The sequence below is a fragment of the Lysobacter spongiicola DSM 21749 genome (assembly GCF_900167055.1).
GTDB lineage: Bacteria > Pseudomonadota > Gammaproteobacteria > Xanthomonadales > Xanthomonadaceae > Novilysobacter > Novilysobacter spongiicola.
The window spans coordinates 113,347-228,689 of sequence record NZ_FUXP01000004.1 but is presented as its reverse complement, the minus strand read 5'-3'; the positions used below and the strand labels follow the sequence as shown (position 1 = coordinate 228,689).

General features: G+C 68.8%; 94 protein-coding genes and 2 pseudogenes (2 of these 96 only partly in view). 28 read left to right on the top strand and 68 right to left on the bottom strand.

Annotation, left to right across the window (positions count from 1 at the left end):
* A protein-coding gene (gene pyrE / locus B5D37_RS07820; RefSeq protein WP_078758161.1) for an orotate phosphoribosyltransferase crosses the window boundary here: on the top strand, positions 1–487 show its 3' portion. 185 nt of this gene lie to the left of the window's left edge; the window shows 487 of its 672 coding nt (coding positions 186–672); the start codon falls outside the window, past its left edge; its stop codon occupies positions 485–487.
* Positions 488–553: 66 nt separating this feature from the next.
* A complete protein-coding gene (locus tag B5D37_RS07815) occupies positions 554–1,216 on the top strand; it encodes a hypothetical protein (RefSeq protein WP_078758160.1) in 663 nt (220 codons plus the stop codon).
* Between the two features lie 32 nt (positions 1,217–1,248).
* Here B5D37_RS07815 and B5D37_RS07810 read toward each other — a convergent pair whose 3' ends face one another.
* From B5D37_RS07810 to coaBC, 3 genes and pseudogenes are all read right to left on the bottom strand, one after another.
* Entirely contained in the window at positions 1,249–3,603 is a 2,355-nt protein-coding gene (locus B5D37_RS07810; protein ID WP_234987750.1) for a phosphomannomutase/phosphoglucomutase, read from the bottom strand.
* Between the two features lie 58 nt (positions 3,604–3,661).
* Complete coding sequence (gene dut, locus B5D37_RS07805; protein ID WP_078758159.1) at positions 3,662–4,120, bottom strand: dUTP diphosphatase; 459 nt, start codon at positions 4,118–4,120, stop codon at positions 3,662–3,664.
* 66 nt (positions 4,121–4,186) lie between these two features.
* Positions 4,187–5,385, bottom strand: a pseudogene (gene coaBC / locus B5D37_RS07800) (bifunctional phosphopantothenoylcysteine decarboxylase/phosphopantothenate--cysteine ligase CoaBC).
* A gap of 116 nt (positions 5,386–5,501) precedes the next feature.
* On the opposite strand from coaBC, the gene radC reads away from it, so the two are divergent.
* From radC to B5D37_RS07785, 3 genes are all read left to right on the top strand, one after another.
* A complete protein-coding gene (radC, locus tag B5D37_RS07795) occupies positions 5,502–6,176 on the top strand; it encodes a RadC family protein (protein WP_078758158.1) in 675 nt (224 codons plus the stop codon).
* Between the two features lie 76 nt (positions 6,177–6,252).
* A complete protein-coding gene (argS, locus tag B5D37_RS07790; RefSeq protein ID WP_078758157.1) occupies positions 6,253–7,941 on the top strand; it encodes an arginine--tRNA ligase in 1,689 nt (562 codons plus the stop codon).
* Entirely contained in the window at positions 7,942–8,700 is a 759-nt protein-coding gene (locus B5D37_RS07785) for an SPOR domain-containing protein (protein WP_078758156.1), read from the top strand.
* 15 nt (positions 8,701–8,715) lie between these two features.
* Here the strand turns inward: B5D37_RS07785 and B5D37_RS07780 are convergent, their stop codons facing one another.
* Positions 8,716–9,567: an NAD(P)-dependent oxidoreductase gene (locus B5D37_RS07780; RefSeq protein WP_078758155.1), complete on the bottom strand. Its 852-nt coding sequence runs from the start codon at positions 9,565–9,567 to the stop codon at positions 8,716–8,718.
* A 94-nt stretch (positions 9,568–9,661) separates the two neighbouring features.
* The gene (gene speA / locus B5D37_RS07775; RefSeq protein WP_078758154.1) at positions 9,662–11,551 is read right to left on the bottom strand and encodes an arginine decarboxylase; all 1,890 of its coding nucleotides are present in this window, start codon (positions 11,549–11,551) and stop codon (positions 9,662–9,664) included.
* Positions 11,552–11,728: 177 nt separating this feature from the next.
* On the opposite strand from speA, the gene speE reads away from it, so the two are divergent.
* On the top strand, positions 11,729–12,580 hold the full coding sequence (gene speE / locus B5D37_RS07770) for a polyamine aminopropyltransferase (RefSeq protein WP_078758153.1): 852 nt from the start codon (positions 11,729–11,731) through the stop codon (positions 12,578–12,580).
* A 13-nt stretch (positions 12,581–12,593) separates the two neighbouring features.
* On the opposite strand, the gene B5D37_RS07765 is transcribed toward speE, so the two are convergent.
* Positions 12,594–12,932, bottom strand: coding sequence for a P-II family nitrogen regulator (locus B5D37_RS07765; RefSeq protein WP_078758152.1), 339 nt, complete (start codon positions 12,930–12,932; stop codon positions 12,594–12,596).
* Positions 12,933–13,122: 190 nt separating this feature from the next.
* On the opposite strand from B5D37_RS07765, the gene ubiK reads away from it, so the two are divergent.
* The 4 genes from ubiK (at position 13,123) to B5D37_RS15255 (ending at position 16,494) form a co-directional block, all read left to right on the top strand.
* Positions 13,123–13,443, top strand: a complete 321-nt coding sequence (gene ubiK / locus B5D37_RS07760; RefSeq protein WP_078758151.1) for a ubiquinone biosynthesis accessory factor UbiK — start codon at positions 13,123–13,125, stop codon at positions 13,441–13,443.
* Positions 13,444–13,451: 8 nt separating this feature from the next.
* On the top strand, positions 13,452–14,966 hold the full coding sequence (locus B5D37_RS07755) for a YifB family Mg chelatase-like AAA ATPase (RefSeq protein ID WP_078758150.1): 1,515 nt from the start codon (positions 13,452–13,454) through the stop codon (positions 14,964–14,966).
* Positions 14,967–14,986: 20 nt separating this feature from the next.
* Positions 14,987–16,204, top strand: a complete 1,218-nt coding sequence (locus tag B5D37_RS07750; RefSeq protein ID WP_078758149.1) for a putative peptide maturation dehydrogenase — start codon at positions 14,987–14,989, stop codon at positions 16,202–16,204.
* 122 nt (positions 16,205–16,326) lie between these two features.
* A complete protein-coding gene (locus tag B5D37_RS15255) occupies positions 16,327–16,494 on the top strand; it encodes a hypothetical protein (protein WP_425478040.1) in 168 nt (55 codons plus the stop codon).
* Here B5D37_RS15255 and B5D37_RS07740 read toward each other — a convergent pair.
* The 4 genes from B5D37_RS07740 to aceB all read right to left on the bottom strand — a co-directional run bounded on the left by B5D37_RS07740 (position 16,466) and on the right by aceB (position 23,281).
* Positions 16,466–18,988 (bottom strand): putative peptide modification system cyclase, encoded by a 2,523-nt coding sequence (locus B5D37_RS07740; protein ID WP_078758147.1) that lies wholly within the window; start codon positions 18,986–18,988, stop codon positions 16,466–16,468. The genes B5D37_RS15255 and B5D37_RS07740 overlap by 29 nt on opposite strands.
* A gap of 7 nt (positions 18,989–18,995) precedes the next feature.
* On the bottom strand, positions 18,996–20,042 hold the full coding sequence (locus B5D37_RS07735) for a GGDEF domain-containing protein (protein ID WP_078758146.1): 1,047 nt from the start codon (positions 20,040–20,042) through the stop codon (positions 18,996–18,998).
* Between the two features lie 90 nt (positions 20,043–20,132).
* Complete coding sequence (aceA, locus tag B5D37_RS07730) at positions 20,133–21,431, bottom strand: isocitrate lyase (protein ID WP_078758145.1); 1,299 nt, start codon at positions 21,429–21,431, stop codon at positions 20,133–20,135.
* A gap of 176 nt (positions 21,432–21,607) precedes the next feature.
* Positions 21,608–23,281, bottom strand: a complete 1,674-nt coding sequence (aceB, locus tag B5D37_RS07725) for a malate synthase A (RefSeq protein WP_078758144.1) — start codon at positions 23,279–23,281, stop codon at positions 21,608–21,610.
* A 161-nt stretch (positions 23,282–23,442) separates the two neighbouring features.
* On the opposite strand from aceB, the gene B5D37_RS07720 reads away from it, so the two are divergent.
* On the top strand, positions 23,443–24,414 hold the full coding sequence (locus B5D37_RS07720; RefSeq protein WP_078758180.1) for a LysR family transcriptional regulator: 972 nt from the start codon (positions 23,443–23,445) through the stop codon (positions 24,412–24,414).
* 10 nt (positions 24,415–24,424) lie between these two features.
* Here the strand turns inward: B5D37_RS07720 and B5D37_RS07715 are convergent, their stop codons facing one another.
* From B5D37_RS07715 to oleC, 8 genes are all read right to left on the bottom strand, one after another.
* The gene (locus B5D37_RS07715) at positions 24,425–25,888 is read right to left on the bottom strand and encodes a glycosyltransferase (protein WP_078758143.1); all 1,464 of its coding nucleotides are present in this window, start codon (positions 25,886–25,888) and stop codon (positions 24,425–24,427) included.
* A gap of 156 nt (positions 25,889–26,044) precedes the next feature.
* Positions 26,045–26,662: a lysophospholipid acyltransferase family protein gene (locus B5D37_RS07710; RefSeq protein WP_078758142.1), complete on the bottom strand. Its 618-nt coding sequence runs from the start codon at positions 26,660–26,662 to the stop codon at positions 26,045–26,047.
* A 44-nt stretch (positions 26,663–26,706) separates the two neighbouring features.
* Entirely contained in the window at positions 26,707–27,123 is a 417-nt protein-coding gene (gene arfB, locus B5D37_RS07705; protein WP_078758141.1) for an alternative ribosome rescue aminoacyl-tRNA hydrolase ArfB, read from the bottom strand.
* A gap of 9 nt (positions 27,124–27,132) precedes the next feature.
* Positions 27,133–27,849 carry a pseudouridine synthase gene (locus tag B5D37_RS07700; RefSeq protein ID WP_234987748.1) on the bottom strand — a complete coding sequence of 239 codons (717 nt, stop codon included), beginning with the start codon at positions 27,847–27,849 and terminating at the stop codon, positions 27,133–27,135.
* A 139-nt stretch (positions 27,850–27,988) separates the two neighbouring features.
* Positions 27,989–29,662, bottom strand: a complete 1,674-nt coding sequence (gene ubiB / locus B5D37_RS07695; protein WP_078758139.1) for a ubiquinone biosynthesis regulatory protein kinase UbiB — start codon at positions 29,660–29,662, stop codon at positions 27,989–27,991.
* Positions 29,659–30,309, bottom strand: coding sequence for a ubiquinone biosynthesis accessory factor UbiJ (locus B5D37_RS07690; protein WP_078758138.1), 651 nt, complete (start codon positions 30,307–30,309; stop codon positions 29,659–29,661). Before B5D37_RS07690 ends, ubiB begins: the two co-directional genes overlap by 4 nt.
* Before the next feature lie 55 nt (positions 30,310–30,364).
* On the bottom strand, positions 30,365–31,378 hold the full coding sequence (gene oleD, locus B5D37_RS07685; protein WP_078758137.1) for a 2-alkyl-3-oxoalkanoate reductase: 1,014 nt from the start codon (positions 31,376–31,378) through the stop codon (positions 30,365–30,367).
* Between the two features lie 150 nt (positions 31,379–31,528).
* Positions 31,529–33,205 carry an olefin beta-lactone synthetase gene (gene oleC / locus B5D37_RS07680; protein ID WP_078758136.1) on the bottom strand — a complete coding sequence of 559 codons (1,677 nt, stop codon included), beginning with the start codon at positions 33,203–33,205 and terminating at the stop codon, positions 31,529–31,531.
* A 113-nt stretch (positions 33,206–33,318) separates the two neighbouring features.
* Here oleC and B5D37_RS07675 point away from each other — a divergent pair, with 113 nt between their 5' ends.
* Positions 33,319–33,681, top strand: coding sequence for a YkgJ family cysteine cluster protein (locus B5D37_RS07675; protein ID WP_078758135.1), 363 nt, complete (start codon positions 33,319–33,321; stop codon positions 33,679–33,681).
* Positions 33,682–33,684: 3 nt separating this feature from the next.
* On the opposite strand, the gene B5D37_RS07670 is transcribed toward B5D37_RS07675, so the two are convergent.
* Positions 33,685–34,578, bottom strand: coding sequence for an alpha/beta fold hydrolase (locus tag B5D37_RS07670; RefSeq protein WP_078758134.1), 894 nt, complete (start codon positions 34,576–34,578; stop codon positions 33,685–33,687).
* Positions 34,579–34,649: 71 nt separating this feature from the next.
* Positions 34,650–35,429 carry an SDR family oxidoreductase gene (locus B5D37_RS07665; protein WP_078758133.1) on the bottom strand — a complete coding sequence of 260 codons (780 nt, stop codon included), beginning with the start codon at positions 35,427–35,429 and terminating at the stop codon, positions 34,650–34,652.
* 67 nt (positions 35,430–35,496) lie between these two features.
* On the opposite strand from B5D37_RS07665, the gene B5D37_RS15155 reads away from it, so the two are divergent.
* Positions 35,497–35,619, top strand: coding sequence for a hypothetical protein (locus B5D37_RS15155; RefSeq protein ID WP_268776107.1), 123 nt, complete (start codon positions 35,497–35,499; stop codon positions 35,617–35,619).
* Between the two features lie 19 nt (positions 35,620–35,638).
* Here B5D37_RS15155 and sppA read toward each other — a convergent pair whose 3' ends face one another.
* Positions 35,639–37,525 (bottom strand): signal peptide peptidase SppA, encoded by a 1,887-nt coding sequence (gene sppA / locus B5D37_RS07660; RefSeq protein WP_078758132.1) that lies wholly within the window; start codon positions 37,523–37,525, stop codon positions 35,639–35,641.
* A gap of 51 nt (positions 37,526–37,576) precedes the next feature.
* Positions 37,577–39,010, bottom strand: coding sequence for an MATE family efflux transporter (locus tag B5D37_RS07655; protein ID WP_078758131.1), 1,434 nt, complete (start codon positions 39,008–39,010; stop codon positions 37,577–37,579).
* A gap of 105 nt (positions 39,011–39,115) precedes the next feature.
* Here B5D37_RS07655 and B5D37_RS07650 point away from each other — a divergent pair, with 105 nt between their 5' ends.
* Complete coding sequence (locus tag B5D37_RS07650; protein ID WP_078758130.1) at positions 39,116–40,336, top strand: DUF3667 domain-containing protein; 1,221 nt, start codon at positions 39,116–39,118, stop codon at positions 40,334–40,336.
* Positions 40,337–40,338: 2 nt separating this feature from the next.
* Here the strand turns inward: B5D37_RS07650 and B5D37_RS14925 are convergent, their stop codons facing one another.
* Positions 40,339–40,983 carry a DUF3106 domain-containing protein gene (locus B5D37_RS14925; protein WP_200809205.1) on the bottom strand — a complete coding sequence of 215 codons (645 nt, stop codon included), beginning with the start codon at positions 40,981–40,983 and terminating at the stop codon, positions 40,339–40,341.
* Positions 40,980–41,906 carry a hypothetical protein gene (locus B5D37_RS14920; RefSeq protein ID WP_200809204.1) on the bottom strand — a complete coding sequence of 309 codons (927 nt, stop codon included), beginning with the start codon at positions 41,904–41,906 and terminating at the stop codon, positions 40,980–40,982. Before B5D37_RS14920 ends, B5D37_RS14925 begins: the two co-directional genes overlap by 4 nt.
* Positions 41,907–42,355: 449 nt before the next feature.
* Here B5D37_RS14920 and B5D37_RS07640 point away from each other — a divergent pair, with 449 nt between their 5' ends.
* Positions 42,356–44,602, top strand: coding sequence for a primosomal protein N' (locus B5D37_RS07640; protein ID WP_078758129.1), 2,247 nt, complete (start codon positions 42,356–42,358; stop codon positions 44,600–44,602).
* A gap of 21 nt (positions 44,603–44,623) precedes the next feature.
* Here B5D37_RS07640 and B5D37_RS07635 read toward each other — a convergent pair whose 3' ends face one another.
* The 10 genes from B5D37_RS07635 to B5D37_RS07590 all read right to left on the bottom strand — a co-directional run bounded on the left by B5D37_RS07635 (position 44,624) and on the right by B5D37_RS07590 (position 63,229).
* On the bottom strand, positions 44,624–45,790 hold the full coding sequence (locus B5D37_RS07635) for a DUF6708 domain-containing protein (RefSeq protein ID WP_078758128.1): 1,167 nt from the start codon (positions 45,788–45,790) through the stop codon (positions 44,624–44,626).
* Positions 45,777–48,464, bottom strand: coding sequence for a T6SS effector BTH_I2691 family protein (locus B5D37_RS07630; protein ID WP_078758127.1), 2,688 nt, complete (start codon positions 48,462–48,464; stop codon positions 45,777–45,779). Before B5D37_RS07630 ends, B5D37_RS07635 begins: the two co-directional genes overlap by 14 nt.
* Positions 48,461–49,387, bottom strand: a complete 927-nt coding sequence (locus B5D37_RS07625; protein ID WP_078758126.1) for a DUF4123 domain-containing protein — start codon at positions 49,385–49,387, stop codon at positions 48,461–48,463. Before B5D37_RS07625 ends, B5D37_RS07630 begins: the two co-directional genes overlap by 4 nt.
* Positions 49,384–52,161, bottom strand: a complete 2,778-nt coding sequence (locus B5D37_RS07620) for a type VI secretion system Vgr family protein (RefSeq protein WP_078758178.1) — start codon at positions 52,159–52,161, stop codon at positions 49,384–49,386. Before B5D37_RS07620 ends, B5D37_RS07625 begins: the two co-directional genes overlap by 4 nt.
* Before the next feature lie 100 nt (positions 52,162–52,261).
* Entirely contained in the window at positions 52,262–55,030 is a 2,769-nt protein-coding gene (gene tssH / locus B5D37_RS07615) for a type VI secretion system ATPase TssH (RefSeq protein ID WP_078758125.1), read from the bottom strand.
* 55 nt (positions 55,031–55,085) lie between these two features.
* The gene (locus tag B5D37_RS07610) at positions 55,086–55,856 is read right to left on the bottom strand and encodes an OmpA family protein (RefSeq protein ID WP_078758124.1); all 771 of its coding nucleotides are present in this window, start codon (positions 55,854–55,856) and stop codon (positions 55,086–55,088) included.
* 1 nt (position 55,857) lies between these two features.
* Positions 55,858–56,853 carry a type VI secretion system-associated protein TagF gene (gene tagF / locus B5D37_RS07605; protein WP_078758123.1) on the bottom strand — a complete coding sequence of 332 codons (996 nt, stop codon included), beginning with the start codon at positions 56,851–56,853 and terminating at the stop codon, positions 55,858–55,860.
* A complete protein-coding gene (gene tssM / locus B5D37_RS07600) occupies positions 56,853–60,611 on the bottom strand; it encodes a type VI secretion system membrane subunit TssM (protein WP_078758122.1) in 3,759 nt (1,252 codons plus the stop codon). The genes tagF and tssM overlap by 1 nt, the downstream gene beginning before the upstream one ends.
* Before the next feature lie 19 nt (positions 60,612–60,630).
* Complete coding sequence (locus B5D37_RS07595; RefSeq protein WP_078758121.1) at positions 60,631–62,127, bottom strand: hypothetical protein; 1,497 nt, start codon at positions 62,125–62,127, stop codon at positions 60,631–60,633.
* A 238-nt stretch (positions 62,128–62,365) separates the two neighbouring features.
* Positions 62,366–63,229, bottom strand: a complete 864-nt coding sequence (locus tag B5D37_RS07590) for a M15 family metallopeptidase (RefSeq protein WP_078758120.1) — start codon at positions 63,227–63,229, stop codon at positions 62,366–62,368.
* Between the two features lie 303 nt (positions 63,230–63,532).
* On the opposite strand from B5D37_RS07590, the gene B5D37_RS07585 reads away from it, so the two are divergent.
* Positions 63,533–64,231, top strand: coding sequence for a hypothetical protein (locus tag B5D37_RS07585; RefSeq protein ID WP_078758119.1), 699 nt, complete (start codon positions 63,533–63,535; stop codon positions 64,229–64,231).
* Positions 64,232–64,243: 12 nt separating this feature from the next.
* Here B5D37_RS07585 and B5D37_RS07580 read toward each other — a convergent pair whose 3' ends face one another.
* The 4 genes and pseudogenes from B5D37_RS07580 to B5D37_RS07565 all read right to left on the bottom strand — a co-directional run bounded on the left by B5D37_RS07580 (position 64,244) and on the right by B5D37_RS07565 (position 69,834).
* On the bottom strand, positions 64,244–65,260 hold the full coding sequence (locus tag B5D37_RS07580; protein WP_078758118.1) for a 3-oxoacyl-ACP synthase III: 1,017 nt from the start codon (positions 65,258–65,260) through the stop codon (positions 64,244–64,246).
* A gap of 162 nt (positions 65,261–65,422) precedes the next feature.
* Positions 65,423–65,743 (bottom strand): annotated as a pseudogene (locus tag B5D37_RS07575) (DUF4156 domain-containing protein); the annotation flags it as partial.
* Between the two features lie 134 nt (positions 65,744–65,877).
* Positions 65,878–68,769 (bottom strand): M16 family metallopeptidase, encoded by a 2,892-nt coding sequence (locus B5D37_RS07570; protein WP_078758117.1) that lies wholly within the window; start codon positions 68,767–68,769, stop codon positions 65,878–65,880.
* Between the two features lie 114 nt (positions 68,770–68,883).
* Positions 68,884–69,834, bottom strand: a complete 951-nt coding sequence (locus B5D37_RS07565) for a PLP-dependent cysteine synthase family protein (RefSeq protein ID WP_078758116.1) — start codon at positions 69,832–69,834, stop codon at positions 68,884–68,886.
* Positions 69,835–69,963: 129 nt separating this feature from the next.
* On the opposite strand from B5D37_RS07565, the gene B5D37_RS07560 reads away from it, so the two are divergent.
* A complete protein-coding gene (locus B5D37_RS07560; RefSeq protein WP_078758115.1) occupies positions 69,964–70,446 on the top strand; it encodes a tRNA (cytidine(34)-2'-O)-methyltransferase in 483 nt (160 codons plus the stop codon).
* 18 nt (positions 70,447–70,464) lie between these two features.
* Here B5D37_RS07560 and B5D37_RS07555 read toward each other — a convergent pair whose 3' ends face one another.
* Both B5D37_RS07555 and nirK read right to left on the bottom strand, forming a co-directional pair.
* Positions 70,465–72,282: a DUF885 domain-containing protein gene (locus B5D37_RS07555; RefSeq protein WP_078758114.1), complete on the bottom strand. Its 1,818-nt coding sequence runs from the start codon at positions 72,280–72,282 to the stop codon at positions 70,465–70,467.
* Between the two features lie 169 nt (positions 72,283–72,451).
* Positions 72,452–73,831 (bottom strand): copper-containing nitrite reductase, encoded by a 1,380-nt coding sequence (gene nirK / locus B5D37_RS07550; RefSeq protein ID WP_200809203.1) that lies wholly within the window; start codon positions 73,829–73,831, stop codon positions 72,452–72,454.
* Between the two features lie 177 nt (positions 73,832–74,008).
* Here nirK and B5D37_RS07545 point away from each other — a divergent pair, with 177 nt between their 5' ends.
* Positions 74,009–75,580 carry an AbgT family transporter gene (locus B5D37_RS07545; protein WP_078758113.1) on the top strand — a complete coding sequence of 524 codons (1,572 nt, stop codon included), beginning with the start codon at positions 74,009–74,011 and terminating at the stop codon, positions 75,578–75,580.
* Positions 75,581–75,598: 18 nt separating this feature from the next.
* Here the strand turns inward: B5D37_RS07545 and glk are convergent, their stop codons facing one another.
* Positions 75,599–76,591 carry a glucokinase gene (gene glk, locus B5D37_RS07540; protein ID WP_078758112.1) on the bottom strand — a complete coding sequence of 331 codons (993 nt, stop codon included), beginning with the start codon at positions 76,589–76,591 and terminating at the stop codon, positions 75,599–75,601.
* Positions 76,592–76,870: 279 nt separating this feature from the next.
* Between glk and B5D37_RS07535 the strand changes: the two genes are divergently transcribed.
* Positions 76,871–77,467, top strand: coding sequence for an outer membrane beta-barrel protein (locus B5D37_RS07535; protein WP_078758111.1), 597 nt, complete (start codon positions 76,871–76,873; stop codon positions 77,465–77,467).
* A 168-nt stretch (positions 77,468–77,635) separates the two neighbouring features.
* Complete coding sequence (locus B5D37_RS07530) at positions 77,636–78,214, top strand: hypothetical protein (protein WP_078758110.1); 579 nt, start codon at positions 77,636–77,638, stop codon at positions 78,212–78,214.
* Between the two features lie 81 nt (positions 78,215–78,295).
* Here B5D37_RS07530 and B5D37_RS07525 read toward each other — a convergent pair whose 3' ends face one another.
* The 5 genes from B5D37_RS07525 to B5D37_RS07505 all read right to left on the bottom strand — a co-directional run bounded on the left by B5D37_RS07525 (position 78,296) and on the right by B5D37_RS07505 (position 81,380).
* On the bottom strand, positions 78,296–79,336 hold the full coding sequence (locus tag B5D37_RS07525) for an NAD(P)H-dependent glycerol-3-phosphate dehydrogenase (protein ID WP_078758109.1): 1,041 nt from the start codon (positions 79,334–79,336) through the stop codon (positions 78,296–78,298).
* Between the two features lie 6 nt (positions 79,337–79,342).
* Positions 79,343–79,870: a protein-export chaperone SecB gene (gene secB / locus B5D37_RS07520; protein ID WP_078758108.1), complete on the bottom strand. Its 528-nt coding sequence runs from the start codon at positions 79,868–79,870 to the stop codon at positions 79,343–79,345.
* A gap of 65 nt (positions 79,871–79,935) precedes the next feature.
* Positions 79,936–80,373 carry a rhodanese-like domain-containing protein gene (locus B5D37_RS07515; RefSeq protein ID WP_143814203.1) on the bottom strand — a complete coding sequence of 146 codons (438 nt, stop codon included), beginning with the start codon at positions 80,371–80,373 and terminating at the stop codon, positions 79,936–79,938.
* A 90-nt stretch (positions 80,374–80,463) separates the two neighbouring features.
* The gene (locus tag B5D37_RS07510; RefSeq protein ID WP_078758107.1) at positions 80,464–80,877 is read right to left on the bottom strand and encodes a hypothetical protein; all 414 of its coding nucleotides are present in this window, start codon (positions 80,875–80,877) and stop codon (positions 80,464–80,466) included.
* A 47-nt stretch (positions 80,878–80,924) separates the two neighbouring features.
* Positions 80,925–81,380 (bottom strand): YiiD C-terminal domain-containing protein, encoded by a 456-nt coding sequence (locus B5D37_RS07505; RefSeq protein WP_078758106.1) that lies wholly within the window; start codon positions 81,378–81,380, stop codon positions 80,925–80,927.
* Positions 81,381–81,453: 73 nt separating this feature from the next.
* On the opposite strand from B5D37_RS07505, the gene B5D37_RS07500 reads away from it, so the two are divergent.
* The 3 genes from B5D37_RS07500 to B5D37_RS07490 are packed head-to-tail and all read left to right on the top strand — an operon-like array spanning position 81,454 to position 84,533.
* Positions 81,454–82,248, top strand: coding sequence for a uroporphyrinogen-III synthase (locus B5D37_RS07500; RefSeq protein ID WP_078758175.1), 795 nt, complete (start codon positions 81,454–81,456; stop codon positions 82,246–82,248).
* A gap of 33 nt (positions 82,249–82,281) precedes the next feature.
* Entirely contained in the window at positions 82,282–83,271 is a 990-nt protein-coding gene (locus tag B5D37_RS07495) for a uroporphyrinogen-III C-methyltransferase (protein WP_078758105.1), read from the top strand.
* Positions 83,268–84,533, top strand: coding sequence for a heme biosynthesis protein HemY (locus B5D37_RS07490; RefSeq protein ID WP_078758104.1), 1,266 nt, complete (start codon positions 83,268–83,270; stop codon positions 84,531–84,533). Before B5D37_RS07495 ends, B5D37_RS07490 begins: the two co-directional genes overlap by 4 nt.
* A 57-nt stretch (positions 84,534–84,590) precedes the next feature.
* Here B5D37_RS07490 and B5D37_RS07485 read toward each other — a convergent pair whose 3' ends face one another.
* Complete coding sequence (locus B5D37_RS07485) at positions 84,591–85,868, bottom strand: acetyl-CoA C-acetyltransferase (protein WP_078758103.1); 1,278 nt, start codon at positions 85,866–85,868, stop codon at positions 84,591–84,593.
* 148 nt (positions 85,869–86,016) lie between these two features.
* Here B5D37_RS07485 and B5D37_RS07480 point away from each other — a divergent pair, with 148 nt between their 5' ends.
* Positions 86,017–86,940 carry a hypothetical protein gene (locus B5D37_RS07480; RefSeq protein ID WP_078758102.1) on the top strand — a complete coding sequence of 308 codons (924 nt, stop codon included), beginning with the start codon at positions 86,017–86,019 and terminating at the stop codon, positions 86,938–86,940.
* Positions 86,941–86,943: 3 nt separating this feature from the next.
* Here the strand turns inward: B5D37_RS07480 and B5D37_RS07475 are convergent, their stop codons facing one another.
* The 5 genes from B5D37_RS07475 to glnA form a co-directional block, all read right to left on the bottom strand.
* Positions 86,944–87,444: a GNAT family N-acetyltransferase gene (locus tag B5D37_RS07475; RefSeq protein WP_078758101.1), complete on the bottom strand. Its 501-nt coding sequence runs from the start codon at positions 87,442–87,444 to the stop codon at positions 86,944–86,946.
* Between the two features lie 7 nt (positions 87,445–87,451).
* Positions 87,452–88,045, bottom strand: coding sequence for a superoxide dismutase family protein (locus B5D37_RS07470; RefSeq protein ID WP_078758100.1), 594 nt, complete (start codon positions 88,043–88,045; stop codon positions 87,452–87,454).
* A 70-nt stretch (positions 88,046–88,115) separates the two neighbouring features.
* On the bottom strand, positions 88,116–89,543 hold the full coding sequence (gene ntrC / locus B5D37_RS07465) for a nitrogen regulation protein NR(I) (RefSeq protein ID WP_078758099.1): 1,428 nt from the start codon (positions 89,541–89,543) through the stop codon (positions 88,116–88,118).
* Positions 89,540–90,580, bottom strand: a complete 1,041-nt coding sequence (locus B5D37_RS07460) for a two-component system sensor histidine kinase NtrB (RefSeq protein WP_078758098.1) — start codon at positions 90,578–90,580, stop codon at positions 89,540–89,542. Before B5D37_RS07460 ends, ntrC begins: the two co-directional genes overlap by 4 nt.
* A gap of 433 nt (positions 90,581–91,013) precedes the next feature.
* Positions 91,014–92,423: a type I glutamate--ammonia ligase gene (gene glnA / locus B5D37_RS07455; protein WP_078758097.1), complete on the bottom strand. Its 1,410-nt coding sequence runs from the start codon at positions 92,421–92,423 to the stop codon at positions 91,014–91,016.
* Between the two features lie 216 nt (positions 92,424–92,639).
* On the opposite strand from glnA, the gene B5D37_RS07450 reads away from it, so the two are divergent.
* Positions 92,640–93,434, top strand: coding sequence for an undecaprenyl-diphosphate phosphatase (locus tag B5D37_RS07450; RefSeq protein ID WP_078758096.1), 795 nt, complete (start codon positions 92,640–92,642; stop codon positions 93,432–93,434).
* Between the two features lie 24 nt (positions 93,435–93,458).
* On the opposite strand, the gene B5D37_RS07445 is transcribed toward B5D37_RS07450, so the two are convergent.
* From B5D37_RS07445 to B5D37_RS07390, 12 genes are all read right to left on the bottom strand, one after another.
* On the bottom strand, positions 93,459–94,097 hold the full coding sequence (locus B5D37_RS07445) for a YbhB/YbcL family Raf kinase inhibitor-like protein (RefSeq protein ID WP_078758095.1): 639 nt from the start codon (positions 94,095–94,097) through the stop codon (positions 93,459–93,461).
* 66 nt (positions 94,098–94,163) lie between these two features.
* A complete protein-coding gene (locus tag B5D37_RS07440) occupies positions 94,164–96,236 on the bottom strand; it encodes a tetratricopeptide repeat protein (protein ID WP_159447360.1) in 2,073 nt (690 codons plus the stop codon).
* A gap of 68 nt (positions 96,237–96,304) precedes the next feature.
* Positions 96,305–97,288, bottom strand: a complete 984-nt coding sequence (locus B5D37_RS07435) for a YheT family hydrolase (RefSeq protein WP_078758174.1) — start codon at positions 97,286–97,288, stop codon at positions 96,305–96,307.
* A 13-nt stretch (positions 97,289–97,301) separates the two neighbouring features.
* Positions 97,302–98,105 (bottom strand): lysophospholipid acyltransferase family protein, encoded by an 804-nt coding sequence (locus tag B5D37_RS07430; protein WP_078758093.1) that lies wholly within the window; start codon positions 98,103–98,105, stop codon positions 97,302–97,304.
* A gap of 30 nt (positions 98,106–98,135) precedes the next feature.
* Entirely contained in the window at positions 98,136–98,573 is a 438-nt protein-coding gene (locus B5D37_RS07425; protein ID WP_078758092.1) for a hotdog fold thioesterase, read from the bottom strand.
* A gap of 124 nt (positions 98,574–98,697) precedes the next feature.
* Positions 98,698–98,892, bottom strand: a complete 195-nt coding sequence (locus B5D37_RS07420) for a hypothetical protein (protein ID WP_078758091.1) — start codon at positions 98,890–98,892, stop codon at positions 98,698–98,700.
* Positions 98,893–99,055: 163 nt separating this feature from the next.
* Positions 99,056–100,963, bottom strand: coding sequence for a phospholipase D family protein (locus tag B5D37_RS07415; protein WP_078758090.1), 1,908 nt, complete (start codon positions 100,961–100,963; stop codon positions 99,056–99,058).
* 11 nt (positions 100,964–100,974) lie between these two features.
* On the bottom strand, positions 100,975–101,496 hold the full coding sequence (locus tag B5D37_RS07410; protein WP_078758089.1) for a YceI family protein: 522 nt from the start codon (positions 101,494–101,496) through the stop codon (positions 100,975–100,977).
* Positions 101,497–101,603: 107 nt separating this feature from the next.
* Positions 101,604–102,080 (bottom strand): SixA phosphatase family protein, encoded by a 477-nt coding sequence (locus B5D37_RS07405; RefSeq protein ID WP_078758088.1) that lies wholly within the window; start codon positions 102,078–102,080, stop codon positions 101,604–101,606.
* Between the two features lie 49 nt (positions 102,081–102,129).
* The gene (locus B5D37_RS07400; protein WP_078758087.1) at positions 102,130–102,759 is read right to left on the bottom strand and encodes a ParA family protein; all 630 of its coding nucleotides are present in this window, start codon (positions 102,757–102,759) and stop codon (positions 102,130–102,132) included.
* A gap of 72 nt (positions 102,760–102,831) precedes the next feature.
* Entirely contained in the window at positions 102,832–103,944 is a 1,113-nt protein-coding gene (locus tag B5D37_RS07395) for a hypothetical protein (protein WP_078758086.1), read from the bottom strand.
* Between the two features lie 57 nt (positions 103,945–104,001).
* Positions 104,002–104,652, bottom strand: coding sequence for a tetratricopeptide repeat protein (locus B5D37_RS07390; RefSeq protein WP_078758085.1), 651 nt, complete (start codon positions 104,650–104,652; stop codon positions 104,002–104,004).
* Positions 104,653–104,802: 150 nt separating this feature from the next.
* Between B5D37_RS07390 and B5D37_RS07385 the strand changes: the two genes are divergently transcribed.
* Positions 104,803–108,519, top strand: a complete 3,717-nt coding sequence (locus B5D37_RS07385) for an indolepyruvate ferredoxin oxidoreductase family protein (RefSeq protein WP_078758084.1) — start codon at positions 104,803–104,805, stop codon at positions 108,517–108,519.
* A gap of 124 nt (positions 108,520–108,643) precedes the next feature.
* Positions 108,644–111,559, top strand: a complete 2,916-nt coding sequence (locus B5D37_RS07380; RefSeq protein WP_078758083.1) for a bifunctional diguanylate cyclase/phosphodiesterase — start codon at positions 108,644–108,646, stop codon at positions 111,557–111,559.
* Positions 111,560–111,566: 7 nt separating this feature from the next.
* Here the strand turns inward: B5D37_RS07380 and B5D37_RS07375 are convergent, their stop codons facing one another.
* From B5D37_RS07375 to B5D37_RS07365, 3 genes are all read right to left on the bottom strand, one after another.
* On the bottom strand, positions 111,567–112,100 hold the full coding sequence (locus B5D37_RS07375; protein WP_078758082.1) for a riboflavin biosynthesis protein RibA: 534 nt from the start codon (positions 112,098–112,100) through the stop codon (positions 111,567–111,569).
* Positions 112,101–112,209: 109 nt separating this feature from the next.
* Positions 112,210–112,830: a DUF938 domain-containing protein gene (locus B5D37_RS07370; RefSeq protein WP_078758081.1), complete on the bottom strand. Its 621-nt coding sequence runs from the start codon at positions 112,828–112,830 to the stop codon at positions 112,210–112,212.
* Between the two features lie 65 nt (positions 112,831–112,895).
* The gene (locus tag B5D37_RS07365; RefSeq protein WP_078758080.1) at positions 112,896–113,222 is read right to left on the bottom strand and encodes a hypothetical protein; all 327 of its coding nucleotides are present in this window, start codon (positions 113,220–113,222) and stop codon (positions 112,896–112,898) included.
* Positions 113,223–113,392: 170 nt separating this feature from the next.
* On the opposite strand from B5D37_RS07365, the gene B5D37_RS07360 reads away from it, so the two are divergent.
* On the top strand, positions 113,393–114,871 hold the full coding sequence (locus tag B5D37_RS07360; RefSeq protein WP_078758079.1) for an MATE family efflux transporter: 1,479 nt from the start codon (positions 113,393–113,395) through the stop codon (positions 114,869–114,871).
* A gap of 28 nt (positions 114,872–114,899) precedes the next feature.
* Here B5D37_RS07360 and B5D37_RS07355 read toward each other — a convergent pair whose 3' ends face one another.
* Positions 114,900–115,343: the 3' portion of an ATPase gene (locus B5D37_RS07355; RefSeq protein WP_078758078.1), read on the bottom strand. It continues 207 nt past the right edge of the window; the window shows 444 of its 651 coding nt (coding positions 208–651); the start codon falls outside the window, past its right edge; it ends in the stop codon at positions 114,900–114,902.

The following is a 115,343-nucleotide window of genomic DNA, read 5'->3' as shown; positions in this document are numbered from 1 at the left end:
CGATTTCGACCTGCTGTTCGGCCCCGCCTACAAGGGCATCCCCCTGGCCACCGCGCTCGCCTGCGAGTACGCCCGCCGCGGCCGTGACCTGCCGGTGGCGTTCAACCGCAAGGAAGCCAAGGCCCACGGAGAGGGTGGGCATCTGATGGGCGCACCGCTCGAAGGCCGCCGCGTGCTGGTGGTGGACGACGTCATGACCGCCGGCACCGCCGTGCGCGAGGCGTTGGCGATCATTGAGGGGGCTGGCGGCCAGCTGGCCGGCATCGTGATCGCGCTGGACCGGCAGGAAGTGGTCGACCCCACCCGCAGCCGACGCTCGGCGGCACAATCTGTCGCACAGGAGCACCGCGTGCCGGTGGTCGCCGTCGCAAGCCTGGACGACCTGCTGGCCATGGCCGCCGACCACCCCGGACTCGCGGCCCACCGGGAGCAGTTGCTGGCCTACCGGGACGCCTACGGCAGCGAGGATCCGGGCGCGGCGGCGTAACCGCGGCTTGGCCCGACTCTTGCGTCACCTGTACCTGATAGCGACAGCGTCACGGAACAGGCCCACATGAACAGCGCCACCCTCCGCTCCATCAGCCTCGTCCTCGGCACCGGCCTGCTGGCCGCGTCGATCCCAGCCTTCGCACAGAAGCAGAAAACCGTCGAGAAGAAGATCTACTGCTGGGACGAGAATGGCAGCAAGGTCTGCGGCGACGCGCTTCCGGCAACCGCGGTCGACAGTGCCCGCACCGAATTCAGCGCCTCCGGCATGCCGACCCGCCGCGTCGACCGCGCCCTGACCGATGAAGAGCGCAGCGAGGCGGCACGGCTGGCCGAGCAGCAGCGGCTGGCCGCGCTCGAAGCCGCCGCGGAGATCAGGCGGGAGCTGGCCATGGTCGAGTCCTACGCCAGCGAGGACGAGCTGCAGCGCGCCTTCAACCACCGCATCGAACTCATCCGTTCCAGCCTCGAGACCTCCAGGCTGGGCATCGACGGTGCGCGCCGCAGCCTGCTCAGCCTGCTGCAGCGCGCGGCCGAAACCGAACTGGCGGGCAAGCCGGTGAGCAAGGCGCTGGGTAACCAGATCCTCGCCCAGCACCACAGCCTGAGGCAGCAGCAGGAAGTCCTCGAGCAACAGCTGCAGGAACAGCAGGCGATGGACGAGGAGCTGACGTCCGCGCTGGAGCGCTACCGCGAGCTGAAGACCACCGACAGCAACGGGCGCGGCTGAACGGCCGGGACGCGGGTCCCGGCCCACCGGTATCAGAACGGCAGTTCCAGCTCCGGCGCAACGCCGAGCAACTGGGCCCTGAAGGCCTCCTTGATGCGCGCCATCGCCTGGTTGTTGTCGGCGTCGAAACGCAGCACCAGCACCGGCGTCGTGTTCGAGGCACGCACCAGTCCCCAGCCGTCGGGCCAGTCCACGCGCAGGCCATCGATGGTCGACAGGCGTGCTTCGTCGAAGGTGGCACTGGCCACGAACTTCTCCACGAAGGCATGCGGGTTGTCACCGGGTGCCGGCACCTTGATCTCCGCGGTGGCGACGCCGTCGGGCAGCGCGTCGAGCACGTCGCTCGGGCGCCCGCCCTGGGCCGCCAGGATCTCCAGCAGGCGGGCGGCGGCATAGATGCCGTCGTCGAAGCCGAACCAGCGCTCCTTGAAGAAGAAGTGCCCGCTCATCTCGCCCGCCAGCTCGGCGCCGGTCTCTCGCATCTTCGCCTTGATCAGCGAATGCCCGGTCTTCCACATCAGTGGGCTGCCGCCATGGCGCAGCACATGCCCGGGCAGCCGGCCGGTGCACTTCACGTCGAAGATGATCTGGGCGCCGGGGTTGCGCTCCAGCACGTCGGCGGCGAACAGCATCAGCAGCCGGTCCGGGTAGATGTTGTTGCCGTCTCGCGTCACCACGCCGAGGCGATCGCCGTCGCCGTCGAAGGCCACGCCCAGGTCGGCATCCAGGTGCGCCACCATCTGGATCAGGTCGGCGAGGTTGTGCGCCTCGCTCGGATCCGGGTGGTGGTTGGGGAACGTGCCGTCGATCTCGCAGTACAGCGGCACCACCTCGGCGCCGATGGCCTCCAGCACCCGCGGTGCGATCTCGCCGGCCACGCCGTTGCCCGCGTCCACCACCACCTTGAGCGGCCGGTCGAGCTGGATGTCGGAAGCGATCCGCTGCACGTACTCCTCGTCGATGTTGCGCTGCTCGAGGCCACCCTCGACCGGCGCGGTGTAAAGGCGGTCGTCGGCGATGCGTGCGTAGAGATCGAGGATGGCGTCGCCCGACAGCGTCTCGCCGCCGACCACCACCTTGAAGCCGTTGTAGTCGGGCGGGTTGTGGCTGCCGGTGACCGACACGCAGGAGCCGGCGCGCAGGTGATAGGCGCCGAAGTAGATCACCGGGGTGGGCGCCATGCCGATGTCGACGACCTCGCGACCGGCCTTGCGCAGTCCGGCGATGAGGCCCTCGACCAGCTCGGGGCCCGACAGGCGGCCGTCGCGGCCGACCACCACGTGTTGCTGGTCGCGCTCGTGCATCACCGTGCCGATGGCATGGCCGATGAGTTCGGCGACCGCGGGTGAGAGGTCGCGGCCGACGATGCCGCGGATGTCATAGGCGCGGAAGATGCCGCGGTCGATCTCGATACCGGTGCCCGCGCTGCCGGCCGCACTGGTGCCGGCCGCTGCGGAAGTGGTCGTGGTGTCCAGGGGAAGCTCCTCGTCGTTCTGCAGGACGTCCTGCCGTGAAGATTCCTCCAACGTTAATTCGGGCGCTGTTGCGTCGGCGTCATCGCCGCGGCGGCGACCTGCCGCCAGTTGCGGGGCGCGCAATGCGAGCAGCGCCAGCAGGACAAGCACCGCCACGGCGACGGCGCCGCCCACGGTTCCCAGCCCGAAGGGAGCCGCGGACACCGCGGGCACCGCAGCGGCCACGCGCAGCTCGCTGTCGGCTACCGGGACGGCCATGCGCTCGGCGGCGCGCGCCAGGCTGCTGTCGCCACGCTCCAGGATGCTGGCCCCCGACTGCCGCAGGGCGAGATAAGCGCTCGACCCGACCTGCGCGGTCTCCACCGGGCCCGCCACCGTCTTGAGCGGCAGGTGCACGATGCCGACGCCGACGAGCCGGTCCTGGAGACGGACGGGGCCCGCAACCGCCAGGCGCGGCCCTTCGGCGGCCTGGATCACCCGCGCCACCGGCCGGTCCTGGACCAGTGCGGTCTCGAGCGTGGCAACACGCCCGTATCCGGCTTCCGGCAACGCGGCGTACGCGGCATCGAGTTCCGGCGGCACCACGGCGCCGTCGGTGGCGCCCGGCCACCCGCCCTGCAGCAGAGCACCGGCACGGTCGAGGTCGCTTTCGGCCAGCGCCCGCTGCAACAGCGGATTGGCCAACTGCTGGACGAAACGTTCCTTCTCCTCCGACAGGTTCGCCTCGACGGCGGCCACGGCGCCGACGCGCGCAGACTGCACCGCTTCCCGGCGCGCGCCGTCGTCGTACTGCTGCCACACGCCCCACGCGATCCACGCAGCCAGCAGCAGCAAGGCGACCGCCAACGCGGTCAGCAGCGGCTTCAGTTCCGCCACCGAGACCTGCGGGCGTTCCATTTTCAAATCGACCATCGACCTTCCCCTGAATATCCCGACCGGGACTGCTCGCCCGGATCACTGCTTCCCGCGCTCAACGTACGCCGGTGTGGCCGAAGCCGCCGGAACCGCGGTCACTGGTTTCGAATCCTTCGACCACCTGCAGCTGCGCGCGCACGATCGGCAGCACGACCAGCTGGGCGATCCGATCCCCCGGCTCCACTGTAAAAGGCTCCTTGCCCCGATGCCATACGCTGATCATCAGCGGGCCCTGGTAGTCGGCGTCGATCAGGCCGGTGCCGTTGCCCAGCACGATGCCATGCTTGTGGCCGAGCCCGGAGCGCGGAAGGATGACCGCGCACAACCCGGGATCGCCCAGGTGGATGGCCAGCCCGGAGGGCACCAGCGCGGTATCGCCGGGCTGCAGTTCCAGGGACTCGTCCAGTGCGGCGCGCAGGTCAAGGCCGGCGCTGGCGGCGGTGGCATACGCCGGCAATGGCCATTGCCCACCGAAGCGCGGGTCGAGGATCTTGAGCTGGAGGGTGTGGTGCATCGTTGACTCCGTTCGTGCCGGGGCCACCCGGGGAGGGCCCCCGCGATAGGTACAACCGGGGATGGCTCAGCGGGCTGCGACCAGGTCGAGCAGGGCGTCGGCCAGCTCGGCTTTCGAGGCCGGCCCCAGCACCTGCTCGAACCCTGCCCCGTAGACCAGCAGCGTATTGTCATCGCACTCGAAGCCGCTGCCCGGAACGCCGACACGGTTCGCGCAGATCAGGTCAAGCTTCTTGCGCTCCAACTTGCCGCGGGCGTACTCCTCGACATGGCTGGTCTCGGCGGCGAAGCCGATCACCAGGGACGGCCGTCGCGCATGGCTGGCCACCTCGGCGAGGATGTCGCGGGTGCGCACCAGCTCCAGCACCAGGCCTTCTTCGCCGGGTCGCTTCTTGATCTTGTCGCCGACAACCTGGGCCGGGGTGAAGTCGGCCACGGCCGCCGCGCCGATGTAGACGTCGACGGGCAACGCGTCCATCACCGCACGGTGCATCTCCGCGGCCGAACGCACGTCGATGCGTTCCACGCCCTCGGGCGTCGGCAGGGACACCGGGCCCGCTACAAGCAGCACCTGCGCACCCCGCCGGGCAGCCGCGGCGGCGATGGCGAAACCCATCTTGCCGCTGCTGCGATTGCCCAGGAAACGCACCGGGTCGATGTCTTCGTAGGTGGGCCCGGCACTGACCAGGATGCGACGGCCGGACAGTGATGCCGCGCTCACGCCGACTCCCGCACCAGGGCCGCAACGATCGACTCCGGCTCCAGCATCCGGCCTTCACCGGTCTCGCCGCAGGCCTGTCCGCCCGAATCCGGTCCGAGCACCATCACGCCGCGCCCGCGAAGCGTCTCCACGTTGGCGCGGGTGGCCGGGTGGGCCCACATCAGCCGGTTCATCGCCGGGGCGATCGCAACCGGCGCATCGGACGCCAGGCATAGGGTGCTGACCAGGTCGTCCGCGAAGCCGTGTGCGAGCCGGGCAATGGTGTTGGCGGTGGCCGGGGCGATGACGATGCGGTCCGGCCAGCGCGCCAGCTCGATGTGCCCCATCGCCGCTTCGGCCGCCTCGTCCCACAGGGAAGTGCGGACCGGCAGGCCGGACAGGGCCTGGAAGGTGGCGGGGCCGACGAAACGCTGGGCGTTGTCGGTCATGGCCACCTGCACGCAGGCCCCGGCGTCCCCCAGCCTGCGGACCAGCACCGCGGCCTTGTAGGCGGCGATGCCACCACATACGCACAGCAGGATCTTCTGGTCCTGGAGGGCTGGCACCTTGGGGTTTTCCTGACGCCGGAATCGACGCTTAGCTTACCCGATGCCGTGGACACGGCTGGTGGCAGCGACCCCGCCCGGCCACCAGCATGGAGGGCCGCTACAGGAGCCTTGGCATGCACATCCGGGACTGGCCGGTCGACGAGCGTCCTCGCGAGAAGCTGCTGTCACGCGGTGCTTCCGCACTGTCCGATGCCGAGCTGCTGGCGATCTTCCTGGGCTCCGGCCTGCGCGGCCGCGACGCCGTCGGCACGGCGCGCGACCTGCTCGGAGCACACGGGCCGCTGCGGGCATTGCTGGAGCGGACGCCCCGGCAATTGGCCGAGCTGCCCGGGCTGGGGCCGGCACGCGCCTGCGCGATTTCCGCTGCGCTGGAACTGGGCCATCGCCACCTTTCGGCGGACCTCGAACGTGGCGCGGCGATGACCGATCCGCAGGCGGCCGGCCGCTATTTCGCCCAGCGCCTGCGTGGGCTGCCGCACGAAGTGTTCGCGGTGATGTTCCTGGATACCCGGCACCGCTCACTGGCCTTCGAGGAGCTGTTCCGCGGCACGCTCGACGGCACCGAGGTGCACCCCCGCGAAGTGGTGCGCCGGGCCCTGGCCCACAACGCGGCGGCGGTGATCGTCGGGCACAACCACCCCAGCGGCAACCGCGAACCCAGCGCCGCCGACCGGGCCGTTACCGCGCGCCTGAAACAGGCGCTGGCACTGGTCGACCTGCGCCTGCTGGACCACTTCGTCATCGCCGATGGCCCGCCGGTGTCGCTGGCCGCGCGCGGCTGGGTCTGAACCCGTTCGCGCTCTCCCGGACGCAGCCGCGCATAGCGAGTAAAATGCCCGGTTCCGCTCCATCCGCAGGATCCCCGTGAAAGCCACCATCCGCGCGCTGGTCGCGCAGGCCGTCGACGCACTGCGCGCCAATGGCACCCTGCCGGCCGACCTCCAGACCGCTGATTTCGTGATCGAGCGGCCCAAGACCCGTGCCCAGGGCGATTTCTCGACCAACGCGGCGATGCTGCTGGCCAAGCCGGCGCGCTCCAACCCACGCGCGATCGCGCAGGCACTGGTGGACGCCCTGCCCGCGAGCGATGACATCGCACGGGTGGAGATCGCCGGCCCGGGCTTCATCAACTTCCACGTGGCGGAAGGCGCATGGCGCCGGCAGCTCGGCGAGGTCCTGTCGCAGGGCGATGGCTACGGCCGCAACCGCACCGGGAATGGCCGCCACGCCGGCGTCGAATACGTCTCCGCCAACCCGACCGGGCCGCTGCACGTCGGCCACGGCCGCGCTGCTGTCATCGGTGATTGCATCGCCCGCGTACTTGCCGCCAACGGCTGGGAAGTGGCGCGCGAGTACTACTACAACGACGCCGGCGCGCAGATCAACAACCTCGCCATCTCGGTACAGGCACGCGCGCAGGGCCGCACGCCGGAAGACGCTGGCTGGCCCGAGGACGGCTACCGCGGCGAGTACATCAAGGACGTCGCCCGCGCCTACCTCGATGGCGCCACCGTCGAGGTCGAAGGCCACAGCGTCACCGGTGCCGGCGACGCCGATGATCTCGACGCCGTCCGCCGCTTCGCCGTCGCCTGGCTGCGCCGCGAGCAGAACGACGACCTGGAAGCCTACGGCGTCGGCTTCGACGTCTACTTCCTGGAGTCCTCGCTGTACGACGACGGCAAGGTGGAGGAGACCGTGCGTGAGCTGGTGGCCCACGGCCACACCTACGAGGAAGGCGGCGCGCTGTGGCTGCGCACCACCGATTTCGGTGACGACAAGGACCGCGTGATGCGCAAGTCCGACGGCACCTACACCTACTTCGTGCCGGACGTGGCCTACCACCTGTCCAAGTGGCAGCGCGGCTACGAGCGCGCGATCACCGAGCTGGGCGCCGACCACCACGGCAGCCTGGCGCGGGTGCGGGCGGGTCTGCAGGCACTGGATGCGGGCATTCCCCAGGGCTGGCCCGAGTACGTGCTGCACCAGATGGTGACGGTGATGCGCGGCGGCGAGGAAGTGAAGCTGTCCAAGCGCGCCGGCAGCTACCTGACCCTGCGCGACCTGATCGACGAGGCCGGCCGCGACGCCACCCGCTGGTTCCTGATCGCGCGCAAGCCGGACTCGCAGCTCACCTTCGACATCGACCTGGCGCGCAGCCAGTCGCTCGACAACCCGGTCTATTACGTGCAGGTCTCGCACGCCCGCATGTGCGGGCTGATGCGCCAGCTGGCCGAACGCGGGCTGAGCTACGACGCCGCCGACGGGCTCGCCCAGCCGCTCGACCTCCAGGACGAGGCCGCGCACGAGCTGGTCACCGCGGTGCTGCGCTACCCCGACGTGGTGGAAACTGCCGGCCGGGACCTCGAGCCGCACCAGGTCGCGGCCTACCTGCTTGAGCTGGCACAGACCTTCCAGACGTATTACAACGACCACCAGTTCCTGGTGGAAGACGCCAGCCAGCGGCACGCCCGGCTGGTTCTCGCCGCGGCGACGCGGCAGGTCCTCGCCAACGGTCTCGAATTGCTGGGCGTGAGCGCGCCCGAGGTGATGTAAGTGGCAGCACGACGCGGAAAGACACAGGCTAGGCGCAACCAGGGCAACAACGGTTTGCCCGGCTGGGCCTGGATGGTGCTGGGCATCGTGCTCACCATCGCGGTGGTGATGGGCATGCCCAAGCTGCTGAAGTCCGATGGCGACGGCTTCTTCCGGCCCCGCCCGAACCCGGATGCCACGCCGGCGCCGGTCGCCGGTGGCGAGGAAGACCTCGGGGTGCCCCGCGCTGACCAGCCGCGCCAAGCGGCACCGGTCGAGGACGAAGAGCCGCAGTACGACTTCTACACGCTGCTGCCGGGCAAGGAAGTCCGCATGAGCGACGAGGAATTGGCCGCGACCCAGCGGGCCGAGGCCGAGCGCATGGCCGAGCGAGACATCCCGGCCGGCTCGCGCAACGAGGATGCCGCCGACCTTGCCCTGCCCGCGCCCGTGGTGACCGAACCGGCACCGCGGCCTGCCAGTGCCCCCGCCACCCCCGCGCCCCAGCCGGACGGCAATCGCGCCACCGCGGCAGGCGTCGGCGACGGCAGCCGCTACCTGCTGCAGGCAGGGGCGTTCCAGGCGTCCGGCCAGGCCGAAGAGTTGAAGGCGCGCATCGCCCTGCTCGGGCTCGGCGCACGGGTGGAGTCGGCGCAGATCGATGGCAAGACCATCTACCGCGTGCGCATGGGGCCTTACGGCACCGCCAGCGACCTCGCCGAGGCCAAGCGCAAGCTGGACGCCGGCGGGCTGCCGGCGATGGCGATCAAGGTCCAGTAAGCGCCGGAGACGAACTCAGCCGCGCTTGAGCGTGATCAGCGCCGAGGTGTCGGCGTCGCCGCGGCCCTTCTCCACCAGCTCGGCATAGTCGGCCAGGGCCTGCTCCAGCACCGGCAACCTCAGCCCGCTGTCGCGGGTGACGGCCTGCACGATGCGCAGGTCCTTCAACATGTGCGCGTTCTTGAAGCCCGGGGTGAACTCGCCGCGCAGCATCGTGGCGCCGCGCTTGTCGAGGAACCAGTTGCTCGCCGCGCCCGCCATCAGCGTCGGCAACAACCGCTCCGGGTCCAGCCCGAGCTTCTCGCCCAGCGCCAGGCCTTCGCAGACCGCCTCGTTGATGCCGGCCACCAGCACCTGGTTGACCGCCTTGGTCGCCTGGCCGGCACCCGTATCGCCCATGTGGCTGATGCGCGCCGCGTAGGCCTCCAGCACGGGGCGGACCTGCTCCAGCGTGGATGCCTCACCACCGGCCATCACCGACAGCTTGCCGTTGCGCGCACCCTCGACCCCGCCCGATACCGGCGCGTCGATGAAGCCGATGCCCTGCTCGGCCAGGGTCGTCGCCACCCGCCGTGCGGTCTGCACCGAAACGGTGGAGTGGTCGACCACCACCGCGCCGTTCTTCAGTACCTGGGCGAGCGCCGCCGCGTTCTCCAGCACGTCGGCGTCCAGCGACACGCATAGCACCACCACGTCGCAGTCGGCGAAGTTGTCGGCCGAGCGCGCGGCTCGCACCTTGAGCTCGGCGGCCAGCGTATCGGCCTTGGATTGGGTCCGGTTGCCGACCACCGCCAGCAGGCCGGCGTCGTGGAGGTGTCTCGCCATCGGCGCACCCATTGCGCCCAGGCCCATGAATCCCACTTTCATCCATATCTCCCGGGTCGCCGCACGGCCGGCCCTTTCTTTGTGCTGTCATGCAAGGGGCACGCATCCGCGGACGCGGCCCGGTCATCGGATCCGGTCAATCGGCCGGGGTGTCGTCGAGATAGGTATAGGCGGTCAGGCCGGATTCCAGCGCATCGCCCAGCCGCTGCGCTTCTTCGGCGGCCAGCCCGGCCGCGTCGAGCTTCTCCCGGTAGGCGGCGCGCAGGTCTTCCAGGCGGTAACCCACGTAATCAAGCATCACGTCGTTGGTGTCGCCACGGCGCTGCTGGACCAGGCGGTGCCCGTCACCTTCGACCCGCACCTCGACCGCATCGGTGTCGCCGAACAGGTTGTGGATGTCGCCCAGGATCTCCTGGTAGGCGCCGACCATGAAGAAGCCCAGCCGGTAGCTCTCGCCGGGGCGCAGGCCGTGGATCGGCATCGAGGTGTTCAACGCCTCTGCCTCCACGTAGGTGTCGATGCGGCCGTCGGAGTCGCAGGTCAGGTCGGCGATGACGCCACGCCGGTCCGGCGCCTCGCCCAGCCGGTCGATCGGCATGATCGGGAACACCTGCTGGATCGCCCAGACATCGGGCATGGATTCGAACACGCTGAAGTTGACGAAGTACTTGTCGACCAGCCGCTGGTTCAACTCGTCCAGCACGCCCTGATGGCTCTTCTCGCCGGGGCTCAGGCGCTCGCGCACGCCGTGGGCGATCAGGTAGAACAGGTCGTCCAGCCGCGCGCGGTGGACCAGGTCGATCTGCCCCAGCACGTAGGCGGACTGGCCTTCCAGGTGGAAGTGCGCGGCTTCGTGGAACAGCTCCACCGCCGGGCGCGAATCGAGCTCGGCATGGATCTCGCGCAGGTGGCGGATCACCGTGGGCTCGTCGTCGTGCACGTCCGGCACCCGGCCCTCGGGTGCCCGCTCGACCTCCGACACATTGGCGACCAGCACCGCGTGGTGGGCGGTCATCGCACGGCCGCATTCGGTGATGATGCGCGGCGGCACCAGCCCGTGTTCGGCGCAGGCCTCGGCCAGCGGCTGCACGATGTTGCCGGCGTACTGGCGCACGCCGTAATTGATCGAGTAATAGCTCCGCGAGCGGGTGCCTTCGTAGTCCACGCCCAGCCCGCCGCCGACGTCCATGAAGCGCACGTTGGCGCCGAGCTTCGACAGCTCGATGAAGTAGCGCACCGCCTCGCGCATGCCGCTGGCGATGTCGCGCACGTTGGAGATCTGCGACCCCATGTGGAAGTGCAGCAGCTCCAGGCAATCACCCATGCCGGCATCGCGCAGCTGCTTCCACAGGTCCAGCACCTGGCGCGGCGACAGCCCGAACTTGGCCTTGTCGCCGCCACTGTTCTGCCACTTGCCAGCCCCGAGGGAGGCCAACCGCATGCGCACGCCGAGGCCCGGCTTCACGCCCAGGGCCTTGGCCTCCTCCATCACCAGCGGCAGTTCGGAGGGCTTCTCTACCACGATGAAGGTCTGCAGCCCCAGCTTGCGGCCGATCAGCGCCAGCCGGATGTACTGCCGGTCCTTGTAGCCATTGCAGACGATCACGCCGCCCGGCCGGCTCAGCGCCATCACCGCCATCAGCTCGGGCTTGCTGCCGGCTTCCAGCCCGAAGCCCTCGCCGCGGTGGGACGCCAGCACCCCGGCCACGCCGGCATGCTGGTTCACCTTGATCGGGTAGACCGCGGTGTAGCCCCCCGGATATTCCCAATCCTCCATGGCGCCGGCGAACGCGGCCTGCAGCTTGCCCAGCCGGTCGCCGAGGATGTCGGGGAAGCGCACCAGCAATGGCAGTTGCGCGCCATTCGCGCGCGCCTCGTCGACGATTTCCGACAGCGCCACCTCCGGGCCCTGCCCACCGCGCGGCCTGGCGACGACCCGGCCCTTGGCGTCGACGTCGAAATAGCCCTCGCTCCAGTGTGGGATCGAATAGGTCTTGCGGGCCTGATCAATCGACCAGTCGGACATCGCGCTGCTACCAGGGGTGGGGGACGCGCATTCTATCGCCCCGGCCGGGAGGTGGCCGTCACGGCACATCCTCGACTCACGGCGTGTTGCCCCGGGGGTTGGTTACAATTCGCGCCCCCTCCCACCTGCCACGCCCTCGCCGAACCGGCCGTGGCTGCCAACACTGGACGAACCGGAATGAACACTGAGACGACGTGGCACTACGAGAACTTCGACCCGTCCGGCTCGGCCATCGGCTATCGCATCACGCGCAAGCTCGACGAGGTGCAGTCGCCGTTCCAGAAGATCGAGATCTACGAGAGCACCGACTGGGGAAACCTGATGCTCATCGACGGCGCGATGATGCTGACCAGCCGCGACAACTTCCTCTACCACGAGATGATGTCGCACCCGGCGCTGTTTACCCATGCGGACCCGAAACGGGTGGTGATCATCGGCGGTGGCGACTGCGGCACCCTGCGCGAGGTACTCAAGCACGCCGGCGTCGAGAAGGCGGTGCAGTGCGACATCGACGAGCAGGTCACCCGCATGGCCGAGAAGTGGTTCCCGGAGCTGTGCGAGTCCAACGGCGACCCGCGCGCCGAGCTGCTGTTCGATGACGGCGTGGCATACATGAAGAACTGCGAGCCCGGCAGCGTCGACATCGTCATCGTCGACTCCACCGACCCGGTCGGTCCCGCCGAGGGGCTGTTCAACAAGGCCTTCTACGAGAGCTGCTTCCGCGCGCTGAAGGACGACGGCATCCTGGTGCAGCAGTCGGAATCGCCGCTGGTGCTGCTCGACCTCATCAAGGAAATGCGCGGGGAGATGGGCAAGGCCGGCTTCACGACCTTCCAGACCCTGCCGTTCCCGCAGCCGTGCTATCCGACCGGCTGGTGGTCATGCACGCTGGCGCGCAAGTCCGGTGGCTTCGATTTCCGCGCGGACGATGCCCGAAAGGCCGGTCTTGGCAACCGCTACTACAGCGCCGACATGCACGCCGCCGCCCAGGTGCTGCCGCCGTTCGTGGCCGAGGCGCTGGCGAAGTAGCTACAAGCGCGAACTACAGCGCGTCCGCGTCCAGCTCGCCGGTGCGGATGCGGACCACCCGGTCCAGGTCCTGCACGAAGATCTTGCCGTCGCCGATCTTGCCGGTGCCGGCGGCCTTCATGATGGCCTCGACCACGGCATCGACCTGCTCGTCGGTCACGGCGACTTCCAGCTTGATCTTGGGCAGGAAGTCGACCACGTACTCGGCGCCGCGGTAGAGCTCGGTATGGCCCTTCTGCCGACCGAAGCCCTTCACTTCGGTCGCGGTGATCCCGGCCACACCCGCCTCGGCCAGGGCCTCGCGCACGTCGTCGAGCTTGAACGGCTTGATCACCGCCATGACCATCTTCATCGGGTTGCCTCCTGTTACAGGCGGCCAGAATAGCCGACGGCAGGCCGCCGCCGCAGCCCGGAAGCCCGCGGCCACGGGTAGAATCCCACGGTGCGTGTCGGGTTTTTCCGACACTGCGACGCGGTTGCCGCCTACGCCGCCTCGACGCGGGGCGGTGGAAGCTGGCGCTACTGTCGAAGGAGCCACCCCGATGATCGACCTGAACCACATCGACGACCTCGCCCGCCGCCTGAGCACCCTGGTGCCGCCGGGCCTGCGCGAGGGTCGCGACGAGCTGCAGCAGAACTTCAAGTCGGTGTTGCAGTCGGGGCTGGCGCGCCTGGACCTGGTGACGCGCGAGGAGTTCGAAGTGCAGCGCGCGGTGCTGCTGCGCACCCGCCAGAAGCTGGAAAAGCTGCAGCAGCTGGTGGCGGACCTGGAAGCACAGATCGATCCCGCCCCGGCATCGCGCCAGGCTCCGGGGTCCGATGCGGAACCCCTGGCCGGCGACGACGCGCTGCCGCGTCACTGAGCCCCCCCGTGAATCTTGCACTCGTGCACAGCCGTGCACGAACGGGCGTGCGTGCGCCCGCGGTCCGGGTGGAGGTCCACCTGGCGGGTGGATTGCCCTCGATGTCGATCGTCGGGCTGCCGGAAACCGCGGTGCGCGAAGCCAAGGATCGCGTGCGCGCAGCCATCCAGTGCGCCCAGCTGGAGTTCCCGGCGCGAAGGATCACCGTCAATCTGGCGCCGGCCGACCTGCCCAAGGGCGGGGGCCGCTTCGATCTTCCGATCGCACTGGGCATCCTCGCCGCCAGTGGCCAGGTACCGCTGGAGGCGCTGGAGGGCTACGAGTTCGTCGGTGAGCTCGGCCTGACCGGGGAGCTGCGCAGTGTCGACGGGATCCTGCCGGCCGCCCTCGCCGCGGCCGATGCCGGCCGGAAGCTGGTGGTCCCCGCTGGCAATGGCGAGGAAGCCGGGCTGGCCAGCCGCGTGGAGGCCTACACCGCCCGCACGCTGCTGGAGGTCTGCGCCATGCTCCACCGCAGCAAGACGCTGCCGGCGGCGGTCGCACCTGCGGTGACCCGCGCCGCGACCCCGGACCTGCGCGATGTCCGTGGACAGGCGCACGCCCGGCGCGCGCTGGAAGTCGCTGCCGCCGGCGGTCACCACCTGTTGTTGATTGGTCCCCCGGGCTGCGGCAAGAGCTTGCTGGCCTCACGCCTGCCTGGCCTGCTGCCCGAGGCCAGCGAAGAAGAAGCGCTGGAAGCCGCCGCCATCGCTTCGATCAGCGGCCGCGGTCTCGACCCGGCCGCGTGGCGCACCCGGCCATTCCGCGCCCCCCACCACACGGCCAGTGCGGTGGCGCTCGTAGGCGGCGGCGCGGAGCCTCGCCCCGGCGAAATCTCACTCGCCCACCACGGCGTGCTGTTCCTGGACGAACTGCCCGAATGGGAGCGGCGCGCGCTGGAGGTGCTGCGCGAACCCCTGGAGTCCGGTGTCGTCACCGTCTCCCGCGCCGCCCGCAGTGCGGAGTTCCCCGCACGCTTCCAGCTGGTGGCGGCCATGAACCCCTGCCCCTGCGGCTGGGCCGGCGATCCCAGCGGGCGCTGCCACTGCAGCCCGGACGTGGTGCGGCGCTACCGCGGCCGCGTCTCGGGGCCGCTGATGGACCGCATCGACCTGCACGTGGAAGTGCCACGGCTGCCGCCGGCGGAGCTAAGGCCCGGCGCACCGGAAGGCGAGCCCAGCGAAGACGTGCGCGCCCGGGTCCTGCGCGCCCGCTCCATCCAGGATACCCGCGCCGGCAAACCCAACGCCCGGCTCGGACAGGCCGAGACCGGCGCCACCTGCCGCTTGGCCAGCAGCGACCACGCCCTGCTCGAGCATGCCGTTGAACAACTGCAGCTGTCGGCCCGCTCGATGCACCGCATCCTGCGGGTCGCCCGGACCATCGCCGACCTCGCGGACAGCCCGCAGATCCGGACGGCACACCTCACCGAAGCGATCGGCTACCGGCGGATGGATCGGGGCTTGGCTGCCATGAGCCAGTAGAACCCGCATAATCACGAGCTATGCGCGTCCGTCGTCGAAACCCATGTCTGATCCAGATTGATGATGTTCTCGCGCTGGACCTTGGCGCTTTGCTGCGAGGGCGTTCTGAGCTGGCTGCGGATACTGCCGCTTGTTTGCTCTGTCCCATCAGCGGTCAGCGAATACGAATCCCGGACACCGAATTGCGCGTCATCGCCGGATTGACGTCGGACAGATGGCATCTGGCGACCGAAGTAGCAGCGACTCATGCTGTCCCTGTTTCTGTCATTGAAGACATGGCCGCTCGCGGCTTGGTGTGCAGCGACTCCAATGAAATTCCCGCCAAGGCCTTACGGCAAGCAGAGGACAGGCTCCACGCTGTCGGATGGCACCCTCAAGCAGCCGTACTGGAAGCGTTGAGCCGATGGCGTTCGGTCGAAGGCGAGGAGGGCGCGCGGGAACATGGCGATCTAGCGCAGCTGGAACGCCTGCGCTCGCAGGAGGCAGCGTACGGGGTCATCCCGCCCCATTTCCATATCCACCGTGACGCGAGCAGCCATCTCAAGCTCGTACATCAACCGCTCGACGGTCCGCTGGGCGAGGTGCTGACCAGACGACGGACTTCGCGACACCTGCGGACGGACACTCCGTTGCCACTGGCCGAATTCAGCCGGGTGCTCGGCGGGACTTTCGGCGCAACAGGAACGGAAACGCTTGCTCCAGGAATGGTCGCGGTCAAGCGCACGAGTCCCTCGGGTGGCGCGTTGCATCCAATTGATGCCTATCCCCTAGTTGTTGACGTGGCCGGCGTCGCCCCAGGCTTCTACCACTATCAGTCCCGAGACAACTCGCTGGCGCTGATCCGGCCGATGACCCCTGAAGAAGCGCGGCGGCAGGCTTCGGCACTTACTGCGGGCCAAACCTATTTCGGGAACGCGAGCACGCTGGTCTTCCACGTGGCCCGATTGGACCGCCACCACTGGAAGTACCGGCGTCATCCCAAGGCGTACAAAGCTGTGCTCCTGGACTCCGGCCACCTCAGCCAAACCTTCTACCTGCTCGCCACTGAAAGATCGCTGGGGGTCTTCTTTACTGCTGCCATGAACGATGGCGATGTACTGGACCTTCTGGGCCTAGACCCTCTATGCGAGATGGTTATTGGCGCGAACGGGCTTGGCTTGGTCGACACGACGGATGATCGACTTGATCTCCATCCATCGCCCTATTCTCCCGACGCTGGACGTGAACCAGTTGCATAGCCAGTACTTTCACCGTAGAAACACGGTTGGGGAAAACCAGACAGGGGAACACCTTGGCAACCAGAAACAACGCTCACAAGTTGTTGCAACGCCTCGCTACCGATGATGCATTTCGGGCCCGCGTGGAAGCAGATCCGGTAGCAGCACTCGGAGAATACGGGTTCGACATCGATCCCGAGATCGCACCTTCTAAGGTAGAGCTCCCGTCGAAGCAGGCCATTGCTGAAAATGCGGAACTGCTGAGTCGGCAGATCGAAGCGACTAGCGCGTGGATCGTTTTCTGTCGCTAGCTGTAACTGACTGCTTCGGCCGCAAGGCTTCAAGTACTGGTGGGCGCTCAGCCGCCCATTCCCCGTAGGCACGGGCCCTCCATGCCTCTGTTTGAGTCATGGCTGCGTGTTCCTCGATCGCTTCGGGATCCAGCGCTTCCGCCCGCACCAATCGGGTGAGCAGCAGGGCGGCGTCGTCGTTGAAGGGCTTGAGCTGTTCAATTGCTTCGGAGTAGTTACCGTCACGGATGTCCGATTGTGCGCGGACAATGGCAGTGAGGTTGGCGAGCACGGTCGCCGGCGAGGCGTCCGCAACCGGAGCAGCCAATTCGATCGAGCGCTCTGCCAACTCGGCGTCGCCCGCGGCCGCCGCAACAAAGCCCGCATAAAGTGCTGCAGATGCGACTGACTCCCTCGCCCGCCCCGGCGAACTCTCGAGGGCGCTGGACGCGATGTTGATGAGCTCCCGCGCGCGCTCCTTGACCTCGGGCTCAGCCAGAAGTCGCCTCTCCACCGCCAACGCAGAGGCGCGTGCAGCCCATTCGAACGGAGCACCGGGTCGAGAAAAGGAATCCCGGATCGCTTCGGCACTAGCCGCGGCGAGGTCCCATTTCCCATCGTCTGCTGCAAACGTCATGTCGATCACACGCTTCTCTACCGCGACCTGCGGTGGACCGGCGACCTCCTTAAGCATCTCCGCCGCCTTCTTGAAGTCCCTTCGCACCGCAGAGGGCATGGCAGGTTCGACAAAGCCGTTGGGAAATCCCGCCGCCCATGCCTGCGAAAAACTGGTTACCGCATCATCCACCTGTCCCAGCGGAAGTTCGGCAAGCCCGCGGTAGTAGAGGGCCGCGGGGCGGGTAACCGCCACGCTGACCGAGGCGCGATCCGAAAGCTCGCGCATCTCTGGGTATCGGTTGGCGTGATATAACCCGTGGGCGGCGTTAAAAAGCGCGACGTGATAGTCGGGGTACAGCTTCGCCAGCGCCCGCCACTGGGCTACGTAGCCTTTCTCCCACCTAAGCATCGACAGTTGCGCGGAGACGTACAGCCGCTCGCGCTCGGAGAGACGCTCTGAGTGCCGCAACGCCGCGTCCATATGCCGTAACGCGGCGCCCACGTCCGTTTTCGCGAATGCGACCCTTCCGAGCCCAATCTCCGCCATCGCAAACTCGGGATCCAGCTCCAGCGCTTGAGAGTAATGTTGCTCGGCAGCATCAAGCTGCTGGCGAGCGAACGCTTCCTGACCCAACGTGTATGCCCTTAGGGCATCCAGGCTGCTCGTGGTTACTTGCGCCAGCGGCATCGAACTCGCACGGATTTGCCTGAGCTCCTCTCCGAGACGGGAGCGCAGCGCCTCGCTTACCACCGCGACCGATTTTATGGCCGAACTCGCTCCCTGCCCTTGTGCCGACTCCGCGTAGACAGTTGCCTGAGTATGGGGGTCGATTACCTCGAGACTTACGCGAACAGGGCCTCCGGCGTCGGAAATGGTCGGTAGAAGTACTGCCCGGATACCTCCCCGCATCGCAACCTCCGAGGCTAGCGTCCGATCCATCACCACACCCTCAGGCGTACGCCCCGTCGCGGCGATGATGTCGCGCGCCCTGGCTTCTGAAAGGACGTTCACGTAGCGCGACTGTTCAAGGCTTATCCGGAGAGCAGTCGTCAAAGTACCTTCGTACCTGCTGTCCCCGGTGAGGTTCCGCAGGTCCGCCAGCACCACCCAGTCACGCTCGTTGAATGCGATGGCCGGTTGCGGGCGCATGAAGAACCACAGGCCCACCGCGATGACGGCGACTACCGCGGCCTCGGCGGCGAGTGCCGCCGGCCGGCGCCAGAGCGGGATGTCGCGCCAGGCCTTGGGGCTGCTGGGCGGTGCGCGCAGTGGGGCGATGCCGGGCTCGCCGACCTCGAATATCTGCTGCGGCTGCGGGACGCCCTTGAAGCGCCAGCGGCCGTGCGATTTCCACAGCAGGTGCTGGCCGCGTTCGCCCAGTTCGCGGGCGGCGCGGTGCGCCAGCGGTTCCGCCACGGCCGAGAGCAGGATCTGGCCGGGCCGCGCCATGGTCATCAGGCGGGCGGCCATCGGCTTGGCGAGGCCTTCGATCTCCAGCGGCTTGGCGCCGACGCGCACGGCCTCGTCGCTGTTGCGCCAAGTGAGCACTTCGCCGACATGGAGGCCGGCGCGCGCGGTGAGCTCGGCGCCGTGTGGCTCACCCAGCTCACGCAGGCCGCGGTTGTAGTCGATGGCGAACCCGAGGCCATCGATGGGGCGCTCGAACAGCAGCAGCATGCCGTCGGAGCGGTCGATCAGCCGGCCGCGCCAGCGCTCCTGCAACTGCAGGACGAGGCGGTCGTGGGCGCGGAAAAGCTCGGCAGCAGGGCCATCTCCCAGGCGCTCGACCCAGCCGGTCGAGTCGACCAGGTCGGTCAGCAGGATGGTGCGCAACTGCGGTACGCCGGTGGCGGATTCCGCGGAGCTGGCGACGATGGCTGCTGTGGCGGCTGTCATAGGGGTGTCAGGCCGGGATCGGCGCGTTGTCCTGCCATTCGACCCGGTTGCCGCCCTGTCGCTTGGCGCGGTAGAGGGCGGTATCGGCGCGGGCGTACCAGTCGTTCCACTCGCCTTCGGCGCAGACCAGGCAGGCGCCGATGCTCATGGGGCAGATCAGCGGCGGCAGCTGCGGCATCTGCAGCAGGCCATGGGAGGTGTGGATGACGAACTCCGCGTAGCGCATCACCTCTTCGCGTGTCTCCGCCTTCACCAGCAGGCAGAACTCATCGCCGCCCAGCCGGCAGGCGATGTCGTTGGTGCCGGCGACCGAGCGCAGGATGTTGGCCACGCCCTGCAGCACGCGGTCGCCGATCAGGTGGCCGTGTTCGTCGTTGATGCGTTTGAACTGGTCGCAGTCGATCAACAGCAGGCCGAGCCCGGAGGTCGCGCCGTTGCGGTGGCGCTCGCGCAGGTGTTGCAGCAGCCCGCGGCGGTTGTACAGGCCGGTGAGCTCGTCGCGGCGCACCAGCGCCTCGGTGCGGCTGAGCTGCTGGGTGGTGGCACGCAGGCTGTCGAGGGCGGACTGAAGGTCCTGGTTGCGACGGCGCAGGCGGCGGATCAGGCTCTGCTCGTTGAACACCACGCGCATGATGGCGCGGCGCAGGAAGTACGACACCAGGGTGGGATCGATCTCCACCAGGCGCTGGAACTCCTCGTGTCGGAGCTCCAGCAGCTCGCCGTCGTCGATCGCGCGGGCGTCGGCGCTGCGGGCGTGGTCGCCGATCAGCAGGCCGAGTTCACCGAAGAACTCGCAGGGCCCCAGCGACTTGGCGATCAGGTCCTCGCCGAAATCCAGCTCGATCGCGCCCTTGGCGATCACGTACATCGTGGTGCCCAGGTCGCCGCGGTGGAACAGCGTTTCGCCGGCGTAGACGCGGCGCACGCGGGCCACCGACGCGAAGAGTGCGTATTCGTCGGCCGACAGTGCGCCCTGCTCAGGATCTTGCAAGGCCGTGCCCGCATTCTGGTTGGCTGGTTCGCAGGCCAAGGGCACTGCGGGATCAACGTTCATCCCACGACCCCCGGATCCGTGGAGAGGGCAGGATAGCACCCGACTCCACGAAACAACGGGGGCCGCGGAAGGTCTCGGCCAACCGGGCTGTCAGGCCGCCGCGGCGCGGTCTCCGTGGAACTGCTCCTCCTCGGTCGAGCCCTTGAGCGCGACGGTCGAGGAGTTGCCGCCCTGGATGACCTGGGTGACCGAATCGAAGTAGCCGGTGCCTACCTCGCGCTGGTGCTTCACGGCGGTGAATCCGCGGTCGGCGGCGTCGAATTCCGCCTCCTGCAGCTCCACGAAGGCGCTCATCTGGCGGCGGGCATAGCCGTGGGCCAGGTGGAACATGCCGTAGTTGAGCGCGTGGAAGCCGGCCAAGGTGATGAACTGGAACTTGTAGCCCAGCTTGGCCAGTTCCTTCTGGAAGCCGGCGATGGTGGCGTCGTCCAGGTTCTTCTTCCAGTTGAAGCTCGGCGAGCAGTTGTAGGCCAGCATCTTGCCCGGGTACTTGGCATGGATGGCCTCGGCGAACCTGCGGGCGAACTCGAGGTCCGGCTTGCCGGTCTCGCACCAGACCAGGTCCGCGTAGGGCGCATAGGCGAGGCCGCGGCTGATGGCCTGGTCGATGCCCTTGCGGGTCTTGAAGAAGCCCTCGGCGGTGCGCTCGCCGGTGGTGAATTCACGGTCGTTGTCGTCGATGTCGGAGGTCAGCAGGTCGGCGGCCTCGGCGTCGGTGCGGGCGACGATGATCGTGGGCACGCCCATGACGTCGGCGGCCAGGCGCGCGGCCACCAGCTTCTCGACCGCCTCGCGGGTGGGCACCAGCACCTTGCCGCCCATGTGGCCGCACTTCTTGGCCGAGGCCAGCTGGTCCTCGAAGTGCACGCCCGCGGCGCCTGCCTCGATCATGCCCTTCATCAGCTCGAACGCATTGAGCACGCCACCGAAGCCGGCTTCGGCATCGGCCACGATCGGCTGCAGGAAGTCGACATCACCCTGCCCCTCCGCGTGCTGGATCTGGTCGGCGCGCAGCAGGGTGTTGTTGATGCGCTTGACCACCGCCGGCACCGAATCGGCCGGATACAGCGACTGGTCCGGGTACATCTGGCCACCGAGGTTGGCATCGGCGGCGACCTGCCAGCCCGACAGATAGATCGCCTTCAGCCCGGCCTTGACCTGCTGCATGGCCTGGTTGCCAGTCAGCGCACCCAGCGCGTTGACGAATTCTTCCTTGTTCAAGGAGTTCCACAGCTTGGTCGCGCCCAGGCGGGCGAGGCTGTGCTCGACCTGCACGGTGCCACGCAGGCGCACCACTTCCTCGGCGGAGTAGGGGCGGGTGACGCCGGCCCAGCGCGGGTCGGTGTTCCATTCATGGCGGATCTGGTCGGCGGTCGGCTGGGTGGTCATGGTGTGGCTCCTTGGGTGGCGATGGCGGGGTCTGGGGCTTCTGGTGGGGCGACGGGGCTGGGGCTTCTTTCGTTGGGGCTTTTGTAGGAGCGGCTTCAGCCGCGATCGGATGTTCGTCGCGCCCGGCTCGGGATCGCGGCTGAAGCCGCTCCTACAAGGGCACTACGGGCTGCGGGTCAGTCGAGCCGCTGGTAGGCCGGCAGGGTCAGGAAGTCCTCCAGCACGTCGGCGTGGGTGAGGCGGTCGAGCATTCCGATGGCTTCGTTGATGCGGCTGCCGCCGGGCAACGCGGCGCGGTCGCCCAGGCGTGCAGGCAGGCCGATCAGCGAACGCTCCAGCAGGGTCCAGTCGATCGGCGTGCCGTCGTCGAGGTGCAGGCGCGGCTCACCATCGCCATCAACGGCCTGGCCATGGCGCATCCACTGCCACAGCTGCGCGCGGGCGATCTCGGCGGTGGCGGCATCCTCCATCAACCAATGGATCGGCACGCAGCCGTTTCCGTCCAGCCACGCGGCCAGGTAGCGCACGCAGACCTCGACGTTGTTGTCGAAGCCGGCGCGGGTGATGGTGCCGACCGGCACGGCCAGCAGCTGGTCGCGCAGTTGCTGCTCGGTGAAGGCAGCCATGTCCTCGCGCAGCACGTGGTGTTGGTGCGGGGTCGGCATGCGCTCGTCGAAGACCTTGCGGGCCAGCGGGATCAACGCCGGGTGCGCGACCCAGGTGCCGTCATGCCCGGCGGTGACCTCCCGCAGCTTGTCCGCGCGCACCTTGGCCAGCGCGGCCTCGTTGGCCTCCGGATCGCTGGAGATCGGGATCTGCGCGGCCATGCCGCCCATCGCGTGGGCACCGCGCTTGTGGCAGGTGTGGATCAGCAGCTCGGAGTACGTCCGCAGGAACGGCTGGGTCATGGTGACCTGGCTGCGCTCGGGCAGCACCTTGGACGGGTCGGCACGGAAGGTCTTGAGGTAGCTGAAGATGTAGTCCCAGCGGCCGCAGTTGAGCCCGGCGATCCGGCCGCGCAGCGCGTGCAGGATCTCGTCCATCTCGAACACCGCCGGCAGGGTCTCGATCAGCACCGTGACCTTGATCTGGCCGCCCGGCAGGCCCAACGCCCCTTCGATGTGACCGAGCACCTGGTTCCACAGCGCCGCCTCTTCCATCGACTCCAGCTTGGGCAGGTAGAAGTACGGCCCGCGGTCCTTCGCGGCGAGTGCGGCGGCGTTGTGGAAGGCGAACAGGCCGGCGTCGAACAGGCTCGCCGACATCGATTCGCCGCCCACCTGCACGTGCTTTTCGTCCAGGTGCCAACCGCGCGGGCGCACCAGCAGCACCGCCTGCTGCCCGGACGGCTTCAATGCGTAGTGCTTGCCGGGGGCGGTGCCGTCGGGGCTGGGCCCAGTAAACTCCAGCGTGCCGGCGACGGCGTCGCGCAGCGCCTGCTGCCCGGCCAGCAGGTTGGGCCAGGTCGGCGAGGTGCTGTCCTCGAAGTCGGCCATGAAGCAGTTCGCGCCGGAGTTCAGCGCGTTGATCACCATCTTCGGGTCGACCGGGCCGGTGATCTCCACGCGGCGGTCCAGCAGCGCCTGCGGTAGCGGCGCGACCATCCAGTCGCCTTCACGGATGGTGCGGGTGTCGTCCCGGAAGCCCGGCAGGCCCTCGGCCCCGGCATCGATCCGAGCCTGCCGCGTGATGCGCTCGGCGAGGCGGGCCTGGCGGACGGGCTCGAAGCGTTCGTGCAGCCGGGCGAGGAAGGCCAGCGCGGCTGGCGTGAGCAAATGCTCCTGCCCTGCTGCCTGCGCGGTGAGCTGCACCGCGTTCGAATCGTCCGGGGTTGCCATCACTGCCGACATGCCTGAGCTCCTGCTGGGGTGGGCTCCGAACATGCGCCGGCGTGTGGTATATGACAAACAAGATTTATCAATCCGATCTATAAGTTTTTCAAATATCCTTCATGGAACGCCCGTGGCTTGGGCTTCCGGGGTTGCTGAACCTCCTCGTTACGGAGCCTTCGATGCCATCCAGGCGGCCCGCCAGCCCCCGCTTCTCCTACAAGGGCGACCGGCTCAAGCCGCTGCGTGCCTTCTGCCAGACGGTGCGACTGGGTTCGATCTCGCGTGCGGCCGAGGCGCTGTTCCTCAGCCAGCCGGCGGTCACCCTGCAGTTGCAGGCGCTGGAACGGGACATGGGCGTGCGCCTGATCGAGAGAAGCGGCCGCCGCTGGGTGATGACGCCGGAGGGCGAGGCGCTGTACGAGCTGGCACGGCCACTGGTGGAAGGCGTGGACGGCCTCGACACGGTATTCCGCGAGCGTATCCGGGGGCTGGATGCGGGCGAGCTGAACATCGCCGCCGGCAGCTCCACCATTCTCTACCTGCTACCCCGGGTGGTGGAGGCATTCCGTACGGCCTATCCCGAGGTCCGCCTCAACCTGCACAACGTGACCGGTGCGAGCGGGCTGGAGCTGCTGCGCTCGGATGCGGTCGATTTCGCCGTCGGCTCGATGCTCGACGTGCCGGCCGACCTGGACTACGCCCCCGTCGCGCAGTTCGACCCGATGCTGATCACGCCGCTCGACCATCCGCTGGCGCGCCGCAGGTCGCCGACGCTGGAGGACCTGTCGCCCTACGGACTCATCCTGCCGCCGCAGCGGCTGACCACCTACCGGCTGGTGGACCTGGTGTTCCAGCGCGCGCGGGTGCCGTACACGGTGGCGCTGGAGGTGGGTGGCTGGGAGGTGATCAAGCAGTACGTGGCAATGGGCATGGGGATCAGCATCGTCACCGCCATCTGCCTGGGCGAAGCCGACCGCACCCGGCTGGCCGCGCGCTCGCTGGCCAGCTATTTCCCGCGTCGCAGCTACGGCGTCGTGGTCCGCAAGGGCAAGTACCTGAGCCCGCAGGCCCGCGCGTTCACCGAGCTGATCCGGCCCGACCTGTTCACGCGCGAGGGGCCAAGCTCGAACGCGACGGCATCGGAACGGTGAGCCGGGAGCCTCAGAGTCGCTTCCGGCGGCGCCGGGCCGCTGGCCGTGGCGGCCCCTCCGCCGCCCGCTGCGCGTGCCACTGGAAGTCGCGGCGCGACCACAGCCGCAGGCCGAACCAGAGCATGGCCGGCAGGCTGGTCATCAAGGCGAGGTAGCGCAACGGCGTCGACAGCAGCCCATCGAGCACCGCCCGCCACGGATGCTGCGGCGCCACCCATGCGGTCGCGGCCAGGGTCATTCCCGTTTCCACCGCCACCAGCACCGTGAGCGCCCACCACTGCCCGAGGATGGCGAGCACCGCCAGCAGTGTCGGCCAGGCGACGCGCTCGAAGGCGAGCAGCAGCAGCGTGGTGCCGATGGGGCGGCCGCTGCGGTGGGTGAGCCATTCGCCAAACGGCTGGCGATAGGCCTCGCGCACCTTGCGCTGCTCCTCCCATCGGTGGCGCTCGGGCAACTGGCCACGGCGCGCAGCCCACCAGTCAGGCCAGCGGTTGCGCAGGTTGCGGAACGGCGTGCGCAACAGCGCATCGAAGTAGTGCGCGCCCTGGAGCTGGGCGATGGTCTCCCGCCACGCGGCGACGGGCAGCCGTTCCGGGCCCGGGCACTGCACCCGTGCACGCACGTGCCGCAGCCGGATGTTGCGGTAGCCCTCGGTGGCCAGCGCCAGCCCGATGAAGTGGTCTTCCATCGCCGTCAGGTTGTCGCCGCGCACTGGCTCGTAGCGGTCGAACAGATCCTTCAGGTAACGCCGGCGCCAGGCGATCGCGCCACCGGAGGGCACCGGGATCCCGCCGTGGCGGACCATGGCGCCGCGCTCCAGCAGCCCCTGCTGCAGGCGCGCGACGTGTGCGCCGCAAAGGTCGCCCCAGGCCTGCCAGCCCTTCTGCAGGAAGTCCCCGCCGGACAGCGGATCGACGAAATCATCACCGGCCAGCCAGTTGCGGAAGGCCGGCCAGCCCGACTGCCGCTTGCGGTCCGCCGGCCTCAAGGGCTCCAGCAGGCCACAGGCGCTGGCGATGCCGGCGCCCTCGTACAACCGGTAGATGCACTGCTCGATGTAGCGCGGGGACTGCAGCACGGTGTCGGCGTCGATCACCAGCATGACGTCGCCGGTGAACTCACGGGCCTGCCGCTTCAGGGTGGCGGCCTTGCCGATCGACCATTTGCGCTGGATCACCCGCAGCTCCAGGCCGTTGGCCCGGGCGAACTCACGCGCCAGCTGGCTGCCGTGGTCGCGTTCGGCCCCGCCGTCGTCCACCAGCAGCACGCGTCGCGGGGGGCTGGTCTGGCGCAGGAGGGAGGCCAGGCAATGGACGATCGTGGCCTGGTCGCGATTGGCGTGCACCACCACGTCGATGCGCGCCAGCCGCCAGTCCTCGGCGGGGTTGGGCACCACCAGGTCGGGCGCGCGCCGCAGCGCGGCCGCGGCATGCAGCGCGGCCGGCCCCGCCATGAACCAGGTGCCCGGTGCCACGGCTCAGCCGCCTTCCCGGCGAGCCGGGTGCCATGCCCGGCGAGTGGTGTCTATGCGTCGCATCCATTGCTCCGGCCCGTCGCCGAATGCGACGTGCGTCACATGGAGTACGCAAGGGTCGTGCCAATCCGGCCGGGGACACGGCCCCGGCACGGCTCAGGCGTCGTGGTATTTGCCCCGTCCCACCGATCGGTACCAGGTGCGGATGCGGGCGATATCGCTCGCCATGTCTTCGCCCAGCTGGAATACGGGGCTGACCACGATGCGCCGGTCGGGGTAGTGGAAGTACACCGGCAACACCGGTACGCCGGCGCCGTGGGCGATCTTCCAGAACCCGGTCTTCCAGTGCTCGACCGGCTTGCGGGTGCCCTCCGGCGCCAATCCGAACCACATCCGGTCACTGCCGCGGAGCAACCCGGTGGCCTGGTCCACGACCCCGCGCGCCTCGCGCCGGTTGACCGGGATCACGCCCATCCGGCGCAGCAACCAGCCGAGCACCGGCACCCGGAACAGGGTGTCCTTGCCGAGGATGCGGATGTCGAGTCCCAGTGCCAGCTTGGCGGCGAAGCCCCAAACACCATCCCAGTTGGAGGAGTGCGGTGCACCGATGAGCACCAGTTTCGCGATGTCCGGGAACTCCCCGACCACGCGCCAGCCGCCGATCCCGAGCACGGTCCTGCCGACCCATCGGGAGAACCGGCCGGGCGGCACCCGCGGCGCGTTGGGCGGCAGTTCGGGGACCACCCCGCCGCCGCTGTGCTGTGGCTGCTGCATTGTTCGCGTCGGCTCCCCTGTACCGTCGTCGCGGTCCGGCACTGTCAGTCCCAGTCGCGTCCCGACCGCCCCTGCTTGATCGTACTGCGTTCGCGCTTGCCCGCCAGCCGCCGCTCCTTCGCGCCGCGGCTGGGCTTGGTCGGCACGCGCTTGCGCGGCGCGTGCAGGCCGGCTTCGATGAAGGCGGCAAGGCGCTCGCGCGCATCCTGGCGGTTGCGCTCCTGGGTGCGGAAGCGCTGCGCGCTCAGCACCAGCACTCCCTCGCCGGTGACCCTGCGGTCGCGCCGCGCCAGCAGGCGCTCGCGCACCGGCTCGGGCAGCGAGGGCGAGGTGGCGATGTCGAAGCGCAACTCGACCGCGGTCGCCACCTTGTTGACGTTCTGCCCGCCCGGCCCCGCCGAACGCACGAAGCGCTCGACCAGTTCCGACTCGGGGATGGTGATGTTGCCGACCTCGACCATGACGGGATTCTAGGACGTCCCGCCGAAGCCATCGAACAGCGCCAGCGCCTTGGCGAACTGGGTGTCCACCGGCGCCACCGCTTCGATCCGGCCGCCATTGGGATGATCGAAGGCCAGGCGCCGCGCGTGCAGCAGCATGCGGTGGATGCCGAGCATGCGGAAGGCGCGGTTGTGGCGGCCGTCGCCATGGCTGCTGTCACCGATAAGGTGGTGCGAGGCATGCTTGAGGTGGCGGCGGATCTGGCGGAAGCGGCCGGTCTCCGGATGCGCGCAGACCAGCGCATATCGTGATGTCTGGAAGCCGGTCGAGGGCCAGTCGCATTCGGTGCGCGCGAGCACCTCGAACCGGGTGACCGCCGGTTTCTTCAGCGGCTTGCCGGGGCCGCCGTCGAGATCGTGGTCGATGGTGAAATCGCCTTCCGGCCACCCGCGGCAGACCGCCCAGTAGTCCTTCTCCACCTCGCGCGACATCACCACCTTGCCCAGCGCGGAAGCGGTCTCGCGATCGAACGCGAACAGCAGGCAGCCGCTGGTGGCGCGGTCCAGCCGGTGCACCAGGAATACCTGGCGGTCGAACTGCATGCGCAGCCGGTCGGCAATGAAGTCATGCTCGCCACGCGCCAGCGCGCTGTCGTGCACCATCAGCCCGGCCGGCTTGTTGACCACGGCCAGGTATGGGTCGGCATGCAGCACCTCCAGCGCGAGTGCCGCCGGGTCAACCGTCACGGTTCGCACCTCGTCCCCATCGCTGCCTGCCGCTTTTGTAGGAGCGGCTTCAGCCGCGATCGGCATGCGGCGCGGGCGGACGGTTGCATGGTCGCGGCTGAAGCCGCTCCTACAGAAGGCCGGGGATGCATTGCGGCGCCTACCGCCGCGGCCAGGCGGCCAGCAGGGCCCAGATGCCACCGACGCCGGCGATCCACGACGACGCCGGGACAGAGGCCCAGGTCGGGCCGCCGGCTTCGAGCCCGTACAGCACCGCGGCGACGATCAGCAGGCCGGTGCCGAGGATCGCGGCGACCGTGCGGCGCTGCGCTTCGGCGACGGTGCGGCTGAGCTCGGCCAGGTCCTGCGAGCGCATGCGCAGTTCATGCCGGCCTTCCACCTGCTGGCTCAGCCATGCGTGCAGGAGACGCGGCATCTCCGGCGCATGCGTGGCCAGTTCCGGCAGGCGCTTGCGGAACTCGCGCATGAGCCGGCCGGGGCTGTAGCGCTTGAGCAGGATGCGCTCGAGCACCGGCCGGGCGACCGCCCAGATGTCGATGCGCGGGTCCAGCAGCCGGCCGATGCCTTCGATGTTGAGCAGGGTCTTCTGCAACAGGATCAACTGCGGCTGCAGGGTCAGCTGGTAGCGCTGCGCGGTGCGGAACAGCTTGAGCAGCACCTCGGCCAGCGAGATCTCGCTGAGCGGGCGGGTGAAGTACGGCTCACATACCGAGCGCACGGCAGCCTCGAGCTCGTCGATGCGGGTGTCGGCCGGCATCCAGCCCGCCTGCACGTGCAGCTCGGCGATGCGGCGGTAGTCGCGGTTGAAGATCGCCATGAAGTTCTCGGCGAGGTAGAACTGGTCCTCGTCCGAGAGCTGGCCCATGATCCCGAAGTCCAGCGCGATGAAGCGCGGATTGGCCTTGCGCGCGGGGTCCTTGTCGACCCAGATGTTGCCGGCATGGGCATCGGCATGGAAGAAGTTGTCGCGGAACACCTGGGTGTAGAAAACCCGCACGCCCTTGGCCGCCAGCGCCTTGCGATCGATGCCGGCGGCGTCCAGCGCTTCGATGTCGTCGGACGGGATGCCGTCGACACGCTCCAGGGTCAGCGCGCGCTCGGCGGTGTGGCTCCAGATCACCTCCGGCACGTAGAGGTCGTCGCTGTCCTTCCAGAAGCGTCGGAGCACGCTGGCGTTGGCGCCCTCGCGCTGCAGGTCGAGCTCGGCGGCCAGGGTGTCGCGGATCTCGGCGACCACTTCCCGCGGGCGGATCTTGTCGGCCCGCGGATGGGTCCGCTCGACCACGCCGGCCAGCGCCTCCAGCAGGCCGATGTCCTCGGCGATGCGGCGGCGGATGCCCGGGCGCAGCACCTTTACCACCACCTCGCGCGGCGGCTTGCCGTCAACCGGTGGCAAGGTCGCCGCGTGCACCTGCGCGATCGAGGCCGAAGCCAGCGGCGTGGTGTCGAAACCGGCGAAGGCCTCGGCGACGGGGCGGCCCAGTGCCTGCTCGACGATCGCGCGCGCGGCTTCGCCATCGAAGGGTGCGACACGGTCCTGCAGCAGCGACAGCTCGACCGCGACATCCGGCGGGATCAGGTCGCGCCGGGTGGACAGGATCTGCCCGAACTTGACGAAGATCGGCCCGAGTTCCTGCAGCGCCAGCCGCAGGCGCGCACCGCGCGGCAGCTTCGCGATCTCCGCGGACGCGCGCGGCACGAACGGCCGCGCCAGCCGCAGCCAGCGCGCGGCGGGCGTACCCTCGAGCAGGTCGTCCAGCCCGTGGCGCAACAGCACCCGGCCGATACGCCAGGCCCGCAGGGCCGACCTCACGTGGCGGCCCGGGAGCGCAGCCGCGAAATCCGCGCTTCCATGCGTTCGACGTCGTCGCGCAGCCCGTCGACGTCGTCGTTGAACGCGTCCACTTCCGCGCGCGGCACCACGTCGCGGGATTCCTCGGTCACGTATTCGGCGGCCACCCCGGCGAAGTCGCGCGCCGCGCCACGGGCATGGCGTAATCCGCCGGCGATGGCATTGGCGACCTGCACGCCGATGACATCGCCGAAGACACTGGCAAAGGGTTTCTGCCAATCGGGATCGAAGCGCTCGGCCAAGCGCTGCAGGCGGCGCGCGAGATCAGCGTCGCCTTCCACCCGCAGACGCCCTACCGGCGGCGCTTCGTCGTTGCGCAGGAACGGAAGCTGCGACACCAGCCCGCCGATGGTGCTGCGCACCGACAGGTGCGGTTCGTCGGCGGGATCGACCGGCCCGACCTCCAGCCGCTCCCCGGCCACCGTTACCTGCAGCGCAAGCGGCGGCGAGGCCACGTGCAGCGCCACGCGGCGGCCATCCAGCGCGCGCAGCGCCTGGCGGGTGTCCGGATCGAGCGCGAGGGCACGGTTGAGGGCGATTTCCAGGGCCCGGCCGGCCGCCGGCTTGAGGGCGTCCAGGGGCGAGCGTCGGGGTTGGTCTTCGGTCATCCGGGCATTCTAGCGGCGGCGCCCTGGAAGAGGCTGTGTCGGGCGGCCGGTCCCGTCAGCCTGGACCTGCGGCGCCGCTTTGTCGCCATGCCTCGCGCAGCCGCGCCAGCCCCTCTTCGAAGGACACCCGCGGCCGGTAACCGAAGTCCCGCGTTGCCGGCCCCATGTCGTACCAGTGGGTGGTGGCGAGCTGCTCGGCGAGGAAGCGCGTCATTGGCGGCTCGCCCTTCAAAGGCAGTACCGTCCACAGGCCCTCGCAGGCCACGCCGATGGCGTAGGCCACGCCGAACGGCAACGTGGCGTCGACCGGCGGCGCATCGGCGGCCTGCAACAGGGCGTTGACGGTCTCGCGCATGCTGCGTGGATCGCCATTGCTGATGAAGTAGGCGCGGCCGGCGCACGCGGCCCCCGGCGCCAGATGGTCGAAGGCATCGAAGTGCGCCTGCGCGGCGTTGTCGATATAGGTGGTGTCGACGCGGTTGTCGCCGCTGCCGACCAGGCGCAATCGCCCTGCCCGTGCGCGCTCGACCAGCCGCGGCAGCAACTGGTTGTCGCCCGGGCCCCAGATCAGCCGCGGGCGAAGGGCGACGGTGGCGAGCGCCGGGCCGTTGGCCGCCAGCACCATCTGCTCGGCGATCTTCTTGGTGCTCGCGTAGGGCGCCTTCAGGTCTTCGCCATAGGGGACGCTGTCGGCGGTGCCGCCCTCCACCGGATGGGTGGCCCGGTGGGTGACGCTGGGCGTGGAGGTGTATACCAGCCGGCCGATGCCATGCGCGCGGCAGGCTTCAATCACATGCCCGGACCCGAGCACGTTGGCGCGGTGGTAGCCCTCGTAGTCGCCCCAGGCACCCGCCTTCGCCGCGTTGTGGAAGATCGCGTCGACGCCTTCCGCTGCGGCGAGTACGGCGTCGCGATCGGCAAGGTCGCCGTGATGCTGGGTCACGCCCATCGCATCGAGCTGCGGGTAGTGGCCGCGGTTGAAGCTGGCGACCTCGTGGCCACGTTCGCGCAGGCCGCGGCACAGGGCCTGCCCGAGAAAGCCACCACCGCCGGTCACCAGGATCTTCATGGGAGGAATTGTAGGTGTGTGTAGGAGCGGCTTCAGCCGCGATCGTGGAGTTGGTCGGGCGGCGGGTGGGGATCGCGGCTGAAGCCGCTCCTACAAAAGCGGGTGGAGGCGCGGTGGGAGCGGGATGTGGGGTCGCGACTTACGTCGCTCCTACGGGGGTGGGGAGGTCGCGGGGAGTGTGATGCGGGGGGCGGCCCAGGTGGCGAGTTTTTCGCGGCCGATCTTGGCGTTGTGGCGGATGTCGACGGGGAAAGCGGGATGGCGCAGGAAGTGGTGGATGCCGGCCGTGTGCGCATGCCCGGCGCCCAAGGTGCGCAACTGGCGTTCGATGTCCGGCCATTCGCGGGCACGAACGCCGGCAGCCAGTTCCACGCACAGCACGGGCACTTGCGCGCCGTCGTCCGGCACGCCAACCAGTGCGGTTCGCGCGACCCGGGGATGGGTGTTGAACACCGGTTCGACCTGTTCGGTATAGAGCGGACCTTCGCGCGCCTCCACCCGGTGCGACTTGCGACCGCAGAACCACAACCGGCCGTCGCCGTCGAAATAGCCGAGATCGCCCATGCGGTGGACGACATGCTCCGCGCCGCCTGCTCCGCGCTCGACGATCTTGGCCAGGCGCGTCTGTGCATCGCGGTTGAAGTAACTGTCGGTCGCGGTCGGGCCGGCGACGGTGATTTCGCCGACCTCGCCCTGCGGCAGACACAGTGCATCGGACCACTCACCGATGGCACCGTCGTCGACGTGGATGATGCGCACGCGGTTCGGTGCGACCGGTCGGCCAACGCAGGTGCCGGCGCCCCCTTCGGTCGCTTCCCGCGTCGCCTCCAGTTCGCGTCCCTCGACCAGTGCGACCGGCAGGCATTCGGTGGCGCCGTAGGGCGTCCAGAAGCTGGCGTCGGCGGGCAGCAGTTGGCGCAGCATCGCCACCACCCCAGCCGGCACCGGCGCCCCGGCGGACATCACCCGCTTCACCGTCGGCAGCGGCTGGCCGTGGCGCGCGAGCACCGCCATCAACGCCGGTGATCCGAACAGCTGGTTGACGCCGAAGCGCTCGATCGCCGCATGCAGCTTCTTTGGATCGGCACTGGCCGGGCGCGTCGGGTCCATGTCCGGGATCACCGAGGTGCTGCCCAGCGCAGGATCGAACAGCGCGAACGGCGGGAAGGTCGGCAGGTTCACGCCGCCGGGCACGATCCCGAACGCGTCTCGCAGCATGTCCACCTGCGAGACGAAATGCCGGTGCCGGTACACCACGCCCTTGGGAACGCCGGTGGAGCCGCTGGTGAACAGGATGGCCGCGACGTCATCGGGCAGCGTGGAGGCGAGTTGCGAACCCGCCCCGGCACCATCGCGTTCGACCTGGGCCAGGGTGCTGCCGCCCAGCCACGCGCGGCGGCCGGTGGTGACCAGCACCCGCGCCGACGACGCCCAGCCCAGCAGCCGGCGAGCCGCATGCGCGAGCGGGATGCCGATGAAGGCTTCCGGCGCCGCTTCGTCCAGGCATTGCTTCAATGCACGGCGGTCGATGCCCGGGTCCACCAGCACCGGCACCGCGCCGGCCTTGAACAGCGCGAACATCAACAGGAAGAATTCCGGCGATGGCCGCACCATCACCACGGTGCGGGTACCGCGGCCGATGCCGCGTATCGCCAGGCCGGCGGCGATGGCGTCGCTGCGCGTGTCCAGCTCGGCGTAGCTGAGGCTGACGTCGTACCTCGCAAGGCCGTCGCTGCCGCGGCTGCCGGGGCAATGCATCGCGATGCGGTCGGGCTGCGCGGCCGCCAGCCGCGGCAGCGAGGCGGCGATGTTGCAGGGCTCGTTCATCGGTCCATTGTCGACGCTCGTCGGCCGGGTTGCCACGGCACTTGCGTGCACCGTCGGAAACCGCAGAATCGCGCTTCCCCAACTGCCGACCCATGCCCCCGAGCCGGGCACCGATGAACCACCCCTGCCTGTCCTGCGGCGCATGCTGCGCCTGGTTCCGCGTCGGCTTCCACTGGTCGGAGGCGGCCCCTGAACTCGGTGGTCCGGTTCCACCCGCGCTCACCACGCCAATCGGTCCGCACCGGGTGGCGATGCTGGGAACGTTGTCGTCGCCTTCCAGGTGCATCGCGTTGGATGCCGAAGTCGGCGTCTACAGCCGCTGTTCCATCCACCCGGCGCGCCCCAGCGTCTGCCGCGAGGTGGCCGCGTCCTGGGAGTTCGGCGAGGCCAGCGAAAAGTGCGACCGCGCCCGCGTCGCGCACGGGTTGCCATTGCTGACGCCGGCGGACTGGAGCGGCAACGACCTCGCCGCCTGAGCCCTACTCCGGGTTCGCGTCGAGGAAGCGGCGGATCGCCGGCACCAGCACCGGCGCCTTGTCTTCCAGCACGTAGTGGCCGGCATCCTCGAAGGCATGCACCTCGGCCCGTGGCAGCGCCGCCTGGAAGCCGGCCAGGAAGTGGTGGTCGAACACGAAGTCCGCTAGGCCCCAGCCGATGAAAACCGGCCGGTCGGCGTAGCCCGGCAGTGCCGCGCCGGCTTCGGCCACCAGCCGCCATGCGGGATCGCCTTCCGAGAGCGGGATGTCCTGCATGAAGCGCAGCGTCGAAATCGCCTCGTCCCAGCCGCTGTAGGGCTTGATGTAGGCCCGCCGCACCGGCGCCGGCAACCGCATCTCCGTGCCGAGCCAGGCCGCACCGCGGGCGAACAGGTTGAAACGCCGGATCAGGAAGCCACCGATCTTCGAATCGCGACCCATGGACAGCTGCCATGGCATCGGCTTGGCCGCCGGCAACGGGAACGCGGCGGTGTTGAGCACCACCAGCCGGCGCACCCGCGCCGGGTCCCGCAGCGCCCAGCCGAAGCCGATCATGCCGCCCCAATCGTGCACCGCCAGCGTCACCGGCCCGTCGATGCCCAGGTGCGCGAGCAGGGTGCCGACATCGTCGACGCGGGATTGCAGCGTGTAGTCGTAGCGGTCATCGCCCGGACGGTCCGACAGCCCCATGCCGACATGGTCGGGCACGATGCAGCGGTAGCGGTCCGACAACGCCGACACCAGCCGTCGCCAGTAGAAGCTCCACGAAGGATTGCCGTGCAGCATCACCACCACCTGCCCGTCGCGCGGACCCTCGTCGAGGTAGCTCATGCCGATGCCCGGGCGGACCTCGAAGCGGGCGGGGGTGAACGGGTAATCGGGAAAGCGTGTGCTCATCGGTGGCTCGTCGGCGGCAGGCGCCGTGGGCTCAAGGTCGCGTGGGGCCGCAATGATACTGGGGCCGGCGCTCAGAACCCGTAGCGCAGGAAACCACCATCCACCGCGATGCACTCGCCGGTGATGTAGCCCGCTGCCGGCAGGCACAGGAAGGCCACCGCGGCGGCCACTTCCTCCGGCTCCCCGACCCGGCCCATCGGCGTGCGCAGCAGGACATCGTCGAGATAGTCCGGGTTGGCCAGCTTGCTGGAAGTGCGGCGGGTGCGGATGTACCAGGGCGCGACCGCGTTGACCCGTACGCCATCCTCCGCCCATTCCACCGCCAGGTTGCGCGTCATCTGGTGCATCGCGGCCTTGCTCATGCCGTAGGGCGCGCCGGTCCGCACGTGGGTCAGGCCGGACACGCTGCCGACGTTGACGATGCTCGAAGCGGCGTGCCGGGTCAGCAGTGGATGCAGGTAACGCGACAGCTCGAAGGCCGAGAACAGGTTGGTCTCGAAAATCTGCCGCCACTCCTCGTCGCCGTAGTCGGTGGTCGGCTTGCTGGTGTTGGTGCCGGCGTTGTTGACCAGGATGTGCAGGCTGCCGTCGCCGAGGTCCTCGACCCAGTCGAGCAGTTCGCGGCGCTGCTCGTCATCGCCCACGTCGGCGGCGAAGCATTCCACCTCGCGCTCGGGGAAATCCTCCAGCAGCTCGGCGCGCGCCGTGTCGAGACCTGCCGAGTCGCGCGCCGCCAGCAGCACGTTGGCGCCGAAGCCGAGCAGTTCACGTGCGATCGCCCGGCCGATGCCGGCGCTGCCGCCGGTGACCAGGGCCAGCTGTCCGTCCAGCCGCCAGCGTTTGGGGTCCATGGGTGCTCCACAGGGTCGTCGGGGTGGTCGCGCTAGGATAGCCGCGAGCCACCACGAGGACGCCCCGATGCAGCGAATCATGATCCTCTGCGCCGCCGTGTTGCTGCTCGGCGCCTGCGGCAAGCCCAACCCGCCGGACCCGGAACAGCCGCCAGAGCCGCAGGCGGCCGAGACACCAACCGCCGGCTAGGTGCCGGCGGCCGCACCCTTCACAGGGTGCAGAAGCAGTAGGCCAGCGACTTCACCGGCACGCCGGCGGTCTGCTTGAAGGTGCCTTCCAGCAGCTTCAGGTCCGCTTCCGCCTGCGGCAGCGCACTGGCCAGCACGCTGCGGGCCAGGCTGGAATCGCGCAGCAGGGCGCTGCCGATCCGGGTCTGGGCGAAGCCGGTGAAGAACTGCTCGAACGGCGTGGCCGGCTTCTCGACGTAATGCACCGGGTAGTCGCCCGGCTCGCCGAGTTCGGCGCGCGCGGCGGCATCGACGATGGCCTGCTGCAGCCCGCCCAACTCGTCTACCAGGCCGCGATCCATCGCCTGCGCACCGCTCCACACGCGCCCGCGGGCCACCTCGTCGACACCGGCCACCGGCATTTCGCGTGCTTCGGCGACCTTGCCGATGAAGTCGCGGTAACCCTTCTCGATGACCGACTGGATGACTTCGCCGACCCCGGGGTCGAGCTCGCGGGTGATGTTGAAGGCGCCCGCGAAACGCGTGGTGCCGACGCCGTCGGTGTTGATGCCCATCTTGTCCAGCGCGCGCGGGATGGTCGGGATCATGCCGAAGATGCCGATCGAGCCGGTAATGGTGGAGGGGTCGGCATAGATGCGGTCGGCGTCCATGCTGATCCAGTAGCCACCCGATGCGGCGAGGTCGCCCATCGATACCACCACCGGCTTGCCGGCCTGCTGCAGGGCGACCACTTCGCGGCGGATCTGCTCGGAGGCGAAGACTTCGCCGCCCGGCGAGTTCACCCGCAACACCACGGCCTTGGCCCGGTCGTCGTCGCGCGCCTGGCGCAGCAGCGCCGAGGTGGACTCGCCGCCGATGGTGCCCGGAGGCTGCTCGCCACCGGTGATGCCACCGGCCGCCACCACCACCGCCACGTGCGGGCGCGGGTCGGCGGCGGCATTGAGCGGCTTGACCAGGTGGCCGAGGTAGCCCTCCATCGACACTTGGCGGAATCCGCCTTCGGCGTCCGCGTCGGCTTCGCCGCGCTCGGCCAGCAGGTCGTCCAGCTGCTCGCGCGTCTTCAGGCCGTCGACGAGCTTGTGCTCCAGCGCGTAGCGGGCCAGGTCGCCCTGCACCGCGGCCACGTCCTGCGGCAACTGCTCGATGTCGGCGGCGATGCTGGCCGGGGCGATGCCACGGGCGGTGCCGACGTCGGCCAGGTAGCGGCCCCAGAGGTCGTTCATCCAGTACAGGTCGGCCTCCTTCGATTCCTCCGACGCCTGGTCGAGGATGAAGGGCTCGGCGGCGGACTTGTATTCGCCGACCTTGAACAGGTGCACATCGACGCCGAGCTTCTCCTCCAGCCCCTCGCGGTAGTACTGGCGGTAGCGGCCGAGGCCCTCCAGCATCAGGCCACCCATCGGATCGAGGTAGATCTCGTTGGCCTGCGCGGCGATCAGGTACTGCTCCTGGCCCATGGCTTCGGAGAACGCGATCACCTGCTTGCCGCTCTCGCGCAGGCGCGCCACCGCGGCGGCGACCTCGCGACGGCTGGCCATGCCGCCGCCGTACAGGCCGTCGAGCTGCAGCACCACGCGCTCGATGCGATCGTCCTCGCGCGCCTCGTCCAGCGTGCGCAACAGGTCGCGCAGTTGCACCTCGGTGGCCTCCTCGCCCATCGCGCGGGTGATCGCGCGGGTGGCCGGGTCCACCGTGTACTGCTCCACCAGCATGCCTTCCGGCTCGATCACCAGGGTGGTGCGGTCGAGCAGCGGCTGGGTGCGGTCGCCGGCGCTGAGCGCGGCCAGGATCGCGAACAGCAGGAAGAAGAAGATCAGGTTGAAGATCAACCTGCGGGTGAAGTTCATCGCGTCCCACAGGCCGATGAAGAAGCGTGCGATCGGGCCGCGACGGGAAGGCTGGTTCATTGGTGGAAACTCCATTGGATCCGCGAAGCCTACCGGAGTGGCCGGGCGCGCTCACCCGTCATTGGTCACCCGTGCCATCGCCACGGGGGTCGCGGTGGCTGAGCGGTTCAGCAAAGGCGCCAGCTTTTCGGGACTGCTGGAGCGGCGCAGGCGCAGGCCGAGCAGAATGGCGGCCACCACCAGCCCGGCGATCAGCCCGACCCACATGCCGCGCGGCCCCCAGCCCAGCGCCAGGCCCAGACCCGCCCCCAGCGGCATGCCGATGCCCCAGTACGCCAGGCCCGCCAACAGCATCGGCATGCGGGTGTCGCCGAGGCCGCGCAGCGCGCCGGCCGACAGCACCTGCAGCCCGTCCGGAAACTGGAACGCGGCGGCATACAGCAGCAGCGCCGCCGCCAGCGAAGCCACCGCGACATCGGCGGTGTAGAAACCGACGATCCAGTCGTTGCCCAGCAGCAGCACCGTCGCCGAGAACAGCTGGGTGCCCAGCACGATGACCAGCCCGGCCTTCGCCGCGCGGCGCACCCCGCCCGCATCACCGCGCCCGACCGCGTGGCCGACCCGCACGGTGGTGGCCTCGGCCAAGCCCATCGGGATCATGAAGCACAGGCTGGCGACGTTGATGGCGATCTGGTGCGCCGCCGCCGGTATCTCACCCAGACGGCCGATCAGCAGCGCGGTGGCGATGAACAGGCCGCCCTCCATCGCCACCGTCACCCCGATCGGCAGGCCGGTCCACAGCAGCTGCCGGATTGGCGGCCAGCGCGGCGGGTCGAAGCGTGCAAAAAGCCGCAAGCCGGCAAACCGCGGCGAGCGCCGCAGGTAGACGATGAAGGTGATCGCCTGCGCCCACAGCATCACCGCCGATGCAATGCCGGGGCCGCCGGGGCCGAGCTCGGGCAGGCCGAAGGCGCCGTAGGTCAGCGCATAGCCCATCGGCACCAGCAACAGCAGGCCGCCGAAGCCGAGCACCATCGTCGGCATCGTGAAGTGCAGGCCGTCGGTCAGGTAGCGCATGCACAGGTACAGCGTCAGCGCCGGCACGCCCCAGCGGATGCCGTGGATGAAGGCGGTGGCGCCGGGGATGATCTCCGGCGCGATCCCCATCGGGCCCAGCGCGTGCACCACCACGGTCATGAAGCCGAACAGCAGCAGGCCCAGCCCCGCCGCCAGCCACAGCGCCTGGCGGAACAGCGCGCCGACCTCGTCGCGGCGGCCGCTGCCATCGAGCTGCGACACCGCCGGCGGGAACGACATCAGCGTGCCCATCGGCACCATCATCGGCAGCCAGAACAGCGCCGTGCCCACCGCGACCGCCGCCAGCGTATCGGTGCCGTGGTGGCCGGCGATCACGCTGTCGACGAAGCCGATCAGCCCGGTCGACAGGTGGCCGAACACCAGTGGCGCAGCCAGCACGCCGGTGCGGCGCACTTCGGCACCCAGGCGCGGTGGCGTCGGCGCGTCGATGGCGGGGGTGGGGAACATGCAGGCGGGCGCGGCGCTGGCGCCGGGTCGTGGCGGCCCGCTATCTTAGCCGCCGCCGTCGCGCGCCTGCCGCGATGGCCCACGCGCACCGGAGGGGGTGGCTGCATGAACGACACCACGATCGACGCCGGCACCGCCCCGGCCCCCGACGCCGGCCCGCCGGCGCCGAAGACCTGCGAGAACTGCGACACGCCGTTGCAGGGGCACTACTGCCACCACTGCGGGCAGTCGATGCACAACCCGATCCGCCACGCCGGCCACGCCATCGAGGAGTTCTTCGAAGCGTTCTGGCACCTGGACGGGCGCGTCTTCCGCACCCTGCGCGACCTGATGGTTCCCGGGCGCGTCGCCTGCGGCTACATCGAAGGCCACCGCCAGCGCTACATCGCGCCGCTGCGGCTGTTCGTGATCCTCAGCGTGCTCGCCTTCTTCATCGGCCAGCTCAGCCTGGACCTGGACTCGACGCCGATGACGGTTGGTGTCGATGTCAGCGAGATCACCCAGGCCACCACCGAAGAAGAAGTGCGCGAGATCCGCGACCGCATGCTGGCCGACCTGGAACAGGCTCGCGAGGGCGCCCGGCAGGTCCCCGGCGTCGATACCGCGCTGATCACGACGCAGGTGCAGATCAGGGGCGAGGCCGCCGATCGCATCGCCGAACTGCGCGAGGCATCGGGCGCTGGACCCGCACCCGAAGACACGACGTCCGAGGATGCCGCGCCCGACGGACGCATCGCGCCGACCGGGCCGGGCGCGAACGGCTCGGTGTTCGCCGCCGGCACCCGGAGCTGGGATCCGGAGGCCGACCCGGTGCAGGTCGGCTGGCTGCCCGGCTTCGCCAACCGCTGGCTGACCCGCAAGATGGTGCACGCCCGCGACAACATCGAGCGCATGGACGGCCGCCCCGACCTCTGGATCCAGGCCTTCATGGGCTCGCTGCCGTCGGCGCTGTTCCTGCTGGTCCCGCTGTTCGCGCTGTTGCTGAAGCTGGCCTACGTCTTCAAGGGCCGCCTGTACCTGGAGCACCTGGTGGTGGCGCTGTACAGCCACGTGTTCCTGCTGTTGGCGCTGGCGGCGATGTTCCTGTTGTCGGGGCTGGGGTCGCTGGCGGAGAGCGCGCTGCCGTGGCTGTCGCACCTGGGCTGGATCGGCGTCTTCGTGCTGCTGGTCTGGATGCCGGTCTACCTGCTGCTGATGCAGAAGCGGGTGTACGGGCAGGGCTGGCCGATGACGGTGCTGAAGTACCTGGTGATCGGCAACATCTACATGGTGTTGCTGTCGGTGGTGTCGGTGCTGATGTTCCTGGCCACCCTGGCCAAGGGCTGACGCTACCGGTCCAGCCGATCGTGCAGCCAGTCGTTGCGGCTGCCGGCCGCGGTCGACATCAACTCGCTGCGCAACTGGGCGCGCTCCTGCGGGGGCGTGCGCTGCACCAGCAAGGCCAGCTGGCGACGCTGCCCCGGGGACATCGATCGCAATACCTGCAGCAACGCCTCGTGCTCGTTGGCGGGCACCTGGGCCAGCAGCGGTTGCAGGTCCGGATAGTCCGCGCCCAGCTCCGGGCCGAGCAGCCATCCGCGCTGCAGGCTCAGGTCCATCGCCTCGAACCGGGCCCGCAGCTCCTGCTGGCGTTCGGGCGGCGCGGCGGCGAAGGCGGTGGCGGCCGCACGCACCCGGGCACGCTCCTGCGACGGCAATGCCTGCCACGCCGCGTGGCGCTCGCGGGCTTCCACCCGGGCCTCGCGCGGCAGGGCCTCCCAGCGCGCCACCCGTTCGGCGAAGGCCGCGCGCTCGGCCTCGGACCAGCGGCTCCAGCGTTGCGCCCGAGCCTGCAGGCGTTCACGGTCTTCCGGCTGCAGGCGCGGCAGGACCCCGGCGAAATCCTCGAGCACCGGCGGCGTCGCGTAGCCCACCGATGCCACGCCCAGGGCACAGGCGAGGAATCCGCCGACGATCCCGAAGCGGCGGCTCACTCGTCCTCCTCCAGTTGCGCGGCCGGTGGAGATTCCAGACCGCCGGCGGCCAGCCAGCTGCGGAAGGCGAGTTGCTCGGCCTCTTCCATCGCGGCCGGCTCGGCGAGAAGCTCGAAATCCCGGTGGGCGACGAGCCCGGCTTCTTCCGAGTAACGGGACGCCGGACGGGAGGCATCCAGTTCGGATGGCGGCCCCGAGAGGTCCGGCCCCAGCCCCGCCCAATCGGCGAATCGGTCGCTGAAGGTGGCGGCGAACAGCAGCGCGCAAAGGATCAGCAGCGCCCAGAGCAGCCGCACGATAAAGGATCTGGATCGGCGCGGCGCCACCTCGGCGGCTTCTGCCGGCGTCGCCCGGGTGCCACCTTCCAGCGCGCGCTCGCGGATCCGGCCCAGCCGCGCCAGGCGGTCCGGGGGCAGGGTCTTGATGCGGCGGTGGATCTCCCGGCGCAGGCGCTGCCATGCATCGGGGTCGGCGCTGCCGTCGGGGTGGCGCGGCAAGGCCCGGTGCAGGGCCAGCCGGTAGCTCGGCAGCGCCACGCCCAGCACGCTGGCGGCCTCGGCCTCCTCCAGCCCGGCGGCGAGCCGCAGCAGCAGTGCGGCGCGGGGGCCGCTGCCCAGTTCCGCCAGCCGGTCGCTCGCCTCCAGCTCCATCGCCACCGCGGTATGGCCGCGCAGCCCCGGTTGGGCCAGCAGCATCGCCCAGAAGCGGCTGGGCCAGTCGCCCATCGGCATGCGCGCGGCTTCGTCGCGGAATCGGGCCATCGCCGCGGCCAGCGCGGCATCGCCGGTGGATGCGTCGCCGCACTGCAGCTCGGCCAGCACCGCACCGCGGCGTTCGACACCCCGCAGGAACGCCGCCAGCGCCGGGGGCACCGGGGCCGGCCGGGGGCGATTGGGCTCGGGGCCGGCGGAGCGGCCGGTCATCTGGACAGATCCACCATGGGCGCAATCATAGCCATCCCGGCAGCTCCCAAAGAGGCTTGACAACCCCCGTAAAGCAACGCGAATGAAGCGTGACGGGGGTTTGCGGCCAGAACGGTTGTGCACAGCAGTAACCGTATGGTCATGAACATCCGTTCAGCTTGTCCGGACGCCATATTTTGCAAATGTTTCACGGCCAAGTGGTTGATCCCGTTGAAATTTACCGGCATGGCACTTTTTTAGCCAACCCGGCGCACCTGCTTGTACTACCGGCACTGCGCACCCCCTCTCGGGATCGATGCACAGAGTTATCCACAGAAGATGTGGATAACGGTGAATGTCCTTTTGGAACACCGGCTTAGCGCCACTTTGTCAGATGACAGGCAGCAATGGCCGGCAACTTGGACCGGGTGCCTAACCGGCATGATCCGGGCCCCGGATAGACTGCGCACATGGCCGTCGATCCGCCCCATTCAGCCCCCGCCCCCGAGCCTGACCCGGGGTCCCGGCCGGCGTCGGGCGGCGGCGTACTCCGGGTCGCCCTGCCGGTGCCGTTGCCACGCCTGTTCGACTATCTCACCCCCGCCGGTGACGGCCCCGTCGCCGCGGTCGGCAGCCGGGTGCGGGTGCCGTTCGGGGCCCGGGAGCTGGTGGGCGTGGTGGTCGGCTTGCCGGCCGAGGCCGACGTGGATGCCGCCGCCCTGAAGCCGGCCCTGGCGGTGCTGGACGCCGAACCCCTGTTCAGGGGCGAGCTGCTGGATTCGCTGCGCTGGCTGGTCCGCTACACCCACGCCCCCGCCGGCGAGGTGTTCGCCACCGCCCTGCCCGGCCCGCTGCGGCACGGCGAGCCGCTGGCCGACACCCACGCCTGGGCCTGGCAACTGACCGAGGCCGCCCGCACCGGGCTGGACAGCCTGCGTAGCGGCAAACCACGGCGGCTGGCCGAACGGCTGCAGGCGGGCGCCGTGGACGAAGACGCGCTGGACGACAGCATCGACGGCTGGCGCAGCGCCGCCCGCTCGTTGCAGCAGCGCGGCCTGTGCGAGCGCATCGCCGTGCCCGCCTCGCAACTGGCGCCCGCCCCCGCGGCCGGGCCGACCCCCAACCCCGAGCAACAACAGGCAATCGACGCCATCCTAACCAGCGCCGGCCAGTTCGAGCCGGTGCTGCTGGAAGGCGTGACCGGCAGCGGCAAGACCGAGGTCTACCTGCACGCGATCGCCGACTGCCTTGCGCGCGGCCGTCAGGCGCTGGTGCTGGTGCCCGAGATCGGCCTGACCCCGCAACTGCTGTCGCGCTTCCGTGCCCGCCTCGGCGTGCCGGTGCACGTGCTGCACTCCGGCCTGTCGGATGGCGAGCGTGCCCGCACCTGGGCCGCCTGCCTGCGCGGCGAGGCCCGCGTCATCGTCGGCACCCGCTCGGCGGTATTCCTGCCGCTGCCCGACGCCGGCCTGCTGGTGGTGGACGAGGAGCACGACGGCAGCTTCAAGCAGCTCGACGGCATCCGCTACCACGCCCGCGACTTCGCCCTGGTGCGGGCCAAGGCACTGGGCATCCCGGTGGTGCTGGGCAGCGCCACCCCGGCGCTGGAGACCCTGCACAACGCCCGCATCGGCCGCTACATGCACCTGCGCCTGCGCCAGCGCGCCGGCGACGCCAAGCCACCCGCGGTGCGCGTGGTGGACGTGCGCAAGCGCCCGTTGCAGGCCGGGCTCTCGCCGGAACTGCTGCAGGCCGTGGATGCCGCCCTTCAGGCCCAGGGCCAGGTGCTGGTGTTCAAGAACCGCCGCGGCTACGCCCCCGTGCTGCTGTGCCACGACTGCGGCTGGAGCGCCCAATGCCAACGCTGCGATGCCGCCATGACCGTGCACGGCGGCGGCCGCCGGCTGCAGTGCCACCACTGCGGCGCCCGCCGGCCCGCGCCCAACGCCTGCCCCGACTGCGGCGGCCTAGCCCTGCAATCACAGGGCGCCGGCACCGAGCGCATCGAAGAAGCCCTGCGCGAACGCTTCCCGGACGTGCCGGTGCTGCGCATCGACCGCGGCACCACCCAGCGTCGCGATGGCCTGCAAACACTGCTGGCCGAGTTCGGCACCGCCCCCGGCATCCTGGTCGGCACCCAGATGCTGGCGAAGGGCCACGACCTGCCCAACCTCACCCTCGTGGCCGTGGTCGGCATCGACGAAGGCCTCTTCAGCGCCGACTTCCGCGCACCGGAAAAACTGGCACAGCTGCTGATCCAGGTCGCCGGCCGCGCCGGGCGCGCCGACCGCGCTGGGCAAGTGCTGCTACAGACGCACCACCCCGAACATCCGCTGCTGATGACCCTGCTGTCCGGCGGCTACCCCGCGTTCGCCGAAGCCGAACTGGAGCAGCGCGAAGCCGCCGCATTCCCGCCGTTCGCCTACCTGGCGATGCTGCGGGCCGAGGCGAAACAGGTGGAGGCGGCGGATGGATTCCTGCAGGCGGCGCGCCGGTGCATCGCCAACGTCGCGGATGACACGCTGGAGATCAGCGGGCCGCTGCCGGCGCCGATGCCGCGGCGGGCGGGGTACCAGCGCAGCCAGTTGTTGCTGTCTGCGCCGAACCGGCCGGGGTTACACGAGGTGCTGGACCGGGCACTGGGGGAGATATATGCGTTGCCGGAGGCAAGGAAGGTGCGGTGGTCGCTGGATGTGGATCCGGTGGATTTGTACTAACACTCGCTCATGAGGGATCTCCTACGCGACTGCTTTAGCGCGACGTCTGGTTTTCTTGGCGATCCGAGCTTGCATCTTTTCCGCATCCCGCTCGGCGTTGGCACGCAGGTAACCGCCGATCTCGGGACCGTAGTCTTCGGCGACGGTAAGCTTCGGGACGGGTTTGCCGGGCCGGCCGGCTTCACGAATGTCCCTGGGCCAGCGCGGGCGCCAGCACAGCAGCATCGAGACCCAGTGGCTCAGGCTGTGCAGCGCGATCAGCGGCGAAAGCACAAGAACGGCGATAACGACCCACAACCCACCGCCGCGCCGCCACATCGGGCGCATGAAGTGGAGGCTCGCCTTTAGCGAGTCCCACGGCCATGGGAAGCGGGAACGCAGCGACTTCGGTTTGGGAACGGATTGCGGGCCGTCTTCCATGTAGCGGCGGATGTACTCCCACAGGCCTTCCATCTCCCGGTTACCGTCCAGCGGTGGGCCTACGAAAGCCATCTCATCGAACCCGGCGCCCGTGCGTTCGTGCGGCCATCCCAGTGCCAGCGTGTCGCCCAAACCCTGGCTGTCGGGCAACTGCGGGTTGATCGCCGCCAAGGTAGCTTCCCACGGCAGGGTGACGATGCCACCGGCGTACTTCGGTCGGTGCAGATGGACCTGGCGGGTCCTGCGGTTGAAGCGTATCAGCAGGTGGCGTTGGGTAAACAATTCGGTGCGGATGAACTTGAAGGCGTAACGCCAAACCAGATAAGTAATACCGGATCCTACGGCTGTAAAAAGCAGCGTTGTGACCCAAGCGCCAATACTCGGCTCTGTTTCCCATGGCGTCGTGCCGTAGAACGTCATGTGAATAACTGGCCATAGGCCGGATTTCCAGAGCAGGAGGTATCCCAAGGCGTAGCCGAACCCGAGCATTAGGAACGTGACCAGCCCCCGCTTCTCCTCTTGCCAAGCCGCTCGTGCTTCGATGAAGGTGTCGTTCACCTCGTAGAACGCACCGCCATCGGTGGGCCCTTCGCTGGCACGCTCAGCTGTAGACCACTCGGCTTCCGCATTCTCACTTGTTGGTTCTGCTCCAAGGAACTCTTCCAAGTAGTTCGGGCCGAAGGCCTTTTCGACCAGCGCCTCTTCGTGCGCCTTCTTCTCCGGGCTTTCGGAACGGATGCTCCAGATGCCCCACTCAAACAGATACATGGGCTTGCGACCCTTTGAATGCCATCTCCAATGTTGCCAGCTCCGCACCTTCATTGACAAAGCCGCGCTGGCCTTTGTCTTTGCGAAACACCGATTTCTCGCACCACTCCTCAAACTCATCCGGACTCAGTAAGAAAATCGCCGTGGAAACCGCTAAGCCGGCCCAGCCTAGGCGTGCACCCCAAATGCGCAAGCTGAAGAGCAGCACCTGTCTCGCTGCCAAACGCACTGCCAACTGCGCTGCAACCCGGATAAGCTCTTTCAGGAATACACTATTAACTCGAAGCATCATTCGCTTCAGGAATGGCGCGCTGCCGGCGAAAGCGACTGTCGCGCCCATAGCTGTCGCGGATGCGACAATCAGGCCTCGCGAGCCGTAAGCAACCGCTAGAGCCCAACGTTCGCGTGTGAGGGATTCTCCGAGGGATACGAAGTCGAAAACTGTACCCGCAATACCCACGGTTCCGCCCAGAAATCCCCCATACAACCGCATCCCTCCGCCCCAAGTCTTGGCGATACGGGCGGTATTGGACGCGGCGGAGAAATGCTTGCTAGCCCACTCTCCACCCGACCCCATCATTTCCATACTACCGCCCACCAGGGCGAGCCCAGCCGCCACCAATTCAACTTTATCCTTTGCCTCACTGTCCGGCAGTTCGCGCGCCTTGACCAGCAGGTTCACCGCTTCCGTGATGGTCAGCAGTGCAGCAAACCGGAAGCCGTAGAACTGACCGTGTCGCCCCAGGCTGACCTCGGCCTCGACCGCTTCGCGAATGCGCCGGTTGATCTGCCCACGCGCACGCGCCAGCTGCAATGATTTTCCAGCGGCATGCATCTCCTCCATGCGCAGTTGCAGCGCGAAGCCGCCCAGCCGTGCCTGCAGCACGCGCACCATCGCATGGGCCAGTTGCCGGTCGGCTCCGACCGGCAGGGCAGTCTTGAACACAGCCCGCCCCAAGTGTGCATACCACCCCATCAATGCTCCCAGTCGCGAGCGCTGGAACCAAGCAACCCGGCCTGCTTGCTCACACTCTTTGAGCGCTTCGTCCGCGCGCTTGAAGCTGATCAGCAAGACCTGCGCCGCACCGGTCATACTGGCGAAGGTACTCCAGCCATCGGCATTGGGCTCTGCCAGGGTCTGCTGCGTATCGGCAGTCAGCTGGCGCTGGTTCAGGGCGTAGGTCCGCCATAGCAGGTTGCCTTCCCCGATCGCTATGTCCGCAGCCCAGAGGTCAAGCAGCGCCTGTCCGTCTTCGCTGGCCTCCATCCCGGTCGTCGCCAGTGCCGTTTGCACGGCGAACGCCCACCCGTGGTGCAGGTCGTTTTCGTCGTAGGCGCACAATGCACGATGGAGCTCGGGGGCTTTCAGCCAGGAGAGATGGTCCGCCACACGCTGCTGCATGAGCGCCTGCAGCGGTGCGGCTCGGCGGTCGAATTCACGCAAAGTGTCGTCGTCGGTGCCATCCAGCAAGGCTGCGTACTCGGTCATCTTCGCCTCGGCGCGCGCGCGCGCGCGGGCCTTGTCGCTGTCCAGCTGGCCCCACGGGTCGTCCATGTGGGTGTCCATGATCGTGCCCCTGATCTGTGCGGCGCGCTGCTGACCGAACATGGCTTGGACCTGCGGCTCGTCGAAGCCGCGCAGGGCATATTCAGCCTGCTCGCGATGACGCCGTTCGGCAGCGGTCTCGCCCATCTGGACTAAGGCGTCCCTTATGCCGGAACGCACATCCCGCAGACGGGTAGCGACGTGGTATTTCCGCGCATTGGTCGCTCCAAACTCATCCTTGGCCTGCATCCACGGCTCCAACCCCTCCATTGCTTCGTTGCGCCAAGCGTTGAGCTCCTGGGTCACGCCAAGTGCGTCGCGCAGGACGATGCATGCACCCTGTTCTGCGACGAGAGTGTCGGCAACGCGCTGAAGGCGTGGGCGAGCTTCATGGAGGGCACGCGGATCAGGCGTAAACGGGTCCGCCAGCGCCGGATAGGGCTGCTCCTGCAGCACCTTGCATAGTGGGTTGATGGCAAGCACGCCGCTCGGCATGCTGCTGCCGGCCCCCGCCGTTATATCCAGGGCCCGGAGTTCAGCGGCCCATTCGGGCACCGCTGTTCCCTCCAGGCAATGATCCTGCCCGGTGTCCCCGGCGACCCAGCGGGAAGGACTGAACGTCTGCAGCTTTCCTTCTCCGGCATAGCTGTCCGCGTTGTTCTTGTACTCATCGAGCTTGGCGGCCGACAAGGGATCAGGCGTGAACAGCCACCAGGTCTTGTCGACTTCCTCGGGGCGCTCGATGGCGACCACCGACGTTGCCGGATTGGTCGCATCGCGCGAACATGAAAACGCAATGCTTCGAGGCGCAGGTTCATTGACGGGAAATGCGTACAGATAGGCATCGTCGGTAACGAAGTACCCTTGCCAGTAGCGTAATCCCGGCCGCTCGATCAGAACGTACAGGTAGCCTTCCCGCAGCATCCGCGCTACATGGCGGGCGAGGGACAGTTGGACACTCGCGCCCAGACCTGCCTCGGGCACCTGTCCGGCCAGTGCGGGATCGTCGCAGCACAGCGCTGATTGCCGGAGCGGGAAGACCATCAGGCCCTGCTTGTCGCAGAACGGGCAGTTGCCGGGTTGACCGGGTGCCGACTGCAGGATGTCAACAATGATCGGGTTGCTCATGCGGGGAATCCTTTCCGGGCAGACGTAGAAGCAAGGGCACCGGCGATCGCGTGCAGCTCCGCCGGGGTAAAGGCTGCCATCGCCTGGCAGAACCCTTCGCCGCGCTCGCTTGCGGAGCTCAATGCCTCGCGTACTCGCGGGTGCTGGTCGAAGGCCATGCCCAATGTCAGCCCATGTACGGCAAAGGCGATCTGATCCGGCTGCGCGTCGTAGCCGAGCTCGCGGGCGCGGCGTAGTAGCGACTCGATCTGCGCTATCCAATGGGACTGAAAGGCTTGCCCCAGGCGACGCATCGCGGCCGTGGCCCTATTGATGGCGCTGATGTCGTGTAGGCGCTGCCACAGCGTTCCATCTACCGCCGAGGTGATGATCCGGCGCGGTTGGTCGACGGCTTCCACAAAGATCTGCAATGTGCCGTCTTCACGTAGCGACAGCCACTGCGTCTTGCCGGTGCAGAAGGACGCACGACGGGAAGCGTCTAGCATGTGAATCAGACAGGTTTGAACCCGTGGATCATGCACGCGCAGGTGGCGACGTTCAGCTCCATGGGCTACATCCAAGCGGCGGCCGATGCTCTCAGCGAGGGCATCCAACGTTTCAGATCCGAATATCCATCCGCCGACCTGACGGATACCGTCGGGCTTACTGCTCTGCTCGCGTGCGAGGGCAATCGACGCATCCAGTAGTGGATCGTGCCAGTCGTCGAGTTGCACCAGCAGCGGTGCCGTACTCGATCGACCGGTGAAGGGCGGAAGCTCCACTGAGCGTGACGTTCTCGCCCTGTCCTCGATCAGGGCCGCAAGGTTTCCTTGGAGCGGCTCAAGCGGATCGAGCAGCACCGTGGTGCGCAGATGCTTTCGGGCCAGGATAAACAGCTGGTCTGATATATCTGCGTTGATGGCTGGCGTGTCGCCTGCACTCATGCCACACCGTCGCCGCAATGCGCTGCTTTCCTGATCTTGAAGTCGCAGGCCTTCAGCTCGCCGGCCGCCAGCGCCGGCACCTGCCCACTCACGCTCTGCGCGCCGGCCCACTCCTTCTTGGCCGCCTTGAACTCGATCGTCCCCGGCGCACCAAGCTCGATGTTGCCGCCTTCCAGCTTCAAGTAGGCCCCACCTGCCGCAAGCAGCAAGTGTTTGCCTGAAGCCGATAGCAATACGTCGGCGTGGGTGCTTGCGATGGTGACGCTGTTCTTCGCCGCAACACTCGCCTCGTTGGCACACGCGCGTGCGCTGACGGCACCCGTGGCGGCATGGAGGGCGATGCCGGTTTCCTGGTTGGGCCTGCCCGCCGGGGGTGTCGTTCCGTGGCTGTAAAGGGAGATTCCCCCGCCTACCGCGGTGATGGTGTCGCCCTGGCTCACCCACTGCAGGTCCCGGTCGGCGGCAAGCGTAGCGTGCGTGCCGGCCACCCACACCTGGTCGGCCGGGGTGGTGCTGACGATGCCGTCGGGGCTGCTGGCCAGCAACGCCGGCATGGCCCACGCCTGCACTTCGCCGCTTCCGCCGTCGATACCACCTCCCGGGACGCTCGCGGCTGCGGTGGCGTTCAGCGCCTCCTGCAAGTCCTTCAGTGCGATGTGGGCGGGGAGCTCGCCCTGCTCGTCGAGCAGTTCGGCGCCTTGCGCTCTGGCGACCTCGCCCAGGCCGGCGACCAGTTCCGCCGTCGACGCAAGCTGGGCATGCGCGGCGGCGGCATCCAATTGCTCACGGCCGCGGTCGGTGCTCAGCAGCAGGCCGGCCCCGGCGCGCAGAGCGCCGTTTGCAGCAGTGGACAGTTCGATGCCAAAACCGCGGTCACCGTCGCGCATGTTGTCGCGCCCACCCTTGAGGTGGCCGAGGCTCAACGTGCTGTCGTGCTCGGTGGTGCTGGCCTGCACCCGTCCCTGCCCCGGGGTGTCGTCCAGCCGCAACTGCTGATAACCACCACTACCGGTCTGGCTTTCGCCTAGAGCTTGGCTCTTGAAGCCGCTAAAGACGGCATCGTGGTCGTTCCCCGAGAACCAGGCCGGAGCATTGCCGGTGGCGCAGGCCGCGCCCCCCGCTACCTGGTTGTGCGGTGCATCGCCGTGCCCTCGGCCATTGTTGAGGCAGCCGATCACCACCGGCCGGTCGATGTCGCCTTCCAGGAACGCGACCAGCACTTCTTGGCCGCGGCGCGGCACCTGCACGCTGCCCCAGTTGTCGCCGGCCCATGCAGTTGCCACCCGCACCCAGGTCCATGCCGTGTCGGCACCGGGTGCGTTGTCATCGCCCGAGGGGTGCGGCTGGCGATTGCTGGCGTTGGAGCCGCGCTGCCACGGAAACTGGACCTTGATGCGGTGGTCGCGGTCGGTCTGCACCGGCTGGCCATCGGTGACCACGATGGCGGTCTGGGTGCCATGCGCCGTCGACTTGGGGTGCAGTCGTTCGCCGTAGCCGTCGCGCGTGCGTGGGCGGTAGGCGATGCCGGCGGGGAGGGCATCGAAAGTGTTCTGGTAGAAGTCGATAGCGCCGTCCGCTTCCGTGGCTCCAACAGGCATGGCGGCGAATGCTCCCGGCAGCGGGAGTGCGGAGGAGGTGGCCATCCCCAGATGCTTCTCGACCTGGGCCAGGACTTCGGCATCGAGATTGTTGCGTGCGCGGTGATGCAGCCGCAGGCACTGGAACCGGTTGTCCTCGTTGCCCGCGCCGTGGCCGGGGTGCTGTACCAGGGAGAAGTGTGAACCCACTGCCATCGCCCGCCACGAGCCCGAGCCGTTGACAGTCCGGCGGGCGACTTGCGCGGCCTCCAGTTGCTGCAGGGCCAGGCGCTCGCCTGTCACGCGGTCCGGCCAACCATAGGGTCCAACGGTGTCGATGTCCTCGGTGACCGGCGCATCCCCGGCAAGTGCTTCCGCGGCGGCCGGGCGCAGACCGCGGCTGCGGTAGTCCCAGCTGGCACGTTGCAGCCGCGAGGTCTGCATGCGGCGCGATGCCGACCACTGCTGGATGCTGTCGCTGCGCTCGGTCACGTCGCTGCGATGGAATCGCACGACGCCGCCATCCGAGAAGGCCTGTTCGTGGTCCGCGATTACCAGCACGTGGCCGCCGAGGGTGTCATCACCCGGCGCGCCTTCGTGCTCGAACCAGTAGTACAGGCCCTCATCGGCCAGCAGGCGCTCGACGAACGCGAGGTCGCTCTCCTCGAATTGGGTGGCGAGACTGCGCTTGCGATAGCGGGACGCGTCGGCGAGATCCCAGCGCCATGCCGGGACCAGCTTTCCGCCGGCATCGACATGGTCGGCGAACACCGACTCCACGATCTCCGGCACCGTGAGGTCCTGGAACACGAAGCTGTCGACGCGTTGCCGCAGCAGCGCAAGCCATGGCTCCACCACCAAGCGGTAACGGGCGAGGCCACCGTTGCTTCCGATCCGCTCGAACGCGGTGACGTGGCCGTGGAAAGGGCGGTGCACGCCAGCCACGTCGGTCAGCAATTCAAGCAGTACTGGTTGCCCCAGCAGCTCGGCCAGATCGATGTGCGCGTCCACCGACAGTGCGGTCAGCGCCAGGCGATAGCCAGTGACGCCATCCGGCGACGGCCCCACTGCCTCGTGCGCATCCAGCGATTCGGCGACCAGGACCTCGGGGCCCAACGGCGTATGCAGCCGCAGCAGCCGGTCGTGTTGTCCGGGACCACCGACCAGTGCGGTCAGTACTCCGGCGAGGACATCCATGGCATTCGCCTCCTTGCGATTCGCCTGGCGGCCGCGTTGGCCGCCCCGCATCCGTGCGTTGGGGTGCCAATGATACCGACAACCCGCCCGCCGCTGTGGTTCAGTGGATCCGGTACTTGAAGCCGCCCTTTTTGTCAGCGCCGACCTTGATCGTCGCGATCGCTTCGCCGCCGGCCATCCTGGCCAGCACGGACGACGCGATCTCGGGCAACAGGGTGCCGTTGAGGATGTGGTCGACGTTGCGGGCACCCGAATCCACCTCGGTGCAGCGCTGGAGCACGGCGTCCACCAGGGTGGAATCCCAGCTGAAGGCAGCCCTGTGGTTGGCGGCGACGCGGTCGCGGATGCGGCCCAGCTTCAATTCGATGATGCGCGCCAGAACCTCGTCGCTGATCGGGTAGTAGGGCACTACCTTCATCCGTCCGAGGAAAGCGGGCTTGAAGGTCTTCATGAGGACGGGGCGCAGGGCCTCGGCAAGGTCGTCGGCCGCGGGAAGTTCGGCGGCTGACTTGTTCAGGCATGACTGCATGATCTGCGGAGAGCCGATGTTGCTGGTCAGGATGATCAGCGTGTTGCGGAAGTCGATCTCGCGGCCTTCCGCATCGTCCATTACGCCCTTGTCGAACACCTGGAAGAACATTTCCAGCACGTCCGGATGGGCCTTCTCCACCTCGTCCAACAGCACCACGGAGTAGGGGTTGCGGCGAACAGCCTCGGTGAGCACGCCACCTTCGCCATAGCCGACGTACCCCGGCGGCGAGCCCTTCAGGCCCGAGACGCTGTGCGCCTCCTGGAACTCGCTCATGTTGATCGTGACCAGCTTGCGCTCGCCACCGTAGAGGATGTCGGCCAACGCGAGCGCGGTCTCGGTCTTGCCCACGCCGGAGGGACCGACAAACATGAAGACGCCGCGCGGCTTGTTCGGGTCTTCGAGCTTGGCGCTGGCCGTGCGCACACGCTGGGCCACCGCCTCCAGCGCGTGGTCCTGCCCGATGACCCGCTCGCCCAGCAGTGGGGCCAGCGAAGTGACCACGCGGACCTCGTCCTTGACCATCCGGCCCAGGGGCACGCCGGTCCAGGCGCTGACGATCTCAGCCACCACCGCCCCGTCCACCTGCAACGGCACCATCGGTGATTCGCCCTGCAATGCGCGCAGCTCCGCCAGCAGCAGGTCGAGCTCGGCCAACTTCGGGCTGTTGGCCACGGAAGCGATCGTGGCACGTGCGCGGGTGGACTTGCGTGCCTTCGGACGGGCGACCACCGCGGTATCGCCGTCTGCTTCGCCAGGCACCACCGGCGCATCAGGGCCTTCGCCTGCCGGTGCAGGCGCGGCTGTCTCCAGCTCATCGCGCAGCTTCTGGATTCGCCGGGCCAGGTCCGTTTCGAGCTTCAACCGCTTCTCGCTTTCGTCCAAGAACACCCGCGTCTGCTGCTGTTCGGCCTCGAGCTCCGCCAGCCGCTCTGCATGAGGGGCGCCAGCCGCGGCTTCACGCTGCAGCGCGGTACGCTCGGCACCCAGCCGCTCCAACTGTTTCCGCGCATCCTCGATTGCCGCAGGTGTCGCGCTCTGACCAAGCGCCACCTTGGCGCAGGCGGTATCGAGCACGCTCACCGCCTTGTCCGGCAACTGCCGGCCACTGATGTATCGGTGCGAAAGACGAACGGCCTCGGTGATGGCCTCGTCCATCACCCGGATACCGAAGTGCTTCTCCATCAACGGCACCATGCCGCGCAACATCGCCGCGGCCAGCGGTTCGCTCGGCTCCTCGACCTTCACCACCTGGAAGCGCCGGGCCAGTGCTGCGTCCTTTTCGAAGTACTTCTTGTACTCGCTCCATGTGGTGGCGGCGATGGTGCGCAGCTCGCCGCGGGCCAGCGCCGGCTTGAGCAGGTTGGCGGCATCGTTCTGCCCGGCCTGGCCGCCGGCGCCGATCATGGTGTGCGCCTCGTCGATGAACAGGATGATCGGGTGCGGACTCTTCCTGACCTCGTCGATGACGTTCTTCAGCCGGTTCTCGAATTCTCCCTTGACGCTGGCACCGGCCTGCAACAACCCCATGTCGAGCGTGTGCAGTTGTACACCAGCCAGCACATCGGGCACGTCGCCTTGCGCGATGCGCAGCGCCAGCCCCTCCACGACAGCGGTTTTGCCGACACCGGCTTCGCCCGTGAGGATCGGATTGTTCTGCCGGCGGCGCAGCAGGATGTCGATGATCTGGCGAATCTCGGCATCGCGACCGATCACCGGGTCGACGTGGCCATCGCATGCACGCGCGGTGAGGTTGGTGGTGAACTGGTCGAGCGCGGGCGTTGCCGACAACCCGGGGGCCGCCGTTGTTCCGTCTGGGCCGGACGGATCCAGACCCGTGGCATCGGCAAAACGCACGTCACCGCCTTCGCACGACCCTTCCGTCATGCGGGTGAAATCATGTTTGAGCTCGTCCAGCCTGATCTTCGCGAAGCCTGCGGACCCGCGGGTGGCGAGTTGCGCCAGCCCCGGTTCCGTCAGGAGTGCGAGCAGCAGGTGCCCGCTACGAATACGGGTGGTCTGGGTATCCAGGGAAGCGAGCAGCCATGCGTGCTCGAACAGCGTCGGCAGGTGCGGGGAGAACACGGGGGTACGCGTGTTGCCGCTGCGAAAGCGCGCGACCTCGGCTTCGAGGTCCTGGCGCAGCGCATCGACACCCAGACCGCTGCGTCGGGCGACCACCACCACGTCGCTTTGCGCCTGCTCCAGCAGGGCGAGGAACAGGTGCTCCAGGTCGACTTCGTAGTTGCCCCGCGCCAGGCACAGGTTCGCGGCACGTTCGGCCGCCTCCCGGCACGGGGCGTTGAGTTTCCCGATCAGGGTCTTGAGGTTGGTGCTCATGCGGTACGTTCCTTGCGTGTGGCTTCCATGTGGCCTCCGTGTGTCTGCCGGGGCGCTACAGCACCCGGAATTCGATACGCCGATTCCTGGCGCGGCCCTGGTCGGTGGCGTTGTCGGCGACTGGCCGGTCCGGGCCGAATCCCTGGACGCTGAGGTTGTCGGCATCCACCCCCTGTTGCTCCAGGTAGGCCTTCACCGCGATCGCGCGCTGCATGCTCAGCGCAATGTTGGCCGCCCGCGAACCGACATCGTCGGTATGGCCGACGACCTGTACCTGGCGGTCCCCGAGCTGCGCCATCGCCAGCACCATTTCATCCAGGATGGCCTGGCCGGCAGGCGCGAGGGTGGCGCTGCCGCTCTGGAACTCGATGATGCGGTCGGCCAGTGCTTCGTCAAGCACGGCCTGTTCGTCCTGACCGGTGTCGCTGAGCGCGTTCCTGACCAGATAGCCGGGGCCGGCGGCGGTGGCGATGCCGCCGGCTATCTGCTGGCGGACTGCCTCGTTGCCGACCTGTCCGCTGATGCGGACGGCGTTGCCGTTGATCTCCAGCTCGCCTGCCGAAACCCGCTGCAGGTCTTCGCCCAGCATGCCCACAACGCGATCGCTCCAGTTCGGCGGTGCGATCACCGAGCCGACCTCGATACGGTCGACCACCCGCGCTGCGCCATACAGCGTGCGCAGGCGCTGCAGCACGGCGGCACGCGTGGCCTCGTCCGGGACGGTGCCGCTGGCGATGACCGGCTTGGCCGGCGACGCCCGAAGATCGGTGCCGGCGCCAGCAAGCAGGGCAACGAGGAGAAGACAGTTGAGCGGATGCAGGCGCATGTCAGGTTCCAAGGAATGTCTGGTTGAAGGCGGCGCGCGCCGAGCACAGCGACAGGTCATCGCGCTCGATGTAGCTGACCAGCTTGTTGAGCGCATAGTCTTCGGCGACCTGCTCCTCCACCCACCCGGCGTCATCGACCTGGACGATGGCGTCGGCAGCGACCCGTGGATCGAGCGCCGCCTGTATGGTGCGTCCGTCACCGCCGTTGAATCCGACCAGCAGCCGCGGCGCGGCCGATGCGCCCGGATCGGGGAGCAGCAACAACAGCTCGAACTCCATGCGCCCCAGGAACCCAGCCAGCAGCTCCATCCAGAATGCGGCCACCAGGGGCCGGTACAGGACGTCCCGCGGAAGTGGCAGGGAAAGCGCCTTGTCGATGCGTGCGGCACCACCGGTCTGCAGCGGTTGCATCAGCAGGCCGAGCGCGGGCAGGAGCCAGCGCAGCTGCAGGTCGGGGTGGCCCGAGATGCGAAGCATGGCCTGCAGGGAGCCCACGTCCTGCAGCTCCATGAAGTCATTGAAGGCCGCGTCGTAGGTGCGCGCATCCGCGCTCGACACCACCCTGGCCTCGGCAAGCGCGCGCAGTGCATCGCCCGCATCCTCTGCAGCCACTGCCTGCCGCGACAGCCGGCCGAGCACCGTCCACGAGCGGGAGAGCGCCAGCGGGCTGCGGGCCAGGAAGGAGTGCGGCTCCGGCACCTCGAACCGGCTGGCCGCGAGGAACGGAAACCTCCGCTGGGTGGCGTCGCGACTGGGCTGAAGATGGCCCACCACCACCCATCGGCTGCGGGGCCCCAGAAAGGCGAAGTGCATCGCCGGGGCCTCGTCGTACAACTGCTTCCAGCCGGGATCGGCGGCCAGTCGTTCCAGTCCGTTGCCCGCCCAGCGGTCGAGCATCGCCATGAGGTGGTGGTCCTCGGTGGTACGGACGAAATCACCCCGACTGGGTAGCTTCCCGAAGTAGCTGGGCGTGAAAGCCGCCTCGACCACGGCCATCAGCGGCTCCCCGCCGCGGCCGAATTCGCTGCCGGTACCGGCCCGGGAGCGACCGGCAGCGCGCCGGCGACCAGCGCGGGCAGCTGCAGGCCGGCCGCATCGGTCTGGTTTGGCTCGACCACCGAGATGATGCGCAACTCGACGGAAACCTCTGCACCGCCCTGGGCCCAGCTGAGCCGGTAGTGCTGCGGGCCGACGACTTGCTTGCTGGCGGCGCGGAACATCTCCGCGGTGGCGCCGTCACCGGCCGCTTCGAACACGTTGATGCTGCGCCCATCACCGGTGACGGCGCTGATGGTGACGCCGGGCACGCCTTCACCGGGCAGTTGGAACGTGTGCCATTGCGCAGGCGTGTTGCGGTAGCGCACCTGCTGGCCGTCGACGGTGAAGGTGTATTCGCGCCCTTGCGCCGGCATCGGCAGTATCTGGAACACCATCGTCGGCCCGGCACCCGCCGCACTGGCACCGACCCAGCGGCCGTAGCCTGCGAGGAGCTCCGGACGCAGGTTGATGCCGACATCCGCCCACTGGCGCGCGGAGAGCATGTTGCCGCGGCGATTGACCAGCGAACCCAGTGCGGTTTCGCCGAACTGCGCGATGGCACCGCTCGGGCCGAAGATCTGGTCGATATCGGCCTGCGCCGCCTCGACGGTTGCGTCGGGGGCGTAGGGGTAGCGCATGCCGATACCACTCTGGAAGGGCTGCAGGACCTGCGCCTCCCACGTCCGGTTGATCTCGGTCTCGGTCGGGGCGACCAGCGCCGCGAAGCCCTCTACCAGGGGACGCAGCAGCAGCGGACGCAACGTATCGCGCTGCTCCTGGTCGAGGCCATCGAGCATGCGCTCGTCGACCAGCTTGAGGGCGGCTGCGAGTTCGGAGCCGTCGCCGTCCAGGGTTTGCTGCATCAGTCGCCGTGCGCCGGGGCCGGGATCACCTTCGGTGGCGATCGCGTTGAAGCGACTGCGGATCCCCCCAAGCGCTTCGAAGTAGCGCGACAGCAGCGACGGCCCACCCTCCTGTGCGGCCCAGAGACTGGCAAGGCCGGCAAACCGTACCCCGACCGCGCCGGCATCCGTGGACCCGGCCGGAATGTCGTCGGCGTCGACCTGCAGGTTGACCGGTGTCCGGTTGCGCCGCATCACCACGCGATTGAACCAGCCGACGATGCCGCCCTTCGCGGCTTCCGCCGCCGCCCCACCCGCGTTCGGGTTGTCCCACGACGTTTGCTCGTTCACGGTCTGGAGCACCGTGCGCAGGGGTGAGCGCTCCGGATCGCCAAGGTGGCTCATACCTGCCACCGCGTCCTCGAAGCCATCGAAGCGGGCGACGCTCACGCCCTGCAGGAAGCGGGCCCATTCCCGCGCGTACTCGGCCTTGTAGAGCGAGGTCAGTTCCTCGGCGACATGGTCGGGACTGCCTGCCAGGGTCAGGTCGTCGCTGACCGTCGAATCGAGCACCCAGTCGGTGCTGCTGAGCTCGGTGGTCGCCGCTTCGCGGATGGCCGACTGCACGTACTCCTCCCAGGCCTCGCGGGTGAACGTCCCCGGCACCTGGTAGCTGCCCACGACCACGCCGCCGGACTGTGCGGGATCCAGCAGTCCCGCCACGGTGACCGGACTGAAACGGGTTGCGGCGCGGGCCTTGATCTGGGCGTAGACCCGATCACGCGCCGGGGTGCCCTTCATCACCTGCCGCAGTGCTTCCCGGCTGTCATCGACCAGGCTGTAGCGCAGCTCCACTTGCGGCCAGCCATCGCTCGCCGATTGCTGCACGTGGAAGCTCATCAAGCGGCCTGCTGCCCGCAGCATGTCCTCGCGCGGCATGGCACCACGGTTGGACTCGAGCCACCCGCGCCAGAACCGGGTGAGCTGGTCGCCCAGGTGGGTCGCCTCCACCCGCTCCCGCTCGCCCAGCATCAGGTAGGCCTTGAGGGCGTTGTAGGCGTCCTGCGCGTCGGTCGGCGACGGGTCGCTGTACAGCGCGCTGCCGCTGGCCGCAGCCGCCTGCGCAGCGTCCGCCGTGGAGGCGTCCGCGCCACCCGGGGCGGACGGGGAGCGGAGCTCTCCCCGACGCGCCACCACCTGGCCCAGGTAGCCCTCGAGCTTTTCCGAGACCGGCTCCACCAGCAACTGTTGCATGCCGTGGAAATACTCCGCACGCAGCTTCGCCTCGATCGCATCGCCCTGGTAGAGGCCCAGTCCGAGGTGGAGCGGATGCTCATGCCGGTAGTGCTCCAGCTGCTGCAGGCGATCCTGCACCACCAGCAGGGCCTCGATGCGTGACTGCAGGTCCACCCGGTCCTGCTGCAGGACCAATGCGCGATCCAGGTCCGCAGTGGCGTCCGCGACCAGCTGCCGGTTGCCGCTGTAGGACCACGTCCATGCCGTCAGTGCGGTGCCGAGCGCCAGGGCCGCGCCGACGAAAGCTGCCTGCCGCAGGCGGCTGCGGCGCGGGCTGGAATACTGCCGGACCAGCGCACGGTCGGCGAAGATCACCTTTCGGAACAGGCCCAGCAGGAAGTGGCTGCTGTCGGCTGGCTCCACCGCTTCCCGGGGGTCGCGCTCTCCGTCCAGCCCGAACTGGCGCCCCACCCGCTCGGAGGCGGGCTGCACCGCAACACCTTCCTGCAACGCACTGGTGAAGTAGAAACCGCGGAACACGGGCCGGAACTGGTACGGATTGTCCTCGAACAGGGTGGCGATGAAGGTACGCAGTGCCGGCTTCATACCGGCGAACTCCATCGGCATCGTCAGCAGTCCCGGTGCGATGTCGCGACCACGCGCCATCGCCATCTGCGACAGGCCCGCCTCGCGCAGGCCGTCACAGAGCTGGTCGAAGTGGCCATCGAAGGCGGACAGCGCATCGGCCTTGCCTTCGACGTCGTAGGGCAGCGTCGCACCCCAGGCATTCTCCCGCTCGGCCGGGTCCAGGCCCCGGAAGAAGTCGGTGAAGCCACCGATCAGGTCGGCCTTGGTGAACACCACGTAGACCGGTGCGTGCACCTCCAGTCGCTCGGTCAACTCCTGTACGCGCTGGCGCAGGTTCTTGGCCAGGTCGATCGCGAACTCGGGTTTGCTGCCGGAGAGTTCTGCGATGGACGCGGCAATGATGATGCCGTTGATCGGCGCGCGCGGACGATGCTTCTTCAGCAGGTCGAGGAACGTGAGCCATTCGAGCCGATCCTCGGCACTGACGGTGTAACGCCCTGCGGTGTCGAGCACGATGCCTTCGGTGGTGAAGTACCAGTCGCAGTTGCGGGTGCCGCCCAACCCGTGGATGACATTGCTGCGGTTGTCCTCGAACGGGAAGCGCAGTCCCGAGTTGAGGATGGCCGTGCTCTTGCCCGCAGCCGGGTTGCCGATGATCACGTACCAGGGCAACTCGTACAGCGCCGCCCGCCCCTTCATCTGGCCGATGCGCGAGGATTTCACCACCTTCACCGCTTCGGTCATCCGCTCACGCAGCAGTTCGGTATCGGCGCGCGCGGCTGGCGTGGCGTTGGCCACGGCGTCGTCGGCGTGTCCGGCGACCATCTGGTCAAGCCGTGCAGCGGCGCGGCGGGAACGGATCTTCCGAACCACCACCACCACGAGCCAAAGCATGGCCACGGCCAGCAGGACCACCAGGACCCAGCCACCGGCCGCCAGCAGTCCATCCATGCCAAGCCAGGCGACCGCCGCGACCGCGACGATGCCCAGTGCGGCAAGGACGCGGTAGTCCATCAGCCAGTAGCGAAGGTTCATCCAGAAGCTGCTCATCGCGGATCGTCCATGAAGCTCATGCAGCCGCCGTCTCGGGGACGGCGGCATCGGAAAGAAGGGGTTTGATCGAGTCGACAGCGGCCGGACCCGGCGATACCGCCAGCACGGTCCGGCGCCGGGGGTCGGCAACACTGGCCACCAGTACCGGCCCGTCGTCGATGGCGCGCGAGGCCGCGACGGCGAGCAGCGCCAGCGGTCCCGCCGGGCCCAGGTCGCCACATACAACCCCGAGGTGGAACGAGTCTTCGAGCGCGTCCAGTCCGGGCAGTGCGGCCGTCATCGCCCCGGCAACTTCAATCGCCCGGCTCGGGCGATGGTCCGCGTCGGTCAGCACCAACCGGATCGCTTCGGTGGTCGTGCCCGCCGCCGCCATTGCATCCACCAGCAGTTCCCCGAGCAGCCGGCCCGCACCGCGCCCCTGCCCTGCCGGGCCTTGCCGCAATCCCGACAATTGGATGGGCATCGCGTCCACCGGCGCGTGGTTCATTGCTTGCTGTTCCGTGAGCAGTACGCCAGCCGCGCCCTCACCCGGAATCCGGCCTTCGGGATGGCCGCTGACCAGGAGCTCCCGTTGGCCATCCAGCCTGGCGATGGCGCCGGCTCCTATCGCCGAATGGGTGGCGAGCACGAGGTGGTGCTCACCGGGCGCCGCCTGTTCCTGCGGGTCCATGAGGCGGGCCATCAGCGTCCAGGCGTCGAAGGCGCCTTCGGCCGAGGAAACCTCCACGGTGAAACTGCCTGCGGCCAAACCCACCGCAGTGGCTTTTGCCATCAGCCAGGCAGCGGCGACGTCACGTGCGGCGCCCGGCCAGTCATGGGCTACCAGCAGCCGCACCCGCAGCGTGGGGGCGTCCAACACGTGCGGCGCGGCCCGGGATGATCGTGAATGGTGCATCGTGGTCTGCATCCGCATGCGATCCGCCCCGGGCCCTGGATCATTTGCGGCCGCGGGGGCCAGCGTGGCCGCCGCTGCGAACAGGAGGTCTTCAGCCACCGGGTCGAGCAGGACCATCGCCCTCAAGCGCTCCTCGTCGAAGCAGCGGTCGGCATCCTCCGCCACCACGGCCTTCAATACGCTGCGCATGGATTCGGGGTCGACGCCATCGACCGCGGCGGCGAACACCGGCAAGCCGGCCTGGTCACGCAGGTGCCCGTGCAGGGGCGGACGCTCGGGCCGCACAAGGGCATTGGCGACTTCGGCCGGTGAAGACCCGGCCCGCAGCCAGAGCGCGCTGGCACACAGGCGCAACGGGCTGAGCGGCGACGGTACAGCGGGGACGTCGACAGGCACACCGGGGCCGGTGGCGGCGACGGCCTGCGGCCCGCGACCACGCCGTCGCAACAGCCAGATGCCCGACAGAACGGCAAGCGGCAGCACGAGCAGGAACCCGACCAGGTGCATGGCCGTCGGGTCGCTACCCAGGGCACGCCAGGCCACGATGGTCGTCAGCCAGACTACGGCGAACACGCCCACGACCCACGCGGTGGCGCGCAGCGCGCCCGCTGCCTTCATGACCCTTCACCTGCATCCATGCCTGACGCTCCGTATCGCTCGCTACATCCCCGAATGCCGGTACATCCCGTACCGGCATGGCCATCGCAGGATCACCAACCCGTGTCGCCGGGGCTCCGCGCGCAGTCGCTCATCGGTCTGTTGGATCGATCAGACATGCCGTGCTCCCTGGCTCGCCCCTCTCGGGCGACGTGGCGTCCTGTGCCGGGCGCGAAGATAGCAGGAGTCGCCGGCACGGTCACCCCGGCGCCTGTCCGGCAGCGGCACGCACGCCTTGTCGCCGCAATTCGACATGGCCGTAGTCCTTGATGCGGGTCCAGCCTCCCCCCCACACCAGTCCCGCCTCACGCGCCACCTCGCCGTACAGCTGGTAGCCCCGGCGGGTCCACGGGTCCTGCATGTCCCATTGCAGCGCACCCGAGCGCAACGGAGCGGCATCCGCCGCCAGCCCGTACTGGTGCCAGCTGCGGCCGGCGCCGGCGAGGGTCACGTGGGCCCCGCGCGCGGCAAGCCGCGCCTGCCGTTCCGGACTCCGGTAGCCCTCGACCAGCGCCATCTCGTAACCATGCCGCTCGCGCATGACCCGGAACACGGTGAGCAGGCGTTGCTTGAAGTCCGGGTCCAGCCGCTCCCATTTTCGGTCCGCGGTGGCGATGCCAGGCGCGACACGTCGCGCATCGGCGGAAGTGAACACATCGGGCGGCAATTCGGGGGGCGGCGCGAGCTGTTCGCCGCGCAACAGCCCGAGTACGTGCGCGTCAGGCGCCCAGCCCGACACCAGTTGTGTGGAAGGAACTCCTTCGACCGAACGCTGCGTCACCACCACGACGGCTGGCGGCACCGACAACAGGACCAGTGTCAGCATCGCCAGCGAGCGATGGCGTCGAATCACTTCGATCGCGCCCTCGTGCATACCAGACAGCCACTGCACAGGCCTGCGCACCATGTGGACGCCGCTGGTGATCCAGTGCCCCAGGCGCGATGCCAGCCGCTCGACGACCCGGCCGGCGCCGTTGAGTGCTCCCTCGCGGGCAGCGGGGAACAGTCCCAGCCACGCGAACGCAGTGAAGAACAAGAAGAACCCCGCCATCCATAGCGCCATCGATCACCTTCCTGGTGTTTGCCTGTTGCCGGCGCGCACGACCCGTGCGCGATTGACGCACCTCCTGACCCACCCCAGAATGCGGGCGCAACCGGCGTGCTACCGCGCCGGTACCGGCCGGATCCCACGGCCCGGAAAGGAGTCCAAGTGGATCGGCAAGATGCCAAACCGCGCCGCCCCAGCCTGCTGGCGGGCGGCCCAGAGCACAGCGCACCTCCTCCTCCGCCGACCGGGCGGATCCTAGCAGACATGGATGGCCGGCCCGGGCCCGGCGTCGCCACACCGGGCAAAGGGCGGGCAAGGATGCTGCTGCCGGCGCTCGGCTTGCTGGCACTGTCGGGGATGGTGGTGCTACTGCTGTCCCGAACCGGTTCCGATGGCGCCGCCGTCGAGTCATGGTCAGTGTCCGAAAAGGCAGGCGCGGAACGCACCGACGCTTCGGCCCGGCTGGACCACTCGGCGATGATCGTCGATGAAGCAATCGGACATCCGGCGCTGGCGATCCAGCAGGATCCTGACGCGCCCGCCGACCAGCCGGGGGCAACGGCTGCCAAAGCGACAGAAGCATCGGCGGCTTCAAGCGCGTCCCTGGAAGCGCAGCCGGACCCGGGCGCCCAGGGCAACAATCCGTTCGTATCGGGCGCGCGCCCTGCCCCGGCAACGGCGGCCCGCCGTCCGCGGGCGGCAAAACCGGCGTCTAGCGCGGGAGTGGAGTCGGAATCGAGGTTACTGGCCGCCCTGCTGGCCAACATCCAGTCGCCGCCAGCCGAGCGGGAGGTCTCGCCGCTCGACGTGCTGCTTCAGGACATGGCTGCGGAAGAAAACGCCGCAGGCGGCAGTGCGGCGGTGGGCGGGCAGTCCCGTCCGACCCGGAGGAGGTCACAGCAGATCCAGTCGAACCTGCGCGAGTGCCCACCCGCGAACACCGCCAAGGGACTGGCCTGCCGCCAGGAGATCTGTGCGGTCTACGCGGGGCGGGATCCCGCCTGTCCAGCCGGCTGAAGCTTCAGCGTGCTACCAGACCACCTCGGCCATTGAGCAGTTCAACCCCGAGCCGATCCCCAGCAGCGCCACGCGGTCGCCCTTCTTCAGGCGGCCCATCTCGCGCAACTTGCTCAGCACGATCGGCACCGAGGCCGGGCCGATGTTGCCGTGCTCGTTGAAGATGGTCAGTACCTTCTTGGGGTCGATGCCCATCGCCTTGGTGAAGGCGGCGGTGTGGACCTTGCTGACCTGGTGGATGACGAACTCGTCCAGCTCCTCGGCCACCCAGCCCAGCTTCTGCTTGGCGACCAGGAAGGTCTTCTGGGCCAGCTTGATGCCTTCGGTCAGCAGCATGCGGGTATCGGTGACCATGCCGTCCAGGTTGCCGCGGCACAGCTTGTTCCACTCGGTGGCCGCGCGGGTCACGCCGCCCTTGTAGCGCGGAGCGCCGGGCACCAGCTCGGCGCGCGCCATCACCATGGCGGCGGCGCCGGAGCCCAGGGTCAGGGTCGCCAGCTCGTTGCGGAAGTCTTCTTCGGTGGAGTCGGCGCGGGTCATGCGCTCGATGGTCTTCTCGTAGGCGAGGTCGGCGGTTTCGCCGTCCACCACCAGGGCGTAGTCGATCTCGCCGCGCTCGATCATGCGGCTGGCGATGTCCATGCCGTTGATGAAGGCCAGGCAGGCGTTGGCGACGTCGAAGTTCTGGCAGGTGTCGGGCAGGCCGAGGTTGCCGCTGACGATGGAGGCGGTGGACGGCTCCAGGTAGTCGCGGCTGACGGAGGTGTTGACCAGCAGGCCGATGCGCTCGGGCTCGATGCCGGCGTCGGCCAGGGCTTTCACCGCGGCCAGGGTGGCGGCGTCGGAGGCCTGCATGTCGCCGTCCCACAGGCGGCGCGCATGGATGCCGGCGATGTCGCCGAGCACGTCCACGCGGATGCCCAGCCGGTCCAGCGTGGGCTGGAGCCGGGCATTGATCTCGTCTGTCCCGAGCCGACGCGGGGCGTCGATGTGGGCCAGGCCAGCGATGGCGACGTGTTGGAACAACATGGGCAGCAACCGGGGCAAAGATCACGACAGATTAACGCTTTTTTGCCCCCCCTGCTCCCGGAACGGTTCAGCCAGCTGAGGGAGTCAGCCTCCGACGGGGTAGGTGCGGGCGCTGTCCCGCTGGGCTTCCGGGGCCTGTCCGGCCACCGGCGTGGCGCCGCCGCAGTGCCAGGCGCCGAAGCGCTGCTCGCCCGACAGCGGCGAACCCAGTGGCTGGATCACGTCCGCCTCCAGCCCGGGGGCCTCGTTGCGGGCCAGGGTCTCCAGCTCTTCGCGCACGCGCAGTTCGTTGCGCTCATAGAAGGCGACGCTGTCTTTCACCGACACCGCGATCTCGCCGCGGCGGGTGCAGTTGGTGGGCGGCTCGCCGGCGGGCATCACCCGCACCGCGCTGGCGCCGGGCGCCATGTGCACCCAGGTGCAGCCGGAGACGAGCGTGAGCGCGGCCAGTGCGAGGCCGGTGGTGAGGATGGAACGTGGCATGGGCATTCCCAGATATCGGATGTCGTGATTGTGGGCGTGGCACGGGTGTTTTGCGCGGCCCACGGTGAACCCCGACTGACCCGGAACCGGCGGGCGCCCTCCCTTCGAAGGCGCCCATCCGGTGCGGCAGGCGGCTACTGCGCGCCGGCCGCTTCCGTGGCCCCGGCCTCGGCGGCGGCCTCCGCCACCGGCTTACCGTCGGCGTCGAGCACCTGCACCGGTCCGAAGTCCAGCGCGCGCACCGGCACCTCGATCTGGCCCAGGTCACCCACCACCACCCAGGTCAGGGCGTCGGGGTTGATCGCGGCGGCCGCCTCGGCCACCTGCGCCGGGGTCAACGCCTCGATCTCGGCCTTGCGGTCGAACACGTAGCTGTCCGGGCGGTCATAGCGCACCATCCCGGCGATGGTGCCCATCACCGCGCTGCTGGTCTCGTAGGCGCCGGGCAGGCTGCGGATCTCGGTGGACTTCACCTTCTCGATCTCTTCCGCGGTCGGCGGCGCCTTGCCCGTGGCGTATTCCGAGACCTCGCGCTGCAGCTCGGCCATCGATTCGGCGGTCTTGTCGATCTGCACCGGGGCGAAGGCCAGCCACGGGCGCTCGCCCTTGGCATCGCTGGCGAAGCTGTAGGAGCCGTAGGCCCAGTGCTTGTCCTCGCGCAGGTTCATGTTGAGGCGCGAGCTGAACTGGCCGCCGAGCACGGTGTTGGCGAACTCGAACTCGGTCTCGTCCGGCGAGCCGGTCGGCGGCACCAGTTGGCCGAGGAAGATGTTGGCCTGCACGGCGCCGGGCTGGTCGATCAGGTAGACGCGCGAATCGTCCGCGGCCGCCACCTTCGGCACCGCGATGCCGGTACGCGGCTCGCCCTCTCCCTTCCAGTCGCCCAGGTGCTTCTCCAGCAGCGGCAGGATCTCGTCCATCGTGGTGTCGCCGACCACCACCAGGGTGGCGTTCTCCGGGCGCACCCAGGCCTGGTGGTAGGCCAGCAGCTCATCGCGCTGCAGCGACTGGATGGAATCTTCCGTGCCCGAGCCGCTGAACGGAATCGCGTACGGGTGGCCTTCGCCATACAGCAGCGGCGGCAACACGCGCAGCGCGGAGGAGTTCGGGCGCGCCTTCTCCTGCTTGATGCCGGCGATCCAGGTCGCCTTCACGCGCTCGATTTCGTCCTGCTCGAAGCGCGGCTCGCGCAGCATGTCGGCGAACAGCGCCAGCGACGGATCCAGGTTCTCCTTCAGCGCCGACAGCGAGGCACTGCCACCGTCCAGCGAGGCACCGGCACCGAGGCTGGCGCCCAACGATTCGGCGCGGGCGGCGAAGCCGAGGGCGTCGTACTGGCCGGCGCCTTCATCGAGCATGCCCATGGCGAAGCTGGAGGTGCCCAGCTTGCCGCCGACATCGGCCTTGAAACCGCCATCCAGCAGTAAGCGGAGCTGCACCACCGGTACGGCGTGGCGCTCTGCCAGCACCACCTCGGTCCCGTTGGAAAGCGCGGCGCGCTGCAGCTCCGGGAACTTCAGCTCCGGGAATTCATCGGGCAGCGGCACGCCGGTGCTGCGGTCCACGGTGGACTCGGTGGTGGTGTACTTCGGGTTGGCCTCCGGCAGCGGCAGCGGGGTCGGATCTACTGCCGGCTCCTCCGGCAGCGCAGTGCGCTCGCCCGGCAGAACCACCAGGGTGTGGTCGCCATCGCCCAGCCACTTGCGGCCGACGGCCTGCAACTGGTCCGGGGTGACCGATGCGATGGTGTCCAGCGACTCGCGGAAGCAGCCCGGGTCGCCGGTGAAGATCTCGCAGCTGGCCAGCACGTCGGCCTTGCCGCCGAAACCGCCGATGCGCTCGACGCCGCGGATGAAGCCGGCGCGCACCATGGTCTTGGCCTGGGCGACCTCCTCGGCGGTGGGGCCTTCGGCCAGCAGTCTGGCCAGCTCCTCATCGATGATCTTCTCGACGCGCTCGGGCTCGACGCCTTCCTTGATGGTGGCGACCACCAGGAAGTTGGAACCCAGCTGCGACTCGCTCACGCCGGCGCTGACGCTGTCGACCAGCTTCTCGCCGTGCACGAGGCGCTTCTCCAGCCGCGAGGTATCGCTGCCGCCCAGCACGTGGCCCAGCACCTGCAGGCGGTCGGTGTCTGCGGTGCTGCTCTCGGGCACGTTCCAGACGCGATAGACGCGCGGCTGCGGCACGCGGTCTTCCATGGTTTCGCGAGTGTCGGCCGGGCGCACGGCGACGTCGACTTCGGGCTGCGCCATGTCCGGGCCGGCCGGGATATGGCCGAAGTACTTGGCGACCTTCTGCTTCGCGGTTTCCACGTCGATGTCACCGGCCAGCACCAGCACGGCGTTATTGGGGCCGTACCAGGCGCGGAACCAGTTCTTGACGTCCTCCAGCGAGGCGGCGTTGAGGTCGGCCATCGAGCCGATCACGCTGTGGTGGTAGGGATGCCCCTCCGGGTACAGCGCCTGGTTGAGCTTGGTCCAGACCTGGCCGTAGGGCTGGTTCTCGCCCTGGCGCTTCTCGTTCTGCACCACGCCGCGCTGCTCGTCCAGGGTGGCCTGGTCGATCGCGCCGAGCATGTGGCCCATGCGGTCGGACTCCATCCACAAGGCGGTGTCCAGCGCGGTGGTCGGCACGTTCTGGAAGTAGTTGGTGCGGTCGGTGTTGGTGGTGCCGTTCATGTCGGTGGCGCCGACCAGCTCGAACGGGGCGAAGTACTCGCCGGGGTTGTTCTCCGAGCCGTTGAACATCAGGTGCTCGAACAGGTGGGCGAAGCCGGTGCGGCCGCGCGGCTCGTCCTTGCTGCCGACGTGGTACCAGACATTGACCGCGACGATCGGCGCCTTGCGGTCGGTGTGCACGATCACCCGCAGCCCGTTGGGCAGGGTGAACTCTTCATACGGGATGTCGACGCCGGCCTCGGCGGACGCGGCCTGGGCCATCGCGGGGGCCGGCGCGAACGCGGCCATGCCCAGTGCGGTGGACAGTGCGAGGGCGAGGGCGCCCTTCTGGAAGGAAACGGACATACGACACTCCTTGTGTTCGACCACCCGGACGGGTGCCAACGGTCGATCCTAGCGGCCCGCGGCGCCCGCGGCACTAGGTCACAAGTCCTGTCGCCAGCTTCCGCCGACGGTTCGCTAGACGAAGGGGCTGGGTTCCGGCGGCGCCTTGGCCTTGCCCATGAAGTAGTCCTGCAGGTACTTCTCGCCCTCGTCGCAGAACAGGGTCACCACGGTGCGCAGGTCTGGATGGCGCTCGCGTACGCGCCGGGCGGCGACCAGGTGCGCGCCTGAGCTGGGACCGCAGAACAGGCCGTGGCGACGGGCTAGCTGGTGCATCGCCTCCACCGCGTCCTCGCTGGACACGCTGGTCACCTCGTCCACCATCGCACCGTGGCGCTGGAAGATGCCGGGCACGAAACCGTCGGAGATGCCTTCGATGCGGTGCAGCGCCACCTCGCCGCAGAGGATGGTGCGCGACTCGGCCGGCTCCATCGCGAACAGGCGCACATCCGGGTTGGCCTCGCGGAACGCCTGCCCCACGCCCAGCAGGGTACCGCCGGTGCCGACGCCGGCGACCAGCGCATCGGGCACCACGCCTTCGGGCAGCTGCGCCAGGATCTCGGGGCCGAGGATCACCCGGTTCTCTTCCACGTTCCATTCCGAATCGAACTGGCTCGGGCAGAAGTGGCCGGGCTGCCGGCCCAGTTCACGCGCCTTTTCGAGCGCGGCGTTGACGTGGAAGTCGCCGACGAACATCACCTCGGCGCCATAGGCCCGCGAGATCGCCACCCGCTCGCTCGACAGCCCTTCCGGCATCACCACCAGCATCCGGTAACCCTTGACCGCCGCGACCATGGCCAGCGCGTTGCCGGTGTTGCCGCTGGTCGCCTCGACGATGGTGTCGCCGGGCTTGAGCAGCCCGTCCTCCTCCGCTCGCTCGATCATGTACTTGGCGATGCGCGCCTTGATCGATCCCGAGGGATTCAGGAACTCGAGCTTGGCGAAGATGCCGTCGACCTCCACCAGCGGGGTGTCGCCGATGGCGTCGAGGATGTTTTCGGAAACGCTCTGGTAGCGGGTGGTCATGGCGCGCAGTCTCCGCCCGCGGGCGTCAAGAAGGGGTGTGCCAGTGTCGGGCGGTGGCGCCCCGGCCCGCCTTGACCTGCATCAGCCGATGCAGGCGCGTCCGGCCAGCGGCGGCCTACACTTGCGCGCATGTTCGACGTCATCCTCCACCAGCCCCGCATCCCGCCCAACACCGGCAATGCCATCCGCCTGTGCGCCAACACCGGCGCCCGCCTGCACCTGGTGCGGCCGCTGGGCTTCGAGCTGGACGACAAGCAGATGCGACGCGCCGGCCTGGACTACCACGAGTACGCCACGATGCAGGTGCACGACGACCTGGGCGCGGCAGTGGCATCCATTACCGAAGCCGCGGGAACGGCGCCACGGATATTCGCCCTGAGCACGCGCGGCACCACCCGCTTCGATGCTCCGGCCTACCGAGCGGGCGACGTGTTCCTGTTCGGTTGCGAGACCGAGGGCCTGCCCGGCGACGTACTGGAGGCGCTGCCGGCCAACCAGCGATTGCGCCTGCCGATGCGCCCGGGCAACCGCAGCCTCAACCTGTCCAACGCGGTGGCGGTGGTGGTGTTCGAGGCCTGGCGGCAGCAGGGCTTCGCCGGCGCCGCCGACTGACCCCTGCCCCGCGCCAGGTCACTGTGCCGGGTACTGCTCGGCCATCAGTTCGGCAATGGCCGACACCGGTGCGTTGCCGTAGCTGAGGAAGCGGTTGTGGAAGGTCTTCAGGTCGAAGTCCTCGCCCAACGCCTGCCTGCGCTGTTCGCGCAGGTCCATGATCTCGGCGTAGCCGGTGAAGTAGCTGGTCAGCTGCACCTGCGAAAGGCGCACGCGGCGCCATTTGTTGACCGCCTCGGTCTCCTCCTGGAAGGCCTCGCGCTGCAGCAGGTCCATGGCCTGCTCCTCGGTCATGCCGCGCACGTGCACGGCGTAGTCGAGGATGGCGTTGGTGACCACGCGCAGGTTCCACTTGCCGTACATCAGCCACATCTCCGGCTCCTGCCCGCCATAGCCCTGCTCGAGCATCATGCGTTCGGAGTACACCGCCCAGCCTTCCACCATGGCGCCGTTGCCGAGCAGGCTCTTGACCAGGCTCGGGCTCTTGTTGGCGTGCAGCAGCTGGGTGTAGTGGCCCGGGATGCCTTCGTGGATGTTGAGCACCTGCAGCACCCAGTGGTTGTACTCGCGCAGGAAGCTCTCGGCCTGCTCGTCGGTATAGGCATCCAGCGGGCTGACGTTGTAGTAGGTGTCGGCGGTCGGATTGAACGGGCCCGGTGCGCTGACCGAGGCCCCGGCTCCGCTGCCACGCATGTACTCGGGCGTCTCGCGCACCACCAGCGGGCGGGTCTCGTCCTGGTCGAGCAGGTCGTGCTCGCGGACGAACTCGGCCAGTGTCGGGATCTGCCGCTTGATCTCGTCGACGAAGTCGCCGCGCTCGACGTGTTTCGCCGACAGGTGGTCGATCATCATGCCGATCCGCTCGAGCCGGTCCTGCGGCATCGCGGTGCCGGCCAGGTACTTCGGCCACAGCTCGCGGGTGATGTCGTCCATGCGGGCGTGCAGCTGTTCCTTCTCCTCGACGGCGCGGCGATAGAGCTCGGCGGCGCTGTAGTGGGACTGGATGTCGTAGGCGAACTTGCGCTCGTACTGCGCCTCGCCGATCCGGAACGAGCGGGCATCGCCGCTGGTGGCCAGTTGCGCCTGTTTGTCTTCGAGCCAACCGATCCAGCCTTCGATGGCACCGCGCGCATCGTCGATGCGCTGGTTGAACGCGGTCTTCTCCGCGCTCTCCAGGCCGGATGCCGCGATGCGTTTGCGAAGCTCATCGTCGAACACGCTCAGCGCGCCGCGGCTCTGCACGATCGCCAGCTCGACGTGCTCGGTGGTGGGGTCTTCGATGTTGGCGCGCGCGGCGGCGTAGTACTCCGGCACGCGGTCGATACGCTGCATCACCGTGCGCAGGCGAGCATCCTCTGCGGCATAGGGTGTATTGAGCAGCAGCGCCACGGTGCCGGCGACGTTGTAGTTGGACGGGTCCCAGGCCCAGTCGCGGAACTGCTGCTGGTACCAGATGGCGGATTCGAACTGGTTGCCCAGCAACATGTGGTCGATGCGCTGCGAAGCCGGCAGCTGCTGCGGATCGAACGCCTCCAGCTCGGCGAGTGCGGCGCGGGCGAATGCGAGGTCCTCGGCACGACGCGCGGCATCCGGGATGGTGAGCTTCTCCGCGTTGTCATACCTGCCCGAGTAGATCGACCACTCCGGGCTGCGCTCCAGCGCGCGCATCAGCAGCGATTCGGCGACCTGCTCGAAGCGGGCATCGCTCGCAACCGAGGCGGCAGGCGCGGAAGCGGGAGGCGTATCCGATATCGGCAGCGTGGCCGGCTGGCAGCCAGCCAGGGTGCCGGCGGCGAGGATCATCGACAGGGAAAGGGACAGCGGGGCGTGGCGCATACAGGGGCTCCGTGACGGGTCGCCGGCAGCGGCGACGAATGCCCGATCATGCCCGGGTTTCCAGCCGCCCGCAGCGTGCGGGGCGGATGCCTGCCGATCACGCCCGTTCCGGCAAAAGAAGAAGCCGGGCCGCATGACGCGGCCCGGCTCCGGTTCAACCCGCCGCCGGTCAGTGACCGGAAGCGGCGTCGATGTGCTCCTTGGTTTCGAAGATGGTCGCGTCGGCATCGCCCTTCACGTGCAGGAAACCGGCCAGCCCCTTCTCGGCGCGGGAGAGCGCGTGGTCCACCAGGATGTAACGACCCGGGTAGTCGACGTCGAACTCCACCATCGTCGCGCCACCCGGCGGCACCACCGTGGTCTGCACGTCGGTCAACGGCGGGCTGGTCAGCGAGGCCAGGTCATACACGCGGTCGAAGATCTCGCCGATGACGTGGAAGCTGGAGATCAGGTTCGGACCACCGACACCGAAGAACATGCGGACGGTTTCACCGACGTTGGCCTCCATGCTGTAGGTCTTGGTCAGCGCATCCATCGAGCCGTTGAACATCAGGTGCTCGGGGTTCTCGTCGAGCAGCTTGTCCAGCGAGAACTCCTGCAGGCCGGAGGAGCCATGCTTCTGGGCGGTGTAGAGCTCGCCCTGCATGATGTAGAACTCCTTGTCGACCTCGGGCAGGCCGCCTTCCGGCTCGACCAGCATCATCCCGTACATGCCGTTGGAGATGTGGTGGGCGATCATCGGGGTGGCGCAGTGGTAGACGTACAGGCCCGGGTTGAGCGCCTTGAAGGTGAAGCTCTTGGTCTGGCCCGGGGCCACCTGGGTCACCGCCGCGCCGCCACCGGGGCCGGTCACGGAGTGGAAGTCGACCGAGTGGATGTTGACGCTGTCAGGCGCGTTGGTGAGGTTGATGGTCACCGTGTCGCCCTGGCGTACGCGCAACAGCGGGCCCGGTACGGTGTTGTCGAAGGTCCAGTAGCGGTAGGTGCTGCCGTCGGACAGCTTGCCTTCCACCTCGGTGGTGACCAGGTCGTAGTTGATGTGCTTCGGCGCCCGGTCACCGACCGGCTCGGCGACTTCCATCGGGTTCTTGGAGATGTCCTTGGCGGTGCTGACGGCGGCCTTGACGTCGCCAACGATCAGCTTGCCGAACATGCCGGCCGCCTTGTGGCCGGGAACGGTGCAGACATATTCGAAGGTGCCGCCCTTGGTGGCTCGGAAGACGATCGTGGTGGCCGCGCCCTTGCCGACGATCTGGTCGGACTGGGCGCCGAACTCGGGCACGGCGATGTCATGCATCGCGCCGTCGGCGTTGACGACGGTGATGGCGACGACGGCGCCTTCCTCGACCTTCAACTCCGGGTTGACCACGTCTTTGATGGAACCGCCGTTGCCGACGAAGACCAGGGCGCCATCGGCGATCTCGGTGCGCAGGCTGAAGGTGACATCGGCGACCGGCGTCACGTCGGCGCTGCCGGCGCCGGCGGCGATGGCCTGTGGGGTGAAGCCGGCCGCGGTGGCCAGCGCGAACAGCAGTACGAGGTTCTTCATGACGACTCTCTTGGGTTTTGCTTTGGGATCTCTTTGATGGCGCCAAGTTAATGAACAGCCACACCGGCCTCCCTGACTTGCGTCAAGTCCGGGTTCGAAGACACCCGGCGGCCCCGCCGGTAGACTCCGGCGTTCCCGGCCGGGGACCCGCGGCCGCCCGAAAGGACCGCCCGCGAGATGAACAGCCCGGCCCCGCCGACCCCGCCCGCCCCGACCCCGCCCTCCCCGGGCCGCAGCAGCGCCATCGACCGTTTCCTGACCGTGGTCGAGCGTGGCGGCAATGCACTGCCCCACCCCGCCACGCTGTTCGCGATCCTGGCGATGGTGGTGGTGCTGCTGTCGTGGGTGGCCTCGCAGTTCGCGCTGTCGGTGCAGCACCCCACCACCGGCGAGATCATCACGCCGGTGAACCTGGTGAGCGTGGACGGGCTGCATCGCATCCTCACCGGGCTGGTCACCAACTTCACCAGCTTCGCGCCGCTGGGCACGGTGCTGGTGTCGTTGATCGGCATCGGCGTGGCGGAGCACTCCGGCCTGATCGGTGCGGCGCTGCGGCAGCTGGTGCTGGCGGCGCCGCGTTTCCTGCTGACCCCGGTGATGGTGTTCGCCGGCGTCATGTCGAACATGGCCAGCGAGATTGGCTACGTACTGCTGGTGCCGCTGGCCGGGCTGGTGTTCCTGGCCGCACGCCGGCACCCGATCCTGGGCATGGCGGCCGCGTTCGCCGGCGTCTCGGGCGGCTACTCGGCCAACCTGCTGCTGGGCACGATCGATCCGCTGCTCGCCGGCCTGTCGCAGGAAGCGGCGCGCATCATCGACCCGGCCTACACCGTCAGCCCGGCGGCGAACTGGTACTTCATGATCGTCTCGACCTTCCTGGTCACCGGGCTGGGCTGGTGGGTCACCGAGCGCTTCGTGGCCCGGCGCTTCCCCGACGCGCCGAAGGACGACGGCAGCGAAGACATCGAACCGATGAGCGCCTCGGAAAAGCGCGGCCTGCTGTTCGCCCTGGTGGCGACGGGCGCCCTGACGGCGCTGGTGATGTGGGGCACGATCCCGGCCGATGGCTTCCTGCGTGATGCCGAGACCGGCGACCTGCTGAACTCGCCGTTCCTGCGGGGCATCGTCGCGCTGATCTTCATCTACGGCGTGGTGGCGGGCGTGGCCTACGGCATCGGCGCGGGCACCATCAAGAGCGATGCCGACGTCATCAACGGCATGGGCAAGAGCATGAGCACGCTGGGCATCTACCTGGTGCTGACCTTCTTCGCCGCCCAGTTCGTGGCGTTCTTCAACTGGACCCAGCTGGGCCTGATCTTCGCGGTCAATGGCGCGGGGCTGCTCACGCAGCTGCAGTTGCCGGGGGTGGTGCTGTTCGCCGGTTTCATCGTGCTCACCGCGCTGGCGAACCTGTTCATGGGCTCGGCTTCGGCCAAGTGGGCGCTGATGGCGCCGGTCTTCATCCCGATGTTCATGCTGCTGGGCTACTCGCCCGAGCTCACCCAGATCGGATACCGCATCGGCGACTCGGTCACCAACATCATCTCGCCGATGATGAGCTACTTCGCGCTGATCATCGCCTTCCTGCAGCGTTACGAGCCCAAGGCCGGCATCGGCACCGTGGTGGCGGTGATGCTGCCTTACTCGATGACCTTCCTGGCCGGCTGGACCGTGCTGTTCGCGATCTGGATGGCCATGGGCTGGCCGATCGGCCCGGGGTCGCCGCTGGAGTACATCCCCGCGACCTGACCGGGTGCCTGCCGGGTATCAGCCGGCGGCGGGAGCGAGATGGCGCAGCGCGACGGCTGCGCCAAGCAGGCCCGGGTTGGGATGGGTCACCACCTGCACCGATACCGACTCCAGGTAGGCGGCGAATCGGCCCTTGGCCAGGAAGCGCTCGCGGAACTCGCTGCTGCGCAGGAACGGGAGAAAGCGCGGCACGATGCCGCCGGCGATCATCAACGTACGGGCGCCATGCGCCAGCGCCACGTCGCCGGCCACGCTGCCCAGCACTGCGCAGAACCGTGCAAGCGTGCGCCGCGCCACGACGTCATGGCCGTCGAGGGCGGCCGCGACCACCTCGGCCGGACTGCGCATCGCGCTGCCCTCGCCGCCGCGCAATACCGCGTCGATGGATGAGAGTCCTTCACCTGAGAGCAGACGCTCGTAGGAGGTCCGGCCATGCCGAGCGTCCAGCCAGCGCGCGATGGTCCGCTCCTCTTCGTCCAGCGGCGCGAAGGCGACGTGCCCGCCCTCCGTTTCCACCACGTGCCAGCCCTGCGCATCGCTGCCGACCAGCAGGCCCACGCCGAACCCGGTGCCAGGCCCGAGTACCGTTACTGGCCCCTCCAGCACCTCGCGCTCTGGTCCGTAAAGGGCAACCCGGTCCTCCGGCAGCAATGCGGGGATCGCCCAGGCCACGGCGCCGAAATCGTTCAACAACAGCAGGTCGTCGAGACCGAGCGACCGGCGCAGCTCGCTCCGGCTGAACGACCAGGCGCGGTTGGTGAGTCGGATCTCCTCGCCGTGCACCGGACAGGCGAGTGCGATGGCGGCGCGGGCAGGGCGGACGTCCAGCGATGCCAGGTAGTGCTCCGCGGCGTGCTGCAGACTGCCGAAGGACGCGTTCTCCAGCGTGCGCGGATGCAGCAGTTGCGGGATATCCGCCGCCGTATCGGTCAGGGCAAACCGCGCGTTGGTACCGCCGATATCGGCGACAAGTGCAAAGGAGCCGGACGCTGGAGAGGGAGCGGCGCTCATATGCAGCACCTCGGGATGAAGCCTCTGGGTTCGGTTGGATCAAGCAGCATGGAGGTCAATTCGGCGGCAACCCGTTTCGCAAGTTTCCCACCATATCGCGCTGGCCTCAGCGCCTCGTGGAGGCGGTGTCCGGCAAATATGAATGGGGGATGTAGATCCCCATACCGAAAACTTCACAGTTCAGTGGGGATTTGGCCGCTCCCGGGATACTGCGCTGGCGAGTCGAGGCGCCGCCCATGGCGACCGCGGCCGACCGAACCCATAAGAGGCCAAGACCCCATGAAGAAGTCCTTGCTTGCCCTGACCCTGCTTGCCGCCCTGCCGTTCGCGGCGTCCGCCGCGGATGGCGTGTCGTACAACTACGTCGAGGCGGGTTATGCCGCTACCGAGGTGGACGACAACCTCCTCGACATTGATCGCGCTGATGGCTGGGCCATCAATGGCTCGGCAGCGATCGCCCCGAACTTTCACCTGTTCGGCGGCTACTCCGGCCAGAAGACCGAAGATTTCGCCGTCGACGGCCAAGGCTTCGAAGGTGTCGAGATCGACGAGATGCGGCTGGGTGTTGGTTACAACCACGAAATCTCTCCGCGCGCCGACCTGCTGACCCGGGTCGCCTACGAGCGTTTCGAGGACGAATTCGACAACAGCTTCAACGGCTACAGCGTCGAGGCCGGTGTCCGCGGTGCGCTGACCACGAACCTCGAGGGTTATGCGCTTGCCGGATATGCCGACGGCGGCAGCGACTACGACGGCGACTTCTACGGCCGCCTCGGCGCCCAAGTGAAGTTCAACCCGATGTGGGGCCTGAGCGGCGACGTCAAATTCACCGACGGCGACACCCAATACTTCATCGGTCCGCGCATCACGTTCTGATCTCCAGCGTTACAGCGTTACAGCGTTACAGCGACGATCTCTCTCTCCCCCGAAACGTCGCGATAGAGCCCGGCTCCGGCCGGGCTCTTTTTTAGCTTGCAATGACGGTGAAATTTTCGTTAAATGCGCCGCCGCATCAGCGGCCCAATTACGGAAGGAACCAAGAGAATGAAGAAGTCACTGGCTGCCGCCCTGTTGCTGGCCATCGCGCCCTTCGCCGCCAACGCCGACGGCATCGCATACAACTACGTCGAGGCCGGCTATGCCCACGTGGACCTGGAAGGCGAGACCGGCGACGGCTTCCAGCTGCGCGGCTCCGCCGCGGTATCGCAGAGCCTGTACCTGTTCGGCGGCTACTCCTCGGTGGAAGGCGACGATTTCGACGTGGAGCTCGAAGAAGGCCAGTTCGGCCTGGGCGTGCACACCCCGGTTGGCGAGCGCGCCGACTTCATTGCCGAGATCGGCTACCTGCGCCACGACATCGAGATCGGCGGCCTGGGTTCGGCCACGCTGGACGGCGGCCGCGTCAGCGCTGGCTTCCGCGGCATGGCCGGCGACAACCTCGAAGGCTGGGTCAAGGCCAGCTACAACGATGGCGGGGACCTGGACGGCTCGCTCTCGGGCCTGGTCGGCGTGCAGTTCAAGTTCAACCCCACCTGGGGGATCTTCGCCGAGATCGAGAGCGGCGAGCTGGTCGAAGACGCCGACACCACGAAGTACATGGTGGGTGTCCGCGCCAGCTTCTGACCGAGCAAACGCGCCCAACAAAAAACCCGGCATTGGCCGGGTTTTTTTGTGGGCAGTCGCGCGTATTGCGGTCGCGGGGACTCAGCCGAAAAGCGCGGTCGGATATTCCGCCTTTCGCTCGCGCGCCATGAGTTGCGCCAGCCCCTCCGCCGGGGTGATCTCCCCATGCAGCACGGCGTAGACGGCTTCGGCGATGGGCAGCTCGACATCGTGGCGCCGCGCCAGGCGCATCACCTCGTCGGCGGTCTGCAGCGATTCGACCACTTGGCCGATGGCCTTGATCGCTTCGTCGATCGGCTGGCCGCGGCCCAGCGCCAGGCCCAACCGCCGGTTGCGCGACAGGTCACCGGTGCAGGTCAGCACCAGGTCACCGAGGCCGGCCAGGCCCATCAGCGTTTCCGGCTCACCGCCCAGCGCGCGGTTGAGGCGCAGCATTTCGTTCAGGCCGCGGGTGATCAGCCCGGCCCGGGCATTCAGTCCCAGGTCCATGCCGTCGGCGACGCCGGTGGCAACGGCGAGCACGTTCTTCATCGCGCCGCCGAGCTCGGCCCCGAGCATGTCATCACCGGTATAGGCGCGGAAGCTGGGGCCATGGAGGACCCCCGCGACCGTTTCGGCGAACGTGGCCTGATCGGAATGCACCGTGAGCGCGGTCGGCAGCCCCAGCGCGACCTCCTTGGCGAAGGAAGGCCCTGTCACCACCGCCAGCGGCACGTCCTCGCCGAGTACTTCGGCAGCGACTTCGTGGAGGAATCGCCCGCTGCCCGGCTCGAAGCCCTTGCTCGCCCAGGCCACGCCGGCGGCCGCGGGCCGATGCGGCGCCAGGGCCTGGAGGGTCTCGGCGAAGGCATGGGACGGCACCACGACCAGCACCAGGTCGGCCCCTGCAAGGGAGGCGGCCATGTCCGTGGTTGCGCGCAGGGACTCCGGCAGCGCGATGCCCGGCAGGTAGCGCGGATTGCGGTGCTCGCCGTCGATGGCGGCCACGCCGGCGGCGTCACGGCCCCAGAGCACCACCTGGTGTGCGTGGCGCGCGATCAGTGCAGCGAGCGCGGTGCCCCATGAGCCCGCGCCCAGTACGGCGACGCGCAGGGCGCCGCCCTCGCTCGGACGGTTCTGCATGCGGACTCAGGCGTTGCCCGCGGTCTCGGCGGTGTTCAGGTCGCCGGCCTGCTTGGCGGCACGCTGGCGGAGGCCTTCGGCGTACAGCGCCTCGAAGTTGATCGGCTGCAGGAAGAACGGCGGGAAGCCACCGGCCTGGACCAGCGAGCTGATCAGCTGGCGCGCATACGGGTACAGCACGTTCGGGCAGTGGGTGCCGAGCATCGCGTCCAGCTGGGCAGCCTCGAAACCGCTGATGCCGAACACGCCGGCCTGCTTCACTTCCACCACGTACAACGGCTTCTCGTTGGCGTTGCAGGTCAGGGTCAGGGTGAGCACCACTTCATAGGCGTTGTCGCCCAGGCGCTGCACGCTCTGGTTGAGGTTCATCTGCAGCTGGGGCTGGGCCTGCTCGTTGAAGACGGCAGGGGCGCCCGGTACTTCGAAGGAGACGTCCTTGGCGTAGATCTTCTCGACGGTGAAAGCCGGGCCCTGGGGCGTATCGGTGGCGGCTTCGGCCGGCGCCGCGGCGCCGTTGGGGGTTTCGTCGGACATCGGATGTCTCCAGCGTATGGCGGAAAAAGGGAATTATGGCACGCGGCCGGACGGCGCCCGGACGGTCAGTTGCGGCCCTTGACCAGGGGCAGGTCGGCCTGCTGCCAGGCCTGGATGCCGCCTTCGAGCACGTAGACCTGCTCGAAACCGGCCTTCTTCAGCCGCTTGGCGGCCCCGCCGGCGGTCATGCCGGTACGGCAGACCACCACCACCGGCAGCGCCTTGGCGGCCGCCAGTGACTTGCTCTCCGGGTCGAACTGGCTGGGCAGCACCGACTTGCTGCCGGCGATGTGGCCCTTGGCGTAGTCGGTGCTCGGGGACATGTCGATGACCAGCGCGTTCTCGCGGTTGATCAGCGCCGTGAGCTCCGCGGGGCGCAGCCCCTTGTAGCCACGGAAGACACGGGCCAGCTCGGTATAGACCAGTGCCACGGTGAGGCCGACCAGCGCCAGCGACAGATAGGGATGGCGGCCGGCGAAGGCCAGCAGTTCTTGGACGGTCACGTGATCACGGCGAGGGCAACGGGGCGGCGATTGTCGCCCACCCCCGCGGGCGGTGCAAAGAACGCCGTTCCGGGCGGTGGCGCGGCAGACCTATTCCGCCCACAGGTCGGGCAGGCCGCTGGTGTTCCACCAGATGCCGGCTTCTTCGTCCCAACGCCATTGCTCGCGGTACTTCACCACGCGCTCAGCCATCGTATGGCGGTTGATGACGCCGATTTCCACGTCGCGCACGGCGGTGCCAGCGTCGACATTGCGACTGGATCCCCCGGTCCGGTAGTACGACACCTGGATCTGCTCGTAACGCTTCATCTCCAGATCGGTGACGACCTGCTCCGTCCTCACATCCGGATCCACCAGGCTCTCCGCCCCCTCGAAGTCACCCCACCGGATTGCGCCCGACCACGCGTACTGCGATTCGTCCAGCGCGTCGGTCGCAGAAGGCGAGCTTGCACACCCGGCCAGGAGGCCGAGGCAGGTCACCAGAAGAACGGTCAGCAGGCGCATGGGATATCCCGTTGAAGGAAGGGGCACATCCTAACGAGGCTTTGCCGCTATTTGGCGATCGCGACGAAGCGGGCGGTGAAGTCGGTGGCCACGCGTCCGTCTGCCAGCGGCACGGTGGCGGTCAGGTGCGCCCTCGCCCGGCCGCGCTGGCGCAGGGTGGCGACGAAGCCGGGCCAAGTGGAATCGCCGCCCAGGCGCGCGATCGCCTCGAGGTCCCCGAACAGCGGGGCGAGGTAACGGACCTGGCTGTCGGCGACGAAGACGTCCGCCTCGATGCCGGCTGCCTCGACCTGCAGCGACACCAGGCCCCAACAGGCGAGCGTCATGATCGATGCGAGGCTGCCGCCGAACGCGCAGCCCTTGTCGTTGACGTGGCGGTCCAGCGGCGCGGTCAGGCGCAGGGCCTGGCCGTCGTATCCGGCGATGGCGATGCCCATCGAGGCCACCGGGGGCATCGACTGGTAATGGTGGAGGAGGCGTTGCAGCGCGTCGGCATGGGGCATGGAGGAGGCGGATCCGGAGCGGGGGAAGGGATGCGACCGGCCCGCGATGGCGCGGCGCCGGTATGCTGGGGCGATGCCGGAAGACAAGCACGCGCGGGCGCCCGCATGGTACGTGATCTCGCTGCGCCCGCAGGGTGAGCACGGCCCATTGCGCAGCGCGGTCGAACGCTTCGGCGGCCGGGTGGTTGGCGCGGCTCCGTGGCGGCTGGAGATGCTCGGGGGCGATGGGGTGCGCGATGTGTTGCGACGGGCCCTGGCCGCGCCACGGGTGCTGTTCACCAGCCCGGCAGCGGTACGCGCCGCGGCCGCGCTCCTGCCATTACGCGCGGCCGCTGGCCAGCACTGGTTGGCCGTAGGGAGTGGAACGGCGGCCGCCTTGCGGAAAGCGGGCGTGGTCGACGTCGCCGCGCCGCGGCGCATGGACAGCGAGGGCCTGCTCGACCTGCCCGCGCTCCAGCAGCTGGACGGTTTGGCGGTGGGGCTGGTCACCGCCCCCGGCGGACGCGGCATGCTCGCGCCGGCGCTCGCGCAGCGCGGCGCGACGATCATCCGCGCAGACGTGTACCGACGCGAGCCGGTGCCGGTCACGGCCCGCACGCTGGCGAAGCTGCGGACGCTCGATGCCCCGGCAGTGCTGGCGGTCTCCAGCGGCGAAGCGCTGCAGCGGCTGCTTGCCGCGGTGCCGGCCGACATCGCGGAGCGCCTGCAGCGCCTGCACGTGGTGGCCGCCAGCGAACGTCTGGGCGAGCTGACCCGCGCGTCCGGTTTCCCGAAGACGACGATCGCCGACAGCGCCCGCCCGGCGGATCTCGCGCGTGCGGCCGCGAGGATCCTCGGCACGGCCGCCGGAGACCGCGGCATCCGTTAGCATGGCGGGTCCCCACACCCTTCGTGCCGCGCCGTGTCCACCAGCCCCGACGATCCGTCTCCCCGCCGACGCGGCTCCTGGCTGCCGTGGCTGCTGGCACTCGTCCTGCTCGGGGCCGCGGCCGCGGCGGGTTGGTCGGCGTGGCAGGCATGGCAGGCGCGCCAGGCACGCGAGCTTGCGGCCGACCCCACGGAGCTGCGCCTGGACGCAATGGCCGCGCGTATCGACGCGATCAAGGACGACCACCGCGCGCAGGCACAACGCCTGCAGCAGGCCGACGCCACCAACCGCATCCTGCGCGACGAGCTGCTCGGGCTGGGACAGCGTTCGGCGATCATCGAAGACAGCTTCGCGCGTTTCGCGGACCCGGACCGGCATGGGGCCCAGGCCCTGCGTCTGGACGAGGCCGAACTCCTGCTGGTGATGGGCCAGCGCCGCCTGCAGCTGGCCGGTGACCTGGAGGGCGCGCGCCGCGCTTACGCGCTGGCCGGCGGCGTGTTGGAGGGCGTCGATGACCCTGCCTACCTGAGCGTGCGCCAGACGCTGCAACAGGAGAGGGCGGCGCTGGAAGCACTGGGCGAGGATCCGCGCGAAGCAGCGCTCCTGCGCCTGGAGCGCTTCGAGCAATCGCTTGACCGGGCACGCACCGGCGCGCCGGCGCCAGCGCCCACGCGTCCCTGGTGGCAGCGGGCCTTCGGCGGGATCGTGGAGGTGCAGTCGAGCAGCGACAGCGTCGCGGTACAGCCGGCCGACGTCACCGCCGCGCGCGCGGCACTCCAGCTGGAGCTCAGCCTGGCACGCGCCGCGGCCGAGCGCCGCGACGCGGCCGGCTGGCACACCGCATTGCGGCGCGCACGCGGCTGGCTCGAGCGCCTGGGAGGCGATGGCGCCTCGGTACAGGCCGGGTTGGAGGAACTGCGCGCGATCGAAGCGATGCCGCTTTCACTTTCGGTTCCGACCCTCGGCACCACACTCGCCCAGTTGCGCCAGATGCGTGCGCCCGGCAAGGAGTCCGTTGAATGAACCTGTTCCGAAACCTGTTGTTCTGGATTGTGCTGGCCCTGGTCGGCGCGCTGGTGGCGCAACTGCTGGTGCAGGACCCCGGCTACGTGCTGGTGCGCTACCGCGGCATGGATTACACCACCACCCTGGCGGCGGCGGTGCTGATCGGGCTGGGCGCGCTGCTCGCACTGTGGCTGGTATGGAAGATGTTCACCCTGCCGTTCCAGACGCTGCGGCGCAGGCGTGAGCGTGCCGCCAGGGCGCGCTTCGTCGACGGCCTCGACGCGCTTGAGCTCGGCCATTGGACGCGTGCGGAAAAGCTGCTCGGCGAAACCGCCCGCGCGCCCGATCCGGAATCCGACGGCGTGGCGAAGCTGGCGAGCCTCGGTGCCGCCCGCGCCGCGGCCTCCCGCGGTGACGCTGCGCAGGCCCACCAGTACCTGGACACCCTGGGCGGGACGCACCCGGCCAGCCGCGCGGTGGTATCGGCCGAGCTCGCGCTCGCTGCCGGCAAGCCCGCCGAAGCCCTCGCCTTGCTGGACGCACCGAACGTGCAGCCGTTGCCGCCGCGTGGACTGGCGCTGCGTGCGCACGCACTGGCCGCCCTCGACCGTGCCGGCGACGCCTATGCCCTGCTCGGGCCGATGCGCCAGCAGCAGGCGTTGCCACCGGCGCGCCTGGATGCACTGGAACGTGACTGGGCGCAGGCCGGCCTGCGCGAGGCCGCCGACGCCAACGTGCTCGCCGACCGCTGGGAATCGTTGCCGGCACCGCTGCGGACCGACCCGGTCGCCGTGGCCGCCTACGCCGAACGTGCCGCGGCGTTGCGCTGGGAAGAAGCCGCGGCCCGCAGCGTGGAAACCGCGCTGGACGAACGCTGGGACGAATCGCTCGCCACGCTGTATGGCCGGCTGCAGATCGGCCGGATCGACGCGCGGCTGGAGCGTGCGGAAGGTTGGCTGGACGCCCACCCCGCCAGTCCGGGCCTGTTGCTGACCCTGGCCCGGCTGCACCGCGCCAAGGGACAGTGGCCGCAGGCCGAGGCTTACCTGCACCGCGCGCTGGCTCAGGGCGCCAACGCCGAAGCGTGGGAAGAGCTGGGCCACGGATTCGCGCAGGGCGGCGACGAGCCGCGCGCGCGGCTGTGCTACGGCAACGCCCTGCGGGCCAGCCGTGGAGAGCCGGTGACCGAACTCCCGGGGCGCGACATGCGCTCGCGCATCTACGACGAAGCGGTCACCGAGGAACGCGACGAGCACGGGATGCCACGCCTGCGCGAATGACGGGTCAGGCGCTGCACCGCCGGACGGACGGTCCGGCGGTGCACGCAACCCTCGCGGTCAGCGCTCCAAGATCGCGACCACGCCCATGCCGCCGGCGGTGCAGATCGACACCAGGCAACGACCGCCGCCGCGCGCCTTCAGCTCCTTGGCCGCGGTGGCGATGATGCGTGCACCGGTCGCCGCGAACGGATGGCCGGTCGCCAGCGAGGAGCCATTGGGGTTGATCTTCGCCGGATCGATGCGACCCAGCGGCGCCGCGAGGCCGAGGCGGTTGCGGCAGTATTCCTCGCTCTCCCACGCCCGCAGCGTGCACAGCACCTGCGCGGCGAAGGCTTCGTGGATCTCGTAGAAGTCGAAGTCCTGCAGCGACAGTCCGTTGCGCGCCAGCATCTGCGGCACCGCCACGGTCGGCGCCATCAGCAGCCCCTCGCCATGCACGAAGTCGACCGCGGCGGACTGAGAATCGCGCAGGTGGCACAGCACCTCGTGGCCATGTGCCTGCGCCCATTCGTCGGAGGCCAGCAGGCAGGCGGCCGCGCCGTCGGTGAGTGGGGTGGAGTTGGCCGCCGTCAGCGTGCCGCGGCCCGAGCTTCGGTCGAACGCCGGCTTCAGCGTCGCCATCTTCTCCAGGCTGCTGTCGGGGCGCAGGTTGTTGTCCCGCGAGACACCGCGGAAGCTGACCACGAGGTCATCGAAGAAACCGCGCTCGTAGGCGGCGGCGAGCTTCTGGTGGGACGACAGCGCCCATTCGTCCTGGGAATCGCGGGAGATGTTCCATTCCTTGGCCATGTCCTCGCAGTGCTCGCCCATCGACTTGCCGGTACGCGGCTCGGCGACGCCCGGGAACTCGGGCTTCAGCTCGCCGAAGGAGAAGCCGCGGAACTGCGCCAGCTTTTCCTTGAACCCCCTGGCGGCGGCCGCGGCCAGCAGGCGGCGCCGGAGCACCTTGCCGTAGACGATCGGCACGTCGGAGGTGGAGTCGGAACCGCCGCCGATGCCGGCTTCGATCTGGCCGGTGGCGATCTTGTTGCCGACCGTGATGATCGAATCCAGCGAGGTCCCGCAGGCACGCTGCAGGGTGATGCCGGGTGTCAGCGCCGACAGGCCCGACGACAGCGCCGCCTCGCGGCCGAGGTTCCAGTCGCTGGAGTGCTTGATCACCGCACCCATCGCCACTTCGCCCAGTTGCTGGCCGTGCAGGCCGTATTTTTCGACCAGCGCCCCGAGCGTGCGCACCGACATCCCCAGGTTGCCGACATCCGCATAGGCGGTGTTCTGCCTGCAGAACGGAATACGGACTCCGCCAAGCACGGCAACGGGACGGACAGGTCGCATCGGATCACCTCGGTCTGCGCATGGCGGCCCGGGGGCCGGAATGCGTGGCGTGCAGGAAGCCCGCCGGGCTGCTGCGGGCATAATGGATGCAGTGTAGCTCCGCACCCGGAAGCTACCAAACGCCTGCGTACTTTCCTCCGGACGACCGATGCCGAACCCTGCTTCGCCCACCGCTTCCGCCGCCGTCCCCGCCCAGGTGCTGGGGGCACTGGCCCTCGAGCTTTCCGGCAGCGCACCCGTCGCCCGCGACCGCCTGCCGCAGGCGGCAGCGGGCGAACTGGCGGCGCTGGTTGCGCGCGACCTCGGCGGCTTCGCGCCGGACGCGGCACGCCTTGACCTGACGACCGTCGGCGCGCACTACGATCCGATCGAACTGCTCCGCCCGGGCTGGCCATTGCATCGCGAGCTCGACCAGCTGGCGGCGCGGGCGCCTCGCGACGGAACCACGCCCGGGCAGGGACGCATCATCGCCTTCGGCAGCCACGAGGATCGCCTGCCGGGTGCGCTCACCCCGTCCCCGGAATATGTCGGCGGCCCGCTACGGCTGGTGCCCTTCGTGCTCAACGGCCGGCCGGAGGATGTCGCCGCCGTGGCCGAGCTGTTCGAACGCGACCTGATCGAAACCGGCATGGCCGGCGCCGACACCGCGCTGGCGGCCCAGGAGGCATTCGGCCTGCGGGTCGAGCACGCGCGCTACCTGACCCTGCACGACCTGCTCGCCATGATTGCGATGCAGTACGACCATGCGGGGATGGGGCCGCTGTGGCCGGTACTGGAAACCGCCCTGCTCGAACCCACGGGTGAAGCCTGGCTGGACCAGGTACCCGAGCCGCTGGTGCACTACGCGGGCGGCGAAGCGCGCATCGCGTTGTTTTCCCCCTCGGCATGGCAGTCACGCCACGCCGGCGGAGTGGCCGGGGATGACCCCGCCACGCGCGAAAAACTGCACCGGCTGCACCAGCACTTCGAAGCGCGGCAACGCCAGTTCGCCACCGTACTCACTGCGCACGGCGTGGTGGTCAATTTCGTGCACTGCGAACGCGGTGTCGACTGCCTCGCCGCGCTCAGCTGACCCTCATCCGGGCTGGCGCGGGAACTCGTCCTCGAAGATGCGGTAACCGGCGTCGGCCATGCCCATCGCCCCGTAGGTCCGCTGCGCGGTGCCGTTGTCGCGCTCGACGTACAGCCGCAGCCCGATCACGCCGGGCGCTTCGCGTGCCAGCTGTTCGACATACCGGTACAACGCGGCGAAGACGCCACGGCGGCGGTGCGATGGCGCGACGTACACACTCTGTATCCACCACCAGTCGCCGTTGCGCCAGTCGCTCCACTCGCTGGTCAGCATGAGCATGCCGACCGGCTCGGCCAGGGTCTCGCGGCCGGCCGCCAACGCCTCTTCCATCGCGACGAAGTAGCGCGCCTTGCCGGGGTTGGCGATGCCCGCGCGCACACCCGCGAGCACGACCTCCGGATCCAGCGCCTTGTGTTCGGTCTCCATCGCCATGGCGACCGCCCAACCGGCCAGCAGGTCGGCGTCGGCTGACTGGGCGGAGCGCACCCGGATGCGACCAGGCATCGCCAGGTCAGCCGGCGGTGATCACGCCGCAGGCGACCCGGGCGCCCGCGTTGCCGGAAGGCTGGCTGGTGTAGTCATCGCCGTCGGCGTGCACGATCACCGCACGGCCGAGGGCATCGTTCGCCGCGCCGCCACCCAGCACCGGGCCCTGGGCGTGCACGTTGACCTGCGCCACGCCATCGGCGTTGGCGACGATGTTGTTCATGTCGCCGGCATGGTGGGTCGGGGTGCCGACCTTGCCGTGCGGGTCGCTGGTCGGGTTGAAGTGGCCGCCCGCGCTGCTGGCGTCGGCCGCGCTGCAGTCGCCCTTCTCATGGATGTGGATGGCGTGGGTACTGTTGGGAGCCAGCCCGCCGACCTCGCCCTGCAGGTGCAAACCGCCGCCCATCGGCATCAGCGAGAGGCGCCCGCTGACCAGGCTGCCCGACGCGGAGGCGAGGTTGACGTGGGCGCTGGACACGGTCGAAGTCGAAGCCATGGTGCTGCTGGGTGCCGGCGCGGCGGCGCGGGTGCTCGATGCAGTGGAAGTGCCCGATTGCGGCGTGGTGCTGCAGGCGGCGAGGACAAGGGCGCTGGCGCTGGCGAGCAGTGCGGTCTTCATGGCGGTCTCCGGATCAGGACAGTGGGGCGGCACCCTAGCGCGGGCCGGGTTCAACCGGAGTGAACCGCATTCAGCCGCGCGGGCGCTTCGGCTTCAGTTTACGGCTGAGCGTGTTGCGGCCAACCCCCAGCCGCGCCGCGGCCTCGGCGCGGCGGCCACCGGTATGCTCCAGCGCGGTTTCCAGCAGCACCCGGTCGAACTGCTCCAGCGCCTCGGCGTGGATCGAAGGATCGCCTGCTTCGAGGCGATTGCGGACCCAGTGCTGCAGCGCACCGGTCCACCCGGAATCCGTCGTTGCCGGCGTGCCACCTGCGACATGGCGACGCCGGCCCAGCGCCGCCTGTACCTCGTCGCCACCGATCGAGTCGCCGGCACTGAACACTGCCAGCCGCCAGCACAGGTTTTCCAGCTCCCGCACGTTGCCGGGCCAATTGTGCGCTCGCATGCGCTCGACGGCTTCGGGCCGCAGCCGCTTGGGGGCGGTGCCGAAACGTTTGGCGGCACCGGCGAGGAAACGTTCCGCCAGTTCGCGCACGTCGCCGGAGCGCTCCCGTAGTGGCGGCAGTTGCAGGCGCACCACGTCGAGCCGGTGCAGGAGGTCGGCGCGGAAGCGGCCATCGGCCACCCGCTGCTCCAGGTCCTGGTGGGTGGCGGCGACCACCCGCACGTCGACCCGGATCAGCTCGCGGCCGCCGACGCGGAAGAACTCGCCTTCGGCCAGCACGCGCAGCAAGCGGGTCTGCAACGGCAACGGCATGTCGCCGATCTCGTCGAGGAACAACGTGCCGCCGTCGGCCTGTTCGAAACGGCCCTGGTGCCGACGGGTGGCGCCGGTGAATGCGCCCGCCTCGTGGCCGAACAATTCGGACTCCAGCAGCTCGGCGGGGATGGCCGCGGTATTGAGCGCTACGAATGGCTTGCGGGCACGCGGCGATTCACGATGCAGGGCCCGGGCCACCAGTTCCTTGCCGGTGCCGGTTTCGCCGGTGACCAGCACCGACAGCGGCGCCTGTGCCAGCCGGCCGATCGCCCGGAACAGCTCCCGCATCGGTGCGGAACTGCCGACCAGCAGCCCGTCGGCATCGCCGGTCGGCCCAGCCTGCGCCGCCGCCGGCTCGCCAACCGCTGCCAGGGTGCGCGCCGCCAGCGCCACCGCTTCGTCCAGGTCGAAAGGCTTGGAGAGGAATTCGCGCGCGCCGCCCCGGAATGCACCGGCGGTACTGGCGACGTCGGTATAGGCACTCATCACGACCACCGGCAGGTCGGGCATCCTCGACTTCAGGCGCTCGAGCAGGACCAGCCCGTCGTCGCCGGGCATGCGCACGTCGGTGAACAGCAGCGATGGCAGGGCCGCCGCATCGGCCTCGGCCAGTGCCCGCAGCGCTGAATCGCTGCCTTCGAACTGCTCGACCTCGTAGCCGGCATCGCGCAGTGCCGTGGCGAGGACGAACCGCACGCTGCGGTCATCGTCGACGATCCATATCCGGGCCGTGCTCATGCCACCGCCTCCGCCGCGACCATTGGCAGCAGCAGGGTGAACACGGTGTGGCCCGGCCTCGATCGATAGGCAAGCGAGCCGCGATGCTCGCGCGCCACCTGTTGCGCCAGCGCCAGCCCCAACCCCGTGCCTTCGGCGCGGCCGGACACCAGTGGCAGGAACACGCGCTCGGCCAACTCTTCGGGCACGCCGCGACCGTCGTCCACGATCTCCATCCGCAGTGCCACCGGGTGCGCCTGTTCGCCGATCCGCAGGCCATGTTCGACCCGGGTGCGCAACGAGATGGTGCCAGCACCGGCCTCGATTGCATTGCGCACCAGGTTCCACAACGCCTGCGTGAGGCGATCGGCGTCGCCGGCGAACTCGGGCAGGCTCGGGTCGTAGTCGCGCACCAGCCGCACCGCCCAGCCGGCATCGCTCTCGGCCAACCGCAGCACCCGCTCCAGCACCGCATGGATGTTCAGCGCCGCGTGCGGCCTCGGCGGCGCCGGGGTCAGCAGCTGGTCCAGCAATGCCGCCAGCCGCGCCACCTCCCCGTCGATCAGCTCGACCAGCTCCTTCGACGCCGCATCCCCGACCCGCCGCCCCAACAGTTGCGCCGCCCCCTTGAGGCCCGCCAGCGGATTTCGCAGCTCGTGCGCCAGGCCCTTGAGCGAGGCGGTCAACGCCGCGGGCAGCAACAGCGCCGGATCCTCGCCGGGAAACTCGTCGACCGGATGCGCCTCCACCAGCACCCCATCGCCGTGGGCGCTCAGCCACAGGTCTGCAAAACGCTCCTCGGCTTCCGGGTGCCGCAGGTGGACCCGGCGCAGGCGCAGCGGTGCGGTGTCAGGTCCGATCCGGGCCACGGCATCGGCGAGGCGCTCGGGCAGGCCGGCATCCAGGCTCGCCAACGGCCGCCCGACCACGCGACGGGATCCCACGCCCAGCCAGCGCGCGAACGCCTGGTTGCAGCCGGAGATGGCGCCGTCCGCACCTGTCCACGCCAGTGGAGTGGTCAGGGTGTCGGCGTCCGGTGGCGGTGGAGTGTCGGGCATCGCACCATATTAGTGCAGCAACGGCGGCGGGAATCGGCGCAAGGGACGAAACGGTGGGTCGCGGCTGAAGCCGCTCCTACAGGGGCCGCGACATGGAAACCAACCGCCGATGCGGTGGCTCGGCCGGATGTTGCCGGAGCGGCCATGGATGGCCGCGGCCGGTGAGTCGGCCATGGATGGCCGATCGAACCGGGCGGCAACATCCGGCCGAGGCGCCGCTCTCGCCGGAGCCGGCGAGACATCCGGCGCGAGACGCCGCACTCCTGGGTGCCGTGTTCGAGACCTGGCGGCGCGTAGTTGGAGATGCGCGTTGATCGATGGCCGATGTGCTGTCAGTGGGTCGCGACTTACGTCGCTCCTACCTGCCTGCGGAAAGGGAAACGGCCCGGGGTTGCCGGGCCGTTGTCTTGCGATGTGATGCGAACCGCCGCGACTAGATCGCGTAGTACATCTGGTACTCGAGCGGATGGGTCGCGGCGCGGAAGGCGGTGACTTCCTTCATCTTCAGCGCGATGTAGGCGTCGATGAAGTCGTCGGTGAATACGCCGCCCGCCTTCAGGAACTCGCGGTCGCCGTCGAGCGCTTCCAGCGCCTGGTCCAGGCTGTGGCAGACCGTCGGGATGTCCTTGGCCTCTTCCGGCGGCAGGTCGTAGAGATCCTTGTCGGCCGGCTCGCCCGGGTCGATCTGGTTCTTGATGCCGTCCAGGCCGGCCATCATCAGCGCGGTGAAGATCAGGTAGCCCGAATTCATCGGGTCGGGGAAGCGCATCTCGATGCGGCGCGCTTTCGGGTTGGCCACGTACGGGATGCGGCAGCTGGCCGAGCGGTTGCTGGCCGAATACGCAAGCATCACCGGCGCCTCGAAGCCCGGCACCAGCCGCTTGTAGCTGTTGGTGGTGGCGTTGGTGAAGGCGTTGATCGCGCGGGCGTGCTTGAAGATGCCGCCGATGTACCACAGCGCCATCTGGCTCAGGCCGCCGTAGCCGTCGCCGGAGAACAGGTTGTTGCCGCCCTTGGCCAGCGACTGGTGCACGTGCATGCCGCTGCCGTTGTCGCCGACGATGGGCTTGGGCATGAAGGTCGCGGTCTTGCCGTTGCGGTGGGCAACGTTCTTGACGATGTACTTCATCGTCAGCAGTTCGTCGGCCTTGCGGGTCAGCGAGTTGAACTTGGTGCCGATCTCGCACTGGCCGGCGTTGGCGACTTCGTGGTGGTGCACCTCGACCTCGATGCCCACGGCCTCCAGCGTCTTGCACATCTCGGCGCGGATGTCGTGCAGCGAATCCAGCGGCGCCACCGGGAAGTACCCGCCCTTCACGCCCGGACGGTAGCCGGTGTTGCCGCCGGCGTACTCGCGCGAGGAGTTCCAGTGCGCCTCTTCCGAATCGATGTGGAAGAAGGTGTGTCCCATCTCGTTGGCGTAGCGAACGCTGTCGAAGATGAAGAACTCCGGCTCCGGCCCGAAGAAGGCCTGGTCGGCGATCCCGCTGGACTTGAGGTAGGCCTCGGCGCGCTTGGCGATGCCGCGCGGGTCACGCGTGTAGGCCTGCATGGTCGCCGGATCGAGGATGTCGCAGGTCACCACCAGCGTCGGGTCGGCGGTGAACGGATCGAGGAACGCCGTCGACGGATCCGGCAGCAACACCATGTCCGAATCGTGGATGCCCTTCCAGCCACTGATCGACGAGCCGTCGAACATCTTGCCGTCCTCGAACAGGCCGGGCTCGATGATCGAGGCGGGATAGGTGACGTGGTGCTGCACGCCGCGCATGTCGGCGAAGCGCAGGTCGATGAACTCGACCTTGTGTTCCTTGATGAGCTTTTCGACGTTCTCGATGGACATGGGGACTCGGCTGGGTGGGAAGACTGCCTAGGAGACAGCAAGCGGCGTGCCAACCGTGTGAGCCGCGCAACCTGTTGATTCCTTTACGTGTCGAGGGAGGCCTTGGCCAAAGCGCGCACCACCCAGGTGCGTCCCTGGACCCATCGCGCCTGATCGGTGCGAACGCTGGCGGGGTATCCTGCCCCGCCACCCACTTCGCGCCTCTGCGGCCCCGCCATGCCAGACATCCTCGCCGCCCTGCTGCTCGGCATCCTCGAAGGGCTGACCGAATTCCTGCCCATTTCCAGCACCGGCCACCTGCTGATCGCGCAGCACTGGCTGGGCGCGAGGCCGGACCTGTTCAACATCGTCATCCAGGCGGGAGCGATCCTGGCGATCACGCTCGTGTTCCGCCGGCGGCTGTGGGCGCTGGGCACCGGCCTGGGCGAGCGGGAGAACCGTGACTACCTCGCCAAGCTGGCCGTGGCGTTCGCAGTGACGGCGGTGGTGGGCCTGCCAGTGCGGATGATGGGTTGGGAGCTGCCGGAAACGGTCTCGCCCATCGCCATCGCACTGATCCTCGGCGGCATCTGGATGCTGGTGGCCGAGCGCCTCGCGGCCCGGCGGCCGGCGTCGATGCAGATCACGTGGACGGTCGCGATCCTGGTCGGCCTCGCACAGGTGGTGGCCGGCGTGTTCCCCGGCACCTCTCGCTCGGCCGCAGCAATCTTCATGGCGATGCTGGCCGGTACCGGCAACCGTTCGGCGGCGACTGAATTCGTGTTCCTGGTGGGCATCCCCACGATGTTCGCCGCCAGCGCCTACGCGCTGCTGGAGCACTTCCTCGACAGCGGCGCCGATCCGGTGGCCTGGGGCGAGCTGGGCGTCGCGTTCGCGGCGGCGACGGTGACCGGCTTCATCGCGGTGCGCTGGCTGCTGGGCTACATCAAGCAGCACAGCTACACGCCCTTCGCGATCTACCGGATCGTGCTGGGCGCTGCGCTGCTGCTGTGGTTGCCGGCGGGCGACTGAGGCAGCCGCCCCGCCCGCGACGGTTCAGGAGGCGCTACGGGCCTCGACTTCGGGATGCAGGGTGTAGACCCCCTGCAGCAGGGCCTCGGCCAGCACGTGGTGTTGCATCGCGCGCTGCACGTCGGCACAGGTGAAGCGTTCGCCCACGTCCAGCCGTGACACGTCCAGTGCGTACAGCCGGAAGAAATAGCGATGCGGACGGCGGTCGTTGGGCGGCGGGAACGGCCCGTCGTAGCCGAGCCATTCGCCCGTGAGGTCGGGATCCTGGGCGAACCAGCCCGTGTAGTCATTCAGGCCCTGGCGGCTGCCCTCCGGACCCTTGGGATCGCGTTTTCCGTGAGGAGTAACGCCGTTGCTGCAGCTGCCTTCGGCGATCCCGTCGACGTGCGGCGGGATGTCGATCATCGCCCAGTGGCAGAAATCGGTACGCGGCTGGTCGAACGGGATCTCCACCCCTTCCTTGCCCGCCATCTCCGGCACGGTCGGGGCGTCGGCGTCGATGCACAGCAGCGCGAACGAGCGGGTCTCCGGAGGGGCATCGCGCCACGCCAGGTGCGGGTTGAGGTTGCGGCCGAAGCCGACATCCTTTCCGTCACGCTGGCCGGCCGCGAACCGGGCGGGGATCGGTGCGTGGTGGTCGAAACTGTCGCTGCGGATGTGCATCGTGCGGCTCCTTGGGGGACGCGGGGAGTCTGCCAGAGCCGGCGTGACCGCCGGATGCCCGCCTCGTCAGTCGGCCGCGTAGCCCAGTCGGCGCGCGACCGGCTCCAGCAGCGCGAAGGCTTCGCCGAGTGGCTCGTGGAACCGGCGCCAGTGCCCTGCTGGCAGGCGTTCGCCGCCCAATCGCTCCGCCGGCAGAGGCCGCAATCCGGACGACAGGATCGGGGCGAGGGCGGCAGCGATCCCCTCGGGATCATCAACGACAGCGTCCATCCTGACCAGCTGATGGGGAAAAAGGCCTTGCTCGTGGATGTCTGCGATCTGGGCAAGCACATCCGCCATCCACCGGGCGCCTGCCATCGGTGTTTCCAGGGCAAACGGGGCCTGGGCACCGAACGCAAGCCAATCCAGCAGCATGTCGCGCGGGTCCCGCAATGCGAAGACAAGCTGCGCGTTTGGTAGATGGGGGCGCAGCGCGATGAGCGCCGCGTTGTCCCACCACAAGAGCAGGTCGTGGATCTGGCCGTCGCTGATGCCGCGCGCGGGCAAGGCGGCGCGCCACTCCTCGACCAGGCCGAGTGGATCAGCCTCTCCGCTCGCCAGTTGGCGGATGGTAGAGAAGCGCTGGAACAGATCGTCCGGCGGATCCTCTCCCAGCCGATCTGCCCTCAGCGGAAGGCCGTTGCCCTGAAGCGTGGCAGCGAGGCGTTCGACCATCGAACCGGGCGTCCCCCACAGCAGGATCACCGCCGGCGCAGGCTCGGACAGCTCTCCGGATCGCGGCCACTCCGTCCGAGCGGGAGCCGGCTCGGGAAGTGGCAGGCGCCGCGGTGCCAGCTCCACATGCAATTCGGCCCAGGTTGCCGCCGCGGCGGCGGGCTGTCCCGCAATGTCCAGCGCACGCCCCAGCGCCTGGCGCAACTGTCGGCTGGCCTGTTCATTGTCCGCGGCGGATAGCAGCCGTTCAATGTGCTCAATGCCCGCCTCCGGATCACGCGAGAGCAAGCCCCTGACGATCCGCATTTCCGCCGCGGCATGGCCTGGTTGAAGCTCCGTGATGCGGCGCGCTACTGCTTCGGCCTCCTCCCCCCTGCCTGCTGCGTCGTGCAGCGTCGCCCGGGCCTCAAGCGCAGGGACAGAATCGGGGGTCGCCGCGAGCCACCTGTCCACTACCGCCACCGCGCCCTCGCTTGCGTATTCTTCGAACATCAACCGTGCCCGCCAGAGATCGACATTGCCGGGATGGATCTCCAACAGGCGGTCCAACGTGCCGCGGGCACCGTCGGAGTCACCAAGCCGACGCCACGCTTCGATGAGTGCCAGCAGTGTCCGCCGCTCTCCAGGGTGTTCCAGCAGCGACTCCCGCAAATGGAGTTCAGCAGCCTCGTTGCGACCTGCCGCAAGCTCCAGCTCCCCCACCATCCGACGCATCGCGGGGGTAGCGGACGGATCACGCAGCAACGGCTCCAGCTCCGCCAACGCATCTCCCGGGCGACCTTGCTGACGCATCAGGTCCGCGAGCAGGAAACGCAACGACATCGAATCCGGCTTGGCCTCTCGAAGGGCACGGAAAGCCTCCTCGGCAAATGCGAGATGGCCCTTGGCCCAATAGGCGAAACCCAGGGAGTGCCGCAGCGTGCCTTCCCATGGCCAACGTTTTGCAGCGGCCGACAGTATGGCCAGGCCACGGTCGGCGTCACCACGACGGAGCGCGATGCTGCCCTCCACCGCTGCCAGCTGCGGATGCTCGGGCGCAATGCGGGCGGCGGTCCGTGCGAGGCGCTCGGCCTCTTCGATTTCCCCACGGGCCAGGGCCAATTGCGCCTGTACGATGTACGCCGGGAACTGGTTCGGATCCAGACCAACGCTCCGGGCGAGTGCGGCCTCGGCCTCGTCCAGCTTGCGTTCCTGCAGCAGCAACCCCGCCCGCTCCAGTTGAATGCTGGCGTCGTCGGGCGCGAGCGCCACGGCACGATCGATGGCCTCGACGGCGCCTTCGCGATCACCGGCGAGCCGCAGCGCTGCCGCCAGCAGGCGCTGGGCCATCGGATCCTGCGGCTGCGCGGCGACCGCTTCGCGTGCGGCCGTCAGCGCCTCGTCGGCAGCGCCGCGGCGCAGGGCGTCGATGATGTTCTCGTGCATGGGTGGCTCGTGTCTGGCGTGGCCGGGCATTGTAGCGGGGCCACCACGGGCGGTTCTCGGGCGCTCGTTCAGGCCGACGCGTGCAGCCGCTCGGCGATCCAGCGTTCGCCGAAGCCATCCAGGCGGGCATTCTCGATGAAGCCGCAGTGCCCGCCCCAGGGCGACACCTCGAGCCGGGTTGAGGCCCCCAGTTCTGCCTGGTGGAAATCGGCGACCGGGATGACCGGATCGTCGGCGGCCATCAGGATGCTGGCGGGGACCCGCAGTCCCGCGAGGCGATCCCCCGCGATCGAATAGCCGTCGAAATAGCGTTCGAGCGTGCCGAACTCGGTGTGGCGCTCGACCAGCCACTGGGTCAACGGCCGCATGCGCAGCCCGAGCACGCGGTCGTCGAAGTCGTGGCGGTCGGGAAACAGCGCGCGCTTGCGCTGCAGCGAGGTACGCCACTTGCGCTCGAAGTGACGCAGGTACAGCGGGAACCCGGCCTCCATGGCCTCCATGGTGCGGGCAGGGTCGAGCACCGGGCACACCACCGCGATGTGCGCGATCGCCAGCCCTGCGTCCGGCGCGTGCAACCCCAGGCGGAGGGCGAAGTTGCCGCCCAGCGAGTAGCCGGCCACCACCAGCGGCCGCAGCGGGAAACGCCGGGCGACGTCGCGCGCCGCGTGCACGACCTCCTCGATCCGGTTGGAATGGAAGATCCCTTCGTTGAGGTGGTGGGTGCCGCCGTGGTCGCGGAAGTTGAGCCGGAACACCTCGAAGTCGCAGGCCAGCAGCCGCGCCGCGGTCAATCGCATGTAGCTGGAATCCGCGCTCCCCTCCCAGCCGTGCAGCAACAGCGCCAGACCGCGGTCGCAGGCACCGGGCACCGCGCTGTGCAGGCCTTGCAGGCGTACGCCGCGCCCGCCGTCGACCAGGTGCTGGGTGGTGACCGCGCCGGCCGTTGCAAGCTGCCGCTCGCCCAGGCGCTGGCGCATTGCGCTGGAACCCAGCACCGTCTGCAGGTGGGCATTGCGCAGCCAGCGGGGAGGACTGAAGTCGCTCGAGGTCACCATCCGGCGGCGATCAACTGGCCAGCGCTTCGGCGATGCGGCTGCGTGCCAGCTCGGCCAGGCGCCGCCGCCCCTCCGCCTCGCCGGGCATGATCGGCTGCAGGAAATGCACCTGCACCACCCGTGCCGGCTCGCCCAGCAGGCGCAGGAAGTTGCCGACGAACCGTTCGCGCGGCCCGAAAGCCACGATCTGCTGGGCCTCGCCCCCGGCGCCGTAGCGCAAAGCAACGGGCTGCACCGGCACCCCCGCCTCCACCGCTGCCATGAATATGCGGGCATGGAAGGGACCCAGGGCCTCGCCGCCGCGCGTGCCACCTTCGGGGAACACCCCGATCGACTGGCCGCCGCGCAGGCGCGCCAGCATCTCGTGCAGCACGCCACCCAGGGACTCGCTGCTGCCCCGCGCATGGAAGATGGTCTGGGCGCGGCTGGCCATCCAGCCCACCAGCGGCCATGAGCGGATCTCCCGCTTGGCGACGAACCCCATCATGCGCTGGCTGTGCATCGACGAGATGTCGATCCAGCTGACATGGTTGGCGACGAACATCACCGCACCGGGGAGCGGCGTACCGACCCGCTGCATGCGGAAGCCGAACACGCGCAGCAGTCCGTTCGACCACGCCCGGATCAGCCGGTGCTCCAGTCGCTCGCCGCCGATGATGATGCCGCCCATCGGCGGCGAGATCAGCAGCAGGGTCAGGGGCAGGTGCACCAGCAGGTGCCAGAGCAGCATCGGCACGCGCCACAGGTAGCGCAGTACGCGGACGGCGCGCGCCGCTCCGGCAGGCGTGGTGGTGGTAGAGGGCGGCGCGTTCATCGGCGCGATGATACCGAAGCGCCGACCGGCTCAGCCGGAAGCGACCACCGCGAGCGTCAACCGTGAGATGCAGGCGAGCTTTCCGCGCCCGTCCTCGATCCGGATCTCCCAGACCTGGGTACGCCCGCCGACGTGCAGCGGCCTCGCGGTACCGGTCACGCTGCCGCCGCGGACCGCGCGCAGGTGGTTGGCGTTGATCTCCAGCCCGACGCACACCCGGCCCTCGGGAACGCACAGGTTGCCGGCGGTGCTGCCCAGCGTCTCCGCCAGCAGGACCGAGGCGCCGCCGTGCAGCAGGCCGTAAGGCTGCTTCGTGCGCTCGTCCACCGGCATGGTGCCGCGCAGGAAATCGGGACCGATTTCGGTGAAGCGGATCCCCAGGGGCTCCATCGCGGTGCCACGCGACAGCTCGTTGAGGCGATCCAGGCTGGTGCTGCGCCGGAAAGGCCCGGCGTTGGGTTCATTCATCCGGCAACGATACCGGGACCCGCGGCGGCCAACCAGCAGCACCGGACCCGATGCGCCGACCAGGGGAGGGGCCGGCACACCGGGTCCTGGTGCGCGACGGGGGTCATGGATGCCACCCGCTTGTTCAGACGAAGCGGAACAGGCGCGGGGTGTTGTTGGGCACGTAGCGGGTGGGGGAGGCATAGCCGCTGCTGGAGCCGTAGCCGACGCCGAACTCGCGGTTGCCATAGGCCGGGTTGCTGCGGACCGGGGCCGGTGCATAGCTGCGGGCGGCGACGGAGGAGGAAGCGGTGCGGAGCTGGGTGCGGACGGTGTTCATGGTGTGGATCCTCAGTGGGGTGTTGCTTCGGGGGACGGGCTCTGGTGTCTTGGTGCCTTGGTGTGTTGGTAAAGTACAACACCTAGGCGGAAGCACCATGGGCCAGAAGTCACCCCACTGAAGACCTGTCTCCGGCTGCGTAGGCCCAGAGGCGGGCCGGCAACTAGAGAATGGGCGCCAGACCGGCGCCGAAGGCGGTGAACAGGCGCGTTGGCAGCCCCTTCAACGCCGGATTGACCTCGGGGAAGTCGCCGACCGGGCGGTAGCAGTCCCGGAACCCGGGATCATCGGGCGGCAGCGGCGCCGGGCAGTGCTCCCCCGGCACGTATTCGTAGCTGGTGGCGTAGCGCACCGGCCACAGGTCGAACAGGGGAAGGTACTCGGACGCCTTGGCCAGCGAGTATTCCAGGCCCCACAGCACCGGCGCCTTGTCCCGCGGCGCGATCACCCATGAATTGCCCGGGCTGATGTCGCGGCGGATGCTGTCGGCCAGCGCGCGCGCGAAGGTCTCGTCGACCACCACCACCGAGCCCTCGGTGTTCCAGGTGTCGCCGCGTGGATCGAAGTTGTGGGTACCGACGACGCCGATGCGCTCGTCCACCACCATCGACTTGGCATGCAGGCCGATGCGGACGCCCGCGCGCCGCAGGGGCACCGGCTCGTTCGCCCGGCGGCCGACGTAGCGCATCGCGCCGTATTCCGCTTGGCCTTGCCTGTGGCGCAATCCGTTCAGCGCACTGGTCCGATCGGCACCCCGTTCGCGGCGTGGTGGATCCTGGGGTATGTACTCTGGAACGAAAGCGCCGGTGGCGGCAAGGTCCACCGGCGAATCTTCGGGGAAAGGTTTGTACTCGTAGATGTTGAAGCCGAACTCACGCAGGAAGCGGCGCTTGTACTTGTACGAGAGCGCATAGGCGATGAAGGCGTCAGTGGCCGCGAGGCTGTTGGTCGACACGATCACGCGTGGCGGGTCGGGCCTGTCGTGCAGGTCGCGGAAGGTCTGCTGGGCGGCGTCCGACAGCACCAGGTAGGGCGTCTGCAGCAGGACCTCTTCCTGCGCCGATTCGATCATCCGGCGCAGCGACCGGGACATGGCGGCATGGGATGACGGATCCTCACCGGTGTGCTTTCCCGGCAGGTCGGAGACGTAGTAGACCTCCGAGACCTCCATGGCCTGCGCCGCCAGCCGCGCGGCCAGCGCCGGATCATCGGCATCCTCGCGCATCCGCCGGGCCCGTTCGGGGCGCTCGAACGGATGCGGCTGCAGAGCCGGCACGCCGTCACGCAGCAGCATCGTGCCGACGTCCACCAGCCGCGCCGGCGGCACGCTGAGCGGGTTGTTCCAGAACCGGCCGAAGTCGGCGGCCATGTCCCGCACGACGGGGCCGGCGACCAGCAGGTCGCGGTCGCGGAAGTTGTACTCGTCGTCCCAGTCGTAGTAGTCGTCCTGGTAGTTGCGCCCGCCGGTGATGCCCACGGCTCCATCGACCAGCAGCAGCTTGTTGTGCATGCGCTGGTTGAGCCTGCGCCAGCAGCAGGCGGCGGCGAGCACGTACTGCGGATAGGTGATGCGCGCCCGGCCCAGGGTCGGGTTGTAAAGCCGCAGCTCGAAGTTGGCATGCACGCCCGACAGGGCCGCCAGCGTTTCTACGCTGCGCATGGCCGAGAGCTGGTCCATCAGCAGGCGGACGCGCACCCCCCGCCGGGCGGCGTCGATGAGCTCGTCGAGCACCAGCCGCCCCGCGTCGTCTTCGTCATAGATGTAGGTCTGGACGTCGATCGCGGTGGTGGCGCTGCGGATCAGGTTGATCCGGGCCAGCATCGCCCCGGTGCCTTCGTCCAGGATGAGCGCGTGGTGCACTGGCCGCTCCGGCGTGGAGCGGACAAAGGCATCGCCGGCCAGCCGGTGCAGGGGCGACGGACGGGCGCAGGCGTCGGGCTCGGAACACTCCACCGCGACCGGACGTGCGGCCTCGGCGATCGCGGCGGCGCGGTCGGCCTGGGCCGGCGCCAGCGTGGCGCACGCGCTCGTCGCCAACGCCAGCAGCATGGCTGCCAGGCGGGTGGCCATCTGCCTTCCGTTCACTCCGTCTCCCCCTCCTGCAACCTCACCCGCATGTTGAACCGCACCTTGTCGCTGAGCGCCAGGCGCCAACCGTCCAACCCGTACCGATCGCGTTCGACCACGCCGGTGGCGACCACGTCGCACTCCCACCCCGGCCGCGCGCAGGTCGCCGGTGCGACCGTGAAGGTTTCCATCCGGCTGGTGCCATGCATGGTCAGCCTGCCGCGCAGGCGCCCCCCGTCGTGCACCAGCTCCGGCCGGTACGGTTGCGAGATGAACTCCGCCACCGGGTGGCGGGTCGAATCGAAGAAGCCCTCGCCGCGCGCGATCTCGGTGTATTTGTCCGAGCCGTCGACTTCGACTGCGCCCGTCGCCAGCCGCACGTGCACCTGCTGGCGCCCGTCGGGCAGGATGGTAAGGGCGCCGCCATGGTCTGGAAACCGGCCTTCCACCCGGATGCCCCAGCGGGTACGCACCTCGAAGCCGAAGTGGCTCAGGCCGGGGTCGAAGCGCAGGTCAAGCGACGTGCCGGGCGGCAACGCCGGGACAGGAGACCTGGCACGGGGCGTTGCACCCGTGGCACCCGCGACCCACGCCAGCAAGCAACCCGCACACAGCCAATGGATCCGCGCAGAAACGCTGCGATTCACGGCCACCAGAACGCGCTGAGCTGGGCGATGCCCGGCTCCAGCGGCACCCCGGGGGGCATGGCCAGCACGGCGACGCCTGCCGGCGGCATGCCGCGGTAGTCACCGGACTGGCCGCTGTGCAGCAGCGCCGCCAGTTGCTCCATGCCCGGGTTGTGGCCCACCAGCATCAGCCTTTCGACCTCGACATGGGTGTCGGCCAGTGCGATCAGCGTGCCGGGGTTGGCCTCGTAGATGGTGTCCTCCACCCGCTGCTCGACGTAGCCCACCACCCCGAGCACGGCTTCCAGCGTCTCCCGCGTCCGCCGCGATGGCGAGCACAGCACGCAGTCGGGCACCAGGCCCTGTTCGGCCAGCCAGCGACCCGCGGCCTCGGCCTCGGCGAGCCCTTCGGCCGACAGCGGCCGGTCCAGGTCCGCCTGGCCGGCGGTGGCGGGTTCGGCGTGGGCATGCCGCAGCAGGATCAGTTCGCGCATTGGGGCGTTCTCGGTGGGGGCGGTGTCCCGCGGGAGGGCCGGCGATGGCCTATTTCCTGAGCCACCTCAATAGCGGCTGCCAGTCGGCCTGGTGTTCGCGCACATGGGCGGAATGGTAATCGAACAGGCTCTTGCCCAGGCCGGTCAACAGCACGTAGGCCTGGCTGTCGCGGAGTTGCGCGACCACCGGGTAGGGCCATTTCCCGAGCAGTTCGACGGTCTGCTGTGACATCGTCGTCCACGGCCGCAGCTTGTTGCCCACCAGCCCGACCTTGAGCTCGCCGCGACGCACCCGCGGGTTGCGCGCGAGCGTATCGAGGAAGCCGACGCTGGCTTCGATGTCGATGGTGGAGGGCAGCACCGGGACCACCACCGCATCGGCGATGTCCAGGAATGGCCCCAGGTCCGAGGCCATGGCGCCGGCAGCGGCGTCGACCACCACCTGGTCGGTACCTTCCGGCAATTGGCGGCGCCAGCCCTTTCCGCCCGTACCGTCGATTGGCAGCACCGCAGTGTCCAGTTCCGAGCGCCGCTGGGCCCAGCGCGTCGCCGACCCCTGCGGATCGGCATCGACCAGCACGGTATTGCGCCCTTCGATCGCCGCGTGGGCGGCGAGGTGGGTGGCGATGGTGGTCTTGCCGACACCACCCTTCGAGCTGGCCACGAGTACGGTCTTCATGCGGTTCCCCCGGTTGGGCTGCACAGGCTGCACTGGAAACCGCAGCCTACACCGGCCGGGGGCCGTGGGCGATCAGGCGTCGCCGGAGAGCAGCGCCCGATGATCGGGGTTGTCGGGGAGCCAGCCCGGCGGTGGCTCCACAGGGATGCCGTGCTCCCGCAGCACACGCCTGTACGCCCCGAGCTCGCCCTCCTCCATGAGCCAATCGACGTACTGGGCCGATTCGATGCTTGCGCCCGGCCAACCCGGCGCAAGCTGCAGGGCCTGCTCGTGCAGCCATGCCACCTGCCGGAGACGTGCCTTCCAGCGGCCCTTTTCGGCACCCTCCGAATAGCGGACGAGTGTGCGAAGCGCGACCAGCGGCTCGATGATGGTGGCATCGGACCCGGCCAGATGGGCAAAAGCCCCCAGGCAGTCCTGCCGAAGGCCGGAATCGCGGACCAGAGAGCTCTCGTCACGGCGGCAGAGGTCCATTACACCTGTGAAGGTCGGTAGCACCTGGGCCGCCCACTGGCTGATCGAGGACACCGCCGACACGTCCTCGGCACTGGCCATTAATGCGTCCGCCGCTTGGTGATAAGCCACGACCTCATCGGGCATCCGCGGCAACGACGCACCCCGCCTCGCGTCAACGATAATGCGGAACAGGTCGCTGCCGTAGTTGTTATAGCGCGGCAACTCCGCCGCTCGCGCCAGATGGGTGCGGGCAGCCACCTCGTCGCCCGCCGATGAAGCGAACGATGCCGCCATCAGATGGACCGCGGCATTGTCCCCGTCGAGCTCGAGCAACCGCTCCAGCGCTCGTTCGCGATCGCACTCCACCACCGGGGACAATGGGCAGTCGCTGGCTGCCACCCACTGGACCAGTGGGGTCGTAGGCCTTGCATCCAGTGCGGCCTGCATCCAGACGGGCGCCGGAGCATCACTCGAATGGGCTGCGGCGTCGGTTAATGGCGGCTCGATCAGCGCCGCGGCCAGCAAGCCCTCGGCGGTTCCGGCGGCGGCCAGTTCCGCTGCACGGGCCGACATGGCAGCGTTGAACTGCTCGTTCCACTTGGTCACCGCGGGCGGCGCGGGCGACACGTCGACCGCAACGCCCCAGGATTCAAAGCCAGGTTCCGCAACCTGCGCGGCGGCCGGTTGTGCCAGCCACCACAGTCCCATCAACAGTATCGAACGCGTCATGCTTCCCTCCATGGATCGTCCCGCCTGATCGCAGGGACCGCTTTCCGGACTATACCGTCAGCGCCATTCCGGCGGATTCGCCGCCCATGCCTGCTGCACTTCGGCCAGCACCGCACGGTCTTCCTCACGCCAATCGGGCAGAAGTTCGGCATAGCGGCCAGGACTGTTCCACTTGCCCGGTTCGGTGCGGACCGCGGCGGCGTACCACTGGACCGCTTCATCCTTCCGATCCAGCTGCCACAGTACCAATGCAAAGGTTGTAGGAATCCACTGCGCCGATACTGATCGAGCCTGCATCATGGTCTGCCACTGCGCCAGCGCCCCGGCGTGGTCGCCCTGGCGGTAGAGGTCCCAACCGTAGTTCCAGAGGACCGGTCTCCACAGGCCGTCGCTGGCGTTCAGCCCTGCCAGCACCCGCCCGTACAGCTCCCGACCCAGCTCCGGCCGTCCGCCTTCCATCGCGATGTGTGCGAGTTGTGCGGTTTCTTCCTTCGCGTGCGGGTTTCGCGCGATGAGCTTGAGCAGCCTGTCGACCAGCGCGTCGCCGGATCCTTTGACCGGCGCGATGGGCTGCGCGGTTCGTGCATCCTCGTCGAAATAGAACTCGGACATCGGCACGAGGCGTTGCGACTGGGCGGCGGCGACGCCGGACATGGCAAGGCAGGCCGCGACGGCCAAGCCCCGGAATAGCGGGCTGTAGGACTTCATTGTGGTATTCCCCCTGTGTACCCGCCCATGATACCGGCGGGCAGGCGCCGTGTCGCGCACTGCTACAATCAGACGGATTTGCCCGGCACTTTGCACCGCCGGGCTCCCCCCGCAGCCACGCCCGCGGCCCCTGCCGCGCCGGAGCCACGCATGTCCGATACCGCCACGACCGGCCCCGCCGCCGGCCCCATCGTCGATGCCGAGTATTCGCTCGACCACCGCTACAGCCGCGAGTCCGGGCGCATCTACCTGTCAGGCGTGCAGGCGCTGGTGCGGTTGCCGCTGATGCAGCGGCTGCGCGACCAGGCCGCCGGGCTGGACACCGCCGGCTTCATCTCCGGCTATCGCGGCAGCCCGCTGGGCGGCTTCGACCTGGAGCTGTGGCGGGCCAAGAAGCACCTCGAGGGCGCGGGCGTGAAGTTCAGCCCCGGCCTCAACGAGGATCTCGGCGCGACCATGGTCTGGGGCACCCAGCAGACCCAGCTGTTCCCGGGCGCGCGCCACGATGGCGTGTTCGGCATGTGGTACGGCAAGGGGCCGGGCGTGGACCGCAGCGGCGACGTGTTCAAGCACGCCAACGCCGCCGGCACCTCCCGCTTCGGCGGGGTGCTGGCGCTGGCGGCGGACGACCACGCCTGCCGCAGCTCGACCCTGCCGCACGGCAGCGAAGGCGAGTTCACCAGCGCGATGATGCCGATCCTGAACCCGGCAGGCGTGCAGGACATCCTCGACATGGGCGCGATCGGCTGGGCGATGAGCCGCTACACCGGGCGCTGGATCGGCTTCAAGACGATCGCCGAGACGGTGGAGTCCTCGGCCTCGGTCGACGTCAACCCGCTGGCGCTGCAGATCGCCACACCCGATGACTTCGAACTGCCGCCGGGCGGCCTCAACATCCGCTGGCCTGACCCGCCGATGGACCAGGAGATGCGCCTGCACCAGTACGCGGTGAAGGCGGCGCAGGCATTCGCCCGGGCCAACCGCATCGACCGCATCGTGATCGATTCGCCGCGGCCGCAACTGGGCATCATCACCACCGGCAAGTCCTACCTGGACGTGCTGCAGGCGCTGGAGTACCTGGGCCTGGACGAGCGCGCCTGCAGCGACCTGGGCCTTCGCGTCTACAAGGTCGGCATGACCTGGCCGCTGGAGCCGACCGGGCTGCGCCGCTTCGTGCGCGGGTTGTCGGACATCCTGGTGGTGGAGGAGAAGCATGCCTTCATCGAAAACCAGATGAAGGAGTCGATGTACAACTGGAACTCCACAGATTTCGGCGGCAGCCAGCGTCCGAGCATCGTCGGCAAGTACGACGAGTCCGGCGAATGGATCCTGCCCAGCACCGGCGAGCTGACCCCCGCCCGCATCGCGCGCGTGATCGCCCAGCGCATCCAGCGCTTCCATCGCTCCGAGCACATGGACAACGTCCTGGCGTGGATGGAACGGAAGGAGGCCGAGCTGGCCCTGCCCCGCGCAAGCTTCCCGCGCGTGCCGCACTACTGCTCGGGCTGCCCGCACAACACATCGACGGTGGTGCCGGAAGGCAGCCGCGCGCTGGGCGGCATCGGCTGCCACTACATGGTCACCTGGATGGACCGCAGCACCGAGACCTACACCCACATGGGCGGCGAAGGCGTCACCTGGGCCGGGCAGGCGGCGTTCACCGATACCCCGCACGTGTTCCAGAACCTCGGCGACGGCACCTACTTCCACTCCGGCAGCCTGGCCATCCGGCAGTCGGTGGCCGCCGGCGTCAACATCACCTACAAGATCCTCTACAACGACGCGGTGGCAATGACCGGCGGGCAGCCGGTGGATGGCCAGCTCAGCGTGCCGCAGATCGCCCGGCAGGTGCACAGCGAAGGCGTGCAGGCGATCGTGGTGGTGTCCGATGAGATTGAAAAGTGGTCCGACCCGACCATCTTCCCCGCCGGCACGGAGTTCTTCGACCGGCGCGAACTCGACGCGGTGCAGAAGCGCCTGCGCGAGACCGCCGGCACCACCATCCTCATCTATGACCAGACCTGCGCCACCGAGAAGCGCCGCCGCCGCAAGCGCGGCAAGATGGTCGACCCGCAGAAGCGGGTGATGGTCAACAGCCTGGTCTGCGAAGGCTGCGGTGACTGCGGCAAGAAGTCGTTCTGCGTGTCGGTGCTGCCAAAGGAAACCGAGTTCGGCCGCAAGCGTGCGATCGACCAGTCCAATTGCAACAAGGACTACAGCTGCGTCGAGGGCTTCTGCCCGAGCTTCGTGACGGTCGAGGGTGGCCGCGTGCGCAAGGGCAAGCCGGTGGGCGGGCGCGACTCCGCGGCCAGCCGCCTGGACAACCTGCCGATGCCGCGACTGCCGGCACTGGACCGCCCCTGGAACATCCTGATAACCGGCGTCGGTGGTACCGGCGTGGTCACCATCGGCGCGCTGCTCGGCATGGCGGGGCACCTGGAGGGCAAGGGCGCGAGCGTGCTCGACCAGACCGGCCTGGCGCAGAAGGGCGGCGCGGTCACCACCCACATCCGCATCGCCAACACCCCGGCCGACATCCACGCCGTGCGCATCGCCGCCGGCGAGGCCGACCTGGTGCTGGGCTGCGACATGGTGGTGGTCAACGATTACTGGGCGCTGTCCAAGATCCGCGGTGGCCGCAGCCACGTGGTACTCAACAGCTACGAGGCGATGCCGGGCTCCTTCACCACCCGGCCGGACATGCAGTTCCCCGCCAACGACATCATCGATGCGGTTCGCCAGGCCCTGGGCGGAAACGACGCGGCCGCCGGTGCGCTGTCCGTGGTCGATGCCACCCAGCTGGCCACCGCCCTGATGGGCGACGCGATCATGTCGAACCTGTTCATCCTCGGCCACGCCTGGCAGCAGGGGCTGGTGCCGCTGTCGCTGGAGTCGATCATGCGGGCGGTTGAGCTCAATGGCGCCGCGGTCGAGGCCAACAAGACCGCCTTTGCCTGGGGCCGGCTGGCGGTCATCGATCCGGCGGCGGTTGCCGGGGCCGCGGGCCTGGTGCGCAATGCGGCCACCGCAGCGGAGTCGGCCGTGCACGAACTTCCGGTGCTGGGTGCCGGCGAGTGGGAAGGCCACGAGGCCGGCAGCGCGTCGGCACCGTCGAGCTACCCGGACGGCGATGAGCTGCGCCACGTCCCGGCCCATGCCTCGGCCGACCAGGCGGTCGCCTTCCTGCCGCTGGACGACGAGCGCCTGTCGCGCTCGCTCGACGAGCTGGTCGCCCGACGCACGGCCTTCCTGCAGGACTACCAGAATGCCGCCTATGCCCGCCGCTACGCCGGGTTGGTGACCCGTGTACGTGAAGCCGAAACCGCGCGTGCCCCGGGCAGCACCGACCTGACCGAAGCGGTCGCTCGCTACGCCTTCAAGCTGATGGCCTACAAGGACGAGTACGAAGTGGCCCGGCTGTACACCAGCGGCGAGTTCCGGCGGAAGCTGGAACAGCAGTTCGAGGGCGACTTCAAGCTGAAGTTCCACCTCGCCCCGCCGTTGCTGGCGCGGAAGGATGCCGAGGGCCGCCTGGTCAAGCGCGAATTCGGGCCTTGGGTGTTCACCGCCTTCAAGTGGCTGGCGAAGGTACGGCGCCTGCGCGGTACGCCGCTGGATATCTTTGGCTATACGGCGGAACGACGGATGGAGCGCCAGCTGGTCGAGGATTATTTCCGGACGGTCGAAGGCCTGCTGCCGCGCCTGGACCGCGCCAACGTCGACCTGGCGGCCCGCATCGCATCGGTGCCCGAACACATCCGCGGCTATGGGCACGTCAAGGAAGCGCACCTGCACGACGCAAAGGCGCGGGAACAGGACTTGCTTGCCCAGTGGGACAATCCGCTGCGGGTGGTGCAGGTCGCCTGACCTTGCTGGACGGGCGCAGGTTAAAGATGGCGCCCCCGCAGCCGATATCACGATCGTGCCGGCCTCCCTGCCGGCCGGGCCTGGAGATGTCACAGCGGTCACAAAACGCGGGCGCGAGCCGGACATGAACCTGCAACTGCCTGCTTTCGAGCCGCCGGTCGGGTTGCCTGACGACTGGCGTACCGCGCTGCTGGAGGCCGACAGCGCGGCCGACCTGGTCGGACTGATCCTCCAGCTCGCCGAAGGGCAGCCGGGTGTGGGCCGCGCCCGCGTGCTGTGGGAGCTGGATCCGCAGGGGGTGCCGGCGAGCGAGCCACCGGGCGATGAGGCGCTGCTGCTGGCCGATGAGGCGATGCTGACGGGCTCGATCGTCGAGGGCGATGGTGGCCTGGTCGCGATCCCGCTGCCGGTCAGTACCGCCGTCCTCCTGGTGGAGCTCGTCGCGGGTGCCGGATCCGAAGCACTGGCACGCGACCTGGCCGCGCCCCTGGCCGCAGCCGACCGTCGCCTGCGCAACCGCCTGCGCCTGACCGAACTGGAGCGCGAGGTGCTCCATCTGGAGCGCGCCGAACAGGTCCAGCGCGCGCTGTTCGCCATCTCCGAGCTGGCCGGCTCCGACCGGGAGATGCCCGAGGTGCTGCAGGGCATCCACGGCATCGTCGGTTCGCTGATGTACGCCGAGAACTTCTTCATCGTGCTGCGTGATCCCGGCCAGGACACCATCCGCTTCCTCTATTTCGTCGACGTCGAGGATGAGCCACCGTTCGGCGAACTGCCGCTGGACGAGCTCAGGCAGTCGCTGACGTGGTACCTGCTGCGCTCGGGCGTTGCTCTGCGCGGCAACGAGGAACGGCTGATCCGGCAGGTCGACGGCCCGTTGCGGATGGTCGGCAGCGACTGCCATGACTGGCTGGGCGTGCCGATGCTGCGCAACGGCGAGGCGCTGGGAGCGATCGTGGTGCAGAGCTACCGCGACGACCAGGGATTCAGCGAAGACGACCAGACCCTGCTGGGCTTCGTCGCCGACCACGTACTCACCACCCTCGAACGCAAACGCAGCACCGAGTTGCTGGAGCACAGTGTCAAGCTGCGCACGCAGGAGCTGGCGCAGGCCAACTGCGACCTGCAACTGGAAGTGGCCGAGCGCCAGCGCGCGGAACGGCTGCAGTCCGCGCTGTTCCAGATCGCCCAACTGGCGACCGACGACATCGGCGAGGAGGCGTTCTACCTGCGCGTCCACGACATCGTCGGCCAGCTGCTGAACGCCGGCAACTTCTTCATCGCCCTGCTGTCGGCCGATGGCACGCGGCTGGAATTCCCCTACTACGTTGATTCCCACGGCAACAACGGCCCCATGCACCGGCCCCTGTCGCGCGGGCTGAGCGAGTACGTGCTGCGTACCCGGCAGCCATTGCTCGCCACCGCGCCCGGGATGGCGGCGCTCGAGGCCACCGGCGAGATCGAGTACCACCCCGGTCGCGGCCCGCGGTGCCACTGCTGGCTTGGCATCCCGCTGTTCCTGGGCGAAGACGTGATCGGCCTGGTCGCCGTCCAGAGCTACGATGCATCGGTCGGATACGGCCAGAACGACCGCGAACTGCTGGGCTTCGTCGCCTCGCAGATCGCCAGCAGCCTGCACCGGCGCCGGAGCGCGCAGGTACTTCAGCAGGCCTACGCCCAGCTGGAGGAGCGGGTCGCCGAACGCACCCATGAGTTGCGCCGAGAAATCAGCGAACGCGAGCGCGTGCAGGACCAGTTGCAGCACGAAGTCATGCACGACGCCCTGACCGGGCTGCCCAACCGCGGCCAGCTGCATGCGCGCATCGAGCGGGTGCTGGCACGGTTGCAGCTGGAGCCACAGCGCCGCTGCGCGCTGCTCTACCTGGACGTCGACCGCTTCAAGGTGGTCAACGACAGCCTCGGCCATCTTGCCGGCGACGACCTGCTCCGCGAGGTGGCCCGCCGCCTGCAGGCCTGCGTGCGCAAGCCGGACCTGGTGGCGCGCCTGTCCGGCGACGAGTTTGCGATCCTGATCGAGGACGCCTCGGTGGACGCCTCCGGCCGGCCGACCGCCGCCATCGCGGTGGCCGAGCGGATCCTCGACCTGCTGTCGCGGCCAATGCCGGTCGGTGGGCGGGCGCTCGAACCTTCGGCAAGTATCGGCATCGCCGTGGGCGACGCGCGCTATGCCGAGGTCGACGATCTTGTGCGCGATGCCGACACCGCGCTGTATCGCGCCAAGGCGCTGGGTCGGAAGCGCTGGCAGTTGTTCGACGAGTCCCTGCAACGTACCGCCATCGACGTACTGGAGATGGAGGGCGAGCTGCGCGAGGCCTTGCGGCTGGACCAGCTGGAGCCCTACTTCCAGCCGATCGTGCGACTGGACGACCGCAGCGTAGTCGGCCACGAGGCACTGATGCGCTGGAACCACCCCCGGCGGGGCGTGCTCGCTCCAGGCGATTTCCTGGCGGTCGCCGAAGAGAGCGGACTGATCGATGCGATGGACTGGCGGCTGTTCAAGCGCAGCGCGGCGTGGGCCGCCGGCATGCCGCCGGGTACCTACCTGAGCATCAACGTGTCGCCGCGGCACCTGCGCCGCGAGGACTTCGACCAGCGCATGCTGGAACTGCTCGGGCGAACCGGCATGGATCCGAAGCACCTGGTGATCGAAGTGACCGAAGGCTCGCTGCTCGACGACCCGGACAACGCGCGGATGATCCTGACCCGGCTGCAGTCGCACGGGGTGGGCACGGCGCTCGACGACTTCGGCACCGGCTATTCCTCGCTCAGTTACCTGCACGCGTTTCCGTTGCGGGTCCTCAAGATAGACCGCACCTTCCTTGCCAGCCTCGGCCAGCAGGGCCACAGCGCGGCCGTGATTTCGGCGGTCATCGCACTGGCCGGGGCGCTGGGACTGGACGTGGTGGCGGAAGGGATCGAGACGGAGGAGCAACGCCAGGTCCTGCTGGAGCTGGGTTGCGAGTTCGGCCAGGGCTACCTGTTCGGGAAGCCGATGCCGGCCACGGCAAGCGCACCGTAACCCGGTCTCACAGTGTGCGCAGCACCTCGCCGGATTCCTCCGCCAGCAGCTCGATGCTGCGCTCGCGCTGGCCACGATCGACCGGATGGGTGACGACGGCATAGCGACCGCCGGCCACCGCCTCCCTGACCTCCACGATAAGCTTGTCGTGATCGGGCCTCAGCGTCACCAGGCCACCGGCGAGCAGCCCGAAGACGGCACCGAACATCACCACCGCGCCTCCGGCCGCCCAGGGTGAGCTGCGGACCGCGGTGATGCCGGCCGCCCACAGCAGTCCGAACAGCACCAGGCCCGCCATCAACCCGAGCAGGCCGAGCGTGACGTGCGCCTTGATCGCCGTGTGCCAGATACCGCGGTCGTCAGGCTCGATCTTCCGGCCCGGGTGCGGCTCACCGGGGGAGAGCACCCGCACCTGCGCTTCGCCCAGCCCCAGCTCCCGCCGCAGGCGCGCAGCGGCCGCCTCGGCCCCACGCTGGTCGCCGAACAATGCGGCAACCTTGCTCGGGGCGCGTTCGCCCAGTACCGGACCGTCAGTCCTCATCGCATCCCTCCTGCAGGTGGGCATCGCGCAGCGGCGCAACGCATGCCGAGGGTGCCTGTCTTGGGGTAGATACCTGGTGAACCCGATCCCGCCGGGTGAGCAGTTGCCGTCAGCGGCGCCAGACCAGGCAACGGTTGTTGGCAGGCATGGCCACGTCCTCGGCCAGCTGGAACCCCAGGCCGGAGGCGAGGCCGTCGACCGCCTCGACATCGCGGATGCCCGAGCGCGGATCCCTCGCCTTCAGGGAAGCGTCGAACTCGCGGTTGCTGGCGCTGGTGAATTCACCGTCGTAATTGAAGGGCCCGTACACCACGATCGTGGCGTGCTGGGCCAGGGCCGCACTGGCACCTGCGAAGAAGGCCTGCACCTCCGCCCACGACATGATGTGCAGCGTGTTTGCGGAGAACACCGCATCGAAACGGTCGCGTGGGCCAAGCGCCGGCCAGGGCACCATGGCGACGTCCAGCTCCACCGGCGCCGGCGTGTTGGCGAGCGCGGCTTCGTCCAACCATGCGCGCACCCCGGGCAGGTTCCCCGCGCGATCCGAACACTGCCAGGACAACCATGGCATCGCCGCGGCGAAATGCACGGCGTGCTGTCCGGTGCCACTACCGACTTCCAGCACCTGTTTCGCGTTGCGGAACTGCTCCAGGAGCACGGTCAGGATGGGTTCGCGGTTGCGGGCGCAGGCCGCGGAGAAAGGTCTGGAAGGCGCTGTGATCGAATCCATGCCCCCTTGTTAGCAGGGCGCGAAGGGTGGATCAACCCAACCTTTGGGCCCCCGGGGGCCGGCGGCTATCGCGTATCCCGCAGGATGCCATCGAACCCCAGGTCCGCCAGTGGCCGCTCACCGCCGCTATCGGCACGCTCCCGCTGCTCGTCGCGAACGCTGCGGATCGCCCGGGCGATGTACGCCCAGATCCAGATTGCGGCGGTCAGCACTGCCACCCGCACGATGTTGACCGGGCTGCGCAGCGCCTCCCACACCGACGCCGCGGGTGCTTCGGCAAGCAGGACGAACACGCCCACGAAGATGATCGCCGCGACCAGCGACAGGCATGCCCAGCCGCACTCGCCGAGCGTCGCCTTGACGTACCTGATCACTTCCCACGGCCGGTTCATTGGATTGCTTCCATCTGGTCTCGTTCTGGTGGCGAATTCTGGAGCACTGGGCATCACGGGAGTGTCGAAAGAACGGCGCTGGAGCGCGAGACCCATGATCCCGGTCAGGCACCAGACAGCTTGCGTGGTCTTCGCGGCACCGGCACGGGTCCACCGCCTACCTTGTGTCCATGGAATCCCGTGACCTGACCCGGGGGCCGATTGCGCGGACCCTGTTCGTGTTCGCGCTGCCGATCCTCGGTGGCAACGTGCTGCAGTCCCTCAACGGCTCGGTCAATGCGATCTGGGTCGGCCGCTTCCTGGGCGAGGAAGCACTGACGGCGATCGCCAACGCCAACAACATCATGTTCCTGCTGCTTGGCGGCGTGTTCGGCTTCGGCATGGCCTCGACCATTCTGGTCGGCCAGGCGATGGGCCGGAAGGACCTGCCGGGCGCGCGCCGGGTGATCGGCACCGCAGCGACGTTTTTCCTCGGCATCTCGATCGCGCTGGCGGCAATCGGCCTGCCCCTGTCGCGCCACGTGCTGGCCTGGATGTCGACACCCGAGGCCTCGCTGCCGCTGGCCGACGCCTACCTGAAGATCATCTTCCTGGCGCTGCCGTTCCTCTACGCGTTCGCATTCCTGTCGGCGATACTTCGTGGGGCCGGAGATACCCGCACGCCCTTCCTGTTCCTGCTGTTAGCGGTGGCGCTGGACATCGTGCTGGTGCCGCTGCTGATCTTCGGCGTCGGACCGCTGCCGGAGATGGGCATGGCCGGCAGCGCCATGGCGACGCTGGTCGCAAACGCTGTTGCGCTGGCGGCGATACTCGCCTGGCTGCGTCATCGCCGACATCCATTGTGGATCGGCCGAGGCGAGCGCCAACTTTACCGCCCGGACTGGGCCATCGTGCGCACGCTGGTCACCAAGGGCGTGCCCATGGGGCTCCAGATGGTGCTGATTTCGATGGCGATGATCGCGATGATCACCATGGTCAACCAGTACGGCACCCACACCACGGCAGCCTACGGTGCGGCGCTGCAACTGTGGACCTATGTGCAGATGCCGGCCATGGCGATCGGCGTGGCCTGCTCGTCGATGGCTGCGCAGAACGTCGGTGCGGGCAACTGGCCCCGGGTGGAGGCGACCACGCGCGCAGGCGTCGGTTTCAACTTCCTGCTGACCGGTGGGCTGATCGCGCCGCTGATCCTGCTGGATCGCTTCACCCTGTCGATGTTCATGCCCGCCGGCAGCGAAGCGTTGGAGATCGCGCGCCACCTCAACCACATCGCGGTGTGGTCGTTCCTGTTCTTCGGGGTGACGTTCGTGATCGCCGGCGTGGTGCGCTCCACCGGCGCGGTGATCCCGCCCCTGGTGATCCTCGGGGTGGCGCTATGGGGCATCCGCATTCCATTCGCCAACGGGCTGCAACCACGGCTGGGGGTGGACGCGATCTGGTGGAGCTTCCCGGTCAGCGCATTCGTCTCCATGGCGCTGTCGATCGCCTACTACCGCTGGGGGCGGTGGCGGGAGGCGAACATGCTGCCGGCCGATCTCGATTCGGTCGCCATTCCGTCTGAGGTGCCGGCGCAGGTACCGGCGCCCGTGGCGGACGCCGGCGCACGCTGCGAGAAGGAGGCGCCGGGAGACGTTGCGCTGCCACGGTGAGGGACGCGACGCCGCTGTCCGGAAGGCTTCAGCCCTGCTCCTGCAGCCGCCCCACCGCCTCGACGATCGGTTTCGCCCACTGCGGCGTGTGGCGAAAGCGCGAGGCGGCGGGGGCGACGATGCGGCGGTCGCGCCAATGCAGCAGCAGGGATGGATTGGCCGCGGCGGCACCATCAGGCTGCTCGTGGCTGTTGTCGTACAGGCGCAACTCGTACAGGCCCGGCAGCAATCGGATCAGGTTGCGGCGTGCACCATCCCAGCGCGCGCGGACCTTGTCGGCGGGGATGTCGTGTCCGCCCGCGGCCACCCGCGATGCGATCCGCGCCAGGTGGCGCTCGGGAGAATCGAGTCCCACGAACCACAGGGTGACGTCATGGCTGTCGCAGGCTTTTGCGATCAGCGCCGGGATGGTGTTGCCGCCCAGGGTGGTTTCCAGGGCGAAGTTGCGACCCTGGGCAATGGCACGTTCCAG

Excerpts from the sequence above, each read along its gene's own strand:
- tssH (WP_078758125.1), bottom strand. The coding sequence starts at position 55,030 with ATGAGCACCAACCTCAAGACCCTGATCGGGAAACTCAACGCCCCGTGC.
- aceB (WP_078758144.1), bottom strand. The coding sequence starts at position 23,281 with ATGTCGGCAGTGATGGCAACCCCGGACGATTCGAACGCGGTGCAGCTC.
- B5D37_RS07480 (WP_078758102.1), top strand. The coding sequence starts at position 86,017 with ATGCCGAACCCTGCTTCGCCCACCGCTTCCGCCGCCGTCCCCGCCCAG.
- B5D37_RS07570 (WP_078758117.1), bottom strand. The coding sequence starts at position 68,769 with ATGTCCGTTTCCTTCCAGAAGGGCGCCCTCGCCCTCGCACTGTCCACC.
- B5D37_RS07630 (WP_078758127.1), bottom strand. The coding sequence starts at position 48,464 with ATGAGCAACCCGATCATTGTTGACATCCTGCAGTCGGCACCCGGTCAA.
- B5D37_RS07810 (WP_234987750.1), bottom strand. The coding sequence starts at position 3,603 with ATGGTCGATTTGAAAATGGAACGCCCGCAGGTCTCGGTGGCGGAACTG.
- B5D37_RS07370 (WP_078758081.1), bottom strand. The coding sequence starts at position 112,830 with ATGGATTCGATCACAGCGCCTTCCAGACCTTTCTCCGCGGCCTGCGCC.
- B5D37_RS07565 (WP_078758116.1), bottom strand. The coding sequence starts at position 69,834 with ATGACCACCCGCTACCAGAGCGTTTCCGAAAACATCCTCGACGCCATC.
- B5D37_RS07450 (WP_078758096.1), top strand. The coding sequence starts at position 92,640 with ATGCCAGACATCCTCGCCGCCCTGCTGCTCGGCATCCTCGAAGGGCTG.
- B5D37_RS07390 (WP_078758085.1), bottom strand. The coding sequence starts at position 104,652 with ATGAAGTCCTACAGCCCGCTATTCCGGGGCTTGGCCGTCGCGGCCTGC.
- B5D37_RS07415 (WP_078758090.1), bottom strand. The coding sequence starts at position 100,963 with ATGGCCACCCGCCTGGCAGCCATGCTGCTGGCGTTGGCGACGAGCGCG.
- B5D37_RS07675 (WP_078758135.1), top strand. The coding sequence starts at position 33,319 with ATGAACCACCCCTGCCTGTCCTGCGGCGCATGCTGCGCCTGGTTCCGC.
- B5D37_RS07400 (WP_078758087.1), bottom strand. The coding sequence starts at position 102,759 with ATGAAGACCGTACTCGTGGCCAGCTCGAAGGGTGGTGTCGGCAAGACC.
- secB (WP_078758108.1), bottom strand. The coding sequence starts at position 79,870 with ATGTCCGACGAAACCCCCAACGGCGCCGCGGCGCCGGCCGAAGCCGCC.
- B5D37_RS07555 (WP_078758114.1), bottom strand. The coding sequence starts at position 72,282 with ATGCGCCACGCCCCGCTGTCCCTTTCCCTGTCGATGATCCTCGCCGCC.
- B5D37_RS15155 (WP_268776107.1), top strand. The coding sequence starts at position 35,497 with ATGCAGCGAATCATGATCCTCTGCGCCGCCGTGTTGCTGCTCGGCGCC.
- B5D37_RS07475 (WP_078758101.1), bottom strand. The coding sequence starts at position 87,444 with ATGCCTGGTCGCATCCGGGTGCGCTCCGCCCAGTCAGCCGACGCCGAC.
- B5D37_RS07470 (WP_078758100.1), bottom strand. The coding sequence starts at position 88,045 with ATGAAGACCGCACTGCTCGCCAGCGCCAGCGCCCTTGTCCTCGCCGCC.
- B5D37_RS07420 (WP_078758091.1), bottom strand. The coding sequence starts at position 98,892 with ATGAACACCGTCCGCACCCAGCTCCGCACCGCTTCCTCCTCCGTCGCC.
- B5D37_RS07440 (WP_159447360.1), bottom strand. The coding sequence starts at position 96,236 with ATGCACGAGAACATCATCGACGCCCTGCGCCGCGGCGCTGCCGACGAG.
- B5D37_RS07735 (WP_078758146.1), bottom strand. The coding sequence starts at position 20,042 with ATGAACGTTGATCCCGCAGTGCCCTTGGCCTGCGAACCAGCCAACCAG.
- B5D37_RS07460 (WP_078758098.1), bottom strand. The coding sequence starts at position 90,580 with ATGCCCGACACTCCACCGCCACCGGACGCCGACACCCTGACCACTCCA.
- B5D37_RS07595 (WP_078758121.1), bottom strand. The coding sequence starts at position 62,127 with ATGAAGGCAGCGGGCGCGCTGCGCGCCACCGCGTGGGTCGTGGGCGTG.
- oleC (WP_078758136.1), bottom strand. The coding sequence starts at position 33,205 with ATGAACGAGCCCTGCAACATCGCCGCCTCGCTGCCGCGGCTGGCGGCC.
- B5D37_RS07445 (WP_078758095.1), bottom strand. The coding sequence starts at position 94,097 with ATGCACATCCGCAGCGACAGTTTCGACCACCACGCACCGATCCCCGCC.
- nirK (WP_200809203.1), bottom strand. The coding sequence starts at position 73,831 with ATGAAGAACCTCGTACTGCTGTTCGCGCTGGCCACCGCGGCCGGCTTC.
- B5D37_RS07430 (WP_078758093.1), bottom strand. The coding sequence starts at position 98,105 with ATGAACGCGCCGCCCTCTACCACCACCACGCCTGCCGGAGCGGCGCGC.
- B5D37_RS07640 (WP_078758129.1), top strand. The coding sequence starts at position 42,356 with ATGGCCGTCGATCCGCCCCATTCAGCCCCCGCCCCCGAGCCTGACCCG.
- radC (WP_078758158.1), top strand. The coding sequence starts at position 5,502 with ATGCACATCCGGGACTGGCCGGTCGACGAGCGTCCTCGCGAGAAGCTG.
- B5D37_RS07740 (WP_078758147.1), bottom strand. The coding sequence starts at position 18,988 with ATGACAGCCGCCACAGCAGCCATCGTCGCCAGCTCCGCGGAATCCGCC.
- B5D37_RS07490 (WP_078758104.1), top strand. The coding sequence starts at position 83,268 with ATGAACCTGTTCCGAAACCTGTTGTTCTGGATTGTGCTGGCCCTGGTC.
- B5D37_RS07815 (WP_078758160.1), top strand. The coding sequence starts at position 554 with ATGAACAGCGCCACCCTCCGCTCCATCAGCCTCGTCCTCGGCACCGGC.
- B5D37_RS07500 (WP_078758175.1), top strand. The coding sequence starts at position 81,454 with ATGCCGGAAGACAAGCACGCGCGGGCGCCCGCATGGTACGTGATCTCG.
- B5D37_RS07425 (WP_078758092.1), bottom strand. The coding sequence starts at position 98,573 with ATGAATGAACCCAACGCCGGGCCTTTCCGGCGCAGCACCAGCCTGGAT.
- B5D37_RS07375 (WP_078758082.1), bottom strand. The coding sequence starts at position 112,100 with ATGAGGACTGACGGTCCGGTACTGGGCGAACGCGCCCCGAGCAAGGTT.
- B5D37_RS14920 (WP_200809204.1), bottom strand. The coding sequence starts at position 41,906 with ATGACCGGCCGCTCCGCCGGCCCCGAGCCCAATCGCCCCCGGCCGGCC.
- B5D37_RS07720 (WP_078758180.1), top strand. The coding sequence starts at position 23,443 with ATGCCATCCAGGCGGCCCGCCAGCCCCCGCTTCTCCTACAAGGGCGAC.
- B5D37_RS07510 (WP_078758107.1), bottom strand. The coding sequence starts at position 80,877 with ATGCGCCTGCTGACCGTTCTTCTGGTGACCTGCCTCGGCCTCCTGGCC.
- B5D37_RS07560 (WP_078758115.1), top strand. The coding sequence starts at position 69,964 with ATGTTCGACGTCATCCTCCACCAGCCCCGCATCCCGCCCAACACCGGC.
- B5D37_RS07505 (WP_078758106.1), bottom strand. The coding sequence starts at position 81,380 with ATGCCCCATGCCGACGCGCTGCAACGCCTCCTCCACCATTACCAGTCG.
- B5D37_RS07650 (WP_078758130.1), top strand. The coding sequence starts at position 39,116 with ATGAACGACACCACGATCGACGCCGGCACCGCCCCGGCCCCCGACGCC.
- B5D37_RS07765 (WP_078758152.1), bottom strand. The coding sequence starts at position 12,932 with ATGAAGATGGTCATGGCGGTGATCAAGCCGTTCAAGCTCGACGACGTG.
- B5D37_RS07670 (WP_078758134.1), bottom strand. The coding sequence starts at position 34,578 with ATGAGCACACGCTTTCCCGATTACCCGTTCACCCCCGCCCGCTTCGAG.
- aceA (WP_078758145.1), bottom strand. The coding sequence starts at position 21,431 with ATGACCACCCAGCCGACCGCCGACCAGATCCGCCATGAATGGAACACC.
- B5D37_RS07405 (WP_078758088.1), bottom strand. The coding sequence starts at position 102,080 with ATGCGCGAACTGATCCTGCTGCGGCATGCCCACGCCGAACCCGCCACC.
- arfB (WP_078758141.1), bottom strand. The coding sequence starts at position 27,123 with ATGGTCGAGGTCGGCAACATCACCATCCCCGAGTCGGAACTGGTCGAG.
- B5D37_RS07655 (WP_078758131.1), bottom strand. The coding sequence starts at position 39,010 with ATGTTCCCCACCCCCGCCATCGACGCGCCGACGCCACCGCGCCTGGGT.
- B5D37_RS07625 (WP_078758126.1), bottom strand. The coding sequence starts at position 49,387 with ATGAGTGCAGGCGACACGCCAGCCATCAACGCAGATATATCAGACCAG.
- B5D37_RS07380 (WP_078758083.1), top strand. The coding sequence starts at position 108,644 with ATGAACCTGCAACTGCCTGCTTTCGAGCCGCCGGTCGGGTTGCCTGAC.
- B5D37_RS07635 (WP_078758128.1), bottom strand. The coding sequence starts at position 45,790 with ATGTATCTGTTTGAGTGGGGCATCTGGAGCATCCGTTCCGAAAGCCCG.
- B5D37_RS07590 (WP_078758120.1), bottom strand. The coding sequence starts at position 63,229 with ATGGCGCTATGGATGGCGGGGTTCTTCTTGTTCTTCACTGCGTTCGCG.
- B5D37_RS07610 (WP_078758124.1), bottom strand. The coding sequence starts at position 55,856 with ATGCGCCTGCATCCGCTCAACTGTCTTCTCCTCGTTGCCCTGCTTGCT.
- B5D37_RS07585 (WP_078758119.1), top strand. The coding sequence starts at position 63,533 with ATGCTGCTGCCGGCGCTCGGCTTGCTGGCACTGTCGGGGATGGTGGTG.
- B5D37_RS07485 (WP_078758103.1), bottom strand. The coding sequence starts at position 85,868 with ATGCGACCTGTCCGTCCCGTTGCCGTGCTTGGCGGAGTCCGTATTCCG.
- speE (WP_078758153.1), top strand. The coding sequence starts at position 11,729 with ATGAACACTGAGACGACGTGGCACTACGAGAACTTCGACCCGTCCGGC.
- B5D37_RS07525 (WP_078758109.1), bottom strand. The coding sequence starts at position 79,336 with ATGCAGAACCGTCCGAGCGAGGGCGGCGCCCTGCGCGTCGCCGTACTG.
- B5D37_RS07530 (WP_078758110.1), top strand. The coding sequence starts at position 77,636 with ATGAAGAAGTCACTGGCTGCCGCCCTGTTGCTGGCCATCGCGCCCTTC.
- B5D37_RS07535 (WP_078758111.1), top strand. The coding sequence starts at position 76,871 with ATGAAGAAGTCCTTGCTTGCCCTGACCCTGCTTGCCGCCCTGCCGTTC.
- speA (WP_078758154.1), bottom strand. The coding sequence starts at position 11,551 with ATGTCCGACTGGTCGATTGATCAGGCCCGCAAGACCTATTCGATCCCA.
- B5D37_RS07580 (WP_078758118.1), bottom strand. The coding sequence starts at position 65,260 with ATGTTGTTCCAACACGTCGCCATCGCTGGCCTGGCCCACATCGACGCC.
- B5D37_RS07780 (WP_078758155.1), bottom strand. The coding sequence starts at position 9,567 with ATGAAAGTGGGATTCATGGGCCTGGGCGCAATGGGTGCGCCGATGGCG.
- B5D37_RS07620 (WP_078758178.1), bottom strand. The coding sequence starts at position 52,161 with ATGGATGTCCTCGCCGGAGTACTGACCGCACTGGTCGGTGGTCCCGGA.
- tssM (WP_078758122.1), bottom strand. The coding sequence starts at position 60,611 with ATGAGCAGCTTCTGGATGAACCTTCGCTACTGGCTGATGGACTACCGC.
- glnA (WP_078758097.1), bottom strand. The coding sequence starts at position 92,423 with ATGTCCATCGAGAACGTCGAAAAGCTCATCAAGGAACACAAGGTCGAG.
- ubiK (WP_078758151.1), top strand. The coding sequence starts at position 13,123 with ATGATCGACCTGAACCACATCGACGACCTCGCCCGCCGCCTGAGCACC.
- B5D37_RS07545 (WP_078758113.1), top strand. The coding sequence starts at position 74,009 with ATGAACAGCCCGGCCCCGCCGACCCCGCCCGCCCCGACCCCGCCCTCC.
- B5D37_RS07710 (WP_078758142.1), bottom strand. The coding sequence starts at position 26,662 with ATGCAGCAGCCACAGCACAGCGGCGGCGGGGTGGTCCCCGAACTGCCG.
- B5D37_RS07385 (WP_078758084.1), top strand. The coding sequence starts at position 104,803 with ATGTCCGATACCGCCACGACCGGCCCCGCCGCCGGCCCCATCGTCGAT.
- ntrC (WP_078758099.1), bottom strand. The coding sequence starts at position 89,543 with ATGAGCACGGCCCGGATATGGATCGTCGACGATGACCGCAGCGTGCGG.
- sppA (WP_078758132.1), bottom strand. The coding sequence starts at position 37,525 with ATGAACCAGCCTTCCCGTCGCGGCCCGATCGCACGCTTCTTCATCGGC.
- B5D37_RS07360 (WP_078758079.1), top strand. The coding sequence starts at position 113,393 with ATGGAATCCCGTGACCTGACCCGGGGGCCGATTGCGCGGACCCTGTTC.
- dut (WP_078758159.1), bottom strand. The coding sequence starts at position 4,120 with ATGCACCACACCCTCCAGCTCAAGATCCTCGACCCGCGCTTCGGTGGG.
- B5D37_RS07665 (WP_078758133.1), bottom strand. The coding sequence starts at position 35,429 with ATGGACCCCAAACGCTGGCGGCTGGACGGACAGCTGGCCCTGGTCACC.
- glk (WP_078758112.1), bottom strand. The coding sequence starts at position 76,591 with ATGAGCGCCGCTCCCTCTCCAGCGTCCGGCTCCTTTGCACTTGTCGCC.
- B5D37_RS07750 (WP_078758149.1), top strand. The coding sequence starts at position 14,987 with ATGCGCGTCCGTCGTCGAAACCCATGTCTGATCCAGATTGATGATGTT.
- B5D37_RS07690 (WP_078758138.1), bottom strand. The coding sequence starts at position 30,309 with ATGACCGAAGACCAACCCCGACGCTCGCCCCTGGACGCCCTCAAGCCG.
- B5D37_RS07395 (WP_078758086.1), bottom strand. The coding sequence starts at position 103,944 with ATGACGCGTTCGATACTGTTGATGGGACTGTGGTGGCTGGCACAACCG.
- oleD (WP_078758137.1), bottom strand. The coding sequence starts at position 31,378 with ATGAAGATCCTGGTGACCGGCGGTGGTGGCTTTCTCGGGCAGGCCCTG.
- tagF (WP_078758123.1), bottom strand. The coding sequence starts at position 56,853 with ATGGCCGTGGTCGAGGCGGCTTTCACGCCCAGCTACTTCGGGAAGCTA.
- B5D37_RS07365 (WP_078758080.1), bottom strand. The coding sequence starts at position 113,222 with ATGAACCGGCCGTGGGAAGTGATCAGGTACGTCAAGGCGACGCTCGGC.